Here is a 111,743-nt window from a genome sequence, read left to right on the forward strand (position 1 = left end):
TCACGGCGACCGCGCAGTGGCTGACCCGCGCCTACCCGTCGGGCGGCGGCGCGCTGGAGTCCGCCCTCGCCGGCGTACAGGCGCGGCAGGCCGTGACCGTCGCGGCGTGGCTGCGCTACCCCACCGACCTGGACGCGGCGCTCGTCGCCATCGCCGGGCCGGGCGGCTCGGCCCGGCTCGACTGGGTCACCGGCGCGGACGACGCCGACGCCGACACCTATGCCTGGCGCACCTGGGTCGACGAGGTCGTCGCCAGCTGGGCGGCGGTCCTGCTCAGCACCCCGGGGCTGGCCGCGACCGCCATGGACGCGCTGGCCGCCTGCGGCCGCCTGACGGGGGCGCCCGTCGACTTCCGCCGCCTGGTCACGCCCGACGAACACGACCGGCGCGCCGCCGCGCTGCTGCGCCACCCCGACCTGCTCGCGCCGATAGCGGACCTGCACCGCACGGAGCTCCTGGACCGCCTGGAAGCCGGGGTCGGCGAGCACGCGCGGTAGCCCCTGCGCGGCCGCTCCCCGAGGGGCCGTCACCGAGCGGCTACATGGAAGGCGGCATTCCGTCGCCACGGGACGAGCTGGACGATTCCCCAGGCCACCTCGACGGTGAGGAACAGCCACAAGACCCGCGAGGCCCCGTGGGCGAGCGCGTACGCCATCCACGCGGAGAACAGGACGCGCGCGACGCCGTCGAACAGTCCGTGCACCGGCAGCGACCGGAAGAGGCGCAGAAGGGCCCAGACGAGCACGACCGAACCCATCAGGTTCGCGTAGAGGGTCTGCCACGGGTCGAGTGCGGGCAGCAGGCCCAGGCCCAGTGCGCCGCCCAGCGAGGAGAGGGCGTCGTGCACCAGCGTGTACGTCCACGGTGTGGCGAATCCGGCGGTGACGACGAGGTCGTACCAGGCACTCGCGCGTACGACACGAAGATAGGTCGGACCTGCGGGGTCGACGAGACGACTCATGACGGGACTCCTGCTGCTCTGGTGTCAGGGACGCCTCACGCTAAACAGTGGAGTACGGTCCAAGGTCAAGTTCATCGTCCGAAGGGGGAGCAGGGGCATGCGCATCGGGGAGCTGGCCGCGCAGACGGGGATGACCAGGGACACGATCCGGTTCTACGAGAAGGTCGGCCTCGTCGAGGGCCGGCGCCTGGCCAACGGCTATCGCGACTTCCCGCCCGAGGCGGTGGCGTGGCTGCACTACGTCCGCACCGCACAGACCCTCGGATTCTCGCTGGCGGAGATCGCGAGGACCGGCGAGGAGCTCCGCGCGGCGCCGGACGCCGCGGAGGCGCTGTCCGCGCTCTTCGAGGAGAAGATCGGGATCGTCGACGCGCGGATGGCCGAACTCGCCACCCTGCGGGCCGAACTCTCCGCGCGCGTGGGCACCGGTTGTCCGTTGCGGGCGGCCGGCCACCCTGGTGAGGGTCCTCCGGCCCGAGGCCGGATGCGGCCGGCTGGGGCGACAACGCCGCCGAAGGGCGCGATGCTGAATCCGTGAACAGCCCGGACTTCGGCGAGCCGCCCACGGTCGGGGTGGAGGAGGAGTTCTTCCTCGTCGACCCGGCCGACCACAGCGCGACCGCGGCCGGTACGCGCGTGGTCGCGCGCGTCCCGCCCCCGCTCGCGGAGAGCGTCTCGGGGGAGTTCACGGAGTACCAGGTCGAGGGGAAGACCGCGCCCTGCACCCGCCTGGACGAGCTGCGCGCCCAGCTGCTCGCCGTCCGCGCCGGCCTGGCCGCCGCCGCGCGGGCCGAGGGCCTGCGCCTGTGCGCCTCCGGCACGCCGGTCATCGGCGGCGACGGCGGGCGCGCCGACATCGCCGGCCATCCGCGCTACGGGGCGGGGGCACGGCAGTACCGCGCGATGCACGACGACTTCGCCGTCTGCGCCTTCCACGCCCACGTCCACCTGCCCGACCGCGAGACGGCCGTCCTCGTCGGCAACCACCTGCGGCCCTGGCTGCCGCTGCTCGTCGCGATGAGCGCCAACTCGCCCTTCCACCAGGGCCGGGACACCGGCTACGCCAGCTGGCGCTCCGTGATCCGCGGCCGCTTCCCGTGCCTCGGCCCGCCGCCGTACGCCGACTCGCTCGCCGATCACGAGCGGATCGCCGCCGCCATGGCGGCCAGCGAGGCGATGCTGGAGCCCGGCATGCCGTTCTGGGACGTACGGCCCAACCCGCGCCTGCCGACGGTCGAGGTCCGCACGATGGACGTCCTGTCGGACGTGGACGACACGGTGGCGCTCACGGCGCTGATCAGGGCGCTCGTCGCGACGGCCGCCCGGCGCGTGGCGGCCGGCGACCCGGGGCCCCGCGCCGGCGCCGAGCTGCTGCGCGCGGCGTACTGGCGCGCCGCGCGGGACGGCTGGTCCGGCCACGGCGTCGACGCGCTGACCGGGCGCGTGCTGCCCACGCCGGTCCAGGCGCGGCGCCTGGTCGAGCACGTGGGCCCCGCCCTGCGCGCGTACGAGGACGAGGGCGAGGTCGCGGCCTTCCTGCGGCGGCTGGAGCTGCGCGGGTCCGGTGCCGAGCGCCAGCGGGCCCGCCTGGCCGCCGAGCCGCGCCTGGGCGCGGTGGTGGAGGGCCTGGTCCGCGACACGTGCCCGGACGCCGGCGTGTGAGGCGGGGTCTCAGCCGGGCGGGAGCAGCGTCGTCACCAGGACGTCGCGGCGCGCGGGCCGCTCCGGGGCGAGCGGGCGGATCGGGGACACCTCGTGGAGGGTGCGCCGGTCGTCGCCCAGCAGCAGGCTGCCCGGCTCGTCGAGCGTCGTCGTCAGGAGGTGCTCGCCGTCGGCGCCGTACACCGAGCTGGCGCCGCCCGTGGCGTTCTCGCGGCCGATCAGCAGCGAGGTGACGAGCGTGACGCCGTCGCGGTGCCGTCCCTCGGGGGTGGGCTGTCCGTCCTGTCCGGCGGAGGCGAGCACCCGGAAGGGGTGCACCTTCACCTGCCACTCGTCCCGGTCCTCCAGACAGCTCGCCACCCGCCCGAGCAGCCGGATCAGGGACGCCAGCAGGGGGTCGGCGGTGAACGCGTCGGTCAGCGGCTCGAAGTGCCGGTCGACGCCGACGTACATCGGGTTGCTGGCCTCCGGCTGGACGAACGCGTCGTGCGGCCGCGGGGTCAGCCGCCCGTCGCGCGTCAGGGCGAAGGTGCCGTACCGGCGCATCCGCACCGTGCCGCTCTCGGCCGCGTACGGGTCCGGCGCCAGGTCGTCCCAGTGGGCGGCGAACCGCGCCCAGCCCGCCGCGTCCGTGCCCACGCACGCGGACACCTCGGCCGGGTCCATCGGATGCGTGCCGGTCGACAGCAGGGCCCGCCGGGCTGCTTCCACGGGCGCCTCCGCGCCTCTCCTCATGTCACTCAACACGTCCCCCATCGTCCGCCGACCCGTCGCCCGCCGCATCCCCGCGCGGCTCGCGCGCCGCGCTCAGGATGCGGATCACCTCGTCGTCGCCCACCTGGTCGAAGTCCAGGTACCACTGGCCCACCGACGAGAACGGCCGCGGCTGGTGCAGCCAGACCAGGTCGTCGGCCTCCGCGCCCACCAGCTCCGCCGCCTCGCGCGAGCACACCGGCACGGCCATGATCAGCTCGGCCGGCTCCAGGCCGCGCGCGGACCTGAGCGCCGCGCGGGCGGTGACGCCGGTGGCCAGGCCGTCGTCGACCAGGACGACCGTGCGGCCGTGGACGTCCGGCATCGGCCGGCCGCCCCGGTAGAGGTCCTCGCGCCGGCGGAGCTCGGTCCGTTCGCGCGCCACCGTCGGCCCGAGGCGGTCCTCACTGAGGTCCAGCATGGCCAGCGTCCGCTGGTCGTACAGCGGCGGCCCGTCCCCGGCCACCGCGCCGACGCCCAGCTCCGGATTGAACGGCGCGCCGATCTTGCGGACGACGAGCACGTCCAGCGGCGCTCCCAGCGCCGTCGCGATCTCGACGGCGACCGGCACCCCACCGCGGGGCAGGGCCAGCACCACCGGATCCGTCAGCCGGCCCTCGCGCTGCCGGCCGGCGAGCCGGGCGGCGAGTTCGCGCCCGGCCTCGGTGCGGTTCCGCAGGAGCACGGCTCCCTCACCTCCCTCGCTCACTGCCCTCCCGCCCCGCCCGGCACGGCCATCTGCCCGAACCACTCCCGCGCCGCCGCCGCGACCTCCTCCAGGGCACCCGGCTCCTCGAAGAGGTGCGTGGCACCCGGCACCACATGGATGCGGTACGGGGCGCTCAGCCGCTCCGCGGCCTCCTCGTTCAGCCGCAGCACCTGGTGGTCCTCGCCGCCGACCACCAGCAGGACCGGCGCGCGCACGGCGGGCAGCACCGCGTCGCCCGCCAGATCCGGCCGCCCGCCCCGCGACACCACGGCCCGGACGCCGTCCGGCCGCTCGGCGGCCGCCACCAGCGCCGCCGCGGCCCCGGTGCTCGCGCCGAACAGCCCCACCGGCAGCCCCGCCGTGTCCGGCTCCGTACCCAGCCAGTCCACCGTCGCCGTCATCCGCCGCCCTAGCAGCGCGATGTCGAAGCGCAGCTCCGCGGTGACCATGTCGACACGCTCCTCCTGCTGGGTGAGCAGGTCGAGGAGCAGGGTGCCGAGCCCCGCCTCCCGGAGCGCCTCCGCGACCGCCCGGTTGCGGGGGCTGTGCCGCGAGCTGCCGCTGCCGTGGGCGAAGGCCACCACGGCCCGCGCGTCCGCCGGGAGCGCCAGGTCGCCGACCAGGGGCGCGTCACCGGCGTCGATACGGGCGGTCCGCGATGCCGTCGTCATGGCCCACACCTCCGTACAGCCCGTCCAGCCCACGTCCGTCCGGCTCTCCCGCCGCCCGGGGTACCCAGAGGTGGGCGTGACATGCGGTACGCGGGGTCTGTTTCGGGGCCCGGGGCGGTCGGTAGGGTCGGACCTCTCCCCGCACGGAGCACGGAACGCACGCGACGCACCAGCACGGAACGCACGACGGAACGGAGTGGCACGCCAAGTGGGCTTGAAGATCCTCATCAGCGCCGACATGGAGGGCGCCACCGGCGTCACCTGGCCGGCCGACGTGCTGCCGGGCACACCCCAGTGGGAGCGCTGCCGCGCCCTGTTCACCTCCGACGTGAACGCCGCGGTCCTCGGCTTCCTCGACGGCGGCGCCGAGCGCGTCCTGATCAACGAAGCCCACTGGACCATGCGCAACCTGCTGCTGGAACGGCTCGACGAGCGCGCCGAGATGCTCACCGGCCGCCACAAGTCGCTGTCCATGGTGGAGGGCGTCCAGCACGGCGACGTCGACGGCGTCGCCTTCGTCGGCTACCACACGGGCGCCGGCACCGAGGGCGTCCTCGCCCACACCTACCTCGCCAACTCCATCACCGGCGTCTGGCTCAACGGCGTGCGCGCGAGCGAGGGCCTGCTCAACGCGCAGGTCGTCGCCGAGTACGGCGTACCCGTCATCCTCGTCACCGGCGACGACCTGACCTGCGACGACGCGCTCGGCTACGCGCCCGAGGCCCGCAAGGTCGCCGTCAAGGACCACGTGTCGCGGTACGCCGCGGTGTGCCGCACCCCCACCCGTACGGCCGCCGACATCCGCGCCGCGGCCAAGGAGGCGACCGCTCTCGCCGTACGGTACGAACCGGTGCGCGGCGGGCCGTTCACCGTGGAGCTGGAGTTCGACGCCGAGCACCTCGCGGCGGCCGCCACCGTCGTACCCGGCGTGGCGGTGAGCGGGGAGCGGCGGGTGGCGTACACCAGCGAGACGATGTACGAGGGCATCCGCGCCTTCAAGGCGGTCACCACGATCGTCTCGGCCGCGGTGGAGGAGCAGTATGGCTGACGTGACGTCCCTGGGCACCCCGGAGAACGGGCCCTTCGACACCGATTCGGAGGCGCTCGACGAGGTCGTGACCTTCACCTCCGAGCTCATCCGGATCGACACCACCAACCGCGGCAGCGGCGACTGCCGGGAGCGGCCCGCCGCCGAGTACGTCGCCGAGAAGCTCGCCGAGGCCGGCCTGGAACCGGTCCTGCTGGAGCGCACGCCCGGCCGCACCAACGTGGTGGCGCGGATCGAGGGCACCGACCCGTCCGCCGACGCCCTCCTCGTCCACGGCCACCTCGACGTCGTCCCCGCCGACGCCGACGACTGGGACGTGCACCCCTTCTCCGGCGAGGTCCGCGACGGGCTGGTGTGGGGCCGGGGCGCCGTCGACATGAAGAACATGGACGCGATGATCCTGGCGGTCGTCCGCGAATGGGCGCGCCACGGCATCCGGCCCCGGCGCGACATCGTCATCGCGTTCACCGCCGACGAGGAGGCCAGCGCCATCGACGGCGCGGGCTACCTCGCCCGCCACCAGGCGCACCTCTTCGAGGGCTGCACCGAGGGCATCGGCGAGTCCGGCGCCTACACCTTCCACGCCGGGCCCGACCTCGCGCTCTACCCCATCGGGGCGGGGGAGCGGGGCACCGGCTGGGTCAAGCTCACCGCCGAGGGCCGGGCCGGCCACGGCTCCAAGGTCAACCGGGAGAACGCCGTCAGCCGCATCGCGGCGGCCGTCGCCCGCATCGGCGAACACCAGTGGCCCGTCCGGCTCACCCCCACCGTGCGCGCCGCGCTCACCGAGATCGCCGCCCTGTACGGCATCGAAGCCGACGTCGACGCGCCCGACTTCGACGCGGACGCGCTGCTGGCGAAGCTCGGCCGGGCCGCCGCCCTCGTCGAGCCGACCGTCCGCAACAGCGCCAACCCGACCATGCTGCACGCCGGTTACAAGGTGAACGTCATCCCGGGGACCGCCACCGCCCACATCGACGGGCGGTTCGTCCCCGGCGGCGAAGACGAGTTCGCCGCGACCATGGACCGGCTCACCGGCCCGGACGTCACGTGGGAGTTCCAGCACCGGGAGATCGCCCTCCAGGCGCCGGTCGACTCGCCGACGTACGAGAAGATGCGCGCCGCGCTGCTGCACTTCGACCCGGACGCGCACGTCGTGCCGTTCTGCATGTCCGGCGGCACCGACGCCAAGCACTTCGCCCGCCTCGGCGTCACCGGCTACGGCTTCTCCCCGCTGAGGCTGCCCATCGGCTTCGACTACCAGGCGCTCTTCCACGGCGTCGACGAGCGCGTCCCCATCGAGGCGCTCCACTTCGGCATCCGCGTCCTCGACCGCTACCTGCAGACCGCGTAAACGCGTAAGACCGCGCGACACAAGAACATGTGAGGGGGAGCACCCGGATGGTACCCACGGGGGCTTACGGAACCTGGCCGTCACCCATCGGCGCCTCGCTCGCCGCCGCACACGACGGCCGTCCCGAGTACGTCGGCGTGGTCGGCGACGAGATGTGGTGGACCGAGCCCCGGCCCACCGAGGACGGCCGGCGCACCCTGGTGCGCCGGCGCGCCGACGGCACCGAGGAGCCGGTGCTGCCCGCCCCGTGGAACGTCCGCAGCCGGGTCATCGAGTACGGCGGCAGCCCCTGGGCCGGGACGGTGCGCGCGACCGGACCGCTGGTCGTCTTCAGCCACTTTCCGGACCAGCGGCTGTACGCGTACGAGCCCGACGGCGACGCCCCGCCGCGCCCCCTCACTCCGCTCTCCCCGGTCGGCGGCGGGCTGCGCTGGGCCGACCCCGTCGTCCGCCCCGAGCGCGGCGAGGTGTGGTGCGTCCTGGAGGAGTTCACCGGCGAGGGGCCGGGGGACGTGCGGCGGGTCATCGCCGCCGTACCGCTCGACGGCTCGGCCGCCGACGACCGGGCCGCCGTACGCGAACTGACCGACGGCACGCACCGGTTCGTCACCGGGCCCCGCCTCTCACCGGACGGGCGCCGCGCCGCGTGGATCGCCTGGGACCACCCGGACATGCCGTGGGACGGCACGCTCCTGATGACCGGGGAGGTCCGGGAGGACGGCCCCTTCACGGGCGTGCGGCAGGCCGGGGGCGGTGACGGCGAGGCGGTCTGCCAGGCCGACTGGGCGGCCGACGGGTCGCTGCTGTACGTCTCCGACCGGCGCGGCTGGTGGGAGCCGTACCGCCTGCGGCCCGGCTCGTCCACGCCGGCCGCGCTGTGCCCCGGCCGCGCCGAGGAGTTCGGCGGGCCGCTGTGGAAGGTGGGCATGCGGTGGTTCCACCCGCTCGACAACGGCCTCGTCGCCGTCATCCACGGCCGGGGTGCCACCGCCCTCGGCATACTCGACCCCGAGACCGGCGAACTCGTCGACGCCGCCGGGCCCTGGACCGAGTGGGCGCCCACCCTCGCCGCCCACGGCAGCCGCGTCGTCGGCGTCGCGGCCAGCCCCCGCAGCGCGTACGAGGTCGTCGAACTCGACACCGGCACGGGCAGGGCACGCGTCATCGGTTCCGCGCACGACGACCCCGTCGACCCCGCGTACTACCCCGAACCGCAGATCCGCACCTTCACCGGTCCCGACAACCGTGAGATCCACGCCCACATCTACCCGCCGCACAACCCCGACCGCAGCGCACCCGACGACGAGCTGCCGCCGTTCGTGGTGTGGGCGCACGGCGGCCCCACCGGCCACGCGCCGCTCGTCCTCGACCTGGAGATCGCCTACTTCACCTCGCGCGGCATCGGCGTCGCCGAGGTCAACTACGGCGGCTCCACCGGCTACGGGCGCGCCTACCGGGAGCGGCTGCGCGAGCAGTGGGGCGTCGTGGACGTCGAGGACTGCGCCGCCGTCGCCGAGGCGCTCGCCGCCGAAGGCACCGCCGACCCGGCCCGCCTCGCGATCCGCGGCGGCAGCGCGGGCGGCTGGACCGCCGCCGTCTCGCTCGCCGTCACCCGCGTCTACGCCTGCGGCACGCTCCTCTACCCCGTCCTGGACCTGGAGGGCTGGGCCGAGGAGACCCACGACTTCGAGTCCCGCTACCTGGAGTCCCTGATCGGCCCGCCCGGCGAGGTCCCCGGCCGCTACCGCGAGCGTGCGCCGATCGAGCTGGCCGAGCGGATCACCGCGCCGTTCCTGCTGCTCCAGGGGCTCGACGACGTCGTCTGCCCGCCCGCCCAGACGGAACGTTTCCTGGCCCGGATGGCGGGGCGCGGCGTACCGCACACGTACGTCGCCTTCGAGGGGGAGGGGCACGGTTTCCGGCGGGCCGAGACGATGACGCGGGCGCTGGAGTCGGAACTCGCGCTGTACGTCCAGGTCTTCGGCGTCACCCGTTTCGACGTGCCGCTGCTGGAGCTGCGGAAGTGACGGACCGGGTAGGGGCGTTGGAGCGGCCGCGCCGCCTGCGGTCCGGGGACCGCGTCGCGATCGTCGCGCCCAGCGGTCCGGTGGCCGAGGAGCGGCTCCGGGCGGGGCTGGACGTCCTGCGCGGCTGGGGCCTCGATCCGGTGGTGGCGCCTCACGTCCTCGACCGGCACCTGGGCTACCTGGCGGGGGACGACGCCGCACGCGCCCGCGACCTGACGCGGGCCTGGTGCGACCCGTCCGTCGCGGCGGTGATCTGCGCGCGCGGCGGTTACGGCGCCCAGCGCATGGTGGACCTGGTCGACTGGGCGGCGATGCGCGCGGGCGGGCCCAAGGTGTTCGTCGGCTACAGCGATGTGACCGCGCTCCACGAGGCGTTCGCCGCACGGGGCCTCGCCACGCTGCACGGCCCCATGGCCGCCGCCGTCACCTTCCTCGAGGACGCCCGCACCCAGGAGTCGCTGCGCGCCACGCTCTTCGACCCCGACTCCGTACGCACCCTGGGGCTGGACACCGCCCGCCCGCTGGTGCCGGGCCGGGCGCGCGGCGTGACGCTGGGCGGCTGCCTCACCCTCCTCACCGCCGAGCTCGGCACGCCCGGGGCCCGGCCGTCCGCGCGGGGCGGCCTGCTGCTCCTGGAGGACACCGGCGAGGAGCCGTACCGCCTGGACCGCGCGCTCACGCAGCTGCTGCGGTCCGGATGGCTGGGCGGCGTCGCGGGCGTCGCACTCGGCTCCTGGCAGGACTGCGGCCCGTACGCAGCGGTCCGCGCGACCCTGCGCGACCGGCTGGCCGGACTCGGCGTGCCGGTCGTCGAGGAGCTGGGCTTCGGACACGGCCCGACGAACCTGACGGTGCCGCTGGGCGTGCCCGCCGTCCTGGACGCGGACGCGGGCACGCTGACGCTGGAGGTGCCGGCGCTGCGGTGAGGTCTCGCGAGGCTGCCTCGCGGGACTCCGTTCGGGCGCACCCGGGTATGACCGGCGGGCCGGGCGGTCACCCTGTCACCATGAGCCAAACCGACGAAGAGGTCGCCGAGCGCCTGGTACCCGTATGGCTGGAGGAGGCCGCGCGGTACGAGCCGCGCGCCGCCGAGGACGCGCGGCGCGGCTGGGAGCAGGGGCGGCTGTCGCCCGCCGCCGCCCGCGAACTGGCCGACTGGGTCACCGCGCGCGTCACCGAGACGGCCTTCAACCGGGACGAGGGCCCGCCCCGGCACGGCCCGCCCCACGTCAGCGTCGCCGACAAGGCGGCCGTGCACCGGTGGCTCGCCGCGCAGGGCTACGACCTCTGAGCGCGCGCGCTGGTGACCCGGGGGTCAGCGGCCGGCCGCGAGGGCGGCGTAACCCGGGCGGATCACCTCGTCGATGAGGCGCCGGCGCTCCGGCAGCGGCAGGAAGGCGGCCTCGACGGCGGCGACCGTGAACTCCTCGAAGACCTCGGGGCCGTAGCCGAAGGCGTCCGCCATGTGCTGGAACTCCCGGCTCATGGTGGTGCCGGAGACCAGGCGGTTGTCGGTGTTCAGCGTGATGCGGAAGCCGAGGCGGCGCAGCTGGTCGATGGGGTGCGTGGCGTAGTCCTTCGCGGCGCCCGTCTGGAGGTTGGAGGTCGGGCAGACCTCCAGGGCGATGCGGTTGTCGCGGACGTACGCGGCCAGGTGGCCGAGCGTGCCGTCCTCGGCGATGTCGTCGGTGATCCGGACGCCGTGGCCGATCCGCTCGGCGCCGCAGACCTGCACCGCCTCGTGGATGGACTCGGCGCCGACGGCCTCGCCCGCGTGGATGGTGAAGTGGCAGTTGTGCCGCTTGAGGTGCTGGAAGGCGGGCAGGTGGCGGGCCGGCGGGTTGCCGATCTCGCCGCCCGCGATGTCGAAGCCCGCCACGCCGCGCTCGCGGTGCGCGACGGTCAGCTCGGCTATCTCCAGCGAGCGGTCCGTGTGGCGCATGCCGGTCAGCAGCGTGCCGACCGTGATGCGGCCGCCTGCGCGGCGCTCGCCCTCGCGGAAGCCGTCGTTCACCGCCTCCACGACCTCGTCGAGGGTGAGCCCGGCGGCGAGGTGCTGCTCGGGGGCGTACCGCACCTCGGCGTAGACCACGCCGTCCGCCGCCAGGTCCTCGGCGCACTCGGCCGCGACGCGGAACAGCGCCTCGCGCGTCTGCATCACGGCACAGGTGTGGGCGAACGTCTCCAGGTAGCGCTCCAGCGACCCGGAGTCCGCGGCGTCCCGGAACCACACGGCCAGCGCGGCCGGGTCCTCGGTCGGCAGGCCGGTGTAGCCGCAGTCGCGGGCCAGCTCGATGATCGTGGCGGGGCGCAGGCCGCCGTCCAGATGGTCGTGGAGGACGGCCTTGGGGGCGCGCACGATCCAGTCGGCGGGGGCGGGGGCAGCGGCGGGGAGGTTGTCAGACAAGTGCATGGGGCGCGAGTGTACGCCAAGGGGCGCGGGCGGCGCCGTGACGCGGGCGACAGCGACTCCTGTGGGGCTGCCCCCGCCGGGCGGGGCGCGTCCGCCCCCTGGGCCGGGCACGGCCCCGGGGAGTGGCTGGCGCGGCCCGGTCGGGGCGTGCAGGGCCCGCCGGGCCCGTCAGGACGACTGGAGGACCGGGAGCGCCGCCGCGCCCGTCGGGAGCATGTGCTTGGCCGCCATGACCGGGGTGTCGCCCACCCGCACCACCTGCGTGACCAGTACCGCCGGGGTGTCGGCCGACCGGGCCAGCTGTTCGCCGCGCCGCTGGCCGACGAGCGTCGCCGTCACGGTGCTGTGCGCGGACAGCGGCACGCCGCGCGAGGCGCCGGTCAGCACGGCGAGCATCGACGTACCGGCCGGGTCGGGCTGGGCGCCCAGGGCCCGGGCGAAAGCGGGGTGCACCCGCTCCAGGACGTCCTCCGCCGCCGCCCACTCCTGGCTCAGCGCCGCCGCCGTACCCTCCGCCGTCAGCAGTGACTCCCAGAACCGCAGCTCGGCGCGGGCGGGTGCCAGCAGGTGCTGGGTGGTGAAGTCCGTCGGCTCCTCCACCGTGCGCAGCAGCCCCCGCACGCGCACCGGCGCGCCCGCGCCGATCAGCTCCTCGAGCGGCTGGATGTGCTCGAAGCCGCGCCGCGGCGGCCGGTCGTTGACGGTGCGGCCCACGCCGCGGCGCACCGACAGCAGGCCGTCTTCCTGGAGCAGCAGCAGGGCCTCGCGCAGGGCCGGGCGGCTGACGCCCAGCTCGGCGGCGAGCTTCGGCTCGGATGGGAGGGTGGAGCCGGGCGGGTAGGTGCCCGCGTGGATCGCGTCCACGATCCGCTCGTACAGCACCACGACCGGTCTCCGCTGCTCTGCGCTGACCACCACTGCCCCTCCTCGGCTCACTTGTCTGCAAGTTATGCCGAGCCGACCCGGGCGGGCAATGGCACAACCTCCCAGGTACCTCTCATCTGAGCTGCGAAAACGCCAAAAGTTTGCTCGGAGGTCTTGACGTCGACGCGCGTAGATCTCAGGCTGTGTCAGCAATGCTTGTCTGACAAGCGCCATTCGACATGACATCCAAGGCAAAGGGGCCGACATGTCCATCTCGTTCGGCCGGACGCGTTCCGGAGCCGAAGCGGCCACATCCGACCTGGCGGGGCGCGGCCCCATGCTGCTGGCGATGGTCCTCGCCGTCCTCGGCTACCAGATCAACGCCACCATGCTCAGCCCCGCCCTGCCCGATGTCATCGAGCGCCTCGGCACCACCACCGCGGCCGCCGGCCTCTCCCAGACGCTGTTCTTCCTCATGGCGGCCATCGGCCAGGTCACCCTCGCCCGCCTGAGCGACCAGCGCGGCCGCAAGCCGATGATGCTGCTCTGCGCGGTCGTCCTGATCGTCGGCAACCTGCTCTGCGTCTTCGCGCCGAACATCGAGATCTTCATCGCGGGCCGCGTCCTCCAGGGCGTCTCCGCCGCGATGTTCACCCTCGCCTTCCTCACCCTGAACCAGCTGCTCACCCCGGCCGGCTTCGGCAAGGCGGCCGGCATCATCACCGCCGTCAACGGCGGCCTCGCCGGTGTCGACGCCATCGCGGGCGGCCAGATCGCCGACACCATCGGCTTCCGCGGCATCTTCGTCTGCTCCACGCTGATCGCCGTCGCCGGCCTCCTCGGCGTACGCCGGTACGTCCCCGACGTCCCGCCCACCGCCGACGCCGACGCCCGCTTCGACTCGCGCGGCATCGCCGCCCTCGCCCTCGGCCTCACCGGCATCCTCGTCGGCCTCGCCCAGGGCGCCGCCTGGGGCTGGACCTCCGCCCTCACCCTGGGCTTCCTGATCGGCGGCGTCGCCGCACTCGTCTTCTTCGTCGTCTCGCAGAAGAGCGCCGCCAACCCGGTCATCGACCTCGACGTCCTCGCCTCGCGCCGCGCCTGGCCGCTGCTGCTGACCACGATCTGCACCCTCGGCGGAGCCTTCGGCGCGATCGCGCTCACCATCCCGCTCTTCTCCCAGGACGCCCGGGTCGGCCTCGGCCTCTCCGCCGTCACCGCCGCCGTCCTCTTCCTCACCCCCATCCAGCTGATCGGCGTGGTGTCCGCCCCGCTGACCGGCCGCCTCGGCCCGAAGATCGGCTGGCGCACGATCGTGGTCGCCGGCGCGATCGCCAACTTCGCCATCTTCGTCTTCGCCACGCTGTTCCTGCACAACGAGTGGATCCTGGTGGCCGCCCTCGCCGCGCTCGGCGTCACCTACGGCGGCTTCATGCTCACCGGCCTCAACGGTCTCGCCGTCACCACCGCCCCCAAGGACAAGCCCGGCTCGCTCTCCGGTCTCAACGGCGCCTGCTTCGGCATCGGGGCCTCGCTCGGCATCGCCCTCGCCTCCGCCATGATCACGGCGGGCAGCGACGCGGGCGGTGTCACCGAGGCCGGTTACCAGCACGCCATGTACACGGCTCTCGCGCTGCTCGCCGTCGGAGTCGTCACCGCCCTGCTCATCCAGCGCCCGGACCCTGCGGAGGCCGACGACGCGGACGACGAGCGCCAGGTGGTCCTCACCCACCACTGAGCCCTCTCACCTCTAGGGCCGCTCCCACCGCCCCCGTGCGACCAGGATCCACTCGTCCTGGTCCCGGGGGCGGTGGTCCGTTGATCGCCCGGTTAGCCTGACGGGATGCACGGCATCCGTTCCTCCGCCCCTCCGTACCTGACCGAGGGCCCCCGCGTGGCCCTGCGCCACCTGACGTACGAGGACGCCGACGAGTTCACCGCGCGGGCGAGGGAGAGCCGGGAGCTGCACAGGCCCTGGCTCTTCCCGCCCGTGGACGCCGACGCGTACGCCCGCTACGCCCGGCCCCTCGTCGAGGGGGACGACCGCGAGTCCTTCCTGGTCTGCGAGCGGGACGCGGACGGCGCCATCGCCGGGTTCGTCAACATCAACAACATCGTGCGCGGCGGCTTCCTCAGCGGCGCGCTCGGGTACGGGGCCTTCGCCCACGCCGCCGGGCGCGGGCTGATGAGCGAGGCGCTCGGCCTGGTGCTGCGGTACGCCTTCGGTCCGCTGGGCCTGCACCGGCTGGAGGCCAACATCCAGCCGCTGAACGCCGCCTCCCTCGCACTCGTACGCCGCGCCGGCTTCCGGCTGGAGGGCTTCTCGCCCGCGTTCCTCTTCGTCGACGGGCAGTGGCGCGACCACGAGCGCTGGGCGATCACCGCGGACATGGTCGCGGACGCGGCCGCATAGGAACGGGCGGTGGAAGCGGGTCTCCCCGCTTCCACCGCCCGTGACCCGGAGCGCCGGCGGTCAGTGCTTGAAGGTGTCCTTGGCCTTCTCGACCGTCTGCTTGGCGTCACCCTTGGCCTGATCCGCCCGGCCCTCCATCTCCAGGCTCTCGTTCCCCGTAGCCCTTCCGACGGCCTCCTTCGCCTTCCCCTTGGCGGTCTGACCGGCGTTCTTCGCCTTCTTCTCAGTGCTCATATCTGTCACCTCCAGTCCGCGTCTGCCCGCTGCGGCGCGGGCCAATCCGGTCAAAACGGTTCCTCGGGGCGGATGGCGTCGTCTCGGCGGCACCCCGGCTGCGCCCCGGCAGGCCCTAGACGAAGCTGTACGGGGGAAGCGGCCCGTGGATCCGGAAGTCGAAGTCCTCGCCGTACTCGTCGGCCAGCTGGGCCTCCCGGGCCGCGAACTCCTGCTGCCGGGGCCGCTCGACGAGGAAGGAGGCGCCGAGGAAGTCGTCCCCGGCCGGATCGGACACCTTGGTCTCGCGCGCCAGCGGGCGCAGCGCTTCGACGATGCCGGAGCCGAACGACTCGTGGCGGGCGCCCACTTCCCGGGCGACGAGCTCGTCGAGCGCCGGCTTCAGCTCCTGCCCGCCGCGCCCGGCACGCACCTCGTCGTTCATGCGGCGCACGTCGTCGGACTGCCGCAGCACTTCGCGCAGCAGGACGTCCTCGTCGCAGGAGACCTCCAGGTGGAACTCGACGCAGCCGTCGAGGGCCGCGAGCCGCTCCCGGTACACGTCGGCGCGCTCCTCCAGGGTGTCGCGGACGGACTCGTCGTCCGGGGCGAGGGCGCCGAGGCGCAGCGGGAGCACGGTCGCCTGGCTCATCAGCTCTTCGAGGACCGTCTCGTGGGCGAGCGCGTCGCGGCGCTCGGCGCGCGGTCCGTCCGGCGCGTCGCTGACGACGGCGGCGAGCGACGACCCCTTCACCACTCGGAGCGGCCGCGGTGGGTCTCCCACCCCGGCCACGCCGTCGAGCCGGAGGGGGTGGGTCGCGGCCATGATCGCGTAGACGTAGACCGACATGGGCTCACTCTTTCCGGTGCCCACCACTGTCAAAGCTACAGAAAAGCGTTAATTGCATCATATGAGACATATGGGTGGGCCCGGCCCTTCCGGCGGGGCTCCGTCGGAACGGCCGGGCCCTACGGCGTTGCCGCCTGGCTACCCAGCCCCACGGCGCGTACCTGCGGCGCGCACCCGCGCCGCGTGGTTACGCGCGCCGGCGGTCGACGTACTCGAACACCGAGCCGTCCGGGTGGGCCGCGATCAGGTTGCGCCCCACCGGCGTCGGCACCGGGCCCGCCACGATCCGGGCGCCGACCTCGGCGAGCCTGTCACGCGCCACGTCGACGTCGTCCACCGCGATCGTGGCCGCCACCTTGCGCAGCACCTCCAGCTCCGACTGCGGGCCCGTCATCAGCAGGAAGCACCCCACCGCCGCCACCGACACACCGCCGCGTTCGAAGCGGAGCGCGGGGCTGCCGGTGAGCCGTTCGTAGAAGAGGACCGACTCCTCCAGGGTGTTCGGGTCGTCGAGGCAGATGCGCAGCGTGGCGCCGATGATCTCCATGCGGGCGAGGGTAGTTGACGGCGCCGAAGCGCGTGATCCGCTCGCCGGAGTGGGGCCTCACGCCCGGCACAGCACCTCGCCGTGCGGCACCAGGAACCAGCCGTCCTCCTCGCGGCCCCATGCGCGCCAGCCCTCCGCGATGGCGGCCAGCTCGTCCTCGGTCGCGTACCCGCCCTCGACCGCGCGCCGGGCGTACACCGAGGCGGTCGTACGGTCCGCCCACAGGCCGCTCCACCACGCGCGCTCCTCCGGGGTGGCGAAACACCAGGTCGAGGCGGTGGCGGTGACGTCGGTGAAGCCGGCGCGCCGCGCCCACGAGAGCAGTCGTCGTCCGGCGTCCGGCTCGCCGCCGTTGCCGCGCGCGACCCGGTGGTAGAGCCGCAGCCAGCCGTCCAGTACCGGCACCTCGGGGAACCAGGTGAAGGCCCCGTAGTCGCTGTCGCGCGCCGCGACGACACCGCCGGGGCGGCACACCCGCCGCATCTCGCGCAGCGCGGCCACCGGGTCGCCCACGTGCTGGAGCACCTGGTGGGCGTGGACCACGTCGAAGGAGTCGTCGGGGAAGTCCAGCGCGAGCACGTCGGCGACGCGGAACTCGACGTTGTCCAGGCCACGTTCGGCGGCCACCGCGCGCGCCTGGCCCAGTACGTCCCCGGCGGTGTCCACGGCCGTCACCCGGCCGGGAGCGACCAGCGCGGCCAGGTCCGCGGTGATGGTGCCGGGGCCGCAGCCCACATCCAGAACGTCGAGGCCCGGCCGGAGCCGGTCGATCAGATAGGCCGCGGAGTTGGCGGCGGTACGCCACCGGTGGGACCGCAGCACCGACTCGTGGTGGCCATGGGTGTACACAGCATCCGTCATGCCGTCACCGTACGCCGACGTGTCGGATGGTGAGACCCCCATCTCACTATCTGGTCGCAGGGGTTGCTCCGCGGCCCGGCCGCGAAGGCGGCACCGCCTGAGCCGCCTTCACCGCCTTCGCGAGGTTCTCCAGCTGGTCGTGCTCCGAGGTCTCCCGCAACCGGGCGAACTCCTCGCGCTCCTCGGCCTCCGCATGGGCCAGCAGGTCGTGCCGCAGCGCCGCGCACCGCTCCGCGAACTCCGGAGCGTCCACGCCGAGTTCCCCGCCGAGCTCCTCCAGGGCGCGCAGCCCCGCCCGTACGCGCTTCTCCTCCTCCAGCCGCTGCTCGACGATCCGTTCGCCGTCCTCGATGCGGCCGCGCGCGAACGGGTGGACCATCTCCTCCTCCGCGGCCTCGTGCGCCGCGAGCAGCCCGGCCAGTTCACCGAAGCGCTCCTCGCGCGCCTTCCCCTCGCTCCGCGTCAGCTCGTCGAAGAGGCGGCGGAGCCGTACGTGCTGCTCTTCCAAGAGCGCCACCACGTCCTGACCGCCGACCCCGGACGCCTCGGGCATGGGCATGCGGGCCTCCTCCCTCCGGCGTTATCCGCCGGGACGCCCGGGTACCCGCCGCCCATGAACGCGAACCTTGCCGAGGCCGCCCGCACGGTCGTGATCACCGGAGCCGGCGGCGGGGTGGGCCGCGCCACGGCCCGCGCCTTCGCCGCGCGCGGCGACCGCGTGGCGCTGCTCGCGCGCGGCGAGAAGGGGCTCGCGGGCGCGGCCGCCGACGTACGCGCCGCCGGCGGCACCGCGTTGACCGTGTCCGTCGACGTCTCCGACACCCGGGCCGTCGAGGAGGCCGCCGACCGGGTGGAGCGCGAGCTCGGCCCGATCGACGTCTGGGTGAACAACGCCTTCGTCGGCGTCTTCGCCCCCTTCACCGAGATCCGTCCCGACGAGTTCCGCCGCGTCACCGAGGTCACCTACCTCGGGTACGCCAACGGCACCCGCGCCGCCCTGCGCCGCATGGTGCCGCGCGACCACGGCACCGTCGTCCAGGTCGGCTCCGCGCTCGCCTACCGCGGCGTCCCGCTCCAGTCCGCGTACTGCGGCGCCACGCATGCCGTCCAGGGCTGGAACGAGTCCGTGCGCTGCGAGCTGCTGCACGCCGGCAGCAAGGTGCGCACCACCATGGTGCAGCTCCCGGCCGTCAACACCCCGCAGTTCGACTGGGCGCTGTCGCGCATGCCGGGCCGCGCCCGCCCCGTCCCGCCGGTCTACCAGCCGGAGGTCGCCGCCCGCGCCGTCGTGCACGCCGCCGACCACCCCGGCCGCCGCGAGTACCGCGTCGGCGCCCGTACGGCCCTGACGCTCGTCGCCAACGCGCTCGCGCCCGCGCTGCTCGACCGCTACCTGGCCCGCACCGGATACCGCGCCCAGCAGGAGCCGTGGGACGGCGCCGGTGAGGGGGCCGCCCCGCACTCCGACGAGCCCGCGCCCAGCAACCTGTGGGCGCCGGTCGACGGCCCGCTGGGCCAGGACTTCGGCGCCCACGGCCGCTTCGACGCCGAGGCGCGCGACCTGTACGCGGACACCGTGCTGCTGCGCCACCCGGCCGTGCCGGCCACCGCGGCGGCCGGAGCCGCCGCCGGGATCGCGGCGGGCGCCGGCGCGGTGCTGCGCCGCCGGGGCGGCGGCGTTTGGCAGGCGGACGCACGGGCACCGGGAAGGTTCGTGCGGCGTCGGACACCGACCCGTCGGCGCCCGGCCCGACCGATCCGACCGATCTGACCGTCCGACCGATCCGACGACGACCGATCCGACACAGACCCACCTGCCACCACTCGACCCGTCACCGTTCGACCTGACGCTGGAGGCGCTGTGACCCCGTCCGTCAACCCGCCCGCCGGTACGCCGTCCCGCCGCCGGCCGCGCATCGTGATCGTCGGCGCGGGATTCGCCGGCTACCAGACCGCCCGCGGCCTCAGCAAGAGCCTGCGCGGCCGCGCCGAGATCGTGCTGCTCAACCCCACCGACTACTTCCTCTACCTGCCGCTGCTGCCGCAGGTCTCCGCCGGCATCCTGGAGCCCCGCCGGGTCACCGTCTCGCTGCCCGGCACGCTCCGGCACGTCCGCCTGGTCCTGGGCGAGGCCGACCACATCGACCTCGACGGGCGGAAGGTGCACTACACCGACCCCGAGGGCACCACCGGCGAGCTCGGCTACGACCGGCTCGTCCTCGCCGTCGGCAGCGTCAGCAAGCTGCTGCCCATCCCGGGCGTCGCCGAGCACGCCACCGGCTTCCGCGGCCTGCCCGAGGCGCTCTACCTGCGCGACCACATCACCCGGCAGATAGAGCTCGCCGCGTCCGCCGGCGACCCCGCCGAGTGCACCTCCCGCTGCACGTTCGTCGTGGTGGGCGCCGGTTACACCGGCACGGAGGTCGCCGCCCACGGCAAGATGTTCACCGACGCGCTCGCGCGCAAGTACCCCTCCTGGCCCAAGGGCGTACGCCCCCGCTGGATGCTCCTCGACGTCGCCGACCGCGTCCTGCCCGGGCTCGACAAGCGGCTCTCCGACACCGCCGACCAGGTATTGCGCGCCCGGGGCGTCGACGTGCGGATGGGCACCTCCGTCAAGGAGTCCACGTCCGACGGCGTCCTCCTCGACAACGGCGACTTCGTCGAGACGCGCTCCCTCATCTGGTGCGTCGGCGTGCGCCCCGACCCGCTCGTCTCCGAGCTGGGCCTGCCCGTCGAACGCGGCCGGCTCGTCGTCACGCCCGAGCTGCGCGTGCCCGGCCACCCCGACGTCTTCGCCTGCGGCGACGCCGCCGCCGTACCCGACCTGAACCGGCCCGGCGAGTACACGCCCATGACGGCGCAGCACGCCTCCCGGCAGGGCAAGACCGCCGCCCGCAACGTCGCCGCGTCCCTCGGTGCCGGCGAGGCCGCCCCGTACCGCCACAGCGACATGGGCTTCGCCGTCGACCTCGGTGGGGTGAAGGCGGCCGCCAACCCGATGGGCGTCCCGCTGTCCGGGCCCGTCGCCGGGGCCGTCACCCGGGGCTACCACCTGGCCGCCATGCCGGGCAACCGGGTGCGGGTCGCCGCGGACTGGCTGCTGGACGCGGCACTGCCCCGGCAGGCCGTCCAGCTGGGCCTGGTCCGCTCCTGGCAGGTACCGCTGGACACCGCCTCCCCCGAACTGGCCAAGAGCGGCGCCGGGAACGGCGGCGCCAAGAGCAGCACCGACAGCAGCGCCGCGACCGGCTCCGGCGCTCGCAAGGAGTGACATGCACTACGAAGAACTCGCCTCACTCGCCCAGCAGTTGAGGGTCGACGCGGTCCGGGCCTCGGCAGCCGCGGGCTCCGGGCACCCCACCTCCTCGATGTCCGCCGCCGAGCTCGGCGCCGTCCTCCTCGCGCACCACCTGCGCTACGACTTCGACCGGCCCGACCACCCCGGCAACGACAAGTTCGTGCTCTCCAAGGGCCACGCCACGCCCCTGCTCTACGCCATGTACCGGGCCGCCGGCGCCATCGACGACGAGGAGCTCGCCACCTACCGCACCCTCGGCAGCGGCCTCGAAGGGCACCCCACGCCCCGGCTGCCCTGGGTGGACGTGGCCACCGGCTCCCTCGGCCAGGGCCTGCCCGTCGGTGTCGGCATGGCGCTCGCGGGCAAGCGCCTCGACCAGGCGCCGTACCGCGTGTACGTCCTGTCCGGCGACAGCGAGATGGCGGAGGGCTCGGTGTGGGAGGCGGTCGAGCACGCCGCGTACAACCACCTCGACAACCTCACCCTCGTCGTCGACGTCAACCGGCTCGGCCAGCGCGGGCCCACGCGCCACGAACACGACCTCGGCGCCTACGCCCGGCGCCTGCACGCCTTCGGCTGGCACGTGGTCGAGGTCGACGGACACGACGTCGAGGCCGTCGACCGCGCCTACGCCGAGGCCCGCTCCACCATCCGGCAGCCCACCGCGATCCTCGCCGCCACCCGCAAGGGCCGCGGCGTCACCGCGGTCGAGGACCGCGAGGGCTTCCACGGCAAGCCGCTCAAGGACGCGGAGGCCGCCATCGCGGAGCTGGGCGGCCCGCACCCCCACCACGTGTCCGTACAGAGCCCGCCGGACGTGAGCGCGCCCCGGCACACCCGGAACGGCACCGTCGAGCTGCCGCGCTACGACGTCGGCGACACGGTCGCCACCCGCACCGCGTACGGGCACGCCCTCGAGGCACTCGGCTCCGCCCGCGGCGACGTGGTGGCGCTCGACGCGGAGGTCAGCGACTCCACCCGCACCGAGTTCTTCGCCAAGGCCCACCCCGACCGGTACTTCGAGTGCTACATCGCCGAACAGCAGCTCGTCGCGGCGGCCGTCGGCATCCAGACGCGCGGGTACGTCCCGTACGCGTCGACGTTCGCGGCCTTCCTCACCCGGGCGTACGACTTCATCCGCATGGCCGCCGTCAGCCGCGCCGGCATCAACCTGGTCGGCTCCCACGCGGGCGTCGCCATCGGGCAGGACGGGCCGTCCCAGATGGGCCTGGAGGACCTGGCCATGCTCCGCGCGGTCCACGGCAGCACCGTGCTCTACCCGTGCGACGCCAACCAGACCGCCCGGCTCGTCGCCACGATGGCCGACCTGTCCGGCATCCGCTACCTGCGCACCTCGCGCGGCGACGCCCCGGTGCTGTACGGGCCCGACGAGGAGTTCCCGGTCGGCGGGAGCAAGGTCCTGCGCGGGGGCGGCGACGACGACCGCGCCACCCTCGTGGCGGCCGGGGTCACGGTCCACGAGGCCCTCAAGGCGGCCGACCTGCTGGCCGAGCACGGCATCCCGGTACGCGTCATCGATCTGTACTCGGTCAAGCCCGTCGACACCGAGACGCTGACCGCCGCGGCGACCGCCACGGGCTGCCTCATCACGGTCGAGGACCACCATCCCGAGGGCGGCCTGGGCGACGCGGTCGCCGAGGCCTTCTCCGACGGCCGCCCGGCCCCGCGCCTGGTCCGCCTCGGCGTCCGCGCCATGCCGACCTCGGCGACACCGGAGGAGCAGCTGCACGCGGTGGGCATCGACGCCGACTCGACCGCCGCGGCGGTGAAGCTGGCCGTGGAGAGCGGCGTGACGGCCTGACTCGCTCCCCGCGACGCCCCGACCGGTCCCGCTCCGCGGGCAGCGGCCGGGGCGTTCCGTGTACCCGGCGGCACGCCGGGTACGGGCTCCGGATGAGCGCAGAGACCCAGACCCGCACCGCCCTGCGGGCCGGGCGCAGGACCGTGGAGGTCCACCGGCCCGACAAGGTCCTCTTCCCCGACGACGGACTGACCAAGGCCGACCTCGCCGCGTACTACCGCTCGGTCGCGCCGTTCATGCTGCCGCACCTGCGCGGCCGGCCCCTGATGCTGGAGCGGCACCCCGACGGCGTCGGCGGGCCCCGCTTCATGCAGAAGGACACCCCGGACGCCTACCCGGAGTGGGTGCACCGCGCCGAGCTGCCCAAGGAGGGCGGCACCGTCACCCACACCGTGTGCGACGACACCGCCACCCTGCTCCACCTCGCCGACCAGGCGTCCCTCACCCTGCACCGCTGGCTGGCGAAGGCCGACCGGCCCCGGTGGCCCGACCGCATGGTCTTCGACCTCGACCCCGAGCGGGACGACTTCGACGCCGTACGCCGCGCCGCCCATGCCCTGCGCGAGCTGCTCGACGCCCTCGGCCTGTCCGGCGTGCCGATGACCACCGGCTCCCGGGGCCTGCACGTCGTCGTGCCGCTCGCCGGGCGCACCGACCACGACGACGTGCGCGCCTTCGCCCGGGACGTCGCGGACACCCTCGCCGCCCGCCACCCCGACGCGCTGACCACCGCCGCCCGCAAACAGGCCCGCGGTGGCCGCCTCTACCTCGACGTGCAGCGCAACGGCTACGCCCAGACCGCCGTCGCGCCCTGGTCCGTACGCGCCCTGCCGGGCGCACCCGTCGCCGCGCCGCTGACGTGGGAGCAGCTCGACGAGCCCGCCACGCACGCCCGCCGCTGGACCGTGCGCACCGCCCTGGAGCAGGCGCGCACCCGGCCCTGGGACGCCGAAGCGGCCCGGCCGCGCGTCCTCGGACCGACGGTCCGCGGGCGGCTCGACGCCCTGCGCCGAGGCGATTGACGCCGTCCGGACTTGCGGGATCCGCGTTCCCGTGTTTGCGGGCTCCCTGTGGCGGCAACCCGCATGAAGTCATGGCCAACACATCAGAGACCCTGCGCCGCGCGTGCGAACAGCTCGCCGAACTCACCGGGCTGACCGCCGAGTCGGTGTCGTCTTTCCAACGCACCGACGACGGCTGGAGATTGACCGTCGAAGTGGTCGAACTGACCCGCGTCCCCGAGACGATGAGCCTGCTCGCGTCCTATGACGTCGAACTCGACGAGGACGGCGAGCTCACCGGCTACCGGCGCGTGCGCCGCTACGAACGCGGCCGGGCCGACCGGCAGCGCTGAGGCGCCAACTGACAACCCCTCAGGGAGGGAGCCACACCATGACCGTAGCCACACAGACAGGCGGTCCGGCCGGAGGCGGTTCCGGCGGTACCAGTGGCCTGTACGACGTCCTGGAACTCGTCCTGGACCGCGGGCTCGTGATCGACGCGTTCGTCCGTGTCTCGCTCGTCGGCATCGAGATCCTGAAGATCGACGTCCGTGTCGTCGTCGCCAGCGTCGACACCTACCTGCGCTTCGCCGAGGCGTGCAACCGCCTCGACCTGGAGGCCGGCCCCCGCAAGAACCCGGGCCTGCCCGAGCTGGTCAACGACATGACCGAGTCCGGAGCGCGCGGCAAGTCGAAGGGCGCCCTCCAGGGCGCCGCCGAGACCCTGTCCGACACCCTCAGCCGTTCGTCCAGCCGCTCGTCGTCGCGGAAGAAGGAGGAAGAGGAGAAGTGAGCACGTACGTCTACGGCATCACACGGAGCTCACACCCCGGACTCCCCAAGGGGACCTGCGGCATCGGCGACCCGCCCAAGCCCGTCCGGATCCTCACGGAGGGCGGCCTGACGGCGCTCGTGAGCGACGCGCCCGAGGAGCTGCGCCCCAAGCGGCGCGACCTGCTCGCCCACCAGAACGTGCTCGCCGGGGCCGGCGTGGACGGCCCGGTGCTGCCCATGCGCTTCGGCGGCGTCTCGCCCGACGACGACACGGTCGTCGCGGTCCTCGCCGAACGCCAGGACCACTACCTGGAGCGGCTCGACGCCCTCGACAACAAGGTCGAGTACAACGTCAAGGCCTCCCACGACCAGGACGCCGTCCTGCACCAGGTGCTCGCCGACGACCCCGACCTGCGGGCGCTCAGCGAGGCCAACCGCGCGGCGGGCGGCGGCACCTACGAGCAGAAGATCGCCCTCGGCGAACGGGTGGCGGCCGCCGTCAAGCAGCGCGAGGCGCGCGACGCGGTACTCGTCCAGGAGGCCCTGCAGGGCGAGGCCGCGGACATCCGGCCCGGACCCGAGTCCACCGGCTGGCTGGCGAACATCTCCTTCCTCGTGGACCGGGACGCCGCCGACGGCTTCGTCGCGGCCTGTGAGGCCCTCGCCAAGCACCACGGCCACCTCCAGCTGCACCTGAACGGGCCGCTGCCGCCGTACAGCTTCGTGGAGTAGAGGGGAGAGGCTCCGGTATGGGCCTGCTGGGTGAGCTGCTCCTGCTGCCCGCCGCCCCCTTGCGCGGCACCGCCTGGGTGCTGCGCCAGGTGGTGGCGGAGGCGGAGCGGCAGTACTACGACCCCGCCGCCGTACAGCGCGAACTCGCCCGCCTCGCCGAGATGCTGGAGGCGGGCGAGATCGACGAGGCGGAATTCGACCGCCGGGAGGACGAGCTCCTCGACCGCCTGGAGAAGGGTACGAGACCGACATGACCACCCCCAGCCGGGGCCTTCCAAGCCCGTACGCCGCCGAAGGCAGCAGCGCCAACCTCGCCGACATCCTCGAACGCGTCCTCGACAAGGGCGTGGTGATCGCCGGCGACATCAAGATCAACCTGCTCGACATCGAGCTGCTGACCATCAAGCTGCGTCTCGTCGTCGCGTCCGTCGACCGCGCCAAGGAGATGGGCATCGACTGGTGGGAGAGCGACCCCGCCCTCTCCTCGGGCGCCCGCCAGCGCGAACTGGCCCGCGAGAACGAGGAGTTGCAGCGCCGGATCGCCGAGCTGGAGGAGCGCACCGCATGACCGTCACCCCCGCCGCCCCCCGCACCCCGCGGCTGCGGTACGTCTACGCCGTGTGCCGGCCCTTCGACGGCGTCCTGCCCGAGGGGCTCCGCGCCATCGGGGACCAGCCGCCGCGGCTGCTCCGCCACGGCGACCTCGTCGCCGTGGTGGGCGCCGTCCCCGCCGAGGACTTCGACGAGGCCCCGCTGCGCGCGCGCCTGGAGGACCTGGACTGGCTGGCCGCCACCGCGCGCGCCCACGACGCGGTCATCGCCGCCCTGACCACCGTGACCTGCCCGCTCCCGCTGCGGCTCGCCACGGTGTGCCGCGACGACAGCGGCGTGCGGCGGTTGCTGGAGGAGGGCCACGACCGGTTCGCCCGCGCCCTGGAGCGGCTGGACGGCCGGGTGGAGTGGGGAGTGAAGGTGTACGCGGAACCGGAACCGGAATCCGAGCCGGAACCGCGGCAGGAACCCCGGCAGCCCGCGGCGGCGCCCGCCGCCGGCGGCGGACGCGACTACCTGCGCCGCCGGCTCCGGCAGCGGCGCGGCCAGGAGGCCGGGCTGCGGCGCGCGGAGGACCTGGCGCGCCGCCTGCACGACGAGCTCTCCCGGCACGCGGAGGCCGCCACCGTCCACCCGCCGCAGGACGCCAAACTGTCCGGCGCCGGGGGCGTCAACGTCCTCAACGCCGCCTACCTCATCGACCGGGAGCGCGGCGAGGGCTTCGTCCAGCTGGTGCGGGGGGCGTCCGAGGAGGGCGTCCGGGTGGAGCTGACCGGGCCCTGGGCGCCGTACTCCTTCGCGGGGATCGCGGAGGAGGAGGCCGCGTGAGCGTCGAAGAGCGGCGGATCGCCCTCGTGGACCTGCTCGACCGGCTGCTCGCCGGAGGCGTGGTCATCAGCGGCGACCTCACGCTGAGCATCGCCGACGTCGACCTCGTACGCGTCGACCTCAAGGCGCTGGTCAGCTCGGTGAGCGCCCAGGTGCCGTCGCCGTGGGAGCCGGCCGGGCAGACCAGCGGGCAGACCACCGGGAAGGGAGCGAGGGAGATCGCGGGGGAGATCGTGGGGGAGCGGGCATGAGCGAGCCGCGCCGCCGCGTCGAGCTGGACCCCGACACCGTCGAGCGCGACCTCGCCCGGCTGGTCCTCACCGTCGTCGAGCTCCTGCGTCAGCTCATGGAGCGGCAGGCGCTGCGCCGCGTGGAGGGCGGGGAGCTGACCGAGGAGCAGGAGGAACGGATCGGCCTGACCCTGATGCTGCTGGAGGACCGCATGGAAGTCCTCCGGACGAGGTTCGGACTCGCGCCGGAGGACTTGAACATCGATCTGGGACCGCTCGGCCCCTTGCTGTGATCCCCGAACCGTCACCCCCTACCAGCGGTACCAGCGGGACCGCGTGCCGCCCGACGTCGTCCTGAACAGGAACCCGAGCAACCAGATCACCAGGACCGCCACCGCGATCCACCACAGCGCCTCCACCGCGAACCCGGCGCCGAAGAGGATCAGGATGAGTAGCAGCACCAGAAGGATGGGAACCATAATGCACCTCCATCCTTCGGGTTCCCCCGATTCGAACGTGTACACGGCCCAGGGCGGGGTACCGCCCGTCTGCCGTCACCGCCGTGCGGGAGCGGGACGATCGGCCGATCATCGTGTTTCATGGCCACAAGATCGGACATGCCCCTCCTCGCCGCGCTGCTGACCCCCCTCTGCGCCGGCCTCCTGCTCACCGGATGCGCCGAGCCGTCCTCCGCCCCCACGGCCCGCCCGGCGCAGGCCGCGACCGCCCCCGCGCCCGGGCCCCCCGCCAAGCCGGCGCCCGCGCTCGCCCCCCGCCCCGCCGAGCTCCCCGGCATCGGGCCGCTCACCCGCGCGCGGATTCCGGCCACCACCCGGCAGGCGCTCGTCGTCACGGGCGAGGGCCCCGACTCCTCCCGCTCCACCGCCGTCCTGTACGCGCACGACCCGGTACGCGGCTGGCACCCGGTCACCGAACCGTGGCAGGCGCACAACGCCCTGCGCGGCTGGACCGACGACCACCACGCCGACGACCTGCGCACGCCCATCGGCGTCTTCCGGATCGGCGACGCCGGCGGTCGCCTGCCCGACCCCGGCACCCGGCTGCCCTACGACCAGGACGAGGAGTTCAACATGTCCGGCACCGGGTTCCTCGGCGAGCCGCTCGAAGGCTCCTTCGACCACGTCGTGGCCATCGACTACAACCGCGTCCCCGGCACCACGCCCCTGAACAAGACCCGCCCCCTCGGCCTCGCCAAGGGCGGCGGCGTGTGGATCCACGTCGACCACGGCGGCCCCACCCGAGCCTGCGTCTCTCTGCCCCTGGAGCGCATGCGGGAGCTGCTGCTCGCCCTCGACCCGGCGAAGGAGCCCGTGATCGTGATGGGGGACGCGGCCGCGCTGGCCCGGTGAGGGGGCGCTCCCTAGGCACGTACCTGCGGCCGGTAGACCGTGAGCGCCTCGTCCTCCTTGTCGACCAGCAGTTCCGGCGGCGCCTCGGTCACCTCGCCGTCGTACGCCAGGACGGTGCCGGGTGCGAGCCCCGCGATCCGCAGCCGCCGCAGCGACACCGCCGCGTGCACGGGGGAGCGGCTCAGCGGGCCCGCGAGGACCGCCGCCAGGAGCCGCAGCCCCGGCAGCCGGCCGGCCCGTACCACCCGCACGTCCAGCAGGCCGTCCGCCAGCTCGGCGCGGTGCCCGGGGGTCGGGCCCATCCGCCGGTACAGGCAGTTGCCGGCGAACAGCAGCCACAGCGCGTGCCGTTCGCCGCCCAGCTCGGCCTCCAGCGGGTGCTCGCCGCGCAGCAGCCGCAGCGCCCCGAGCACCCCGGCCGGCCAGCCGCCGATCCGCGGCGCCCAGCGCTCCCGCAGCCGCACCAGCTCCGGGTACACGCCCAGGCTGAAGGTGTTGACGAAGTAACCGTGGGCCGCGCCGTCCGGGCCGGGCGTGAACCGCCCCAGGTCGACCCGTACGGCGTCACCCGCGGCCAGCGCGCGGCAGGTGTCGTGGACGGACTCGACGCCCAGGTCGTACGCGAAGTGGTTGAGCGTCCCGCCGGGGAAGACCGCCAGCGGCACCCGGTGCCGGGCCGCCACGGCCGCCGCCCGGTTGACCGTGCCGTCGCCGCCCACCACTCCCAGGGCCCGGCACCGATCCGCCGCCGCCTCCAGCTCCTCCTCCACGGCCTCCGGGGCACACGCACGCACGTCCGCGCGCGGCAGCGCGTCCCGGACCAGCGCGGCGGCCGCCGCGGAGTCCGACCCCGACTCCTCGTTGACCACGACCACCAGGCCGGCCCCGCCCGGCAGGGCGGGCGCGTCGGCGTGCGGCCGCCCCGGCGCCGGGAGCTGCGACCGCGTCGGCACCAGGCCGCGTACGGCGAAGGCGGCGCCCACCCCGAGGGCCGCGCCCACCAGCACATCGCTCGGGTAGTGCGCGCCCGTGTAGATCCGGGAGAGCGCCACGGCGGCGGCCACCGGCGCCACGACCGCCCCCCAGCCCCGCGACTCCAGCGCCACGCCCGTCGCGAAGGCCGCCGCCGACGCCGAGTGGCCCGACGGGAACGACGTGGTGATCGGCTGCCGCTTCAGCCGCCGCACCATCGGCACGGCGTCCAGCACGGGGCGCGCCCGCCGCACCGACCGCTTGCCGACGGTGTTGATGGTGGCCGACGCCACCGCGAGCGACGCCACCCCGCGCACGGCCGCCCGCCGCGCCCGCGCCCCGCGCCCGAGCGCCGCGATCCCGGCCGCCGCGCCGAACCACAGCATCCCGTGGTTGGCGCTGCGGCTCAGCCGGGGGAGCAGGGGCTCGGCGCCCGGCCAGTGGCGGGTGGCCACCCGGTGGAAGACGTCCCGGTCCCAGGCGCCGAGCAGCGCGGTGACGCGGGAACGGACGGGGTCGGCGGCCTGCGCGGTGGTGTGGGCGGCATGGTCATGGGGCATGGGAGGCGCTTACCCCTTCCAGGGCCTACGAAGCCGACAACGGCGCACGCGGGCGCACGCAGGCGGCCGGGCGCCGCCACCCGCGGGCGGCACCCGGCCTGCTCCACCGCGGGAGGGCCTCTCGGAGCCCCGCTCAGCCGCGGGAGGGACCCGCGGGACTACGCCGGCTCCACCTCCCTCTCCCGCTCGCTCTCGTCGTACGGCCAGCGCAGCAGCGCGCCCAGGCCACCGACCGGGACCTCGTCCTCGATCTCCGGCCGTACCCGCAGCACCTCCGCCCCCGTCATCACCGCCGAGCGGATCAGCGCGTCGTCGGCGCGGGCCGGCATGGGCTCGGTCTCGCCCAGGTACTGCGTCTCGTTGCGGCGCACCGCGATCTGGTCCGGCTCCGCGCCCACCCACACCTCGCGGTGCGCGTCCGGGCCCTCCGTACGGATCAGCAACTCGGCGATCCGGTGCTCCCGGGCCGCCTCGATCAGCGCGGGCACGCCCTCGGCCGCACCCTCCGGGCGGCCGCCGCCGGTGGAGCGGGCGGCCCGGAACCGGTCCAGCTCCTCGGCGGCCAGGCGGCGCATGTGCTCCTGGCGGGCGGCTTCCACGTCCTCGTCCAGCAGCCGCCTGCTCGCGCCGGCCGCGCGTCCGCCGTGGTCGCTCTCCACGGTGAGCGCCCGGATGTCCGGGGCCAGCCGCTCGTGCACGGAGCGCCGCTCGCGCGGGTCACCGGCGAGCACGATCAGATCGGCTCCGGTCTCGCGCTGGCACGCGGTGAGGGCCTCGGCGACCTCGGCGGCGTTCTCCTCCCAGGTGTTCTCGACCTTGAGCTGGAAGTGCCGCTCGGACCAGTCCGCGGTCCCATGGCGGCGCAACGGCCAGGAGCGGCCCTCCACATGGCCGGCCGGACGCCCGCCGAGCGGTGTGCGCAGCTCCAGATCGGCTCCGGCGCGGTCGATGTACGCGACCAGGCAGACCGGCTCCTGCGTCGACAGGTCCAGCAGCGGGCCCAGGTGCGGCAGCGCCGACCAGGTGACCTCGGACGGCCACGGGGGCCGTACGCCCAGCGGCGGGTCGAGGACGACCTCGCCGTGCGCGGCGAACACCGCCCGCCCGGCCTCACCCGGCGGGCGCGGCTCGTCCGTCAGCGCCTCGTACACGGCCCGCTCGGTCTCCGGGTCGCACCCCTGGGACCGGAGTTCGTGACAGACCTCCTTGGCCTGGAGCGCCCGCCGCTCCTTGGTGGACTCGTCCACCCGTGAGGTGTCCAGATAGACGCTCGCCCACGGCCCGGGGCGGTCGAAGAGGGCGGTGAGAAACGAGAGTTGCATGGCTCCCTCCCGGAGGCCGGATTGTGCGTCGTGCGTCGTGCGTCATACGTCGTGCGTTGTCGTGCGTCATACGTCGCACGTCATGGACGTCGTCGTCCGTTGCGGACGGGGTGCCGGGCGGGCGGCCCTCAGACCTTGCGGCCGACCATGGCCAGCAGCTTCGTCTGCGCGTCGGCGCCCGGCGGTGTCGTCACCGGCGGGGCGAACAGGCCGCTCTTGGACAGTCCGGCGGCCTGCGGGGCGATGTCCCGGGTGGTGAAGTCGACGAGCGCCTTGGGCAGGTGCTCGTCCGCGCCGATCGCCCGGGACAGGTCCCAGGCGTGGATGACGGCGTCGTCCACCATCTGGTGGCAGTAGTCCTCGGCCGGTGTCTCGCCGTACGAGAGGTGGACCGTACGTCTGAGGGCCCCCTCCTCCCGGAACGCCTCGACGGCCTCGGCGGCCGCCCGGTCCCACACCCCGACGGGGTCGTCGCCGAGCACGTCGCCGTCGAACCGGTCGCCGACCTCCTCGATCGTCAGTCCGTCCCGCACCAGCGGCACCACCCACAGCTGCTCACCGGTGAGGTGGTTGACGAGGTCGCGCACCGTCCACTCGGTGCAGGGCGTCGGGGCGTCCCACTGGTCGTCGCGGACCGCGTGCACGCGCGCGCCGAACACCTCCAGAGCCTCGGCGTGCCGCGCGAGCAGGGTGTTCGCCATCGGGGTCACCTCCATGGACGGGATCGGATCCGCACCCGCATCCGCGTCCGAGTAAGGGGCTCCTCGTCCGCCGCGCGGGACGAGGAGCCCGGCCGGGGCGTGGGCGTCAGCCCCGCGCAACCTTGGCGAACACCTTGGTGAACGCCTCGCAGAACGCCTTGAGGTCGTCCGGCTTGCGGCTCGTGACGAGCGTGCTGGGCGTCGCCTCGCAGACCTTGACCTGTTCGTCCACCCACTCGCCGCCGGCGTTGCGGATGTCGGTCTTCAGACTCGGCCAGGACGTCAGGGTCCGGCCCCGTACGACATCGGCCTCCACCAGGGTCCACGGACCGTGGCAGATCGCCGCGACCGGCTTCCCGGCGTCGAAGAACGCGCGGACGAAGGCGACCGCCTGCTCGTCCATCCGCAGGAAGTCCGGATTGGCGACGCCGCCGGGCAGGACGAGCGCGCCGAAGTCCGCGGCGGACGCGTCGGCGACGGTCTCGTCGACCGGGAACGTGTCCGCCTTGTCCAGGTGGTTGAACGCCTGGATCTTGCCCGACTCGGTCGACACCAGCACCGGGGTGTCACCGGCGTCGGCCACCGCCTGCCACGGGTCGGTCAGTTCCACCTGCTCGACGCCCTCCGGCGCCACGAGAAACGCTACGCGCACGATTCTTCGCTCCCTTCCTCTGTACTCGCGTGGTCGTCTATGTGTTCGGCTCGGCCCGGCTGATGTCGGCGAGGGCGGAGCCGGGGTCCCGCGCCACCGCCAGGTCGCCGAGGGCCACCATGCCGAGCGGCCGCCCGTCCTCCACGACCGGCAGCCGCCGGACGGCGTGGCGCCGCATCAGCTCCACGGCGTCCGCGACGGGGTCCTCGGGGGTCACGCACACGGGGTCGGGGGTGCACACGGACTGGGCGCTGACGGTGAGCGGATCGGCTCCGTCGGCCACCGCACGCACCGCGATGTCGCGGTCCGTGACCATGCCGAGGACCCGGTCCCCCTCCGCCACGAGCACGTCTCCGATGTCCTGGGCCCGCATGACCTGCGCCGCTTCGACGAGCGAGGCGTCCGGCCGCACGGTCGCCACACCGGGCGTCATGACGTCCCGCACGAGCCGCGCCCGCTGCGCCATGTCCCTGTCCGCCTTCCCAGTCCGCCTTCCCTGCCCGTCCCGCTCGCGCGTGCCGCCGCCCGGAGTACCCGTGCGGGCCGCCCCCATGCCCTCCGTCACGCACCCCGCACGGCCACCGCCACGTCCTGGACGCTGTGGTACGTCGGGTCACCGGGCAGCTCGGACACGAGCTCCACCAGACGGTCGGGGGCGTGCCGCTCGCGCAGCACCCGGAGCAGGTCGCCACGGTGGGCCGGGAAGGGCGTGCGCGCGAGATACCGGCCGAGTTCCAGACGCAGCGCCTCGAACCGGTCGGCGGTGACCCTGCTGGCCGGGACGTCGGGGTCGTCCTCCGCCACCGGCTCCGGGTCGTGCCACTCCTCGGTCCTCGTGGGGTGCCCCGACCTCAGCAGCCCCTGGAGCTGGTGTTTCATCTCGTCGTCGCGTCGACGGCTGAGCCCGCCGCTCCCTCGCTCCATGGCACCCTCCACGTCTGAACTCTGTGCCTCTCCGGACGCCCGGCGGGTACCCGACGGGGCGGTCGCAAACCCGGGGTTTGGACCCGCCGGCGCGGGTACCCGCCGGGACGGCCGAGCGGCCACGGGGTGAATATGGGGTGACAGGTCTTCGGGCGCGGACGGCGGTCCGCGCCCGAAGACCGTTTTACATGGGGCTCGGTTCGGCTCCGGGGCGCTTGAGCGTGCGTCGACGGTCGATCGTGCTCGGGCCTCCCCCTGGCCTCCGGCCGGGGGGACCCCCAGTTCCTCACGACCCTCCGCGCTCCCCCTACCTTCGGCGGGGGACCCCCATCCCTTTCGACGCCCGCGCGCCCCTTCGCCTTACTCGCCTTTGCGTCCGGCTGCTACGACTTGCCGCCCGGCAGGAACTCCTGCACCTTCGCCTTCAGGCCCCGCTTCACCACCGCGCCCCGTTCCGGGTCGCCCTTCAGCAGGGCCGCCGCCGTCGACTCCATCTGCTGCCAGGTCGCGTGCGGCGGAATCGGCGGCACGGACGGGTCGGTGACGAACTCGACGACCGCCGGGCCGTTCGCCGCCAGCGCCTCCTCCCAGGCGTCCACCACCTCGTCCGGCTTCTCCACCCGGATGCCCGTCAGGCCGATGGACTCGGCGAACGCCGCGTACGGCACGTCCGGCAGCTCCTGCGACGGCAGGAACGAGGGCGCGTCGCCCATCGCCCGCAGCTCCCACGTGACCTGGTTGAGGTCCCGGTTGTTCCAGACGCCGACGACCAGCCGCGGGTCCTCCCAGCGGTGGCGGTACTTCGCGGCCGTGATCAGCTCCGCCAGCCCGTTCATCTGCATCGCGCCGTCCCCGACGAGCGCCACCACCGGCCGGTCCGGGTGCGCGAACTTGGCGCCGATCGCGTACGGCACCCCGCAGCCCATCGTGGCGAGCGTCCCCGACAGCGAGCCCCGCATGTCGCCGCGCATCCGGATGTGCCGCGCGTACCAGTTGGCGACCGAGCCGGAGTCCGAGGTCAGCAGCGTACGGTCGGGGAGCAGCGGCGACAGGGCCCGCGCCACGTACTCGGGGTTCACCGGGTCGGCGCCCAGGGCGGCGCGCCGCTCCATGACCTCCTCCCACCGGCGTACGGACTTCTCCACCTTCTCCCGCCACGCCCGCTTCTTCCGGCGCCGCAGCAGCGGCATCAGCCGGCGCAGGGTGGCGCCCGCGTCGCCGATGAGGTTCACCTCGTACGGGTAGCGCATCCCCGCCATGTGCGGGTCGATGTCGATCTGCACGGCCCGCGCCTGCCCGTACTCCGGCAGGAACTGGCTGTACGGGAAGGAGGAGCCGATCGTCAGCAGGGTGTCGCACTCCTGCATCAGCTCCCAGGAGGGCCGGGTGCCGAGGAGGCCGATCGACCCCGTGACGTAGGGCAGTTCGTCCGAGAGCGCGTCCTTGCCGAGGAGCGCCTTCGCGACGCCCGCGCCCAGCAGCTCGGCGACCTGCTGCACCTCGGCGCGGGCGGAGGCGGCGCCCTGCCCGATGAGGATCGCGGGCTTCTCCCCGGAGTTGAGGACCTCGGCCGCCCGCTCCACCGCCTCGTCGGCCGGCACCGCCGTCCACGCGCTGCGGTCCAGGCTGGACGGCACCATCTTGAACTCGTGCGAGGGCGGCGTGTACGGCAGCTCCTGTACGTCGCCGGGCACGATGATCACGGTCGGGCAGCGGCGGCCGTACGCCGTGCGGATGGCGCGGTCCAGCACGTTGGGGATCTGCTCCGGGACGTTCACCTCTGCGAGGAAGTCCGACGCGACGTCCTTGAAGAGCGCGTGCAGGTCGACCTCCTGCTGGTACGAGCCGCCCATCGCGCTGCGGTGGGTCTGCCCCACGATCGCCACCACCGGGACGTGGTCCAGCTTGGCGTCGTACAACCCGTTGAGCAGGTGGATCGCCCCCGGTCCCGAGGTCGCCACGCACACCCCGAGGCGGTGCCCGAACTTCGCGTAGCCGACCGCCTGGAACGCGGCCATCTCCTCGTGCCGCGCCTGGATGAACCGGGGCTGGTCCTCCGCGCGGCCCCAGGCGGCGATCAGACCGTTGATCCCGTCACCCGGATAGCCGAACACGCACTCGACGCCCCAGTCGCGCAGCCGCGCCAGTATCTGGTCGGCGACGTCCTTGCTCATCTGCGTACCTCCCGAAGTGAACCGCTGGGTAGCCATCGCCGCCGTACAGGCAGCACAGCCCCGGGTACCGGGTGCCGATCCGCGGAAACGCGAGGACAGTGGAATCAGTGCAACGACGCGTTTGCTCGGGCAAGCCCCGGGCATGCGCATCTCGTGCTTCGGACCGGAGGCACGTCCGTGGGAGCGGCCCACCGCTCCGGGCGTGTCCGCGTGCCCGGAAAGGGGAGCTCTTCCTCGGGGTGACACCAACCGTCAGCACCGTACAGGGAGCTGAAAAGCATCATGCCTACCCTCGCCCACACGAAGCATCCGCACGACGACGCCCCCGACACCGCCGAGGCGTTCCAGCGCCTGGCCTCGCTGCCGGAGGGGGAGGAGAGGGAAGCCGTCCGGCAGGACATCGTGCGCGCCTGGCTGCCCATGGCGGACCGGCTCGCCGGCCGCTTCCGCAACCGCGGCGAGTCACTGGAGGACCTCAAGCAGGTCGCCGCCCTCGGCCTGGTCAAGGCCGTCGACCGGTACGACCCCTCGCGCGGCGCCGCCTTCGAGAGCTTCGCCGTGCCGACCATCACCGGCGAGATCAAGCGCCACTTCCGCGACCACATGTGGACCCTCCACGTGCCGCGCCGCGTCCAGGACCTGCGGGGCCGCGTCCGCGCCGCCTACCAGGAGCTCTCGCACTCGGTGGGGGGCCGCGCCCCCACCGTGGCGGAGATCGCCGAGAAGGCCGGCATGACCGAGGAAGAGGCCATGGCCGGACTGGAGGCGCTGGACAGCTTCACCGCGCTGTCACTCGACGCCGAGCTGCCCGGCACCGAGGACGGCTACACCCTCGTCGACGCGCTCGGCGGCCCCGATCCGGCCCTCGACGTCGTGGTGGACCGCGAATCGGTCAAACCGCGGCTGCGCACGCTGCCCGAACGCGAACAGAAGATCCTCTACATGCGGTTCTTCCGCGACATGACCCAGAGCAGGATCGCCGAGGACCTCGGCATCTCCCAGATGCACGTGTCCCGGCTGATCAGCCGCTGCTGCACCCGGTTGCGGGAGGACATCATGCGGGACGTCGCCGCATAGCCAGCGCCACATGGCGGGACATCACGTCCGCCGCCTGCGCCTCGGCCATCGAGAACGCGCGCCGCGCCCCCGTGCGGAAGAGCGTCAGCACCCCCGCCACGCCGCCGCCCGGCCCGTCGCCGGGCAGCGGCAGGCACAGCAGCGAGCTCACCCCGGCCCGCGCCAGGACCGCGGCGCCCGAGGCGTCCTCGCCGAACGCGCGGGCGTCCTCGGGCCGCACCTGGAGCGCCGGGCCCCCGCCGCGGGCCGCCTCCACCACCAGGGGGCAGACCGCCGGCTCCTGCTCCGCCACCGCCTTCAGCAGCGGCCCGCCGTCCCCGGAGACGTCATCCGGGGACGGCGGGCCCAGTACGACGGTGCGACGCAGCACCGGCCGCCGGACGGAGGCTTCGTCGGAGTCCGCGGTGTCGATCACCACCCAGTCGGCGAACCGCCCGTGCAGCACGCGCCCCGCCGCCTCCACGGCCGCGTCCGCGTCCCCCGGCGGGCCGCCCAGCAGGGCGCTCGCCATCGCGTCGACCAGGTCCAGCATCTCGGCGCGCTGCGTCGTCACCGCGAGGTCCGGCGGCATCAGCCGCCGCCCCACGGCGCCCGCGTCCAACCCCACCGGGGAGGCAGCCCCGGACACGCCCGGCTGGAGCACCACGACCACCGCCGACTGCGGCTCGCCCGGCAGCGGCAGCGAGACGAGCGTGGCCCGCACCGGATCGTGCGGCCGCTCCTGCAGCCGCACGCTCAGACTGCGGCCGCCCTCCCCGCGCGCGGCGGCCGCCGCCGACGTACGGAACGGAGCCCGGTCGGCGGAGACCAGCAGCCCGGCGAGCGGCCGACCGGTGGCGTAACCGGCGCGCACCCCGGTCAGGCCGGTCGCGGCGAAGTTCATGCGCCGTACCACCGTGTCGCGGTCGACCAGCACCACCGGCAGCGGCAACCGCTGGAACAGCGTCTTCAGCAGCTGCCGCTCGTGCCGGTCGGCCGTCGTGCCGTCCGGGGCCCGCGCCGCCAGCCGCTCGTAGCGCGGCCAGAGCGACTCTGCCGCATGCTGGAGTTCGAAGAGGGCGGCGTCCAGCACGCCCTGCTGCTCGTCGGCCGGAAGCGCCCGCGCGGTGCGGAGCTCACCGACCCGGCGCACGAAATCCGCGAGGTCATCGCCGAACGCGTCGGTCTCCGTCATAGGAGCACCGTAACCGCCGTGGCCGTGCGGCGGGCCGCGGCGGCGGTCCCGTTTCGCGCGGCGGGCGCGGGGCAACCGCACGGAGGAAGGAGGACCGCGATGCTGCCCGAGCGTGAGTACGAAGGCCCGGAACCGGCCTCCACCGTCCGCAGGCTGCAGAAACTCACCGAGCAGTGCGTACGGTCGGTCCCGGCGTGCTGCGGGGCCGTCGCCACCCTCAGCGACGGCGAGTCCGAGCGCCGCACCGCCGCCACCCATCCGGACCTGGCGGCCCTCGTCGCCGTCCAGCTCGACTCCGGCGACGGACCCATCCACACAGCGCTCGACACCGGCGAACCCGTCGACGCCGAGGACCTCCTCACCGACGACCGCTGGCCCGACTACCGGGCCATGGCCCTCGGCTCCGGCGTCCGGGCCAGCGTCACCCTCCCGTTCCACCGGGCCGGCATCGACATGACCCTGAACCTCTACGGCTTCCGGGCCGGCTCCCTGGAGGACGCCGCCCACGGACCCGCCGCCATCCTCGGCGAGGAGATCACCGCGGGCCTCGCCCGCGACCGCCGCTACCGCGCCGCCCTCACCGAGGTCGGCCAGCTGTCCACCGCGCTGCGCTCCCGCCCCGTCATCGACCAGGCCGGCGGCATCGTGATGCACGTCCTCGGCTGCGACGCCGCCGAGGCCCACACCGTGCTGCGCCGGATCTCCCAGCTCACCAACCGCAAGCTCGCGGACGTCGCCGCCGGTGTCGTCCGCACCCGGGGCCGCGGCCTGGAGAAGGAACTCGCCCGGCTGGGGCCGGCGAAGACCGCCCCCACGCGGAGCGGCGACTTGCCGGGAACATCCGTATAAAAGGCTTTGGGGACGGATAGCGGGCTCCGGGCACGGGCAGGGTCCCCCACACCAACAGCACCGACATCGGCAGGGACGCCAGGGCGGAGAGAGGCATGCGGCAACCGGCAGCGGACGGCCCCGAGGCCCCCTCGCTCCCCGAGGGGCGGGGACCCGTGCGGTACGCGCCCGGGGCGCCCGAAGCCGGCCTGCCGACGGTCGCCGAACTCGTCGCCGTCTTCGCCGCGGCCGCCGACCGCACCGAGGCCGAACCGCCCGGCGGCGGCCCTGTCCTGCGCGACGCGGCCTGCGGCTACTGGTGGCGGCGCGGACTGCGCTGCCACCCCGAGGACCTGGCCGCCGCCCCCGGTGCGCAGCCGCTGCTCGCCGCGCTCATTGCCGCGCACGGCGGCGACGTCCTGCTGCCCCGGCCCTGCCCCGCCGGCTGGGCCCCGCAGGCCCGGCTCCTCGGCAGACCCGCGTACACCGTGCCCACGCCCGCCGAATGCGGCGGCGTACCCGACCCGTACGCCCTCCTGGAGACCGTGCGGCGGGTGCGCGCCGAAGGCGGCCACCCGGCGCTGCTGCTGCTGTGCGTGGCCGACGACCCGACCGCCACCGTCCCGCCGCCCGAGCTGGTGCGCGAGACGTGCGAGGCGGCGGTCGGCGAGGGCCTGCACATCGTCAGCGACGAGACCTGGCGCGACACCCTGCACCGGCCGCACGACACCGTGCTGGTCAGCCCCGCCGAGATGTGCCCCGAGGACGTCACCGTCCTCTGCGACCTCGCCGGCGCCCTGACCCCGCCGGCCTGGCCCACCGCGATCGCCCGCTTCCCGCCCACCCCGGCCGGCGCCGCCCGCCGCGCCCGCGTCCTCGACCTGCTCACGGCGCTCGGCGCCCATGTGGCGGGGCCCGTCGCCGCGGCCGCCGCCCACGCGCTCGGCGAGCCGGAACCGGTCACCTCCCGGGCGGCCGCCGCGGCCGCGCTCCACGCGCGCGTGGCCGCCGCCGCGCACCGCGCCGTCCTGACCGCCGGAGCGCTCGCCCTGCCGCCGCAGGCCGGGCGCCACTTCTACGCCGACCTCGGGCCGCTGCGCGGACGCCTCACCGAGCGGGGCGTCACCGACTCGATGGAGCTGGAGGAGTACCTCACCGGCCGGCTGGGCGCGCCCGCTCCCGGCGGCCACCGGTTCGGCGACGAGCTGGGCGCATTGCGCGTACGGCTGTCGACCGGGCCGCTCCTCGGGGCCACGGCGGAGGAGCGCATGGAGGCCCTCACGGCGCAGCGGCCACTGGAACTGCCGCATGTCGCGCGAGCGTTGGAGACGTTCGCAGCCGCTTTCCACGATCTTCAAGGACCACGGTGAACGGAGCGCGCAGATGACGGAACAGACGTCACCCACGTCCCCCTCGACCGCCACGACGGCGATGCCCGCCGCGACGGCCGCGACGGCCACCGTGCGACCGGCCCCGGCGGCCCCGGCCGGCCGGGCGGGCTCCGTGGCGGGCGGCGCCCTCCGCCCGCTCGGTGAGCTGCGCTCCTGGCCGAGATCCTTCGCCGACCGCCTCACCGCGCCCCTCCCGGGCGTACGCGCCATGGCCAGGCTGGCCAGGGAGGGCGCCGTCCGGCCCGGCCCCGACGGACTGCGCGACATCCCCAAGCTGCCGTACGCCCCCGAACCGCTGCCCGCCGCCGACGTCGGCACCGTCGCCGTCACCTGGGCCGGCCACGCCAGCTGGATCGTCCGCGTCGGCGGCCTCACCGTGCTCACCGACCCCGTCTGGTCCCGCCGCATCCTCGGCACCCCCGCCCGCATCACCCCCGTCGGCGTGCGCTGGGAGGACCTGCCGCCCGTCGACGCCGTCGTCATCAGCCACAACCACTACGACCACCTCGACGCCCCCACCCTCAAGCGCCTGCCGCGCGACACACCGGTCTTCGTCCCCGCGGGGCTCGGCCGCTGGTTCCGCCGCCGCCGCTTCACCCGCGTCACCGAGCTCGACTGGTGGGAGGCGGCCGAACTGGGCGGGGTCCGCTTCGACTTCGTACCGTCCCACCACTGGTCCAAGCGCACCCTCACCGACACCTGCCGCTCCCTGTGGGGCGGCTGGGTGCTGACCGACCCCACCGGCCGGCGCGTCTACTTCGCGGGCGACACCGGTTACGGCCACTGGTTCGCGGAGATCGGCCGCCGCCACCCCGGCATCGACCTGGCGCTCCTCCCCATCGGCGCCTACGCCCCGCGCTGGTGGCTCCGCGACGTCCACACCGACCCGGAGGAGGCGGTCCAGGCCTTCCAGGACCTCGGGGCCCGGGTGATGGCGCCCATGCACTGGGCCACCTTCGTCCTCTCCTCCGAGCCGGTCCTGGAACCCCTCACCCGCCTGCACGCCGCCTGGGCCGCCGCCGGCCTGCCCCGCGACCGGCTCTGGGACCTGCCGGTCGGCGGGTCACGGATGTTGGCGTCGTAGCCGCCGCCAGATCCCCGGCACCGCGCTGATCAGCAGCGCCAGGCCCACCGCGGCCGCCACGCCCTCCCAGGGGCGGGCGAACAGCGAACCGCCCAGCACGCCGATCAGCTGGTAGGTCGCCGCCCACGCCAGGCACGCCGGGATGTCGCCGCGCACGAACCCTCCCAGCCGCATCCCGGAGAGCAGGCACGCCAGCATCACCGGAATCCGGCCCGCCGGGAGGAGCCGGGACAGCACCAGCACCGACACCCCGTGGGTGCGCAGCTTGGCCCGGGCCTGTTCGAGCCGGTCCGGCGCCGCCCGGTCGCTCAGCGCTCCCAGCAGCCGCGAGCCGTTCTTCGAGCGCACGCCCCGCTGGCCCAGCCAGTACAGCGCCACGTCCCCGGTGAACGCCGCGCCGGCCGCCAGCGCGAACACGGCCGCCAGCGAGAACGGCGCGGTCTGGTGGATCGCCACCACGGTCGCCGAACTGACGAGCGCCCCCGTCGGCACCACCGGGACCAGCGCCCCCAGCGCCACCAGCAGGAACAGCGACGGATAGCCGATCGCCTGCTGCGTCGGCTCCGGCGGCAGCCCCGCCGCCAGCCCCGGCCCCCACTCGGCCCCCCACCCGGCACCCAGCACGGCGATCACGGCCGGACCTCCGGCCGTACGCGCTCGCCGTGCCCCAGCCGGTGCACCGCCACCCCCGGTGCGAGCCGCGCCGCGTGCCGTACGAACTCGTCGCCCGGCGCGTGGAACTCGTGCGGCCGGACCGCGTCCATCCCGATCGGCCAGTACGTGCCGTAGTGCACCGGCACCGCCGCGCGCGGACCCAGCGCGGCGAGCACCTGCGCGGCCCGCCGCGCGTCCAGGTGCCCGTGGCCCAGGTAGGGCCCCCAGCCGCCGACCGGCAGCAGCGCCACGTCCACCTCGCCCACCGCGTCCGCCATCCCGTCGAACAGCCCGGTGTCCCCGGCGAAGTACGTGCGCGCCTCACCGGTCACCACGTACCCGAGCGCGGGGGAGCGGTGCGGCCCCACCGGCAGCCGCCGCCCGTCGTGCAGCGCCGGCACCGCCCGTACGACCAGGTGCTCCACCGCCACCTCGTCACCGGGACCCACCTCGGTGATCCGCAGCCCGTCCAGCCTGCGCAGCCCCGGTACGGAGCGGGTCGCGCCGCGCGGCACGATCAGCGAGGTGCCCGGTGCGAGCCGGGCCAGCGACGGCAGGTGCAGGTGGTCGCCGTGCAGGTGCGAGACCACCACCGCGTGGGCGCGCGCGGCCTCGGGCGGCGGCAACGCGCCCCGCCGCCGGCGCAGATGGGCCAGCCGGCGCGCGAAGAGCGGATCGGTGAGCACCCGCACTCCGGAGTCCTCGACCGTGCAGGTGGCATGACCCCACCAGGTGACCTCCACCGGCCCGCCACCCTCCTCGTCGCCCGTGCCCGCTCAGCGGAACTACGCTTCCTAGAGCGTAGTTCCGCGCCTCCTCACGCGGAGCCGATCGGAGTAGGGTCGGCCCATGGAGGACGTACGCGTGGCGGCGATCGCCAGCCTGACGCCGCTCGAGGAGCTCGAGCGCGACCCGTTCCTGGTGGACACCCGCAGCCAGCACGCGATGTGCGAGCGGTGGGCCGCCGACCAGGGCTATGTCGTCAGCCGGCAGCTGCTGCTCTACGGGCTGCGCCCCGACCACCGGATGCTGTGGGCCGACATCGAGGCGGGCGCCGTGGACCTGTTCGTCGCCCCCAACGAGCGGGTGCTGGAGCGGGCCGTCACCTCGGCGCGGGCCTTCTCCGCGGAGTGCGAACGCCGTGGCGTGCGCCTGGAGACGGCCGGGCTCGACGAGCCGGCGTACGACGCGGCCATGAAGGCCCACGTGCACCGCAGGCTCTCCATGCCGACCGCCGGCTACGACGGCCGCTGACCACGTTCCACGGACGGCGTCGACGTTCCGTGTGCCACGCTGGAGCCAGGCTCGGCGGAAGGCTGGCGGCGTGGCGGAGAGGCGATGGCGGAGGACCGGCAGCGCCGTGCTGCGGGTCGTCGCGGTCTGGGCGGTGTCGAGCCTCACCATGCTGGCGCTCGCCGCGCTGCTCCCCGACTTCCGGCTGCAGTCCGACGACGGCGACACCATCACCCGGACCGCCGTCACCGCCGCCTGGGGCGCCGGGGCCTTCGGTCTGCTGAGCGCGCTCGTGTGGCCCCTGGTCGTACGCGCCCTGCTGCTCGTCCCGGCCCTCGTCCTCGGGCTGCTCGTCTTCTTCCTCAACGGCTCCCTGCTGCTCGTCGCGCTCCGGCTGATCCCCGACGGCCGCGGCCAGGCCGACCCGGAGAACGCCGTCGTGGTCGCCGCCGTGATGTCCGCCGTCGCCTCCGCGACCTCCACCGCCGTCGCCGTACACGACGACGACGCCTACCGCCGCAGGCTCTACCGGCTCACCGACCGCCGCCGCCCCCGCTCCGCACGCGGGCCCGACGCGTCCGCGCCGGGCGTGGTCTTCCTGCAACTGGACGGCGTCGGCCACGACCTCCTGCTGCGCGCGACCGAGGACGGTCTGATGCCGACCGTGGCGTCCTGGCTCCACGGCCCGGGCGCCGGCCACCGCCTCACCCCGTGGCGCACCGACTGGTCCAGCCAGACGGGCGCCAGCCAGCTCGCCCTGCTGCACGGCTCCAACCACGACGTCCCCGCCTTCCGCTGGTACGAGAAGGACACCGGCCAGCTGATGGTGAGCAACCGGCCCGCCAGCGCCGCCGAACTCCAGCGCCGCGCCGTCGCGCGCACCGGTGACCCCGGGCTGCTGGCCGGGGGCGGCGCGAGCCGCGGCAACCTCTTCGGCGGAGGCGCCGGCCAACTCGCCCTGGTCCTCTCGGTCACGGCGCGCCGGGGCCGCGGAAACCGCTCCAGGGCGGGCTACTTCGCGTACTTCAGCGACCCGGCCAACGCCGTCCGCACCGCCGTCTCCTTCGTCGCCGAGGTGGGGCGCGAGATCGGCCAGTCCACCCGGGCCCGCCTCCGCCGCGAGACACCGCGGGTCCGCCGCGGCGGGCTCTACCCCTTCATCCGCGCCTTCGCCACCGTCGTCGAACGGGACGTCGTCGTCGCGGCGGTCATGGGCGACGTGCTCGCCGGCCGCCCCGCCGTCTACGCCGACCTCGTCGCCTACGACGAGGTCGCCCACCACTCGGGGCCGTACAGCCGCGACGCCGCCAAGGTGCTCCAGCGGCTGGACCGGTCCCTCGCGCTCATCGCCGAGGTCGCCGAGCACGCGCCGCGCCCGTACCGGATCGTGCTCCTCTCCGACCACGGCCAGAGCCCCGGCGAGACCTTCCGGAGCCGGTACGGGCTGACGCTGAAGGACCTGGTCCGCGTCGCGTGCGGGCTGCCCGTCCCGCGCCGCGCCCGGCGCACGCAGACCGGCGCGGAGGCGCGCGGCGCGCTGCGCAGCGCCCTGCACCGCCCGGTGGAGGAGCCGGCCGAGGTCCGTCCGCCGCGCGGCTCGGACCCGGTGGTGCTCGCCTCCGGGAACCTCGGGCTCATCTCCTTCCCGGACGTGCCCTACCGCCTGTCGCGCGAGGAGATCGACCGCCGCCACCCCGCCCTGCTGCCCACCCTGGCCCGCCACCCCGGTATCGGTTTCGTGCTGGTACGCAGCGAGAAGCACGGCTCGGTGGTGATCGGCCCGGACGGCCGCGAGGTGCCGGTCGACGAACTCGCCGACGGCGACGCCGGCCCGCTCGCCGTCTTCGGCCCCGGCGCGGCCGACGCCGTCCGGCGTACGGACTCGTTCCCGCACGCCGCGGACATCATGGTCAACTCGACGTACGAGCCGTCGACGGGCGAGGTGCACGCCTTCGAGGAGCAGATCGGCTCCCACGGCGGGCTCGGCGGTGAGCAGGCGCGGCCGTTCCTGCTGTCCCCGCTGACGCTGTCGGCGCCGGTGGAGGAGGGCGGCGATCTGGTGGGCGCGGAGCAGGTGCACCGGGTGCTGCGCCGCTGGCTGCGCGAGTCGCAGGGGCTCGGGGGGACGGGAGAGACCGTACGGGCCGTGCAGGAAATGCCGCCACGGCCGCAAGCGGAAGAAGTTTTTCCGGTTCCGGATGGTCTCGCGCCGGACAAAAACGGGTGATTTGGAGCGACGCCCTCCCTCCTCGACCATATCTGAGGTTTATACGGAGAAAGGCGCACCGCACCCCCCATGGCCACGGTCCTCACCCCACCCCAGCACCCTCGCGACCAGCACCACCCCGACCACCAGCCGGGCACGGGCGAGAACAAGCACGCCCGGCGCTTCGGTCTCCCGATCGCCACCGCGCTGGTCATGGGCAACATCATCGGCGGCGGGATCTTCCTCCTCCCCGCGTCCGTCGCCCCGTACGGCACCATCAGCCTGGTCGCCTTCGCCGTCCTCACCGTCGGCGCGATCGCCCTCGCGCTCGTCTTCGGCCGCCTCGCCCGGCGCCACCCCCGCACCGGCGGCCCCTACGTCTACGCCCGCGAGGCCTTCGGCGACTTCGCCGGGTTCCTCGCCGCCTGGTCGTACTGGATCACCACCTGGGTCTCCAACGCGGCACTCGCCGTCGCCGCCGTCGGCTACCTCGACGTCCTGATCCCCGTCGACCACTCCACGGCCGCGACCATCGCGGCGGCCCTCTGCCTCCAGTGGCTGCCCGCCCTCGCCAACCTGGCCGGGACGCGATACGTCGGCGCCGTCCAGCTCGTCGCCACCGTGCTGAAGTTCGTGCCGCTGCTCCTCGTCGCCGTCGGCGGGCTGTTCTTCTTCGACTCCGGCAACCTCGGCCCCTTCCAGGGCGGCGACTCCGGCGCCCTCGGCGCGATCTCCGCCTCCGCCGCGATCCTGCTCTTCAGCTACCTCGGCGTCGAGTCGGCCGCCGTCAGCGCCGGCGAGGTCCGCGACCCCGAGCGCAACGTCGGCCGCGCCACCATCCTCGGCACGCTCGGCGCCGCCGCGCTCTACCTGCTCGGCACCCTCTCCGTCTTCGGCACCGTCGCCCACGACAAGCTCGTCGCCTCCGACGCCCCCTTCTCCGACGCCGTCAACACCATGTTCGGCGGCTCCTGGGGCGGCACCGCGGTGGCGTGCATGGCGCTGGTCTCGATGGTCGGCGCGCTGAACGGCTGGACGCTGCTGAGCGCCCAGACGCCGTACGCCGCCGCCCGGGACGGGCTCTTCCCGACGGCCTTCGCCCGCAAGAAGCGCGGCGTGCCGACCGTCGGCGTCCTCGTCACCGTCGTCCTCGCCTCGCTGCTGACCGTGTACAACTACACGGCCGGTTCCGACGGCGTCTTCGAGGTCCTGGTCCTCGTCACCACCTTCACCGCGACCGTCCCCTACCTGCTGTCCACGGCCGCGCAGATCCACTTCCTCGCCTCCGGACAGACCGACCGCGTCCACCGCGGCCGCCTCGTCCGCGACGCGCTCCTCGCCGCCCTCGCTTTCGGCTTCTCCCTGTGGCTGGTCGCCGGCTCCGGCTACGCGGCCGTCTACCAGGGCGTGCTGTTCCTCTTCGCGGGCGTGCCGGTGTACGCGTGGATGTCGGCCCGCAAGGAGCGCGCCGCGCGCCGCTGACCGCGCCGCGCGCCGCTGACCGCGCCTCGCGCCGCTGACGCGCCCCCGGCGCGAGGGCGTCACCGCGCGTGGCGCACTCGGGGGCCGCCTCAGCCGAAGCACTCCCGGTCACCGCGCGCGGGCAGGAGGCAGACCCGCGCGCCGGCCGTCCCCGGGGCGTCGGCCGCCGCCATCGGGGTGGCGAGGTACCCTTCGGCGGCCCGGGGGCCGGTCGCGACGATCCGCTGGGTCCGGCCGCCCGGCATCGTCAGCTCCACGCCGTCGCCCGCCCGGAGCCCGGTGGCCCGTACCCACACCGCACGGCAGTCCTCGCCCCGCCGCAGCTCCAGGCGCTGCCCGTCCGAGGCGGTACGGGCCGCGACGGTGGACACCATCCCGGTGCCGCCGCACCCCATGTCCTTCGGGTCCTCGCCCTCGCAGGAGGCCCCGGCGCAGCCGGGGTTGCGGATGCCGGACTCCAGGGGGCTCGGCCCGGGCGACGCCGGGGTGCCGTCCCCGCGGGGCAGGACCAGCGGTCCCGGGCCGCTCAGGCCGCCGAGACCGAGCGCGATGCCGGCCGCCACGACGCCCGTCGCCACGGCGGCCCACCGCCGCGGGCGCCGGGGCGACGGGCGGAGCCGTACCTCCCCGGCGCCCCGGGGTGCCGCCGCCCCGCCCGGCCCCGGGCCCAGGTCCGGTCGGCGGCCGGCCGGGCCGACCGGCTCGACCGGCTGGGATGGCTCGGCGGGCTCCGGGGGCGCGGCCCGGCCGCTCCAGGCGGCGTCGGCCAGTTCCCACAGCGCCAGCAGCCGCCCGGGCGGCTCCCCGACCATCGCGCACAGCGCCTCCACGGCCTGGCGCGGCACCGGCGCCTTTCCGTTGAGGTACCGCTCCCAGGAGGACTTGCTGTACGGCGTGCGGGCGGCGAGTGCGGCGAGGCTCAGGCCCGTGGCCTCCCGCAGCTCGCGCAGCGCGGCGGCGAGCCGGCTGCATTCGGTGGCGATCCCGGTGCCCGCGCTCACCGCCGCAGCTCCCTCCAGGTGTCGGGGCCCACGATGCCGTCGACGACGAGCCCTCGTTCCTTCTGGAACCGCTTGACGGCCTCCTTGGTCCGCTCGTCGTACAGGCCGTCCGTCGCCTGCGGGTCGACGCCGTGCTCCCGCAGCAGGCACTGTGTCTCCACCACGTCGAAGCCCGTGCTGTTGGTGTCCAGGAGCATCTCCCGCGTGGTGCTGTGCCCGGCCCGGAGCTCGCCCTTCTCCCGCCGGATCTCGCAGTCGTACGTCTGCCCCCGGCGGTAGCCGGACGCCGACGCGGACGCGCCCTCCATGGCGGGCCCGCTGTCCCGCCACGCGCCGGCGGTCAGCAGACCGCCGACGAAGGCGGCGGCCGCGACGAGCGCGACCACGACGAGCCCGCGTCCCAGCGGCATCACGCGCGCCGTCCGCCCGGACCGGCCGAGGTCCCGGTCCTCCGCGACGGCCGCCTTCCCGTCGGAGACCTCCCCGTCGGAGACCTCCCCGTCGGCGACCTTCCGGTGGGCGGTCTCCCCCCGGTCGGCGGTCTTCCCCCGGCCGGCGGTCTCCCCGCCGGCTGCCCCGTGGCCGGCCCGGCCCTCCGGCAGGCCGGCGGCGCGCGCGTCCGGACCGCCCTCCGGCGTGCCGTGCTCCGCCGCTCCGCCGCGGCGGTCCACCGCGGCGGGGGCGCTCGCCGTACCCCCGGTGCCGTCCGCCTCGCGTCCTTCGGGTGACGGCGCCTCCCGGTCGCCGAGCGCCACCTCGTGCAGCACGACCAGCCGTGTCGGATCGGCCCCGCACACCCGGGCCAGCTCCTCGACGGCCTGGCGCGGCACGGGCTTCTTCCCGTTGAGATACCGCTCCCAGGAGGAGCGGCTGTAACCGGTCCGGCCGGCGAGCGCGGCGAGGCTGAGCCCGCTGTGGTCCTTCAAGCGGCGCAGCTGGACGAGCAGTTGCCGCTCGCGCTCCCCGAGGCCGGGCGGCAGTTCCTTCCATCGAGCCATGTGCTGTTCCCCCTATCTCCACCACGCGGTGACATCCAGGGAAGGCCAAGAGTTCCCGTCCCCCGCGTCCCCCGGCGTGATCCGGACAGCGGCGGCGTCCCGCCGACGCCGCGTGGGACGGCGCGTCCCAGCAGGTCGGAACGTGGGACGTCCCACGCCGCCCCCTCCTTCCGGCCGGCTCTGGCCCGGCCCGGATTGACGCGGAAAAGTCGTTCTCGCAACCGCCGGGCGGCACCGCCCCCGGCCCACCAACGGAGGGAAGCACGACCATGAACCTGCGCAGGAGCCTCGCCCTGTCCACGGCGACCGTGATGCTCGGTGGCGGCCTCGCCATGGGCGCCGCCCCGGCCATCGCCGCGACGCCCACCGCCCCGGCCCCCGTCGCGGCGGAGGCGGCCCCGGGCCCCGTCGTCACCAAGGCGGGCTGGAAGAACCTGTGGAACGCCAACATCAGCGGTGACTACCTCAAGAGCCACAACAAGAAGTGGGTCTCCCAGGGCTACAAGCTGCCGGGCGGCTCCAGCATGGCGCGCGGCGTCTTCACCTGCTGGGGCGGCGGCAACGCCAAGCTGAAGGTGCTGGTCCTGGACACCGGCAAGTCCACCACGAAGAAGCACCGCTGCAACGGCAAGAAGCACTACGCGACCGTCGCCTACAAGCGTGGTGAGACGGTGAAGCTCATCCTCGAGGGCTCGAAGAACACCCGCGTGGAGGCCTGGGCCGGCTGATCGGCGGCCCTGGCCACGAGGAGCGGGACGGGGGGTGGCCCGTTCCCGGCGTACCGCCGGGAACGGGCCACGCCGTTCATCCCACGCCGTTCATCCCACGCCGTTCATCCCACGCCGTTCAGCCAAGCCGTTCACGTCACACCCGTTTACGCCACGCGTCAGACGCCCGCCGCGGACAGCCCTTCCGCCGCGTCCGCCAGCGCCCCCAGCACCGGCCGGATCAGCGGGTGGCCCTCCGCCCCCCGCCGCACAGCCGCGAAGACCCGGCGGAACGCCGCCGGACCCGCCACCGGGCGGACCACCACGTCCTTGAGCTCCATGCCCCGCAGCGCCGAGCGCGGCACCAGGGCCACGCCCGCGCCCGCGCCCGCGAGGGCCACCACCGCGCGGAAGTCGTCCGAGGAGTGCACCAGCCGCGGGTCGAAGCCCGCCAGCTCGCAGGCGAGGAGCACCATGTCGTGGCACGGGTTGCCGGGGTACGGGCCGATCCAGTCGGCGTCCGCCAGCGCGGCGAGCGCCACCTCGGGCCCCTGCGCCAGCGGATGACCCGCGTGCAGCACCGCGTCGAACGGCTCCGCGTACAGCGCCACCCGCGCGAGGCGCCGGTCGCCCTCCCGCGGCGCGCCCCGGTACTCCACGGCGAGCGCCACGTCCGCCTCGCCGTCCAGGACCAGCGGCAGCGACTCGTCGCCCTCCGCGTCCCGGACGCGCACCCGGATGCCGGGGTGCGTCTCGGCCAGCCGCCCGATCGCCGGGGCCAGCACCTCCGCGATCCCGGTCGCGAAGGCGGCCACCGTCACCTCGCCGGCCGTGCCCCCCGCGTACGCCGCGAGCTCCGCCTCCGCCCGCTCCAGCTGCGCGAGGACCTCGTTGGCGTGTTCCAGCAGGATCTCGCCGGCCGCCGTGAGCCGTACGCCCTTGCCGCTCCGGGTGAGCAGCGTGTGCCCGGTCTCCTGCTCCAGCGCGGCGAGCTGCTGCGAGACGGCGGACGGGGTCAGGTACAGCGCCGCCGCCGCGGCGGTCACCGTACGGTGGTCCGCCGCGGCCCGCAGGATGCGCAGCCGCCGGGGGTCGATCACCCCGCCATTGTCGCGCGTGCGTCGGCGAACGCGGCCACCGCCCGTTCCACGTCCTGCGTGGAGTGCGCCGCCGACAGCTGCACCCGGATGCGCGCCTGCCCCATCGGCACCACGGGGTACGAGAAGCCGATCACGTACACGCCCCGCTCCAGCAGCAGCTCCGCCATGCGCGCCGCCTCGGCCGCGTCCCCGATCATCACGGGGGCGATCGGGTGGTCGCCGGGCAGGATCTCGAAGCCCTCCTCCGCCATGCGCGTACGGAACAGCTTCGTGTTGGCGTCCAGCCGCTCCCGCAGGTCGCCGGCGGACTCCAGCAGGTCCAGGACCTTCAGCGACGCGGCCGCGATCACCGGGGCGAGGGAGTTGGAGAAGAGGTACGGGCGCGAGCGCTGCCGCAGCAGCGCGACGATCTCGGCGCGCGCCGCGACGTAACCGCCGGACGCGCCGCCCAGCGCCTTGCCGAGCGTGCCGGTGATGATGTCGATGCGGTCCATCACGCCGTGCAGCTCGGGGGTGCCGCGCCCCTCCGGGCCGACGAACCCGACGGCGTGCGAGTCGTCGACCATGACCATCGCGTCGTACCGGTCGGCGAGGTCGCAGATCTCCCGCAGCGGCGCCACGTAGCCGTCCATCGAGAAGACGCCGTCGGTGACGATGAGCCGGCGCCGCGCGTCCTGGGTGTCCTTGAGCTGCTGCTCCAGGTCGGCCAGGTCGCGGTTGGCGTACCGGTGGCGGCGGGCCTTGGACAGCCGGATGCCGTCGATGATGGAGGCGTGGTTGAGGGCGTCGGAGATGACCGCGTCCTCGGGGCCGAGGAGCGTCTCGAAGACGCCGCCGTTGGCGTCGAAGCAGGAGGAGTACAGGATCGTGTCCTCCTGGCCCAGGAACGCCGACAGCCGCCGCTCCAGCTCCTTGTGGACGTCCTGCGTGCCGCAGATGAAGCGCACGGACGCCATGCCGTAACCCCAGCGGTCCAGCGCCTCCTTGGCGGCGGCGACGACCTCGGGGTGGTCGGCGAGGCCCAGGTAGTTGTTGGCGCAGAAGTTCAGGACCTCACCGGAGGCCACGGAGACGGTCGCGCTCTGGGGGGTGGCGATGACGCGCTCGGGCTTGAAGAGACCGGCGTCGCGGATCTCGTCGAGGGTGGCGCGCAGCTCGTCGCGGACGGAGTCGTACATGAGGGGTGCTCCCTGCTCTCGGAAACCCGGCGAGTGAGCCAAAGGGGCGCGGCGGTGTCGAAAGGGAGAACGCGCGGAGGGTCGCGAGGAACGAGCGAACCGAGCACGATCGACCGTCGACACCGTCTTAGGCGCCCCGGAGGCGAACCGAGCCACAAAACTAAACGGTCCAGTCGAGGATGATCTTGCCGCTGCGGGCGGTGGCGGCCTCGTCGAAGGCCGCGTCGAAGTCCTGATAGGAGTAGCTGCCGGTGATCACGGGGCCGAGGTCCAGGCCGCCTTCGAGCAGGACGGTCATGGCGTACCAGGTCTCGAACATCTCCCGGCCGTAGATGCCCTTGACCGTGATCATCGAGGTGACGATCTTCGACCAGTCGACGGCGAACTCCTCGGCGGGCAGCCCGAGCATCGCGATCCGGCCGCCGTGGGTCATGTTGGCGACCATGTCCCGCATGGCCTCGGGCCGCCCGGACATCTCCAGGCCGATGTCGAAGCCCTCGCGCAGCCCGAGCTGCCGCTGCGCCTCGCCGATGGTCGTCTCGGCGACGTTGACGGCGAGCGTGGCGCCCACCTTGCGGGCGAGTTCCAGCCGGGGCTCGCTCACATCGGTGATCACCACGTTGCGCGCCCCCGCGTGCCGGGCGACCGCCGCCGCCATGACACCGATGGGGCCGGCGCCCGTGATCAGGACGTCCTCGCCGACGAGCGGGAAGGACAGCGCCGTGTGCACGGCGTTCCCGAACGGGTCGAAGATCGCCGCCACGTCCAGGTCCACCTTGGTGCGGTGCACCCACACGTTGGACGCCGGCAGCGCGACGTACTCGGCGAACGCCCCGTCCCGCCCGACGCCGAGCCCGATGGTGGCCCGGCACAGGTGCCGCCGCCCCGCCAGGCAGTTGCGGCACTTGCCGCACACCAGGTGTCCCTCGCCGCTGACCAGGTCGCCGACCGCGATGTCGCTCACGTCGGCGCCGACGGCCGCGACCTCCCCGACGAACTCGTGCCCCAGCACCAGCGGCGTGTTCACCGCCTGCCGCGCCCAGCCGTCCCAGGACCGGATGTGCAGGTCGGTACCGCAGATGCCGGTCCGCAGCACCCGGATCAGTACGTCGCCGGGCCCGGTCTCGGGCTCCGGCACGTCCATGAGCCAGAGGCCCGGCTCGGCCTTCTGCTTGACAAGTGCCTTCATCGGCGCAGCTCCCGGGTGGGGGTACGGGTGGGGTACGGCTGGAGATCGTGAACGCGCACCAATCTGCCCACACCGGGCCCGCGCGTCCATCGAGCTTTTCTTAAGCGGGCCAACAGCAGAACTTCACGCGCCACGCCGCTACCGTCGCCGGATGACGACGCAGGTCTGGTACACGTCCTACGGATCCAACACGCACGTCGACCGGCTGGCCCACTACAGCCTGGGCGGCACCCCGCCGGACGCGAACCGCCGCTACCCCGGGTGCCGCGACCGCCGCCTCCCGGCCGCCTCCGTACCCGTGGAGCTGACGGGCGCGCTCTACTTCGCCACCGAGTCGCCCGTGTGGACCGGCGGGCGGGCCTTCTACGACCCCGACGCAGAGGGCCGCGTCCTGGCCCGGGCGCACCTGGTGACGGCCCAGCAGTTCTCGGACATCGCGGCCCAGGAGATGTACCGCGAGCCGGGCCCGGACACCGACCTCGACCTGGCCCGGGTGCTGCGCGACGGCCGGGCGGTCCTGGGCGACGGCCGCTACGAGACGCTGGTCTGCGCGGGGACGCTCGACGGCCACCCGCTCCTCACGTTCACGGCCCCGTGGCGCATGCGCGACGTCGCCTGGAACGCGCCCGCCGCCGACTACCTCCGCCACATCGCCGCCGGCCTCCTGGCGACGGGCGCCTGGGACGCGGACACCGTCACCGCCTACCTCGCCTCCTGCCCGGGCGTGGCGGGCCACTGGACGGAGCGGCGGATCGGGGAGCTGATCGCGGGCTGAACCGCTGCGACGCGCGGGAAGGCGCAGGCGAGACGCAGTCCGGCGATAAGTTGAGACGAGACGAATCGTCTTGTTATGGTGGAGGCATGGCACACTTCTTCTTCCTGTGAGTCCGGGCACGGCCGGCGCCACCGTCACCACCGTCGCCGCCGTTTTTCGCCGCCCGTAGACCCTTCGCACGCCCACAGGAAGTCACCATGCGCGCACGCGCCCGTACCGCCACGCCCGCACCCGCTGCCGTGGCACAGCTGTCCGTCAAGGACGTCACCAAGACCTACGGCACCCGGACCGTCCTCGACCAGGTCTCCTTCACCGTCCGCCCGGGCGAGAAGGCCGCCGTCATCGGTGAGAACGGCTCCGGGAAGTCCACCCTGCTGCGGCTGCTCGCCGCGGCCGAGGCGCCGGACGCCGGGGAGATCACCGTGACCTTTCCCGGCGGCGTCGCCCACCTCGCCCAGACCATCGACCTCGACCCCGACCGCACCGTCCAGGACGTCGTCGACCTCGCCTTCGCCGACCTGCGGGACATGGAGCACCGGCTGCGTACGGCGGAGGAGCGCCTCGGTGAGGCCCCGGACGCCGAACTCGCCGCGTACGGCGAGCTGCTGACCGCGTACCAGGAGCGCGGCGGCTACGAGGCGGACGCCCGCGTCGACGCCGCCCTGCACGGGCTCGGGCTCGCCGGAATCACCCGCGACCGTGTGCTCGGCTCGCTCTCCGGCGGTGAGCAGTCGCGCCTCGCGCTCGCCTGCGCCCTGGCCGCCGGGCCCGAGCTGCTGCTGCTCGACGAGCCGACGAACCACCTCGACGCGGCGGCCGTGCGCTGGCTCGAGGAACACCTGCGCGCCCACCGCGGCACCGTCGTCGCGGTCACCCACGACCGCGGCTTCCTGGAGCGCGTCGCCACCACGATCCTCGAGGTGGACCGGGACGCGCGCACGGTGCGCCGGTACGGCGACGGCTGGGACGGCTACCGCGCCGCGAAGGCAGCCGCCCGGCGCCGCGCGGCGCAGGAGTACGCGCAGTGGCTCGATGAGGTGGCCCGTACGGAGGAGCTGCTGGAGGCCGCCGGGAAGCGGCTCGCCACCACCGGCAAGGATCCGCGGCAGGGCTTCGGCAAGCACCGCCGCTCGCACGAGGCGAAGCTCGGCGGGCAGGTGCGCGCCGTCCGGGAACACCTCGCCCACCTGCGCCGCAACCCCGTGCCGGCACCAGCCGAACCGCTCCGGTTCACCGCGGCCCTGGCCGCGACCGAGCCGACGGCCGAGGGCCCGCTCGCCGAGCTCGACGGCGTCACCGTCGGCGAGCGGCTGCGCCTGGAGGACCGACTGGCGATCGCCCCCGGTCAGCGGCTGCTGGTCACCGGTGAGAACGGCGCCGGCAAGACGACGCTGCTGCGCGTCCTCGCGGGCGACCTGGAACCGGACGCGGGCGCGGTACGCCGCCCCGCGCGCATCGGATACCTGGCGCAGGAACTGCCCGCGCGCTCCACGCGGCTCCCGCTCCTCGCCGCCTTCGCGGCCGGCCGGCCCGGCCTGCCGGAGGACTCCGCCGACCAACTGCTGGCACTGGGCCTGTTCCGCGAGGAGGACCTGCACGTGCCGGTGACGGCCCTCTCCGCGGGCCAGCAGCGGCGGCTCCAGATCGCGAGGCTGGTGACGCGGCCCGCGGACCTCCTCGTCCTCGACGAGCCGACCAACCACATCGCGCTCGACCTGATCGAGGACCTGGAGGCGGCGCTCGCCGCGTACCCGGGAGCGGTGGTCGCGGTCTCCCACGACCGCGCCTTCCGCGGGCGCTTCCCGGGGGAGCGGCTGGAACTGCACGGCGGCCGCCGCCGCTGATCCCGCCCAGCCCGGGGCCGCATTACCTCGGCGGTAATCGACCCCCACCCGCCCCGCGCGGCATCGTTGGGGTCACCGGGGCCCGGCCGCCGCACTGCGGCCGGGACCCGGCGCCAGACCCTTCCGTACGGCCCCGACGCCGACGCCCAACCCGACCTCGATGGAGGCCCGCCATGTCCCAGGCCCTGCTCGCCGGCATCTCCCGCACCACCGAGCCGAAGACCATGCTGCGCCGCTTCCTCGCGCTCGACGCCGTCGTCACCGGGGCCAACGGGCTGGCGTACGCCCTCGCCTCCGGGTCCCTCGGCCGGCTCCTGGGCGTCGACGCGGCGCTCCTGCTGGAACTCGGTCTGTTCCTCACCGCGTTCGCCGCCGCCGTCGGCTACCTGGCCTCGCGGCCGGAGCCGTCCGCCACGGCCGTCAAGCTGGTCGTCGACGCCAATGTGCTGTGGGCGGTGCTCAGCGTCGTCGCGCTCGCCGTCTGGCTGTCGCCCAGCACCGCCGGGGCCCTGTGGATCCCGATGCAGGCGGCCACCGTGGCCGCCTTCGCCGCCCTGCAGTGGTCAGCCCTGCGGGCGATGGCGGGCCGCTAGAGAGACTGGAGGTACGCGACCGTCGCCGGGTCGGCCGGGAGGAACGTCTCGATGGCCAGCTCGGCGACCGTCACGTCCATCGGCGTGTTGAACGTCGAGATCGACGACACGAAGGACAGCACGCGACCGTCGTGCTCGATCCGCATCGGCAGCGCGAAGTACGGGTACGGGGTCGGATCCTCGCGGTCCCCCGGGTCGCCGCCCGTCTCCGGCAGCGGGTACGCCGCGACCTCCTCGTACAGCAGCCGCAGCGGCTCGGAGCGGGCCAGCGCGATCTGGCGCTCCATCTGCGCCAGCAGGTGCCCGCGCCACTCCCGCAGGTTGCGGATCCTCGGTGCCAGGCCCTGCGGGTGCAGGGTGATGCGCATGGCGTTCATCGGCGGTGCCAGCAGGTGCTCCGCAACCCCGTCCAGCAGCATCGCGATGCCGCGGTTGGCGGCCACCACCGTGTACGAGCCGTCCACGACGACCGCCGGGTACGGCTCGTACCCGGCGAGCAGCTGCTCGATGCCCTCGCGCAGGGCGCCGAGGGACGGGTCGTCCAGCGGCGTCTCGGCGTACCGGGGGGCGTAACCGGCTGCCAGGAGCAGCGCGTTGCGCTCCCGGACCGGGACCTCCAGATGGTCGGCGAGGCGCAGGACCATCTCCTCGCTGGGCCGCGAGCGCCCCGTCTCGATGAACGAGATGTGACGGGCAGACGAGTCCGCGCGCAGCGCCAGCTCCAGCTGGCTCAACCGCCTCCGCTCACGCCAGCCCCGCAGCAACGGGCCTATTCCGGTACCGGTAGCCAGAGTTGTCATACCGCAGACGGTAACCCACGTGTTGACCACGGGCCGGTGGCATCGGAACGTATCGTCACGGGCACGTCGTCAGCGTCCGTACCGAAACGAAACGGAGGGCCGGCCATGCCCACTGAGCCGCTGTCACAGAAGGAGATCGAGGACCGGCTGCGCGAGCTTCCCGGCTGGTCGCAGGAGGGCGACCGGATCGCCCGCACCTACCGCCTCCCCACCCACTTCGCCGCCACCGCGATGGTCGTCCACATCGCGCAGCTCCAGGACGAGCTGGATCACCACTCCGACCTCACCCTCGGCTACAACACGGTCCACCTCACCATGAACACCCACTCGGCGGGCGGCGCCATCACCGAACGCGACTTCGAGCTGGCGTCCCGGGTCGAGGCCGTCGCGCCCTCCCACGCCGCCAACTGAGCCGAGCGGCCACGAGCCGAGGGGTCACGAGCCGAGCGGTGGTGGTCCGAGCGGTGGCGGGCCGCGTTGCCGGAACGGCAACAAAGCTCGCCCCCGCGACACCTCCACCGCAGGCTGTGCCCATGAGCCCTCACCACCACGACACCGAGATCGACTGGAACGAGATGCTGCCGCTGCTGGAGCGCGGCGCCGAGCTCCAGACCCCGCTGTACCGTCAGGCCGCGGCCTGGCTCGGCGAGCTCGCCCCGGCCACCGGCGTACGCCGCGTCCTCGACGTCGGCAGTGGCCCCGGCGTGCTGTCGTGCCTGTTCGCCGAGGCCTTCCCGTACGCCGAGGTCGTCGCCGTCGACTCCACGCCCGAGCTGCTGGAGCGCGCCCGCGACCGGGCGGCCGGCCTTGGCCTGAACCGCGTCACCACGCTCCACGCGCAGCTCCCCGACGACATCGCCGCGCTCGGCCCGGCCGACCTCGTCTGGGCGGCCGGCTCCCTGCACCACCTGGGCGACCAGCGCGCCGCCGTCGCCGGGCTGGCGGCCCTGCTGCGCCCCGGCGGCCTCCTCGCGGTGGCCGAGGGCGGCCTCGCGGGCCGGCACCTGCCGCAGCACACGGGGATCGGACGCCCGGGCCTGGAGGCCCGGATGGAGGCCGCGCACGCCGACTGGTTCGCCGAGATGCGCGCGGCGCTGCCCGGCGCCAAGGAGGAGCCCGACGACTGGCGGGCGCTGCTGGCCGGAGCGGGCCTCACGCCGAGCGGCACGCGCTCGTTCCTCCATGACGTACCGGCGCCCGTCCCCGACGCCGTACGCGAGTACGTCCTCGCCCACTTCACCCGTCACCGCCACACCCTCGGCGAACGGCTGGGCCCCGAGGACCGCGCGGCCCTCGACCGTCTGCTGGACCCGGCGGAGCCGCAGGGCCTGCACCAGCGGCCGGACGTCTTCCTGCTCACCGCCCGCACGGTGCACACCGCACGCCGGGGCTGACCGTCCGCGGCACGGTCGCGGGACGGTCGCGGCACGGTCACGGGACGGGCGGCGTGTCCTGGTACGGACTGATCGGCTCCGGTGTCCGCCGCACGCTCGTCGCGTCCAGCGCCACCGCCGCCGTGGCCGTCCCCAGCGTGCCGCCCCGGTGCCAGGTCCCCGTCACCGTCACCCAGGTGTCGGCGGGCGGGGCCGGGACGCCGTGGACCCGGATGCGCAGGGACTGCGAGTCGGCGGCGCAGCAGCTGACGATGAGCCGACTGAGGTACCACGAGCCGTCCTTGGCGCCGGGCACCGGGGTCACGAACCCCGTCATCATCACGGTGCGCCCGGCGAGGCTGCCCTCGCGGTCCTGCTGCACGCGCGCGATGAACCCGGACAGGGCGAGCGGCGCCGGGTCCGTGTCCGGCAGCGGGTTGAACTCCGAGACGGGGGCGATCACGTTGCCGCTCTCGCGCGACGCGGTGTACGAGCCGAGGGCGGGCGGGGCGTACAGCAGCAGCGCGAGGACCGGCGGGAACAGCAGCCAGGCGACGCGCGGCCCGCCCCGGTGGTCGTGTCCGTGACCGTCGTGTCCCTCCTCGGGCGCGGCCTCCTCCGCCCCGTCGGCCGGTTCCTCGTCCGTGCGCCGGGCCGCGAACGGCAGCCCGTCCCGTACGGCGCCGACCACGCCCAGGACCAGCAGCAGCATGCCGGAGGCGATCAGGTACGGCCGCAGGCCCTCCTTCACGTACCGCAGGTAGAGCTGGGTGAGCAGCGCGATGTGCAGTACGGCCGACCCGGCCAGGAGCAGCAGGGCCGCCTGGATGTGGCGTCTCACAGCAGCCACCACCCCGTCAGGCAGGCGCAGGCCACGGCCACCACGGCGGTCGCGGCCGAGAAGCGCACGGCGAAGCCGCGGCCGAAGGTCCCGGCCTGGAGGGCGATGAGCTTCACGTCGACCATGGGGCCCACCACCATGAAGGTGAGCCGCGCGGTGGGGGAGAAGCCCGTGAGGGAGGCGGCGACGAAGGCGTCGGCCTCCGAGCAGACGGCGAGCACGATGGCGAGCGCCGCGAGGAACAGCACCGACAGCCACGGTGATCCGGCGAACAGCTCCAGCACGGAGCGCGGCACCAGGACGTTGAAGGTGGCCGCGGCCATCGCCCCGACCACCAGAAAACCCCCCGCGTGCAGGAAGTCGTGCTGGAAGCCGAGGCGGAACTCCTCCCAGCGGCTGTGCCCGGCCCGGTGCCCGGTGTGGCGCGCGGGCATCTTCAGCCACTCCGCCTTGCCCCACTTCAGCCACAGCCATCCCATGGCGGCCGCCGTCACCAGGGACGCGACCAGCCGGGCGGCGACCATCTGCGGCTGCCCGGGGAAGGCGACGGCGGTCGAGACCAGCACGATCGGGTTGACGGCGGGCGCGGACAGCAGGAACGCGAACGCCGCGGCCGGCGTCACCCCGCGCCGGATCAGGCTCCCGGCGACCGGCACGGACGCGCACTCGCAGCCGGGCAGCACCACGCCCGCCGCGCCCGCGACGGGCACCGCGAGCGCGGGGTTGCGCGGCAGGGCCCGGCTGAAGACCCGCGCGGGTACGAAGGCGTTGACGGCGCCCGAGATCACGGTGCCGAACAGCAGGAAGGGCAGCGCCTGCACGGTGAGCGCCACGCAGATGGTCTGCCACGCCAGGAACCCGGGGTGGGAGAGCACGGGGAGGACGAGCACCGCGATCAGAAGCAGCGAAACGCCGCCCGCGACGAGGACGGACGGCGGTATCGCGGACGGCGCGGCGCCACGGGCGCGGGCACGCGCGTCCTCACGCGCACGCTCGCGCGGCTGCCCGCGCTCGGGGACGGCTTCGGTCATGGGGCCCTACCTTAGCGAGGCAGGGCCAATGACAATCGTTTCATCTCACTGCTCCGGTGCGCGCGGGGCTACGCTGGAGAGGCATACCGGCCATCAACGAGGGGGTCGGTCCGATGTCAACAGGGACCCTCCTGGCGATCATCATTCCCATCGTGGTGGTGCTCGCCGTCGTTGCCGCAGCAGCCTTCGTCGTGTCCCGCCGCCGTCGCCTGCGCGAGCGTTTCGGTCCGGAGTACGAACGCACCGTGGAGGACAGCGGCAGCCGGCTCGCCGCCGAGCGGGAGCTGAGCGAGCGCGAGAAACGCCACGACGAGCTGGACATCAGGCCGCTGACGGGCGACACCCGGGAACGCTACTCCCGGGACTGGCAGCGCGTGCAGAGCGAGTTCGTGGACCGTCCGGAGGACGCCGTGCAGGACGCGGACCTCCTGGTCGCGTCCCTGATGCGCGAGCGCGGCTACCCGACCGAGAACCTGAACCAACGGATCAGGGATCTCTCCGTCGAGCACGGCCGCACCATCGAGCACTACCGCGCCGCCCACGAAGTCAACCAGCTCAGCATGAAGCACCAGGCGACGACCGAGCAGCTGCGCGGAGCCATGGTGCACTACCGCGCGCTCTTCGACGAGTTGCTGTCCGACCACGGGCAGAGGTGAAGGGAGGAGAGATGCAACGCGAGGACCTACCGGAACCCACCGAGAGTGGTCTGTCCACCGAGGACCTGGCACAGCCGCAGCCACAGCCCTCGGAGGAGGAGACCGGGGTTCCCGCCTTCCCCGGCGAGAGCACCGCGCCGGAGCCGGCGCCGGCGGAGCAGACCGAAGGAACCGCCGGCACGGCCACCGCCTCGGCACACGCGGAGACGGAGGAGGAAGACGCGCCGAGGCTGCTGGCCCCGGACGACGAGCAGAGCTTCCGCGAACGCTGGCAGGACGTCCAGACGCAGTTCGTCGACGACCCGCGCGAGGCCGTGCACAAGGCGGACGCGCTCGTCGCGGACGTCATGCAGCAGCTGGCCTCGACCTTCGCCGATCACAAGAAGGACCTGGAGGGCCAGTGGAACCGGGGCGAGGAGGTGGACACCGAGGAACTGCGCAAGGCGCTGCGCAAGTACCGGTCGTTCTTCAACCGCCTGCTCACCACGTGAGGAGCGCTGCCTGAGGAGCGCGACCCGAGAAACGCGACCCGAGAAACGCGACCTGAGGAGAGCGCCTCCTGAGGAGCGCGACGGCGGCGCGGCCGCACACGCGACCGCGCCGCCGTCGGCCCCGAAGGGCAGGTTCAGCAGACGTCGTACGTCGCCGGGTCCGGGCCCAGTCGGCGCCCCTCGTCGAGGGCCGCGACGGCCGCCAGGTCGTCGGCGTCGAGCGCGAAGTCGAAGACGTCGATGTTCTCCCGGATCCGCGACGGCGTCACGGACTTGGGGATCACCACGTTTCCGGCCTGGAGGTGCCAGCGCAGCACCACCTGCGCCGGGGTGCGGTCGTACTTGCGGGCGATCGCCACCAGCGCGGGGGAGTCCAGCAGACCCTTGCCCTGGCCCAGCGGCGACCACGCCTCGGTCGCGATGCCGTGCCGGGCGTGGAACGCGCGGCTCTCGGCCTGCTGCAGGTGCGGGTGCAGCTCGATCTGGTTGACCGCCGGCACGATCGACGTCTCACCGATCAGGCGCTCCAGGTGCTCCGGGAGGAAGTTGGAGACACCGATGGCCCGGGCGCGGCCGTCCGCGAGGATCTTCTCGAACGCCTTGTACGTCTCGACGTACACGTCCCTCGACGGCAGCGGCCAGTGGATCAGGTACAGGTCGACGTACTCCAGGCCCAGCCGGCCCAGCGAGGCGTCGAAGGCGCGCAGCGTGGCGTCGTACCCCTGCTCGCTGTTCCAGAGCTTCGTCGTGACGAAGAGCTCCTCGCGGGGGAGGTCCGAGGCGGCGATGGCCTGGCCGGTGCCCTTCTCGTTCTCGTAGATCGCGGCCGTGTCGATGGAGCGGTAACCGGCGTCGAGGGCCGTGCCCACCGCCTTCGCCGCCTCGTCGTCCGGGACCTGCCAGACGCCGAAGCCGAGCTGCGGCATGGCGACGCCGTTGTTGAGCGTGATGGAGGGGGCCTTGCTCACGAGTGGTCGTTCCTCACGTCGTGTCTTTCTGCGTACGTGCGAGTGCAACGATCACCCGCCCCCCACCTATTCCCCGCGCCGCCGCCTCCCCTCACGGGTACAGGGCGTCGATCTCGCCCGCGTACGCCGTCTCGATCGCCCGGCGCTTCAGCTTCAGCGACGGCGTCAGCAGTCCGTGCTCCTCGGTGAACGGATGCGCCAGTATCCGGAACGTACGGATGGACTCGGCCTGCGACACGGTCGTGTTGGCGGCCACCACCGCCCGCCGGATCTCCGCCTCCAGCGACGGGTCCCGCACCAGCTCCGCCGGGGGCAGGGGCGGCCGGTTCTGCATGGCGAGCCAGTGCTCCACCGCCTCCCGGTCGAGGGTGACCAGCGCCGCGATGTAGGGGCGGTCGTTGCCGACCACGACGCACTGCGCGACCAGCGGATGGGCGCCCACCCGCTGCTCCAGGGCGGCCGGCGAGACGCTCTTGCCGCCTGAGGTCACCAGGATCTCCTTCTTCCGCCCGGTGATGGTCAGATAGCCGTCCTCGTCGAGCCGGCCCAGGTCGCCGGTGGCCAGCCAGCCGTCCTTCAGCACGGCGTCGGTGGCGTCGGGGTCGTTGAGGTACCCCGAGAAGACGTGCGGACCGCGCAGCCAGATCTCGCCGTCGTCGGCGATGTGCACCGTCGTCCCGGGGACGGGCTGCCCGACGGTGCCGTACCGGGCGCGCTCGGGAGGGTTCGCGGTCGCCGCCGACGTGGTCTCGGTCAGCCCGTACCCCTCGTACACGGTCACGCCCGCGCCCTCGAAGAACAGGCCGAGGCGCCGGGACATGGCCGAGCCGCCCGACATCGCGTGCCGCACCCGGCCGCCGAGGGCGTCGCGGACCTTGCCGTACACGAGCTTCTCGAAGAACTGGTGCTGTACGCGCAGGGCCGCCGACGGACCGGGGCCCAGGCCGAAGGCCTTGTGCTCCAGCGCCTCGGCGTAGCGCACCGCCACCTCGACGGCCCTGTCGAACGGTGCCGCCTTCCCGGCCGCCTCGGCCGACCGGCGCGCCGCGTGGAACACCTTCTCGAAGACGTACGGCACGGCCAGGACGAACGTCGGACGGAACGCCGCCAGGTCCGGCAGCAGCGCGCTCGCCGTCAGCACCGGCTGGTGGCCGAGCTTCACCCGTCTGCGGACCGCCGCCACCTCCACCATCCGCCCGAAGACGTGCGCCAGCGGCAGAAAGAGCAGCGTCGAGGCCTCGTCGCCCGGCCGGGAGCGGAACACCTTCTCCCACCGGTCGACCAGGGTGTCGGTCTCGAACATGAAGTTGGCGTGGGTGAGCACGCAGCCCTTGGGGCGGCCCGTCGTCCCGGAGGTGTAGATGACCGTCGCGATCGACTCGGGCGTCACCGCCCGCCGGTGGCGCTGCACGACCTCCTCGTCGATGCCGGCGCCCGCCGCCACCAGCTCGGCCACCGCGCCCGCGTCCAGCTGCCACAGCCGCTGCAGCCGCGGCAGCCGGTCGACCACCGAACCCACGGTCATGGCGTGGTCCTCGTGCTCGACCACGCACGCGGTCACCCCGGCGTCGTGCAGCATCCAGTGCACCTGCTCGGCGGAGGCGGTCGGATAGACCGGCACGGACTGGGCGCCGAGCGTCCACAGCGCGAAGTCGAAGAGCGTCCACTCGTAACGCGTACGGGACATGATCGCGACCCGGTCGCCGAACCGTACGCCGTGCGCGATCAGCCCCTTGGCCAGCGCCAGCACCTCGTCGCGGAACTCCAGCGAGGTGACGTCGCCCCACCGCCCGTCGGCGCCCTTGCGGCCGAGCGCGACGTGGTGCGGATCGTCCAGGGCGTGGTCGAACACGGCGTCGGCGAGCCCGCCGACCAGGGGAGCCGTCACCATGGGGGGGACAGTGAACTCGCGCAATGGCTGCTCCTTGTGGCGCTCCGCACAGCGGAGGGTGACGGTACCCCAACGGACCGGTGCGACGGGAGGGCTTCGGCGTACCGGAACCCCGGCATCGCTACAGGTCAGACGCGCCCCGGACCCGACCTGACTCCACAGTCAGGTGGCGGTGCGCGAATCTCCACGGAATCTGTACGAGCCGCTCACGCGGGGGCGCGTACGCCGGTGCCGAGTCCGGCCGTTCGCGCCGCGGCGGATTACGCCGCGCCCTGCCCGTGCAGCCGGTCCCCGCCCGCCAGGATCGCCGAGGCGAGGGCGTCCGCCGCTTCCTTGGCCGGGCCCCGCGGATGGCCGGTGAGCAGGACGAAGTCCACGTCGCCGAGGTCCGGCAGCCCCGCCCGCGACGGAAGCGGGGCCAGGCCCGGCGGGATCAGGCCACGGGTGTGGGCCATCACGCCCAGGCCCGCGCGGGCCGCGGCGATCAGGCCGCTCAGGCTCGTACTCGTACAGACGACACGCCAGGGGCGGCCGTGCGCCTCGAGGGCCTCCAGGGCGCGGGCCCGCGTGATGCCCGGCGGCGGGAAGACGATCAGCGGAACCGGGCGCCCGGGGTCCAGCCGGTACCGGGGCGCGCCGATCCACGTCAGCGTGGAGTGCCAGACCAGCCGGCCGTGGGTGTCGCCGCCGCGCCGCTTGGCCAGGACCAGGTCGAGGCGGCCCGCCGCCAGCTTCTCGTGCAGCGTGCCGGAGAGCCCGACCGTGAGCTCCAGGTCCACCTCGGGGTGGTCACGGCGGAACGCCTCCAGGACCTCCGGCAGCCGCGTCAGGACGAAGTCCTCCGAGACCCCGAAGCGCAGGCGCCCGCGCAGCCGTGTGCCGGTGAAATACGCCGACGCCCGCTCGTGGGCCGCCAGGATCGTCCGGGCGAAGCCGAGCATGGCCTCGCCGTCCTCGGTGAGCTCCACGCTGTGCGTGTCCCGGGTGAAGAGCCGGCGCCCGGTCGCCTCCTCCAGGCGCCGCACGTGCTGGCTGACCGTCGACTGGCGCAGGCCCAGCCGACGGGCGGCCTGCGTGAAGCTGAGCGTCTGCGTGACGGCGAGGAAGGTACGCAGCTGGACCGGGTCGTACACGCGGCCAGCCTAGCGTCGCTCATCGCGCAACGTGATGACAGTCAGCGTGGTGTGCGGGTTTCCCGATCGCCGTGGCCAGGGGGACGATGGCGGGGGCACGACCTGACCGGAGAGCACGGGAGTACATGAACGGGAAGTACACGGGCCGGAAGTACAGGGGCCGGAAGTACAGGGGCCGGGAGCACGTGGGCCGCCGAGCCATCGCGACGCTCCGACCGCTGATCGACCCCTACGTCCTGGCGCTGCTCGGCACCGTGGTCCTGGCGGTCCTGCTGCCCGCCTCGGGCGGTGCCGCCGACGTCGCCGGCGGGGCGTCGACCGGGGCGGTGGCCCTGCTGTTCTTCCTCTACGGGGCGCGGTTGTCGACCCGCGAGGCCCTGGACGGACTGCGGCACTGGCGGCTGCACGTGACCGTGCTGGCGGCGACGTTCGCGGTCTTCCCGTTGCTGGGGCTGGCCGCGCGGGGCCTGGTGCCCTCCGTGCTGACGCCCGAGCTGTACGGCGGCCTGCTCTTCCTGTGCCTGGTGCCGTCGACGATCCAGTCGTCGATCGCGTTCACCTCGATCGCGCGCGGCAACGTGCCCGCCGCGATCTGCGCCGGGTCCTTCTCGTCGCTCGCCGGGATGGTCCTCACACCGGTGCTGGTGGCGGTGCTCCTGGGTGCGCGCGGCGGCGGCTTCTCGGCGGACTCGCTGCTGCGGATCGTCGCGCACCTGCTGGTGCCGTTCCTGGCGGGGCAGGTGCTGCGGCGCTGGGTGGCCGGATTCCTGACCCGCCACAAGAAGGTGCTCGGGTACGTCGACCGGGGCTCGATCCTGCTCGTCGTCTACACGGCCTTCAGCCAGGGCATGGTCCAGGGCGTCTGGCACCAGGTCACCCCGCCGCGCCTGGCGGCGCTGCTGGGCGTGGAGGCGGTGCTCCTCGCCGTGATGCTGACACTGACGTGGTACGGGGCGGGCCGGCTCGGCTTCGCCAGGGCGGACCGCATCGCGATCCAGTTCGCCGGCTCGAAGAAGAGCCTGGCGGCCGGGCTTCCGATGGCAAGCGTGCTCTTCGGCGCGCACGCCTCGCTGGCGGTGCTGCCCCTGATGCTCTTCCACCAGATGCAGCTGATGGTCTGCGCCGCGATCGCCAAGCGGTACGCGGACCACGGGGACCCGGCGCCGGAGCCGGGGGCGGAGCCCGACCCGGCGCGCCACCCGTCCGCCCCGGAGACCGCGCGCCGCTGACCGCGTACGGTCGCGGGTCGCGGGCGCGGGCCACGGGCCGCGGTCACGGCACCAGGACCACTTTCCCCTGGTTCGCGCGGGCCTCGATCAGCGCGTGCGCCTCGGCGGCCGACTCCAGCGGCAGCGCGGCGTGGACGGCCGCGCGCAGGCGGCCCTCCGCGTGCAGGCGCCACAGCTCGTCGCGCCACGCCGCGTACACGGCGGGACGGGTGCGCACGAGGTGGGCCATCTGGAAGCCGATCACCGACTTGGCGCCGACGAGCAGGTCGTACGCCGCCACGGTGCCACCGCCGGAGCTGTACGCGACGAGCCGGCCGCCCGGGGCCAGGGCGGCGACCGCGGGCGTGAGCAGGTCGCCGCCCACGGCGTCGAGCACGATGTCGACCGGCTCGCCCCAGGAAGAGTCCCCGTACGCGACCACCTCGTCGGCGCCGAGCCCGTACAGGAACTCCGCCTTGGCCGCCGAGCCCGCCGCCGCGACGACCCGGGAGGCGCCGTTCAGCCGTGCCACCTGCACCGCCAGCTGTCCGACCCCGCTCGCCGCTCCCGTCACCAGCACCGACTCGCCCGCCACCGGCCGCGCCGCCTCCCACGCGCCCCGCGCCACGAGCCCGCCGCGTACCAGCGCGACCGCGTCGACCGCCGTCGCGCCGTCCGGCACGACCGAGGCCATCGAGGTGTGCAGGACCGCGAGTTCGGCGTAGCCGTGGGTGAAGCAGATGCCCGTCACCCGGTCGCCGGCCGCGAACCCGGTCACGCCCTCGCCGACCGCCTCCACCGTGCCGGCCACCTCGCCACCCAGCGGCAGGGGCTCGGCGGCCTCCCGCACCCGCTTCACGGCCGGGAGGCTGACACCGATCGCCTCCACCCGCACCAGCAGCTCGCCGGGCCCGGCCACCGGGGCCGCGACCTCCTCCAGGAACAGCACCTCGGGGCCGCCGTTGACCTCGTACCGGACACGCCGCATGGCGCCCACCGCCCTCTCCAAAATCGTTGGTTTGCCCAACGGTAAAGGAGAAATCGTGGGGAAGTCCAACGGTTTCGGCGTAGGCTGAGGGCATGGCAGACACCCCGCCCGCCCCCTCCCGCATCACCGCCCTGCCCAGCTGGCTCCTCGGCCGCGCCGCCGCCCGCGGCCGCGCGCTCGTCGCCGCGGCCCTCGCCGAACAGGGCATGAAGATGTGGCACCACGCCGTCCTGTCCGCCGTGGCCGAGCTCGGGCCGGTCGCCCAGGCCGAGCTCGGCCGCAGTCTGGCCATCGACCCCAAGGACATGGTCGGCATCCTCAACGACCTCCAGGCCGAAGGCCTGGTCACCCGCGCCCCCGACCCCACCGACCGCCGCAAGAACGCCATCACCGTCACCCGCGACGGCGTCAGCCGCCTGCGCCGCTGTGAACGCGCCGCCGACCGCGCCAACGACGCGCTCCTGGCCGATCTCGAACCCGCCGAACGCGACCGGTTCGTCGCCCTGCTGAAGCGGATCGCGCACCCCGCCGCCGCGTCATGATCACGAGGGCCGCTACCGTGAGGGCCATGCCCGCACCCCACTCCGGCCGCACCTGGATACGCCCCGGCGCCTCCCGCCCCTGCTCCCTCGTCGTCTGCCGGGGCTGCTGCTGCGGTGACGCCCGCAAGAACCCCGGCACCGACCACGCGGGCCAGCTGCGGCGGCTGCGCGAGGCCGCGGCCGCGTCCGGCGGGCGCCTCGCCGTCCGCACCAGCGACTGCCTCGGCCCCTGCGGCCAGGCCAACGTCGTGGTCGTCCAGCCCTCGACCGAGGGCCGACGGCGCGGCGCCCGCGCCGCGTGGGTGGGCTGGGCCCTGGACGACGACTGCCTGGACGACATCCTGGCCTGGGTCGAGGCCGGCGGCCCCGGCCTCGCCGCACCCCCGGAGACACTCGCACTCCAGATGATCGACCCGCCCCGGAACTAGGGGCGGCGCCGGCCGCTAATTCCGGGAGGCCTCCGCCGTGAGGGCGATGCGCTCCTCGCCCGCGTACACGTTCATGTTCGGGCCGCGCAGGAAGCCGACCAGCGTCAGGCCCGTCTCGGCGGCCAGGTCCACGGCGAGCGACGACGGCGCCGACACCGCGGCCAGCACCGGGATCCCGGCCATCACCGCCTTCTGCGCCAGCTCGAACGACGCCCGTCCCGACACCAGCAGGACCGCCCGGTCCAGCGGCAGCCGGTCCTCGCGCAGCGCGCGGCCGACGAGTTTGTCCACGGCGTTGTGGCGCCCCACGTCCTCCCGTACGTCGAGCAGCTCACCGGTCTCCGAGAACAGGGCGGCCGCGTGCAGCCCGCCCGTCCGGTCGAAGACCCGCTGCGCCGCGCGCAGCCGGTCGGGCAGCTCCGCCAGCAGCGCGGGCTCGATCCGCAGCGGGGGAGTGTCGGAGATCGGGAAGCGGGCCGTGGTGCGGACGGCGTCGAGGCTCGCCTTGCCGCACAGCCCGCACGACGACGTGGTGTAGACGTTCCGCTCCAGCGTGATGTCCGGCACCCGGACCCCCGGCGCGAGCTGCACGTCCACCACGTTGTACGTGTTCGTCCCGTCGTCCTGGGCGCCCGCGCAGTACACGATGGCGCGCACGTCCGCCGCCGAGCCGAGCACCCCCTCGCTGACCAGGAAACCGGCCGCGAGCGCGAAGTCGTCCCCCGGCGTACGCATGGTGATGGCGAGGGGCTTGCCGTTCAGCCGGATCTCCAGCGGCTCCTCGGCGACCAGGGTGTCCGGACGCGCCGAGACGGCCCCGTCGCGGATGCGGATGACGCGGCGGCGTTCGGTGACCCGTCCCATTGCTGATCAGCCCCGGTTCTGTCCGTGGTTCTGGCGGCCTCGGTTCTGGCGCGGCCTCGACGACCTCATTCTCCTGCACACGGGGCCTCCCGGGCCGGCGGCCCCGGCCGCCCCGACCGAACGATGTTGCGGAATCTCCAAGGCGCGGCCGTAATTCCTGTCGGAAAGGCTGCCCGGTTACTCACGAGTCGCTGGCAAGACTGGGGGCCACGCATCGCACAACCAAGGGGGTCCCGGGCATGACGGGCACTCGTATCGCCGCGCTCGGGCACTATCAGCCCGCCAAGGTACTGACGAACCACGACCTGACCGCGCTGGTCGACACCAGCGACGAGTGGATCACCAGCCGGGTCGGCATCCGCACCCGGCACGTCGCCGGCCCCGACGAGCCGGTCGACGAGATGGCCGCGCACGCCGGCGCCAAGGCGCTCGCCTCCGCCGGGCTCACCCCCGCCGACGTAGACCTTGTTCTCGTCGCCACCTCCACGGCGATCGACCGCTCCCCGAACACCGCGGCCCGGGTCGCCGCCCGGCTCGGTATGGGCTCGCCCGCCACCATGGACCTCAATGTGGTGTGCGCGGGCTTCACCCACGCCCTCGCCACCGCCGACCACGCCATACGGGCGGGCTCGGCGACCCGCGCGCTGGTCATCGGCGCCGACAAGATGACCGAGGTCACCGACTGGACCGACCGCACCACCTGCGTCCTGGTGGGCGACGGAGCGGGCGCGGCCGTCGTCGAGGCGGCACCGGACGCCGGAATCGGCCCCGTCCTGTGGGGCTCGGTCCCCGAGATGGGTCACGCCGTCCGGATCGAGGGCACCCCGCCGCGCTTCGCCCAGGAGGGGCAGACGGTCTACCGGTGGGCCACCACCCAGCTGCCGCCGATCGCCCGCCGGGTGTGCGAGCGGGCGGGTGTCGCGCCCGAGGAGCTCGCCGCGGTCGTGCTCCACCAGGCGAACCTGCGCATCATCGAACCGGTCGCCCGGAAGATCGGCGCGGTCAACGCCGTGATCGCCCGCGATGTGACCGAGTCCGGCAACACCTCGGCCGCCTCCATCCCGATGGCCTTCGCCAAGCTCGTCGAGCGCGGCGACCTGCCCTCCGGGGCGCCCGCGCTGCTCTTCGGCTTCGGCGGGAACCTCTCGTACGCGGGCCAGGTCGTCCGCATCCCCTGACAGGACCCGGGCCCCGGCTGCGCACCGGCTTTGTCCTCGGTGTGGAGAAAGTTCGCGCGGATTGCCGCGCAACTTCTTCCCCCTGCGGCAAAGCGCTGCTACGTTCCCCACCGAAAGCCGACGGAGGCCGGCCACACGGCGGGGAGGGGCGCGTGAGACGGATGACGGCTCGACCCGCCAACGCGCACCAGGCGCGGCTGCTGCGGCTGTTGCGCGACGGCGGCCCCAACTCCCGCGCCCAGCTGGGTGATCAGGTGGACCTGTCGCGCTCGAAGCTCGCCGTCGAGGTGGACCGGCTCCTGGAGACCGGCCTCGTGGTCGCCGACGGCCTCGCCGCCTCGCGCGGCGGACGGCGCTCGCACAACATCCGCCTCGCGCCCCAACTGCGCTTCCTCGGCGTCGACATCGGCGCCACCTCCATCGACGTGGCCGTCACCAACGCCGAGCTGGAGGTCCTCGGCCACCTGAACCACCCCATGGACGTGCGCGAGGGCCCGGTCGCCGTCTTCGAGCAGGTGCTCGCCATGGCGGCCAAGCTCCGGGCGTCCGGCCTCGCCGAAGGCTTCGACGGCGCCGGGATCGGCGTGCCCGGACCGGTCCGCTTCCCCGAGGGCGTACCGGTCGCGCCGCCGATCATGCCCGGCTGGGACGGCTTCCCGGTCCGCGAGGCGCTCAGCCAGGAACTCGGCTGCCCGGTCATGGTCGACAACGACGTGAACCTGATGGCGATGGGGGAGCAGCACGCGGGCGTCGCGCGCTCCGTGGGCGACTTCCTCTGCGTCAAGATCGGCACCGGCATCGGCTGCGGCATCGTCGTCGGCGGCCAGGTCTACCGCGGTACGACCGGCAGCGCCGGCGACATCGGCCACATCCAGGTCGTCCCGGACGGCCGCGCCTGCGCCTGCGGCAACCGGGGCTGTCTGGAGGCCCACTTCAGCGGCGCGGCCCTGGCCCGCGACGCCGAGGACGCGGCGCGCGCCGGCCAGTCCGAGGAGCTCGCCCGGCGCCTGGAGGCGGCGGGACGGCTCACCGCCGTGGACGTCGCCGCGGCCGCGGCCGCCGGGGACGCCACCTCACTCGCCCTCATCAGGGAGGGCGGCAACCGCGTGGGCCAGGTCATCGCCGGGCTCGTCTCCTTCTTCAACCCGGGCCTGGTGGTGATCGGCGGTGGGGTGACCGGCCTCGGCCACACCCTCCTCGCCAGCGTCCGCACCCAGGTCTACCGCACCTCCCTGCCCCTGGCCACCGGCAACCTGCCCATCGTGCTGGGCGAGCTGGGCGCGGCCGCCGGAGTCATCGGCGCCGCCCGGCTCATCAGCGACCACCTGTTCTCCCCGGCCTGAGCCGCACCGCTCGGGAACCCGCCCCACCCCGTACGCCCCACCTCGGACGTTCCACCCCGCACGCTCCACGCCCCACGCCTGACCCCGCACGCCTTTACGCCTCGCCCCGTACGTACAGCACACACGCACAGCGCACACGCACCGCTCACACCTACGGCACACACGTACAGCGCGCACACCTGGTACCCCGCCCTGTCCGCTCACCGGCACCGCACTCGCCCGCCGAGGGGATTCGTCATGGCAACACCAGAACCACCGCTCCTCACCATGTCCGGCATCACCAAGGCCTTTCCCGGCGTCCGGGCCCTCGACGGCGTCGACCTGGAGGTCCGCGCCGGCGAGGTCCACTGCCTCCTCGGCCAGAACGGCGCCGGCAAGTCCACCCTCATCAAGGTGCTCGCCGGCGCTCACCAGCCCGACGGCGGCCAGATCACCTGGCGCGGCACACCCGTCACCCTCAAGTCCCCCATCGCCGCCATGCGCCTCGGCATCGCCACCATCTACCAGGAACTCGACCTGGTCGAGGGCCTGTCGGTCGCCGAGAACGTCTTCCTCGGCCACGAGCCGACCACCGCCGGGTTCGTCGTGCGGGGCAGGAGCGCCCGCGCCGACACCGCCACCCTGCTGCGCCGCCTCGGCCACCCCGAGATCGAACCGGCACGCCCGGTCGGCGAACTCTCCGCCGCCCAGCGGCAGATCGTCTCCATGGCCCGCGCCCTCTCCCACGACGTACGGCTCATCGTGATGGACGAGCCGTCGGCCGCCCTCGACCCCGACGAGACCGCCAACCTCTTCCGGATCGTCGCCGACCTCACCGCCGGTGGCGTCGCCGTCGTCTACATCTCCCACCGCCTGGAGGAGATCCGGCGCATCGGCGACCGGGTGACCGTCCTCAAGGACGGGCGTGCCGTGGCCGGGGGACTGCCCGCCGAGGACACCCCGACCCGGGACATCGTCGCCATGATGACCGGCCGGGACGTCGCGTACGTCTTCCCCGAGCGGCCCCCCGCCGCCCTCGCCCCCACCCGGGTGCCCGTCCTGAAGACCGAAGGGCTGGCCCGTACGGGCGAGTTCGCGCCGGTCGACCTCGAGCTGCACCCCGGGGAGATCGTCGGCTTCGCCGGACTGGTCGGCTCCGGGCGCTCCGAGATCCTGGAGACGATCTACGGCGCCCGCCGCCCGACCGCCGGGCGCGTCCTCGTCGACGGCAGGCCGCTGCGCCCCGGCAGCGTCCGCGCCGCCGTCCGCGCCGGGCTCGGCCTCGCGCCCGAGGAGCGCAAGGCACAGGGCCTGCTCATGCTGGAGTCGGTCACCCGGAACGTCTCCGTCTCCTCCCTGCCCCGCTTCGCCCGCGCCGGGTGGCTGGACCGCACCGCCGAACGCGCGGCCGCCCGCCGCGCCACCCGCGAGCTGTCGCTGCGCCCCGACAACCCCGACGCCCCGGTCCGCACCCTTTCCGGCGGCAACCAGCAGAAAGCCGTGCTCGCCCGCTGGCTGCTGCGCGGCTGCCGCGTCCTGCTCCTCGACGAGCCGACGCGCGGGGTCGACGTCGGCGCCCGCGCCGAGCTGTACGCCGTCATCCGGCGCCTCGCCGACGACGGGCTCGCCGTCCTGCTCGTCTCCAGCGAGGTCCCCGAAGTGCTGGGCCTCGCCGACCGGGTGCTGGTGCTCCGCGAGGGCCACGTCGTCCACACCGCACCGGCCCGGGAGCTCGACGAGCACCGCGTACTCGACCTCGTCATGGAAGGGAGTCCGACGTCATGACGCAGTCCGCGCCCGTCACGACCGCCGAACCACCCGTCGGCAAAGCCGGTGGCCGACCGTCCCTCGGCCTGCGGGCCGACGTCCGCAACCTGTCGCTGCTGGGCGTCCTCGCCGTCCTCGTCGCGGTCGGCGGCATCACCAAGCCGGACCAGTTCCTCGCCGGCTCCAACCTCCAGCTGGTGCTGACCCAGGCGTCCGTCATCGGCGTCGTCACCGTCGGCATGACCTTCGTCATCACCAGCGGCGGCATCGACCTGTCGGTCGGCGCGATCGTCGCCCTCGCCTCCGTCTGGGCCACCACCGTCGCCACCCAGGAGTACGGCTTCGCCGGCATCCTCTTCACCGCCGTGGTCGTGGGGCTCGGCTGCGGCCTGGTGAACGGCCTGCTCATCGCGTACGGCGGGATGGTGCCCTTCATCGCCACCCTCGCCATGCTCGCCTCGGCCCGGGGCCTCGCCCTCCAGATCACCGACGGCAGGACCCAGATCGTCACCGTCCAGTCGGTCCTCGACCTGGGTGTCCCGGACGCGTACCTCCTCGGTGTGCCGCCGCTGGTGCTGGTCTTCGCCGCCGTCACCGTCATCGGCTGGCTGGTGCTCAACCGGACCACCTTCGGGCGGCGCACGGTCGCCGTCGGCGGCAACGCCGAGGCGGCCCGGCTCGCCGGCATCGACGTACGCCGCCAGCGCCTCTACCTCTACCTGCTGTCCGGGCTGTGCTGCGGCATCGCCGCCTTCCTGCTGATCGTCCTGTCCGGCTCCGGCCAGAACACCAACGGCAACCTGTACGAACTCGACGCCATCGCCGCCGCGATCATCGGCGGAACGCTGCTGAGCGGCGGGCGCGGCACGATCGTCGGCTCCGTGCTCGGCGTCCTCGTCTTCACCACGATCACCAACATCTTCGCCCTGAACAACCTCCAGAGCGACGTCCAGCAGATCGCCAAGGGCGCGATCATCGTCGCCGCCGTTCTGGTCCAGCGCCGCACCGCGCGCGGCCCCGGCGAGGCCTGATCCGCAGACCGGCCCCAGGCCTGACACCCCGCCACCCCCCTCGCCCCGTCCCCTGCCCCGTGTGACACCGCCCTACCGGAAGGGTTCCACCGCCATGCCACAAACCAGCCGCAGAGGGCTGCTGTTCGGCACCGCCGCCGTCTCCGCCGGCGCCCTCCTCACCGCCTGCACCAGCAACGAACCCAAGAGCTCCACGCCCGCCACCAACAACGCCCCGGCCGCCGACGACAAGCCGGGCGAGCCCGTCACCATCGGCTTCGCCGGACCGCAGGCGGACCACGGCTGGCTCAACGCCATCAACGTCAACGCCAAGGAGCGGGCGAAGAAGTACTCCGAGGTGACGCTGGAGATCACCGAAGGGTCGAACGACACCGCCACCCAGATCGGGCAGATCCAGACCCTGATCAACAAGAAGGTCGACGTGCTGGTGATCCTGCCGGCCGACGGCAAGGCCCTCACCCAGGTGGGCCTTCAGGCCATGAAGGCCGGCATCCCCGTGATCAACCTCGACCGGATCTTCGCGTCCCCGCAGGCGTACCGCTGCTGGATCGGCGGCGACAACTACGGCATGGGCCTCAACGCCGGCCGGTACATCGGCGAACAGCTCAAGGACAAGCCGGACGCCACGGTCGTCGAGCTCGCCGGGCTCGACAACCTGGAGCTCACCAAGCAACGCACCCAGGGCTTCGACGACGCCCTGAAGAACTACCCCAACATCCGCAAGGTGGCCCGGCAGGCCGCCGAGTTCACCGTCGAGTCCGGCCAGGCCAAGATGGCCCAGCTCCTCCAGGCCCAGCAGAAGTTCGACGCGCTGTGGAACCACGACGACGACCAGGGCGTGGGCGCGCTGCGCGCCATCCAGCAGGCGGGCCGCGACGACTTCCTGATGGTCGGCGGGGCCGGGGCCAAGTCGGCGATGGACGCCATCAAGGCCGGCAACAGCGTGCTCAAGGCGACCGTCCTCTACCCGCCGACCATGGCCGCGTCCGCCATCGACCTGGCCCGAGCACTGGGCCAGAAGAAGGGCGTCGGCGGCATGTCCGAGCTGGAGATCCCCGCCTCGATCACCCTGTACTCGGCGGTGGTGACCAAGGAGAACGTCGACGAGTACCTGCCCACGGGCTTCAGCTGACCCCTGGTCCGCCCGCCCCCACCGCGCACACGACGAGGAGGAACCCGTATGGCACAGCAGGAGGCACCGCCGGCGGCATCGCAGGAGGCCCAGGAGGCCCGGGAGGCCCAGGAGCCACAGCGGGAGCGGACCATCGGTATCGGCATGGTCGGGTACGCGTTCATGGGCGCCGCCCACTCCCAGGGCTGGCGCACCGTGGGCCGGGTCTTCGACCTGCCGCTGCGGCCGGTCCTCGCCGCGGTCTGCGGGCGCGACGCCGCGGCCGTGCGGGCGGCCGCGGACAGACACGGCTGGGCCGCCGCCGAGACCGACTGGCGGGACCTCGTCGCGCGCGACGACGTACAGGTGGTGGACGTCTGCACCCCCGGCGACAGCCACGCCGAGATCGCCATCGCCGCGCTGGAGGCGGGCAAGCACGTGCTGTGCGAGAAACCCCTCGCCAACTCGGTCACCGAGGCCGAGGCCATGGCCGCGGCCGCCGAGCGGGCGCGCGGGCGCGGCCAGGTGGCGATGGTCGGCTTCAACTACCGGCGCGTGCCCGCCATGGCGTACGCGCGGCAGCTCGTCGCGGAGGGGCGCCTCGGCGCCCTGCGGCACGTCCGGGTGACGTACCTCCAGGACTGGCTCGTCGACCCGGACTTCCCGCTCACCTGGCGGCTGCGGCGCGAGCACGCCGGATCGGGCGCACTCGGCGACCTGGGCGCCCACATCGTGGACCTGGCGCAGTACGTGGCGGGGGAGAGGCTGGTGGGGGTCTCGGCGCTCACGGAGACCTTCGTACGGGAGCGGCCCCTGCTCGCCGGGGCGTCGGCCGGGCTCTCGGCGTCGGGGGGCGCCGAGCGCGGGGCGGTCACGGTGGACGACGCGGCCGTGTTCACCGGGCGCCTGGCCTCCGGGGCGCTGGCCACCTTCGAGGCGACCCGGATGGCGGCGGGCCGCAAGAACGCCCTGCGCCTGGAGCTCAACGGCGAGCGCGGCTCGCTCGCCTTCGACCTGGAACGGCTGAACGAACTGTCCTTCTACGACGGGGCCGATCCCGTCGAGTCGGCCGGTTTCCGCCGGATCCTCGTCACCGAGCGGGACCACCCGTACCTGGAGGCGTGGTGGCCGCCGGGCCACGCCCTCGGCTACGAGCACACCTTCACGCACCAGGCGCGCGACCTGGTGCACGCCATCGCCGCGGGCGCCGGCCCGGTCCCGTCCTTCGCCGACGGGCTGCAGGTGCAGCGGGTGCTGGCGGCCGTGGAGGAGAGCGCGGAGAAGAACGCCGTCTACACCCCCGTACCGCTGTAGGAGGTCCGCTGTGCCCCGTCCCTTCACCCTCTTCACCGGCCAGTGGGCCGACCTGCCGCTGGAGGAGGTCTGCCGGCTCGCCCGCGACTTCGGCTACGACGGTCTGGAACTCGCCTGCTGGGGCGACCACTTCGAGGTCGACAAGGCCCTCGCAGACCCCTCCTACCTGGAAGGTCGGCGGGCCCTGCTCGACAAGTACGGGCTCACCTGCTGGGCGATCTCCAACCACCTGGTGGGCCAGGCGGTCTGCGACGCCCCGATCGACGAGCGCCACCAGGCCATCGTGCCGCCCAGGATCTGGGGTGACGGCGACCCCGAGGGCGTGCGGCAGCGGGCGGCGCGCGAGCTCGCCGACACCGCGCGGGCGGCGGCCGCCTTCGGCGTACGGACCGTCGTCGGCTTCACCGGCTCGTCGATCTGGCACCTGGTGGCGATGTTCCCGCCGGTCCCGGAGCGGATGATCGAGCGCGGGTACGAGGACTTCGCCGCGCGCTGGAACCCGATCCTGGACGTCTTCGACGCGGAGGGCGTGCGCTTCGCCCACGAGGTCCACCCGAGCGAGATCGCGTACGACTACTGGACCACGCAGCGCGCCCTGGAGGCGGTGGACCGGCGCCCGGCCTTCGGACTGAACTTCGACCCCAGCCATTTCGTCTGGCAGGACATCGACCCCGTCGGCTTCCTCTTCGACTTCCGGGACCGGATCTACCACGTGGACTGCAAGGAGGCGCGGCGGCGGCTGGACGGCCGCAACGGCCGCCTCGGCTCCCATCTGCCGTGGGGGGACCCGCGGCGCGGCTGGGACTTCGTGTCGGCCGGGCACGGGGACGTGCCGTGGGAGGACGTGTTCCGGATGCTGCGCTCCATCGGCTACGACGGGCCGGTGTCGGTCGAGTGGGAGGACGCCGGCATGGACCGGCTGCAGGGCGCTCCGGAAGCGCTTGCCACGCTGAAGCGGTACGACTTCGAGCCGCCGACCGCCTCTTTCGACGCCGCCTTCGGAGGCGCCGAGTAACCCGTAACGGCAGGCCGGAGCCCGGCGGCGGACCGTCCGCCGGGCCGGTCCGGCCTGCCCGGACCCGGCTTTGTCCTTCCCCGGGAGAAAGTTCAACCGAAGTCGCGCACAAGGGCTTTCGGTCCCGGAACAACCCCGCTACGGTCCCTGAGGTGTCGCGGGACACCACAGGCCCCGACACCCGCAAGACCCGACACCCGCAAGACCCGACACCCGCAAGCCCCGACACCCGCAGGACCCGACACCCGCAGGACCCGACCAGCGTGACGGCGCACGCCGGTCCCCGGACGCTCCCGGCCCCACGACACGTACCACCGGCCCTTTCCGGAGGACATTCGTGCACAGAAAGCAGCTCGGAGGGCGCAAGGCCCTCGCTCTCCTCACCGGCGGACTGCTCGCCCTGACGTCGTTCGCGCTCGGCGCGTCGCCCCCTGCCGGGGCGACCCCCGGCGAGGTGTCCGCCGAGGAGCAGTTCCAGCAGGTCACCCTCGCCAAGGGCGGCGAAGAGGTCGGCGAACCGATGTCGCTGGCCGTGCTGCCCGACCGCAGCGTGCTGCACACCTCGCGCAGCGGCGAGCTCCGGCGTACCGACGCCGCCGGCAACACCAGGGTCATCGGCACGGTCCCGGTCTACTCGCACGACGAGGAGGGCCTCCAGGGCATCGCCCTCGACCCCGGCTTCGAGCGGAACCGCGCGATCTTCCTGTATTACGCGCCCCCGCTCGACACCCCGGCCGGGGACGCCCCCAACGACGGCACGGCGGCCGACTTCGCGAAGTACGAAGGCGTCAACCGCCTCTCGCGCTTCACCCTCAACGCCGACGGCACGCTCGACAACACCAGCGAGAAGAAGGTCATCGACATCCCGGCCACCCGGGGCATCTGCTGCCACGTCGGCGGCGACATCGACTTCGACGCGCAGGGCAACCTGTACCTGTCGACCGGCGACGACTCCAACCCCTTCGCCTCCGACGGCTACACCCCCATCGACGACCGCCCCGGCCGCAACCCCGCCTACGACGCCCGCCGCACCTCCGGCAACACCAACGACCTGCGCGGCAAGATCCTCCGCATCAAGGTCGCCGACGACGGCTCGTACACCGTTCCGGACGGCAACCTCTTCGCCCCCGGCACGGCGAAGACCCGGCCCGAGATCTACGCCATGGGCTTCCGCAACCCCTTCCGCTTCAGCGTCGACCGGAAGACGGGCGTGCTGTACGTCGGCGACTACGGCCCCGACGCGGGCACCGCCGACCCCGCGCGCGGCCCGGCCGGTCAGGTCGAGTTCGCCCGCGTCACCAAGCCCGGCAACTTCGGCTGGCCGTTCTGCACCGGCGACAACGACCCGTACGTCGACTACGACTTCGCCACCAAGACCTCCGGCGCCACCTTCGACTGCGCCGCGCCCAGGAACGACTCGCCGCTCAACACCGGCCTCGTCGACCTGCCGCCCGCCGAGCCCGCGTGGATCCCGTACGACGGCGGGTCCCTGCCCGAGTTCGGCTCCGGGTCGGAGTCCCCGATGGGCGGACCGGTCTACCGCTACGACCCCACCAACACGTCACCGGTGAAGTTCCCGGAGGCGTACGACGGGGACTTCTTCGCCGGCGAGTTCGGGCGCCGCTGGATCAAGCGCATCGAACACGGTGCGGACGGGGCGGTGCAGTCCATCAACCCGGTGCCGTGGACCGGCACCCAGGTGATGGACATGGCCTTCGGCCCGGACGGGGCGCTGTACGTCCTCGACTACGGCACCGCCTGGTTCGGCGGCGACGAGAACGCGGGCCTGTACCGGATCGAGAACGCCACCGGCGGCCGCTCGCCCGTCGCCGAGGCATCGGCGAACAAGACCTCCGGCAAGGCACCGCTGCGGGTCGCCTTCTCCTCGGCGGGCACGGCCGACGCCGACGGCGACGCCCTCACCTACCGCTGGGACTTCGGCGACGGCACCGGCACGTCGACGGCCGCCCACCCGACGTACACGTACCGGAGGAACGGCACCTACACCGCGACCGTCACCGCCACCGACCCGAGCGGACGGACCGGCTCCGCCAGCGTCCACGTGGTCGTCGGCAACACCGCGCCCAAGGTGACGCTCGACCTTCCGCAGGACGGCGCGCTGTTCTCCTTCGGGGACGAGATCCCCTTCAAGGTGACCGTCACCGACCCCGAGGACGGCACGATCGACTGCGCCAAGGTCAAGGTGACGTACATCCTCGGCCACGACAGCCACGGCCACCCGGTGACCTCGGCCCAGGGCTGCTCGGGCACCATCAAGACGTCGGCGGACGGCGGACACGACCCGAACGCCAACATCTTCGGCGTCTTCGACGCCGAGTACACCGACGGCGGGGGTGGCGGCCAGGCCGCGCTGACCAGCCACGACCAGGCGCAGCTGCAGCCGCGCCACCGGCAGGCCGAGCACTTCTCGGCACAGTCGGGGATCCGGACGTACGACAAGGCCGCCGCGCACGGCGGCCGGACGGTCGGCGACATCGACGACGGCGACTGGATCTCCTTCAAGCCCTACCTGCTCGCCGGTTCGACCAAGCTCACCGCCCGGATCTCCTCCGGCGGCGCGGGCGGCTTCCTGGAGGTACGGGCCGGTTCGGCCGGCGGCACGCTGCTCGGCTCCGCGCCGGTGCCGGTGACGGGCGGCTGGGAGACCTTCCAGGACGTCGACGTACCGCTGCGGTCCGTGCCGAAGCGGACCACCGAGCTGTTCCTGGTGTTCAAGGGCGGGACGGGAGCGCTGTACGACGTGGACGACTTCGAGCTGTCGAACACCCCGGTCGACCGGACCGCCAAGCGGGTCCTGGTCTTCTCCAAGACCGCCGGATACCGCCACGACTCCATCCCGGCCGGCATCGCCGCCCTGAAGGAGCTGGGCGCGGCCGGCAACCTCACGGTCGACGCGACGGAGGAGGCGCGCCAGTTCACCACGAGCAATCTGGCGCGGTACGACGCCGTCGTCTTCCTCTCGACGACGGGTGACGTGCTCAACGCCGAGCAGCAGAAGGCGTTCGAGAACTACGTCACCACGGGCGGCGGGTACGTCGGCATCCACGCGGCCGCCGACACCGAGTACGACTGGGAGTTCTACGGCGGGCTCGTCGGCGCGTACTTCGCCTCGCACCCGCACGTCCAGCCCGCCACGGTGCGGGTGGAGGACCACGACCACCCGGCGATGAAGGACGTCCCGGCGGCAGGCTGGGAGCGCACCGACGAGTGGTACAACTACCGCACCAACCCGCGTGGCCAGGCCCGCGTCCTCGCCACCCTCGACGAGACCACCTACCAGGGCGGCACCATGAAGGGCGACCACCCGATCGCCTGGTGCCAGAGTTACGAAGGCGGCCGCGCCTTCTACACCGGTGGCGGCCACACCGCCGAGTCCTACGCCGAACCGGCCTTCCGGCAGCACCTGCTGGGCGGCCTGCGCTACGCCACCGGCCAGGTCCGCGCCGACTGCTCGCCCCGTAGCGGCCACCGGGACCTCTTCAACGGGCACACCCTGGAGGGCTGGAAGCAGGCCGGGCCGGGCAGCTTCAAGGTCGTGGACGGAGAGCTGCGCACCGAGGGCGGCATGGGGCTGCTGTGGTACCAGGCGAGGTCGTTCTCGTCGTACTCGCTGACACTGGACTGGAAGGCGGAGGGCGACGACAACTCGGGCGTCTTCGTCGGCTTCCCGGCCTCCGACGACCCCTGGTCGGCGGTGCACAAGGGCTACGAGATCCAGATCGACGCGACGGACGCCGCGGACCGTACGACGGGCGCCGTCTACGGCTTCAAGTCGGCCGACCTGAAGGCCCGTGACCGGGTGCTGCGGCCGCCCGGCCAGTGGAACACCTACGAGATCCGGGTCAGGGGTGAGCGCCTCCAGGTCTTCCTCAACGGCGTGAAGATCAACGACTTTACCAACACCGACCCGGAACGGAGCCTGAGGGACGGCCACATCGGCCTGCAGAACCACGGCGCCGGGGACCGGGTGTCCTTCCGCGACATACGGCTCAAGGAACTGTCCTGAAGCCGGCGGCGGGCGGGGAGGCGCCGTACCCCCCGCCCGCCGCCTTCCACGCACCTCATGGAGGAGGCCGGCCATGTCCGCTGCTGATCCACGTGCCGATCGACGTGTCGGGGTCTGGTTCGTCGGAGCCAGAGGCTCCGTGGCCACGACCGCGGTGGCCGGATGCGCGGCGGTCGCCGCGGGGCTGCACCCGCCGACGGGCATGGTGACCGAAACACCACCCTTCCGGGACAGCGGGCTGCCCGCCCTGTCCTCCCTCGTCTTCGGCGGACACGACACGGCGGAGTGCCCGCTGCCCAAGCGGGCGGAGGAGCTGACGGCGGCCGGCGTCCTGCCGCACGGTCTGGCGGCCGCCGTACGGGCGGAACTCGCCGCGGCGGACGGCGAGATCCGCCCCGGCGGCCCGATGCCCGGCGACACGCGCACCGACGGGGAGCTCATCGCCGCGTTCGCGGCCGACCTCGCGGACTTCACCGCGCGTCAGGGCCTGGCCCGCACGGTCGTCGTCAACGTCGCCTCCACCGAGCCGGTCCCGGACCCCGACGACGTACGGCTGCCGCCCAGCTCCCTCTACGCGGCCGCCGCGCTGCGGGCCGGCTGCCCCTACGTGAACTTCACCCCCTCCACCGGGCTGCGCGCACCGGCCCTTGCCGACACCGTGGCCGCGAGCGCCGTCCCGCACGCGGGCCGGGACGGCAAGACCGGCCAGACGCTGCTGCGCTCCGTCCTCGCCCCGATGTTCCTGCAGCGCGCCCTGTCCGTACGGGCCTGGTCCGGCACCAACCTGCTGGGCGGCGGCGACGGCGCGGCGCTGGCCGACCCGGCGGCCGCCGCCGCGAAGAACGCCGGCAAGGAGCGCGTCCTGGCCGAGATCCTGGGCCACGCCCCGGAGGGCGAGGTCCACATCGACGACGTCCCGGCGCTGGGGGAGTGGAAGACCGCCTGGGACCACATCGCGTTCGACGGCTTCCTCGGTTCCCGCATGATCCTCCAGACCATCTGGCAGGGCTGCGACTCCGCCCTCGCCGCCCCCCTGGTCCTGGACCTGGCCCGCCTGGTGGCGCGCGCCCACGAGGCCGGCCTGACCGGGCCCCTGCCCGAACTCGGCTTCTACTTCAAGGACCCCGACGCGGGCCCCGCCGCACTCGCGGACCAGTACGCCGCACTCCTGGCGTTCGCGACCCGCCTGCGGGAGTCCCGGTGAGCGGCGCGGAGGGGCGAGGCGCGGACCCGGTGAGCGGCGCGGGGGGACAGGGCGCGGAGGGACAGGGCGCGGGGCCGGTGGCACCGGGGCGGGGCCGCACCCTGCTGGTCCGCAGCTTCGGCACGCCGGACCGCCGCCGGGGGCGGCTGCGGGCATGGGCGGAACTCCTGCGTGTCTCCGCGCTCTTCAGCGTGCCGGGCGACGCGCTCGCCGGCGCCGCGGCGGCGGGCCTGCGACCGAACCGGCGCACCGCGCTCGCGGCCGGCGCCTCGCTGTGCCTGTACGAGGCGGGCATGGCCCTCAACGACTGGGCCGACCGGGACGAGGACGCCCTCGACCGCCCGCACCGGCCGCTCCCCTCGGGGCGCGTCACCCCGCGCGCGGCCCTGGCCGCCTCCGCCGCGCTGACCGCCACGGGCCTGGCCCTCGCCGCCCGCGCGGGCCGCGCGCCCCTCGCGGTGGCGTCGGCCCTGGCGGTGGCGGTCTGGTCGTACGACCTCCACCTCAAGCACACCCCCGCGGCCCCCGCCACCATGGCGGCGGCCCGCGCCCTGGACCTCCTCCTCGGCGCGACGGCCACGGCAGGCCCCGCCGCCCCGGCGCCGGGTCAGGCGGCGCGGGTGTCGGGCTGTGCGGCGGCCCGGGCGGCGCGGGCCGCCCTGCCGTCGGCCGCCGTGCTGGGGGCGCACACCTACGCGGTGACGGCGGTCTCCCGCCACGAGGCCCACGGCGGCTCGACGGCGGCCCCCCTCGCCGCCCTCACGGCCACCACCGCCCTGGCCGCCCTGTTGGCCCGGGGCCCTGCGCGATGTGTCGCCGCCGCCTGGGGTGGGCGCAGGACCGTCCGCCGGCCCGCGGGCCGGCGGACGGCGGGGCTCGCCGCCGTCCTCGGCACCGCGGCCTATGCCCGCACCGCCGGCGTGCCCTTCCTCCACGCCGCGCTCCACCCCTCCCCACACCTCACCCAACGCGCCGTCGGCGGCGGCATCCGCGCCATGATTCCGCTGCAGGCCGCGCTCGCCGCACGCGGCGGTGCCCTCGGCGCCGGGCTCGCCGTCATGGGGCTCGCCCCGCTCGCCCGGGCGCTCGCACGCAAGGTGAGCCCCACATGACCGCCACCCCCGCTCCCACGGGCCTCCGCTTCGGCTACGGCACCAACGGCCTCACCGACCTCCGTCTCGACGACGCCCTCGCCCTGCTCGCCGACCTCGGGTACGACGGCGTCGGCCTGACCCTCGACCACATGCACCTCGACCCCCTCGCTCCGGACCTCGCCGCCCGCACCGACCGTGTCGCCCGCCGCCTGGGCGAACTCGGCCTGGGCGTCACCGTCGAGACCGGCGCCCGCTACGTCCTGGACCCCCGCCGCAAGCACGGCCCGTCCCTGCTGGACCCCGACCCGGACGGGCGCGCCGCCCGCACCCGGCTGCTGCTGCGGGCCGTGCGGATCGCCGCGGACCTCGGCGCCCACGCCGTGCACTGCTTCAGCGGCACCATCCCCGACGGCACGTCCCCCGCCACCGCGTGGAAGCGGCTCGAAGAGGCACTCGCCCCCGTCCTGGACGCCGCGGACACCGCTGGTGTCCCCCTCGCCGTCGAACCCGAACCCGGTCACCTCCTCGCCACCCTCGACGACTTCCACCACCTGCGCCGCATCCTCGGCGACCCCGCTCCCCACCTCCTCGGCCTCACCCTCGACATCGGCCACTGCCAGTGCCTGGAACCCGTACCACCCGCCGACTGCGTCCGCGCCGCCGCGCCCTGGCTGCACCACGTCCAGATCGAGGACATGCGACGCGGCGTCCACGAGCACCTGCCGTTCGGCGAGGGCGAGATCGACTTCCCGCCCGTCCTGGAGGCCCTCACCGCCACCGGCTACCGGGGCCTGACCGTCGTCGAACTGCCACGCCACTCCCACGCGGGACCCGAACTCGCCCGCGCGTCCATCGAGTTCCTCACGAAGGGAGCGCCGGCACCGTGACGCCGATCCGCAAGGAACTGGACGGCCGGCTCGGCGGCGCCGCCCGCGCCTGGCTGGACGAGGCCCTCGCCGAAGCCGCCCACGCCGCCGCTTCCGCCCCCACCGCACCGGACCCCGGCCCCGCCGGCGGACCGCCCTCCTGGGAGCTGCGGTTCGCCTCCGCCGGCCGCCACTGCGGCCAGGACCACGCCGACTCCGTACGCACCCTCCTCCTCCACGAGGCCCGCGCCGACACGGACACCCTCACCCGCCTCTACCACCACGGCACCGCCGCCGAGCGGCGCGCCGTCCTGCTCGCCCTCCCTTCGCTGGTCCCCGGACCCGAAGCGCTGCCCCTGGTCGAGGACGCCCTGCGCACCAACGACACCCGGCTGGTCGCCGCCGCCGTCGGCCCGTACGCCGCCGCCCACCTCGACCCGCACTCCTGGCGCCACGCCGTCCTCAAGTGCCTCTTCACCGGCGTCCCGCTCGACACCGTCGCCGGCCTGCCCGAGCGTGCCCGCGGCGACGCCGAACTGGCCCGGATGCTCGCCGACTACGCCGCCGAACGCACCGCCGCGGGCCGCCCCGTCCCCGCCGACCTCCACCGCGCCCTCGCCGTGACCGTCCCCCCGGAGGAGTCCTGATGCGCATCTTCGACCCGCACATCCACATGACCTCCCGCACCACGGACGACTACCAGGCGATGTACGACGCCGGGGTCCGCGCCCTCGTCGAACCCTCGTTCTGGCTCGGTCAGCCCCGCACCTCGCCCGCCACGTTCTTCGACTACTTCGACGCGCTGCTCGGCTGGGAGCCCTTCCGTGCAGCCCAGTACGGCATCGCCCACCACTGCACCCTCGCCCTCAACCCCAAGGAGGCCAACGACCCGCGTTGCACACCCGTCCTCGACGCGCTGCCGCGCTATCTCGTCAAGGACTCCGTCGTCGCCGTCGGCGAGATCGGCTACGACTCCATGACCCCCGCCGAGGACACCGCCCTCGCCGCCCAGCTCCAGCTCGCCGCCGACCACGGCCTGCCCGCCCTCGTCCACACCCCGCACCGCGACAAACTGGCCGGACTGCGCCGCACCCTCGACGTCGTCCGCGAGGCCCACCTCCCCCCGGAGCGGGTCCTGCTCGACCACCTCAACGAGACCACCGTGAAAGAGGCCGCCTCCAGCGGCGCCTGGCTCGGCTTCTCCATCTACCCCGACACCAAGATGGACGAGGAGCGGATGGTCGCGATCCTCAAGGCGTACGGCACCGAGCGCATCCTTGTGAACTCGGCCGCCGACTGGGGCAGGAGCGACCCGCTCAAGACCCGCAAGGTCGGCGATGCCATGCTCGCCGCCGGATTCACGCCCGACGACGTCGACCAGGTCCTGTGGCGCAACCCCGTCGCCTTCTACGGCCTCAGCGGACGCCTCCACCTCGACCTCCCTTCCCCGGGCCCCCTCCACGAGGGCAACTCGATCCTCCGCGGCGGGGAATGAGAGGAGCCGGCCATGCGCTTCCGCCATCCGGACGGCTCCACCATCCACCTCGCCTACTGCACCAACGTCCACCCCGCCGAGACCCTCGACGGAGTCCTCGCCCAACTGCGGGAACACTGCGAACCCGTCCGCAGACGCCTCGGCCGCGACCGCCTCGGCATCGGTCTCTGGCTGGCCAAGGACGCCGCCCACGCGCTGACCGCCGACCCCGCCGCCCTCCGCGGCCTGCGCGCCGAACTCGACCGGCGCGGCCTGGAGGTCGTCACCCTCAACGGCTTCCCGTACGAGGGCTTCGGCGCCCAGGAGGTCAAGTACCGCGTCTACCAACCCGACTGGACCCGGCCCGAACGCCTGGCCCACACCACCGACCTGGCCCGCCTCCTCGCGGCACTCCTCCCCGACGACGTCACCGACGGTTCCGTCTCCACCCTGCCGATCGCCTGGCGCACCCCCTTCGACACCGCCGCCGCCGACACCGCCCGCACCGCGCTCACCACCCTCGCCGAACGCCTGGACGCCCTCGAGGAACTCACCGGAAAATCCCTGCGCGTCGGCCTCGAACCCGAGCCCGGCTGCACCATCGAGACCACCGCCGACGCGATCGGCCCGCTCACCGGCGTATCCAGCCCCCGCATCGGCGTCTGCGTCGACACCTGCCATCTCGCCACCTCCTTCGAAGACCCGCACACCGCCCTGGACGCCCTCGTCGCGGCAGGCATCGCCATCCCCAAGGCCCAGCTCTCGGCCGCCCTGCACGCCGAGCACCCCCACCTCCCCGACGTACGCGAGGCACTCGCCGCCTTCGCCGAGCCCCGCTTCCTCCACCAGACGCGCACCCGGACCGCCGCCGGCCTGCGCGGCACCGACGACCTCGACGAGGCGCTCGCCGCCGACGCGCTCCCCGACGGCGCCCCCTGGCGCGCCCACTTCCACGTCCCCCTGCACAGCCCGCCCGCCCCGCCGCTCACCTCCACGCTCCCCGTGCTCCAGGGCGCCCTGGCCCGGCTCGTCGGAGGCCCGGTCCCGCACACCCGCCACCTGGAGGTCGAGACCTACACCTGGCAGGCCCTGCCGCCTGAGCTGCGCCCCCGCACCCGCGGCCGGCTCGCGGACGGCATCGCCGCCGAGCTGACCCTGGCCCGTGACCTCCTCACCGACCTCGGCCTCAAGGAACTCCCATGACACACCCCACCCCCCTTCTGGTCCTGGACGTCGTCGGCCTCACCCCCCAGCTCCTCGACCACATGCCGCACCTCAAGCGGCTCGCCCGCACCGGCTCCCACGCGCCCCTCGACACCGTCCTGCCCGCCGTCACCTGCACCGCCCAGTCCACCTTCCTCACCGGAACCCTCCCCTCCGAACACGGCGTCGTCGGCAACGGCTGGTACTTCCGCGAACTCGGCGACGTCCTGCTGTGGCGCCAGCACAACCGGCTCGTCTCCGGCGACAAGCTCTGGGACGCCGCACGCCGCGCCCACCCCGGCTACACCGTCGCCAACATCTGCTGGTGGTACGCCATGGGCGCGGACACCGACATCACCCTCACCCCCCGCCCCATCTACTACGCCGACGGCCGCAAGGAACCCGACTGCTACACCCGCCCACCCGCCCTGCACGACGAACTGACCGAGAAATTCGGCACCTTCCCCCTCTTCCACTTCTGGGGCCCCGGCGCCGACATCGTCTCCAGCCAGTGGATCACCGACGCCACCCGTCACATCCTCCGCACCCGGACCCCCGACCTCGCCCTCTGCTACCTCCCGCACCTCGACTACGACCTCCAGCGCTACGGCCCCGACGACCCGCGCTCCCACCAGGCCGCCACCGACCTCGACACGGTCATGGCCCCCCTCCTCGACGACGCCCGGGCCGAAGGCCGTACCGTCGTCGCCCTGTCCGAATACGGCATCACGCGCGTGACCCGGCCCGTCGACATCAACCGCGCCCTGCGCCGCGCCGGCCTGCTGGAGGTCCACACCCAGGACGGCATGGAGTACCTCGACCCCATGGCCTCCCGGGCCTTCGCCGTCGCGGACCACCAGCTCGCCCACGTCTACGTCCGCCGCCCGGAGGACCTCGACGCCACCCGGGAGGCCCTCGCCGGCCTCCCCGGCCTCGACCGGCTGCTCGACGACGAAGGCAAGAAGGCCCACGGCCTCGACCACCCGCGCTCCGGCGAGCTCGTCGCCATCGCCGCACCCGACGCCTGGTTCACGTACTACTACTGGCTCGACGACACCCGCGCCCCCGACTTCGCCCGGCTCGTCGACATCCACCGCAAACCCGGCTACGACCCCGCCGAGCTGTTCATGGACCCCCTCGACCCGTACGTACGGCTCAAGGCCGCGACGGCGATCGCCCGCAAGAAACTGGGCATGCGCTACCGCCTGGCGGTCGTGCCCCTCGACCCCTCACCTATTCGCGGCAGCCACGGCCGCCTCCCCACGAGCGACGACGGTGCCAACGGTGACGACGGGGACAACGGTCCACTCATCATCTGCTCCACCCCCCGAGCCCTGCCCGGCCGCGTCGCGGCCACCGATGTGAAGTCCCTGCTGCTTCAACTCGCTGGTCTCCACTGAAGCACACGCCACTGACAACGAGGAGTTATCCACATGCCCCGAACGACCAGGAGCACCGATCCCGAGCTCGCCCACCGCCTCAGCAGACGCGGCATGCTCGGCGTCGCCGCCGGCGCCACCGCCGCAGCCCTCCTCGGCCCCACCACCGCCACCGCGTCGGCCGCGGAAGCCACCGGCCGCGGCCACGGCCGGCCCGTCCTTCCGCCCGGCCGCCTCGGCATCCAGCTCTACTCACTGCGCGACAAGGTCTCCACCCTCGGCTTCGGCCCCGTCTTCGAAGAGCTCCGGCGCCACGGCTACGACGAGGTCGAGTACGCCGGCTACTCCCAGGGCTCCGCCGGCCCCCTCACCCTCGCCGAGCTCCGGCGCCTCACCCGCGACCACGGCCTGCGCGCCATCGGCAGCCACGTCGGCTACTACTCCTCCGACCCCACGGCGTACACCTTCGCGCAGAACCTCACCAAGGTCCTCGACGACGCCCAGGCCCTCGGTCTCAAGCACATCGGCACCGCCTCCGGCCCCTGGCGCTACGGCGCCACCGTCGACGGCTGGAAGCGCTGCGCAGAGGAGTTCAACCACTACGGCGCCGAGGCGAAGAAGCGCGGCATGAAGTTCTACCAGCACAACCACGCCGAGGAGTTCTCCTTCGCCACCGACCGGCCCGACGTACGCCTCTACGACGTCCTGCTCGCCGAAACCGACCCCGACCTCGTCTACCTCGAGATGGACGTCTACTGGGCGTACGCCGGCCGCTTCCGCTTCGGCAAGCGCGCCGACGGCACGCCCGCCCCCTTCGACCCGCTGGACTACGTGCTCCGGCAGCCCGACCGCTACCCGCTCTTCCACGTCAAGGACGGCGAACGCGACGACACCGCCCGCGACGGCTACCGGATGGTGGACGTCGGGGACGGCGACATCGACTACCGGCGCTTCATCTCGGCCGTCACCCGCACCCCCGGCGGCCGCCGCGACCACCACTGGCAGGCGGAACACGACAACCCGGTCGAGTCCTTCACCTTCGCCCGCAAGGCCAGCGCGCACCTCCACTCGCTGCGCGAGAAGGACTGCTAGGCGAGAGGACCCGCGCGCCCGGCGCCATCCCGGGCTATCCGATGCCCTGCCGGTCGGGCTCCAGCGCGAACACCCGGTCGGCGGGCCGCTCCACCGCGCGCTCCACCGCCTCTTCGAGAAGCGCGCGGTGGCGCAACAGTGGTCCCCGCCGTCCCTCCGGCACCAGCAGGAGCAGGTCGTCGAGCCCGGCCAGCATCCGCCGTGTGACCTGGGGGCTGCCCGCCGCGCACGTCCTCAGCTCCGCGAAGCCGAGATCGACCATGTCCTCCCAGCCCGGCAGGTCCCGGATCAGCCGCACCGCTCCGCGCCGGTCGTGGTGGGCCACGGCACCCAGCGGCCGCAGCGCCGCCATCGCCAGGAACTGCACGATCCGGTCGAGGCACTGCACCGCGGTCGTCGGATCGTTCACGGCCGACGACATCGCCCGTAGCGCGATGTCCACCAGCTGCCGCAGCCCGAACGCCACGTCTTGGTGGGACGTCCGGTCCACCCCCACCGACACCGTCGCCCGCAGGAACCCCGCGTCCGGCGTCCGCCCCCCACGCCCCGCCGGCCCGCCATGCACCGCCAGCACCGGCGTACCCGGCACCACGTAATCGCCGATGCGCGGGATCAGCCGCAGCACCACATCCTGCCGCCGGGCGGCCCGCACCAGCCGTGCCACGTGCACATCCCGCAGCACCCCCGCCCGCCCCCGGTGCGCCACCCGCCCGGTCTCGGGCGGCAGCGCCACCCCCTCCGCCCCACCGGCCGGCTGCCGCGCCAGCGCCCGCAGCGCCTCCCGGGCGATCCGGTCCACCACCGGCCCGACCTGCATCATCCGCAGCGTGGTCGTCACGTAGGCGATGAACAGCAGCAGACTGAGCCCCACCAGCATCAGCGTGACCACCGACTGCACCAGCGGCACCGCCGTGATCCGCGCCGGGTCGGTCTCGCTCTCGTACGAGGTCATCACCAGCAGCGCGAACAGGAACGTCGACAGGAACACCGTCAGCGTCAGCTTGCTGATCCGGCTCCGTACGAAGATCCGCACCACCCTCGGCGTAAGCTGCCCGGCGGCCATCTGCACCGCCACCAGCGAGATGCTGAAGACGACGCCGATGAAGGTCATCATCGCCTGGCTGACCGTCGTGACGATCGTCTTCGCGTCCTCGGTGATCGCCCTGAAATCACCGATGTCGTCGTACGCCCGCCGTTCCCGCAGGTAGTCGACGATCGCCGTGTCGACCGTCGTGGCCGCCGCCCAGAGCACGAACACGCACACCAGCCCCGCTGTCGGCGCGAACCAGAAGGTGTCCCGCAGATGCTCGCGCAGCGGGGACAGCATGCGGGGACCGCGGTGTTCCGGCACAAAGCTCACGTACCGCACGCTATCCCCACGCTCCGTGCACCCCTGGCGACGCCGTGTGTGTGTCGCCCCCGACCCCCGCCGACGAGCCGCCCCGGCCGCCTGACCACGGGATATGCGGGTGAAGGGCACCTCAAACCCCTGGTAGAGTTATCCATGTCGCCGCGGGGAAGACCCGCGAAGCGGCAGACACCTTGTCCGGGTGGCGGAATGGCAGACGCGCTAGCTTGAGGTGCTAGTGCCCTTTATCGGGCGTGGGGGTTCAAGTCCCCCCTCGGACACCAGCTGAGACCCCTGATGTGATCAGGGGTCTTCTGCTTTTCCCGGAGCCGCCAGACGCGAGGCGGTGCCTCGCCCCTGGCGGCTTCCTGCAGCGGAGGCGGGTTACCAGCGGGCGCCGAGGAACTCGCCTTCCTTGAAGCCACCGCTCGTGATGGTGTCACCGCTGTCGTGCTCCAGGTGGTGGAACTTTCCCTTGCTCCACTCACCGGACCAGAAGCCGGCCTGGCAGCTGGTGTCGCAGGCCTCCTTGTCCTCCTTGTCGCCGTACGCGGCGGCGGGGACGGTACCGAGTGCCGTGGCGGCGGCCACGAGGGCCGCGCAGACGAGGGCCTTCTTGAGCATCTGTTCCTCCGGATCGCAGGGAGCTCCGCCCGGTGGGTCCGAGCGGGATTCGGAGACAGGGGTTCCCCTCGGCCTTCACTTCCGTGCGCGAGGCGGGCCGAAGCCCACCCTTTCGAGGGCGGACCGGTCAGCTCATCTGACGGTATACCAATTCACGCAAATGGCCCCCGGGCGTCGCCAGCAGCGTGGCCGGCGGGCCCTGTTCCACAACGCGGCCGGCCGACATGACGATCACCCGGTCGGCGTCCATGACCGTGGAGAGCCGATGGGCGATCACCAGGCGCGTGGCGTTCAGTCGGCGCGTGGAGTCGATGACGATGCGCTGCGTCTCGTTGTCGAGGGCGCTGGTCGCCTCGTCGAAGAAGAGGATCCTCGGGCGGCGGATCAGCGCCTGGGCGATCATCAGCCGCTGGCGCTGGCCGCCCGAGATGGCGCCGCCGCCCGCGATCATCGTGTGCAGGCCCATCGGCATGCGCTTGACGTCCTCGGCGAGGCCCGCCATCTCGGCGGCCGCCCAGACCTCCTCCTGCGAGAAGGTCTCCGCGCCGCAGATGCAGTCCATGATCGAGCCGGTGAGCGGCTGCGCGTTCTGCAGGACGACCCCGCACTGGCGGCGCACCGCCGCCTGGTCCAGCGCGGCCAGGTCCTGGCCGTCGTACAGGACGCTGCCGGAGGTCGGCCGGTCGAAGCCGATGAGCAGGCGCAGCAGGGTCGACTTGCCGCAGCCGCTCGGGCCGACGACGGCCACGAACTCGCCCGGGCGGATGTCGAGCGACACGTCGTCCAGGACGAGCGGCGCGTCGTCGGCGTACCGGAAGGAGACGTTGCGGGCCTCGATGGCGCCCGACAGGACGCCCGGCTGGGCCGTGGAGCCGCGCACCTCCGGGGCCTCGTCCAGCACCGGCTTGATCTGTTCGAACATCGGCAGCGCGGCCGCCGCCGACACCAGCGCCCCGGTCAGCTGCGTCACCGACGTCAGCAGCATCGTCACGGACGTACTGAACGTCAGGAACGCGCCCGCCGACATCGAGCCCCGCGCCGGGCCCGCCAGCAGCATGAACATGATGAGCGAGCAGAGCGGCAGGTACACCGCGTCCAGGACGGTGGTGATGTTCTTGATCCGGCCCGCCCGCTGCTGCAGCTCGCGCGAGCGGGCGAACTCCCGCGCCCACGCCGCGTACGCGAAGCTCTCCGCCGCCGCCACCCGCAGCTTCGGCAGCCCGCGCAGCGTCTGGAAGGCCTGGTTGTTCAGCTTGTTGCCCAGCTCCACCAGCCGCCGCTGCCAGCGCACCTGCCACAGCCCGAGCCCCAGGAAGACCGCCCCGATGACCAGCAGCATGGCGACCGCCGCCAGCGCCAGCGGCACGCTGTAGCAGAACAGCAGCACCAGGTTCATGGTGCCGATCGTGGTCGCCTGGAGCGCCACCGGCCCCACGCCGGTCATCACCCGGCGGATCGCGCTGATGCCCAGGGCGGCGCTCGCCAGCTCACCCGTGGAGCGCTCGGTGAAGAACCGCGTCGGCAGCCGCAGCAGCCTGTCCCACACGGCCGGTTGCAGCACGCTCTCGACGCGGCCCTCCATCCGCAGCAGCGTGAGGTTCTGCAGCAGCATGAACGCCGCCGAGACCACGCTGGTGACCATGATCGCCAGCGACATCTGCACGATCAGGCTCTTCTCGGCGGCCGGGACGTACGAGCCGAGCACCTTGCCCGTCGCGATCGGCACCAGCGCCCCCAGGCACACGGTCACCAGACCGGCGAGGGCCAGGTTGCGTACGTCGCCGACGGTGCCGCGCATGCTGAACCGCAGCAGCCCCCAGGGCGACAGCGGCCGGTCGGGCAGCGGGCGGTAGAACATCACGGCACGCGGCTCCAGCTCGGCCGCCTTCTCCGCGCCCAGCCGGATCCGCAGGCCGGACGCCGGGTTCACCGCCTCGTACCGGCCGCGCCGCCACAGCAGCGCCACAGGCGCCCCCGACTTGGCCCAGTGGCCGACGAGCGGTCCGGAGTCCGTGCGCCACCAGTCCCCGTCGAGCCGGACCGCGCGCGTGCGGACCCGGGACGCGACCGCGATGCGCTCGACCGGGCCCATCCGCTCGTCGGCCGTACCGTCGCTCCGCACCGCCTCGGCCAGCGTGATCCCCGCCGCCCGTGCGACCCGGCGGCACACGGCGTACGTGGCGTCGTCGCTCGCGCCGCCCCCCGCGCCGGACTTCCGCCCGGCGCGGTCCGGGCGGCCGATGGACGCCAGCAGCGCCTGGTCCGCCCGCGCGCGGACGGCCTCACCCGCGCGGATGCCGGCCGCGGCGCGGTCCTCGTGCGCCCGCTCCAGCTGCTCGATCCAGCGGTCCACGGCCGACAGCAGCCGGTACTGCTGGTTGACCATCCGCTGCCACAGGCCGCCGTCCACCAGCAGATCGCCCGCCGCGTCCGCGCCGTACGCGGCGCCGTACTGGACGCTTCCCGGGGGCACCGGCATCCAGAGCATGTCGTCGTCGGCGACCGCCTCCCCCTCCTCGGCGGCCGGCCGCCCGTCCAGCGGGGCCTCGAACAGCACGCCCAGACTCCGGGAGGTACCGAGCGCGAAGGCCTGCTCCAGGGGGCTCTGTTCACCGTACGAGTCACCGTACGAATCACCGTACGAACCCTGCGGCCCGTACGCATGCGCGCCGTACGGGTCGTACGGGTCGTACGCGCCGCCGCCGTACAGCTCCCGCAGCGCGATCCGGCGCAGCGCGCAGTCCTGGGTGGGGCGGCCGACCAGCGTGTGCTGCGGGCCCTCGACCGGGCCGAGGAGCAGGCTGCCGGCCTCCAGCCGGCCCAGGAAGTGCCAGTTGCCCTGCTGCGCCGCGTCGACCGCGAAAAGGTCCAGGCCGCCGCCGACGACCAGCCACAGCACGTACGGCCCCTCCAGGTCCACACTGCGCGCCCCGGCGCAGTCGACGGGCGTGCCGAGGCCGCCGAGGGCGTGGGTGACCGGGTCGGCCCCCATGACGGAGGGGACAGGGTGAAGGGACACGTCAGCGCTCCCGTACCAGCTCGGCGTACGCGCCACCGGCGGCGATCAGATCCTCGTGGCGGCCGCGTTCGACGACCGTGCCGTGGTCCAGCACCACGATCTCGTCGCTGTCGCGCACGGTGGACAGCCGGTGGGCGATGACGACGCACGCGCAGCCGCGCCGCCGCAGATTGTCGATGATGACCTCTTCGGTCCGCGCGTCCAGGGCGCTCGTCACCTCGTCGAGGACGAGGATCGACGGCCGTCGCACCAGCGCCCGGGCGATCTCCAGCCGCTGCCGCTGACCGCCCGAGAAGTTGCGCCCGTCCTGTTCGACGCGGCTGTGGATGCCCTCCGGCCGCCGCGCGATGACGTCGTCGTACAGGGCGGCGTCGCGCAGCGCGGCGACGACGGCCTCGTCCGGTATGGAGGGGTCCCACAGGGCGACGTTGTCGCGGACGGTGCCCTCGAAGAGGAAGACGTCCTGGTCGACGAAGGATACGGAGGCGGCCAGCGCGCTGCGCGGGATGTCCTCCAGGCGCTGTCCGTCGATGCGGATGGTGCCCTCCCACGGGGCGTACAGGCCGGAGATCAGCCGGGAGACGGTGGACTTGCCACTGCCGGAGCCGCCGACGAGCGCCACCTGCTGCCCGGGGCCGACGGTCAGCGAGAAACCGGTCAGGAGCGGCTTGTCGAGCGGGCTGTAACCGAAGGTGATGTTCTCCAGCTCCACCAGCCCCTTGAGGCGCCGGGTGCTCGTGTCCGCCTCCACGCGCGCGTAGAGGGTGTCCGCGGGGAAGTTCTCGACGTCCTTGAGCCGGGCCACGTCGGCGGCGAAGTCCTGGATGCGGCCCGCCACTCCGTTGAGCCGGGTGAGGGGCGCGGTGAAGCGCGTGACCAGCGCCTGGAAGGCGACCAGCAGGCCGATGGAGATATGGCCCTCCACCGCACGCAGGCCGCCGATCCACAGGATCAGGGCGCTGTTGAGCGTCGCGAGGGTGGGCGCGACCACCGCGAGGACCGCGCTCGGCACACCGAGCCGCTGCTGCACCTCCAGGGTGGTGGCGTGCTGCCCGGCCCAGCGGCGGAAGTAGCCGTTCTCGCCACCGGTGGCCTTCATGGTCTCGATCAACTGGAGGCCGGTGTACGAGGTGTTCGTCAGCCGCGCGTTGTCGGCGCGCAGCTTCTGGGTGTGGGTCGCGCGCAACCGGATGACTATCCGCATCGCCACCACATTGAGGAGGGCGATCCCCACGCCCACGACCGTCAGTTGCGGGTCGTACGTCCACAGCAGCAGCGCGTACAGGATCACCACGATGCCGTCCACGCCGGCGGCGGCGAGGTCACGCGCGAGCGTCTCGGCCACCGCGTCGTTGGACTGGAGCCGTTGCACCAGGTCGGCGGGGCTGCGCTGGGCGAAGAAGGTCACCGGCAACCGCATCAGGTGCCGGAGGAAGCGGGCGCTGCTGAGGGTGGAGGAGATGATCCGCCCACGTAGCAGGTTCGCCTGCTGCAGCCCGGTCAGCACGGCCGTGAGCGCCACCATCGCGGCCATCGACGCGAACAGCGGTGTGAGCACCGAGCTCTGCCCGCCGATCAGGAACATGTCGATGTACGTACGGCTCAGCGCGGGCACCGCCGCCCCGACCGCCACCAGCAGCAGGCTGGCCAGGAGCGCGGCCAGCAGGGTGCCGGTCGTGCCGCGCAGCCGCGCGGGCATGGCACGCAGCACCCCCGGCCTGCGCCCGCCCCGCCGGAAGGACGCACCCGGCTCCATGACCAGGGCCACCCCGGTGAAACTGGTGTCGAACTCCTCCGTCGACACGAAACGGCGGCCCTTGTCGGGGTCGTTGATGTGGACGCCCCGGCGCCCGAACAGGCCGAACCGGCGCCCCATGCCGTCGTAGACGACGTAGTGGTTGAACTCCCAGAAGAGGATGGCCGGCGCCCGCACCTCCGCGAGCGCGGCCGGCTCCATCTGCATGCCCTTGGCCTGCAGTCCGTAGCTGCGGGCCGCCTTCAGGACGTTGCTGGCCCGCGAGCCGTCGCGGGAGACGCCGCACGCGATGCGCAGCTCCTCCAGCGGCACGTGCCGCCCGTGGTGCGCGAGCACCATGGCGAGGCAGGCGGCGCCGCATTCCACGGCCTCCATCTGCAGGACGGTGGGCGTGCGGACGGCCTTGGCCTTCGGGCCCCTGCCCGCCTTGGGCGCCGGCTGGGCGCGGCGCCGTCCGCCGGTCGCGGCGCTCACGGCAGGAGCCAATCGATCGGGTGCTGCTCGGCGAGATGGACCGAGCCGGTGGCCAGGGTCATGGAGTCGAGGGGGTACGAGGGCCCGTCCGACGTCGACCACGCGTACCCGGTCTTCGTCGAGGAGGACGGCTCCAACCGGACCAGGACCATGACCGGCGGGCCCTGTCGGGAGAACTCCTCACCGAGCTGGCCGCTGCCGAGGAAGGCGGTGATGCGCTGGCGGGTCTGCGCCGTCCGTCCGACCGCCTTCACCCGTCCGCGCAGCACGCCGTACTGCTGCGCCGGTACGGACTGGACGGTGAGGTCCACGGAGGCGCCCACGGGCACGGCGGCGCCGCGGTCGGCGGCGACGTACAACACGGCCATCAGCGGGTCGTCCTCCTCGCCGGCCCGCTCCACGGCCGCGACATCGGCGCCCGTGGTGACCACCGAGCCGATCGTGGCGACGAGAGCCGTCAGCCGGCCCGCGGCGATGGCGCGGACGACGGTGGTGCCCTCCGGGGTGCGCACCTCGACCAGCGGGGCGTCGGCGGCGACGTACTCGCCCTCCTTGGCGCGTACGTCCACGACCTGGCCGGAGACGGGGCTCTGCAGGATGTAGCTGCCCTGCGCGTGCGTGAGGATCCCGGGCGCGGAGAGGGTGGAGGAGACGGACCCGGTGACGGCCCAGGCGGAGGCGGCGATCATGGCGAGCACGGTGACGGTGAGGACGAGCAGTCCCTGCGGGCGCGCGAAACGCACCGGCAGGTCTATTTCCTCCGGTGATTGCAGCTTGGAAAGGGCCTTTTGGCGGAACTGCACGTAACTCTTCCCTCGACTGCACATGTCCGTTTAGGGAGTGAAACAAGGAAAAGCGGGGTGAGCCCCGGAACAGGAGAGTTCCGGGGCTCACTCAGGCCGTCTCAGAGGCCGGCGACGAAGCCGGTGAGGGCCGAGGAGTTGAGGCCGGCGAACGACTCGACGGCACCGACGGCGGAGGTGGCGACACCGGAGACCGGGGCGATGGAGTCGACCGTCGCGGTCACGTTGGCCACGGCGCTGCCGGCCACGGCGGAGTGCAGACCACCCGACACGTTGTCGAGGTCGGCGTCGGAGATTTCCTGGGTCTGGATCTGGGGGTTCATGCGGAGGTTCCCTTCACACGGATAACTCGAAAGCACTGCGGGAGATCGGCACTTTGTGCGGAGGCCCGCAGTGCGATGGATCAAAGCACGGGGGCGCGCCGCTCAGCCAATCGGCCGGACGGCGTTCCGAGCGATATCCCGCCGATGAATTACCACCGTGTGCAGGGGTGTTCATGAATTGGTGCCGGGTTCTTCACAGGCCCCTCCGTTCCCGGTGGTCGGCGCGCATGGGCCGAGTGATGCGGAATTGGACATTCCGGCATCAACGCGCCGAGCTGACGGTACGTCAGCTGACGGGCGATGGGAGAAGGTGTGACGCCTGTACATTCGGTGTGCAGATTCGCTGGCATCGCGCCATAACGGACGCGAAGAAGCCCCCCGCGGCCCGGGCGACGGCCCGGGCTCCACAGGGGGCTGGTGCGGACCGGTCAGACCCGGTCGGCAGCGATGAGGAGGTAGTGGAAGCTGCCCTCCTTGTACGCGGTGAGGAACGGCTCCTCGATGCCGGTGGCCAGCGACGACTTGGCGCGCAACTCCCAGTACGGGATGGTCTGCGGCGTCAGGTCGACGACGTCGATCGGCACCAGGTTGTTGGCCGCCAGGGCCTTGAAGTAGGCGCTGCGCGGGTGGATGTTGCAGGTGTAGTGCTCGTCGATGCGGCTGACCGCCTTGGAGCGGCCGCCGGTCACGTCGTTGTAGCAGCCGGTGATGCAGACGTAGCGGCCGCCGAACTCCAGGACCCGCGCCACCTCGGCGTACAGCTCGAACAGGTCGACGTACATGGTGGTTTCGTTGGTCCACGCGCCCCGGCGCGAGGCCGTCTCGAAGCGGGTGTCGAGCATGTTCCGGAAGTGGAACCTCACCCGGTCCGAGACGCCGCGCTCCTCGGCCTGCGTGTTGGCGAAACCGACCTGGTACTCGGAGATCGACACGCCGTCGACCCGGCAGCCGAAGCGCTGGTTGGCCATGAAGCTGGTGCCGCCGCGCCCCGAGCCGCAGTCGAGCAGCATGTCGTCGGCCGTGACGGGGCCCAGGTGGTCCAGCAGGACGTCGGCCTGGGCGGTCTCCAGGCGGTGGAGTTCCCGGGTGATGCGGTCCTGGCGCGTCTCCTGCGGCCCCTCCAGTACGGAGGGGTCGTACTCGCCGAGCCCGTAGTGGTGGTGGTAGAGGCCGTCGACCTCACCGAGACGCAGGTTGACCGGGTCGTGCTGGTTGGTGTTCCAGTACGCGGCGACGGACTTCTGGTAGTCCGTGCGCAGCACCTGTTCGGGGGAGGCGGTCGTGGTCATGCCGGATGGCTCCCTGTGATGTGTGTGGGGGGGGAGGGGGAGGAAGGGGGGAGGGGAAGGGAGGGGTGAGCGGATACGACGTCAGGCCGCTTCGGCGACGTTGTAGCGGGCACTGCCCGCGTGCCATTCGCGGTTGCCGCCCACCCAGGCCCACGTACCGGCTAGAAAGCGGCGCAGTTCGGGGGAGCCGGTGACGGAGAGGGCGGCCGCCTCGGCCTCGAAGGTGTGCATCAGCTCGTCGTGGATCTCGACGCTGCGCTCCACCGCGACCTCCATGGAGCACTGCTCCTCGGCCGCGATCAGCATCGGCAGGCTGAAGTCCGTGGGGTCTTCCTTGCCCATCGAGTACAGGTCGTTCATGAGGACCGTCGCCGTGCCGGCCAGGTTGAACGTCCGGCGCACCCGGGGGTCGGAGAACTCGGCCATCGGCACCTCGTAGCCCGCGACGGCGTCCACCAGCACCATGCACGGGATGAAACTGTTCTCGTGACGGTGCATCAGGTACTCCCAGACCGGCGGCCGCTGCCCCTTCGTGTGCCACACGCCTTCCTGGCCGTACGCGACGAACATGATGGCCAGCTCGTGGCGGAGGCGGCGCACCTGGGTCGTGGTGGCGTGGTCGTGCAGGTTGGTGAGGGCGGAGCGCAGGGCCATCGCCACCGGGTCAGCGCGCACCACCTGCTCCAGCTCCGGCGCGTACCGCAAGGGGAGCTGGGCCTGGTCGATCACCGAGTGGGCGATGGCGAGCCGTCGGCCCAGCAGGTCGTGCCGGGCCTCCTCCGCCTCCCCGTCCACGTAGTGGTCGTCGACGGCCCACTCGGCCAGCGCGCACTTCGCCGCCGCCAGCAGCCGGTCGGGGTCGTCCGACTCGGGGTGCGCCAGCATCATCAGCCGTCCGAAGTCGGCCGAGCGGACCTTGTCGAGCTGACCGGGGTAGATGCCGATCTCCTCGGCCCAGGCGACCAGCCGCTCGTTGACAGCCTCGCCGAGGGCGGGGTCGTCGCGGAGGGCGGGCGGGCAGTACAGCGTGGGATGCGACCCGGTGGAGGGGGCGGAGGCGGTCCGCCCGTCGGGTGTGGCGGTCCTGTCGGGCGCGGTGGTCCCGGTGGGCGTGGTGGGTGTGGCGGTTCCGGTGCGCGCGGTGGTCCCGCCGGGTGCGGTGCGCCCGGTAGGGGCCGGGGAGCCCTTCGCCACACCGCCCGCCGGCCCCAGGGACCACAGCCGGGCGGCGGCGGAGCCCAGCCCCGTCGGACCGGTGGGCAGCCGGGGCGCCGGTGGCGCCGACAGCTTCGCGGGCCCCGAGGGCCCGTTCAGCACGGCGCTCACCAGGCCCGCGAGCTCATGGACGGCCGCAGGCGCGGACATCCGGGACAGCAGCGACATCGGCCCGGCCCTCCTTCACCTTCCGGTTCGGTCGCAGGCGGCCGCGCAGGCGACTACGCAGGCGTCTACGCACGCGGACGGACCTCGATGTTCTCGAGGATGCCGATGGCGTCGGGGACGAGGATCGCGGCCGAGTAGTAGGTGCTGACCAGGTACGAGATGATCGCCTTCTCGTCGATCCCCATGAACCGGACGTTGAGGCCCGGCTCGTACTCGTCCGGCAGCCCCGTCTGGTAGAGGCCGATGACACCCTCATTGTCCTCGCCCGTACGCATCGCGATCATCGAGGACGTCTGGTGCTCGGTGATCGGGATCTTGCCGCAGGGCAGGATGGGGATGCCGCGCCACGCGGGGATGTGGTGGCCGCCGATGTCCACGCTGCCGGGGTTCACGCCGCGCTTGGTGCACTCCTTGCCGAAAGCGGCGATCGCGCGCGGGTGGGCGAAGATGTACTGCGTGCCGCGCCGCATGCTGATCAGGTCGTCCAGGTCGTCCGGGGTCGGCGGACCGGCGGGGCTCTGGATGCGCTGGTTGTAGTCCGTGTTGTGCAGCAGCCCGAAGTCCGGGTTGTTGACCAGCTCGTGCTCCTGGCGCTCGCGCAGCGCCTGGACCGTCAGCTTGAGCTGCTGCTCGGTCTGGTTCATCGGCTTGTTGTAGAGGTCGGCGACCCGGCTGTGCACCTTCAGGATCGTCTGCGCGACGCTCAGCTCGTACTCGCGCGGCTCGAGTTCGTAGTCCACGAAGGTGGTCGGGAGCGGCGGTTCGCCCTCGTGGCCCGAGAGGAAGCTGATCTCCACCTCGCCGTACTTGTTCGTCGGCCGGTGCCCGTTGGACGTGAGCCCCTGGACGTGGTCGCGCAGCGTCTCGTACTGCGACGCCACCGTCTTGTACGCCGACTGGGGGAGCGTCAGCACGGTGGTCGTGGTGAGGGCGCGGACCGAGAACTCCCACTTGGCGTCGGCGGCGCCCGCCAGCACCCGGCCGCCGAAGGAGTCGCCGTCGGCGAGCATGCCGAGACGCGTCTCGGAGTCGTCGTACTTGCCCTTGCCGACCTTCTCCACCTTGCCGTGCGCGATCAGGAAGACCGTGTCCAGCTTGCGGCCCGCCTCGACGAGGACCTGGCCCGGCTCGTACGTCTTCTGGACGAACTTGTCCGCCAGCGCCGCGAGGGCGGTCGGGTCGTTGAACCCGCGCAGCAGCGGCAGTTCACACAGCTCGGCCGGGACGACCTGCACCTTGGAGCCGGTCTGGATGAAGGTGACGCGGCCGTCCCCGACCGAGTACGACAGGCGGCGGTTGACCCGGTAGGCGCCACCGGGGACGTGCACCCACGGCAGTTTGCGCAGCAGCCAGCGAGAGCTGATCTCCTGCATCTGCGGTTCGGACTTGGTGGTCGTGGCGAGATTCCGCGCGGCCCGCGTGCTGAGGCTGAGCTGGACGCTCTCCTGGGTGAGGATGTGCGGCGGCTCGGGAGCGGGACGTGTCTCGACGGCCATGAAGGGCTTCCCTTTCGTATGGTGATCCGCCTGGCTCCTCATGGCGGGCACCGACCCGACTCCACCAGGCGTCATCACGCGTAGTGAATATGCGTGACGCAGAGTGCGCCTGGATTGAGGTGCGCGTGCGCGTGTCGCGCCGCAGCGCGCGTCCTGCGCGTACGCCCCCACGCGCGCCTGCGCGCGCCCCCTCTCTACCGGTCGCCGACCACCAGGACGACGTGGAGGGTGCGCGGGCCGTGGACGCCCTCGACCCGGTCGAGCTCGATGTCGCTCGTCGCGGACGGCCCGGACACCCAGGTCAGTGGACGCCCCGGCACCAGGCGCGGCAGCGCCTCCGGGAGCGACGCGACGACCTGGCCCGGCGCGCGCACGACGCACACGTGGAGGTCCGGCACCAGCGTCAGGGCCCGGCGGCCCTGGCCTTCGGTGCCGTCCAGGACGAGGGTGCCGGTCTCGGCGATCGCCAGGGCGCAACCGGTGACGACGGCGTCGGTCGTGTCGAGCCGGCGGGGTGTCAGCGGTTCGGCGCGGGTGTCGTGGCGCTGCTCTGCACCGGTTCCGGCGAGCCAGGCGGCCGGCAGCCCGGGCGGCACGGCGAGCGACCGTACGCCGTGTTCGGCGAGCAGGCCGGCGATGACCTCCGGGAGCCGCTCCTCGGTCGTACGGTGCACATGGGCGCGGTAGTCGGCGAGGTTGTGGTGGAGGAGGTCCAGGAGCGCGGCCGGGTCGTCGGACGGGGCGTGCGCGGTGAGGTAGTCGCGGGCCGGCTCCGGCGCTTCGGGTGCGTCGGCGACGGCCGCGCGGATCCGGGCGAGGATCCGCTCGCGGGAGCCGCTGCGGGGCGCGGGCGCGTGCGCGGGTGGGGGCGCGGGATCGGAGCCGTCGCGGTGTCCGGTGCCGTGGCGAGGTCCGGTGCCACCGCGGAGTTCGGCGCTCGTGCGGGGCTCGTCGCCCTTACGGGGTTCGGCGTTCATGCCTGGTTCTTCCTCCACCACTCGCGGAACGACTGCTCCGGCATCTCCGGCAGTTCCCGGCCCTCCGTCCACGGCCCCGCGCCCGGCAGCCGCGACGGATGCGCGCGGCGGGTCGCGGCGGCGAGCCGCTCACCGGCGGCGAGGGCGGTGGGGTGGTCGAGCAGCCAGGTCGCCGCCCGGACGGCGGCCTTCTCCAGCCGGTGCCCCCTGCCGCCCTGCTCGGCGACGCGCCCGCGCAGGTGCACCAGCACCTCGGGGATGTCGATGGCCACCGGGCACACCTCGTAACACGCCCCGCACAGCGACGACGCGTACGGCAGCGAGGCGTCGATCCCGCTGGCCGTGCCCCGGAGTTGGGGCGTGAGGATGGCGCCGATCGGGCCGGGGTAGACGGAGCCGTACGCGTGGCCGCCGGCCCGCTCGTACACGGGGCACACGTTCAGGCAGGCCGAACAGCGGATGCACCGCAGCGCCTGCCGCCCGACCTCGTCGGCGAGCGCGGCGGTGCGGCCGTTGTCGAGCAGGACGAGGTGGAACGTCCGGGGCCCGTCCCCGTCGCTCGTGCCGGTCCACATGCTGGTGTACGGGTTCATGCGCTCGGCCGTCGACGAACGCGGCAGCGTCTGCAGGAACACCTCCAGGTCCCGCCAGGTCGGCACCACCTTCTCGATCCCGACGACCGAGATCAGGGTCTCGGGCAGGGTCAGGCACATCCGCCCGTTGCCCTCGGACTCGACCACCACCAGCGTGCCTGTCTCGGCGACCATGAAGTTCGCGCCGGAGATACCCACTGTGGCGCGCAGGAACTTCTCGCGCAGGTGCAGGCGGGCGGCCTCGGCCAGTTCGGCGGGCGTGTCGGTCAGGCCGTCGGGCGCGGGCCGCCCCCAGGCGCCCATCCGCTCACGGAAGATGTCACGGATCTCGCCGCGGTTGCGGTGGATCGCGGGGACCAGGATGTGCGAGGGTCGGTCGTCGCCCAACTGCACGATCAGCTCGGCGAGATCCGTCTCGTACGCCGCGATGCCCTCCGCTTCCAGGGCTTCGTTGAGGCCGATCTCCTGCCTGGCCATGGACTTGACCTTCACGACCTCGCGCTCGCCGGTGGCCTTCACCAGCTCGGTGACGATCCGGTTCGCCTCGTCGGCGTCCGCCGCCCAGTGGACCGTGCCGCCCGCCGCCGTGACCGCCGCCTCCAATTGGAGCAGATACGTGTCCAGATGACGCAGCGTACGGTCCTTGATCTGCTTGCCCGCCTCCCGCAGATGCTCCCAGTCCGCCAACTCCGCGACCGCCCGGGCCCGCTTGTCGCGGATCGTGTGCGTCGCGTGCCGCAGGTTCGCCCGCAGCCGCTCGTCGCGTACGGCCGTGGCCGCCGCCTGGGGGAACGCCGGCATCCCGACGAACGTCGTCGTCCCGCTCACCGCAGCGGCTCCTCTTCCGTGCTCGCCAGGATCTCGGCGATGTGCACCGCCCGCATCCGCTCCCCCTCCCGCCGCAGGATCCCGTCGACGTGCATCAGACACGAGTTGTCCGCGCCGCACAGCACCGCCGCGCCCGTCCCGGTCGCGTGGCGCACCTTGTCGCGGCCCATCGCCAACGACACCGCGGCGTTCTTCACCGCGAACGTCCCGCCGAACCCGCAGCACTCCTCCGCGCCCGGCAGCTCCACCAGCTCGAGGCCCTTCACCGCCTCCAGCAGCCGGCGCGGCCGGTCCCCGAGCCCCAGCATCCGCAGGCCGTGACAGGAGGGGTGGTACGTGACGGTGTGCGGGAAGTACGCGCCCACGTCCGTCACACCCAGCACGTCGACCAGGAACTCGGTCAGTTCGTACATCCGGGGCCCCAGCTCCGGCGCGCCCAGCTTCGGGTAGTTGTCCCGCACCATCGCCGCGCACGAACCCGACGGCGTCACGACGTACTCGTACCCCTCGAACGCCCGCACCGTCCGGCGCACCAGCGGCAGCGTCTCGCTTCGATAGCCGGTGTTGTACTGCGGCTGGCCGCAGCACGTCTGCTCCGCCGGGAAGTCCACCTCGACCCCCAGGCGCCGCAGCAGCCTCACCACGGCGATGCCGGTGGCGGGGTACACCGCGTCATTGACGCAGGTCACGAACAGCGCGACGCGCATCCTGGCTCCTCTCTCCCTCTCGACATGGGACATCCGGGCGTCGGCCCCGTCCCCTGCCCGTGTCGCCGCGCCGCGCGGAGTGTAGTGGCGCGGCGGCCGCGCCGTGGCGACCGGGTGCCGCATGTCCGCCAGGTGGTCCGCCAGGTGGTCCGTCCGGCATTCCGGCCGGCGGACGCACGGCCCGGGCCGCGATGGCCCGGACCGAGTCGCCCGACCCCCGTCGTGTCCGGGTCAGGCCCCGCCGCCGATCTGTTCGAGCGTGTGCTCCAGTTGCGGGAGGCAGCCGCGGGACTCCTCCGTGTCCAGAGCGCCGAACTCGTCGATCAGCGACCGCAGTCGTGCGGTGGCCGCGTCCGTACGGCCCAGGCCCTGCTCTGCCCACGCCGCCTGGACGGCACACCGCGCCCGCTCGTCCAGCGCGCCGGCGCCGAGCGCGGCGAACGCCGCCTCCGCCCGCTCCAGCAGGAGCACCGCCTCGCGCCGGGCCTCGGCGGCCTCGGCGGCCGCGGCAGTGTCCTGCCGTGTCTCGCCGACGCCCTCCCCGTCCGCCCCGTCCGCCCCGTCCGCCGCGTCCGCCCTGTCCGCCGTGTCCTCCGCTTCCTCCCCGTCCTCCGCGTACAGCTCGTCCAGGATCAGCTCGGCCGTCTGCGCCCAGGTACGCGCACGCTCCACCAGCAGCTCGGCCCCCTCGCCCTCGACCGCCGTGAGCGCCCTCGCCATCAGGTCCCTGGCGGCGGCCGGGTCGCCGCCGCGCATCTCCAGCCAGGCGAGCGAACGCAGCGCGCGGGCGAGGGAGACCGGATCGCCCACGCTCTCCCACAGCTCGACGGCCCGCTGGTACGCCGCGACCGCCTCGTCCCGCAGGCCCGCGCCCGAGAGGCACTCGGCGGCGAGCGTCGCCAGCTGGGCGTGCGGCCCCGGGTGCTCCCAGCCCTTGGCCACCTCGGCGGCGAGAAGGTACTGCTCCGCCGCGGCCCGCCGGTCGCCCAGTGCGCGCAGGTTCCGCGCGAGCGTGTCGCGGGCGCGCACGGCCTGCTCGTCGCCGTGCTCCAGCAGGTCCGGCAGCGCGGACTCCAGCACCTCGGCCGCCTCGGCGGAGCGACCCGTCTCGCCGAGGGCCTGGGCGAGGACGAGCCGGGCGTACGCGCCCGCTCCCGCGGAGTCGCCCGCCGCGTCGAACCAGTGGGCGGCCTCGAGGGCGTACTGCGCGGCCTCGGCCTCCTCGCCGTCCCGCTGGTACAGCACCTCCGCCAGCGTCAGCCGCACCACGCCGAGTTCGTGCGGGTCCACGAGCTCCGCGCCGTGCGTCACCGCGGCGCGGGCCGCCTCCTCGGCGTCGTCGAGGCGGCCGAGCCGCATCAGCAGCCGGGCCCGCCGCGACAGCGGCTCCGCGGCGTCCCAGGGGTGGCCCGAGGCGATGACGCGCCGCGCGGCCAGGGCGAGCAGCTCGTCCGCCGTGTCCGCGTCGCCCGACCGCCAGGCCAGGTCGGCGCGGATGCTGTCCGCCTCGGCGAGCAGATCGTCCACACCGCTGCCGTCGCTGCCCGTGTCCCGCCCGAACTGTTCGGTGAACACGGCCAGATCGGCTTCGAGGCGTGCGTCGCCGTGGTCCTCCTCGTCGTGGCGCAGCGCCGCGTCGATCTTTATCTTCAGCAGGGCGGCCGTCGCGATCCGGCGTGTCCTGGTGGGGTCGGCCGGGTCCAGGGCCTGGGCCGAGGCGGCGGCGGCCGCCGTCAGGTCGCGGACCTCCTCCGGCTCCGCGCCCGCTCGCACCGCCGCGGTGGCCACGCGCAGTTCGGCGAGCGCGGCACGGCTCGGCTCACCGGCGGCGCGGTAGGCGGCGGCGGTCCGCTCGAAGAGCTCCCGCGCGCTCTCGTCGCCCGCGCGCCCGGCGCGGATGGCCCGGTGGTCCAGCAGGTCGGCCACGAGCAGCGGATCGGTGGTCTCGCCCGCCTGCGAAACCTCGCCCCCCTCCGTGGTGTCGCCCCCCTCCGTGGTGTCGCCCCCCTCCGTGGTGTCGCCCCCCTCCGTGGTCTCGCCCGCCTGTGAGGCCAGGGCTTCCACCCGGTCCCAGGCGGCCGTCGCCCGGGGGTGGCCCTGGGCGCGCAGCTCCCGGGCTTCGGCGACTGCCCCGGCGAGCAGGTCGGCCGGGGAGGCCGAGCCCCCGGGGGCCGCCGCCTGGTCACCGCCACGGGGAACCGGCACCACCGGTGCCGGGGTGGGCGGGCCCGCGAGCCGGGCGGCCCGTACGCCCAGGGGCAGACTCGCCAGCAGCGGTTCGCGCTCCAGCCGGTGCTTCAGCCGCCCGGACACGACGTCGCTGCCGTTGCGCTCGTCGAAGCGGGCCGCGATCCCGGTGGCCTCGGCGGTCAGCAGCTCGTGCAGCTCCCGCACCGTGCGCTGCCGCCCCGCGTACGCGACCGCGGGCTGCTCGCCGATGCCGAGCTCCAGCAGCCGGCGCGTCAGGACCAGGACCCCGGTGAGCAGCTCCAGCCGGGCCCACGGGTTGCCTTCGGACGCGAGGTGCGCGGCGTGCTCCGAGAGGATCTCCAGGCCCCGGCCCTCATTGCCGGTCAGCGCGCAGAACTCGATGTGCAGGCCGATCGAGGGCAGCAGGCTCTCGTTGCCCCGGGCCATGCGGTAGCCGCGCAGGTGGTGGGCGCGAGCGTCGTCCAGCCGGCCCGTCCGCACCAGCGGGAGCAGCGACTTGGCCAGCACCCGGTGCGGCTCCTCCATGCACCCGGCGCTGCCGTCGAGGACCGGCGCCCACGTGCGCAGGGCTTCGTCGTCCTGTCCCTGGCTCAGCCGGTAGTGGCCCTGGCCGCCCAGCTCGCAGGCGTGGCAGTTGGCCATCCGGTCGCGCTCCGCCGCCGTCCACGCGGCGAACGCGCGCGCCGCCCGCTCGGTGTCGCCGGTCTCCTCGGCCAGCTCGAACTCGGCCTGCCGCACGGCCCGCTCGCTGTATCCGGCCATCCGGTAGCGGCGCTCCATCTCGCCGAGCCACTGCTCCATGGTGGCGAGCGGGATCTCCGGCAGCGTCAGCATCCCGGAGCTGACCCACTTGAACATCCAGTGGAAGGTGTGGGTGTCCGCCCCGTCGAACGCGGACGGGTCACGGTCCCACTCCTGCATGAGGCGCGCGAACGGCACCAGCATCTTGCCGCGTTCGGTGCTGTACTCGTACGCCCTGACGAGCCCGAAGAGCGCCTGTCGGAGCAGGTCCCGGTCCCCGGTGGCCTCGGCCGCCGTGACCAGCTCCTCCGCCCGCGCGTTGCGCAACAGCCCGTTGGGCGCGGACTCGTTCTCCCACAGGGCCCGGCGGATGTCCTCGGGGCCGGGCCGGCCCGCGTGTTCGGCGGTGGTCACTTGTCGTCCTCCCGGGTGGTGCCCTCGGCGGGGGTGGTGGTGGGGTGCGTCGCCCATTCCAGGAGCCCGAGGAAGGCCCGGTTGAGCAGTGAGGTGTCGGCGGGGCGCAGCGGGCGCTGCGCCATCAGCAAGGCCTGCCCGTACAGCGACTCGACCGCCGTACCGGCCAGCTCGGGGTCGGTGATCGCCGCGACGCGCCGCACCAGGGGGTTGTTGTGGTTGAGCACCAGCCGGGCGCGGGGCGCCGAGCCGCGCAGGGCGCCGAGGATGTCGCTCCACAGGGTGTCGGCGCCTTCCTCGGCCGCCGCGCGGTCCCGCTCGTGGCGGGCCTCCCGGTCGTCGAGGTACAGCGCCGGCACGGTGACGGGCTGGAAGGCGCGGAGCGCCACATCGCAGCCCAGGGCGTCGAGCCGGGTCCGGGCGGTGGCGAGGAACGCGGCCAGGGCCAGCTCCTGCTGCGGTTCGACGGGGTCGAGGTGGGCCGTGACGGCGCCCGCGTCGAGCTCGCTGACGGTGACACCCTCCCTGACCTGGGGCAGCAGGGCGATGAGGTCCGCGTCGTAGGTGTACCCGCCGTTGACGACGCCGAGGCCGTGCGCGGCGGCGATGGGGGAGACCTGCCGGAACTCCTCCACCGTGCGCGTGAAGTGGACCTGCGGGTGGGCCCGTACGAACTCGTCGAGGGTGGCCCGGCCGTCGCTGGTCTCGAACGGCAGCCACGGCAGCATCAGCGCGAACAGCTCGGCGTCGTGCCGCGCCATCGACTTCACGCCCAGGTGGTGCACGGTGAGGAACGCCGCCAGCCGGTCCGGGTCCCCGGCCGCGAGCTCGGTGAGCCACTCGCGGATGCGGACGCCGAGCGCCTCGCGCACGGCGGCGAGGGTCTCGTCGTCGTACAGGTTCTCCCGGGAGGCCGTCGGGCGCAGGGTGTCGGTGTCCAGGACGACGCGGACGAAGAACGCCCAGTCGGGCAGGAGGTTGTCCGCCCGGTCGGTGAGCAGCATGCCCTTCAGGTAGACCCGGTGCGCCGCCCGGTGGGCGGGGCTGGTGGCGGAGGGCAGGACGTAGGCGACACCGCGTACGCCCGCGACCGGCAGGTCCAGGTCGATGGAGTCCAGCGGCGTGAACCCGAAGACCCGCGCGCAGTGCCCGGCGAGCGCGACGCGCCGCGCGGTGGGCGTCGGGTACGGCCGGTCCCACACGGCGGGCCGCTCCGTCAGCGGTCGGTCGGCGGCGTCCGGCCCCGTGAAGGTGACCTCGTGGGGCAGCAGCGAGCCGAAGTCCCTCGCCAGTTCGGCCACACGCCCCGGCTCGGTCCACTCCTCGGCCCCGGGGCGCGGCTCCAGCCGCACGGTGGTGCCCGGCTCCGGACGCGCCTCGTGGGGCAGCGTCCGCACCGTGTACGACCCGTCGTCGCTCGCCAGCCACTCCACCGGCGGCTCGTCGGGCTTGCGGGCGGAGCGCGACACCACGCGTATCCGCTGGGCGACGACGAAACAGGCGAGCAGTCCGATGCCGAACTGCCCCAGGAACTCCTGCCGTGCGCTGTCCAGGGCGTCGCGCTTGGAACTGCGGCCGATGGTGGCGAGGAGGGTGTGCACCTCCTCGGAGGTCAGACCGATGCCGGTGTCCTCCATGACGACGGCGTCGCCGGTGGCCGTCAGCCGGATGCCCGTGGGCGCGGCGGGGTCGTGGGCGAGGCGGGCGGTGACCGCGTCCACGGCGTTCTGCAGCAACTCGCGGACGTACACGCGCGGGCTGGAGTAGAGGTGGTGCGACAGCAGATCGACGAGGCCGCGCAGGTCCACCTGGAAGGTGTTGACCGACGGCTCGGAGGACTCGGAAGGCTCGGACGGGCGAAGGTTCATGGGCACAAGGGAGCACCCTCACGGCCCCGGACGGCGGCCGCGGGTGCGGGTCGGGCGATCGCGGGGTCCCCCCCTCACGAATCGCGATGGACCCGGCCCTGGCCCCGGCGCCGTACGCGGGCATGCGCGCACGCCACCGAGGAGGACTCGGAATTGCTGACCATCGTAGGGAGGGCCACTGACAATGCCCAGGTACTTTCCCGCGGGCTTCCCGTGGGGGCCGTCAGATCCCGCGGCTGGTCACTTCCGTGGGCTCAGTGCTGCGCGGTCCGCTTCGGGCAGCCACCAGGGAGCGTCGGGAAGGCGATGCCAGTGATGGGCCCTGGCGTAGGTGTGGACGAGCTCCAGAGCACGGTGGGTGGCGGCCGTCGCGGTGGTGCCGTTCCAGACGGCGTGCCAGGGGTAGAGAGGGACCGGGCTGGTCAGAGGGCGAGCGGTCAGGCCCTCGGGAAGCTGCCCCGTGGTGAGGCCGAAGGCGGGGTAACCGCGGGCTTGCACGGTTGCGTGGACGGCGGTGCGGCCGTGCCCGCGTACGCGGAGCGCGCTGCGCAACCCGAAGGCGGCCATGGTCTGGTCGATCCAGTCGCGCCATTCGGCGGCTTCGTCGGCGGTGTGGACGAGGAGGGGGTGGTCGGCGAGAGAGGCCAGGGGCACCTCGTCGCGTTCGGCGAGAGGGTGGTCGGCGGGGACGATGACACCGATGGGCTCCAGCCGTACGGGCATGGTGGCCAGGGGCGCCGGCAGTTCTCGGCCGGGGCCGGGGCCGAGGCCCAGGCCGTGGATACGGCCGAAGGAGAGATCGAGCTCGCCGGAGAGCAGGCGG

General features: G+C 73.7%; 106 protein-coding genes, 1 tRNA gene and 1 pseudogene (2 of these 108 cut by a window edge). 58 read left to right on the forward strand and 50 right to left on the reverse strand.

The genetic code is table 11. The features are described from left to right. Positions 1-497, forward strand: partial view of a hypothetical protein gene (locus AC07FJ_RS05140; RefSeq protein ID WP_479045414.1) — the 3' portion only. 28 nt of this gene lie to the left of the window's left edge; the window shows 497 of its 525 coding nt (coding positions 29-525); its start codon lies off the left edge, out of view; it ends in the stop codon at positions 495-497. Between the two features lie 29 nt (positions 498-526). On the opposite strand, the gene AC07FJ_RS05145 is transcribed toward AC07FJ_RS05140, so the two are convergent. Beyond that, the gene (locus AC07FJ_RS05145) at positions 527-961 is read right to left on the reverse strand and encodes a hypothetical protein (protein WP_479045416.1); all 435 of its coding nucleotides are present in this window, start codon (positions 959-961) and stop codon (positions 527-529) included. A gap of 97 nt (positions 962-1,058) precedes the next feature. Between AC07FJ_RS05145 and AC07FJ_RS05150 the strand changes: the two genes are divergently transcribed. Together AC07FJ_RS05150 and AC07FJ_RS05155 are read left to right on the forward strand one after the other, a co-directional pair. Beyond that, positions 1,059-1,499, forward strand: coding sequence for a MerR family transcriptional regulator (locus tag AC07FJ_RS05150; protein ID WP_479045419.1), 441 nt, complete (start codon positions 1,059-1,061; stop codon positions 1,497-1,499). Beyond that, entirely contained in the window at positions 1,496-2,623 is a 1,128-nt protein-coding gene (locus AC07FJ_RS05155) for a carboxylate-amine ligase (protein WP_479045421.1), read from the forward strand. The genes AC07FJ_RS05150 and AC07FJ_RS05155 overlap by 4 nt, the downstream gene beginning before the upstream one ends. Positions 2,624-2,632: 9 nt before the next feature. Here the strand turns inward: AC07FJ_RS05155 and AC07FJ_RS05160 are convergent, their stop codons facing one another. The 3 genes from AC07FJ_RS05160 to AC07FJ_RS05170 are packed head-to-tail and all read right to left on the reverse strand — an operon-like array spanning position 2,633 to position 4,756. Then, positions 2,633-3,334: a 2OG-Fe dioxygenase family protein gene (locus tag AC07FJ_RS05160; protein ID WP_479045424.1), complete on the reverse strand. Its 702-nt coding sequence runs from the start codon at positions 3,332-3,334 to the stop codon at positions 2,633-2,635. Positions 3,335-3,359: 25 nt separating this feature from the next. Then, positions 3,360-4,061, reverse strand: a complete 702-nt coding sequence (locus AC07FJ_RS05165; protein WP_479045425.1) for a phosphoribosyltransferase — start codon at positions 4,059-4,061, stop codon at positions 3,360-3,362. A gap of 20 nt (positions 4,062-4,081) precedes the next feature. After that, on the reverse strand, positions 4,082-4,756 hold the full coding sequence (locus tag AC07FJ_RS05170) for a dienelactone hydrolase family protein (RefSeq protein WP_479045428.1): 675 nt from the start codon (positions 4,754-4,756) through the stop codon (positions 4,082-4,084). 214 nt (positions 4,757-4,970) lie between these two features. Between AC07FJ_RS05170 and AC07FJ_RS05175 the strand changes: the two genes are divergently transcribed. From AC07FJ_RS05175 to AC07FJ_RS05195, 5 genes are all read left to right on the forward strand, one after another. Next, positions 4,971-5,804, forward strand: a complete 834-nt coding sequence (locus AC07FJ_RS05175; protein ID WP_479046887.1) for a M55 family metallopeptidase — start codon at positions 4,971-4,973, stop codon at positions 5,802-5,804. Continuing rightward, positions 5,797-7,158 (forward strand): M20/M25/M40 family metallo-hydrolase, encoded by a 1,362-nt coding sequence (locus AC07FJ_RS05180; RefSeq protein WP_479045429.1) that lies wholly within the window; start codon positions 5,797-5,799, stop codon positions 7,156-7,158. Before AC07FJ_RS05175 ends, AC07FJ_RS05180 begins: the two co-directional genes overlap by 8 nt. A gap of 47 nt (positions 7,159-7,205) precedes the next feature. After that, positions 7,206-9,185 (forward strand): S9 family peptidase, encoded by a 1,980-nt coding sequence (locus AC07FJ_RS05185; RefSeq protein ID WP_479045431.1) that lies wholly within the window; start codon positions 7,206-7,208, stop codon positions 9,183-9,185. Beyond that, on the forward strand, positions 9,182-10,111 hold the full coding sequence (locus tag AC07FJ_RS05190; RefSeq protein ID WP_479045434.1) for a S66 peptidase family protein: 930 nt from the start codon (positions 9,182-9,184) through the stop codon (positions 10,109-10,111). The genes AC07FJ_RS05185 and AC07FJ_RS05190 overlap by 4 nt, the downstream gene beginning before the upstream one ends. An 80-nt stretch (positions 10,112-10,191) precedes the next feature. Next, a complete protein-coding gene (locus AC07FJ_RS05195) occupies positions 10,192-10,476 on the forward strand; it encodes a hypothetical protein (RefSeq protein WP_479045437.1) in 285 nt (94 codons plus the stop codon). 24 nt (positions 10,477-10,500) lie between these two features. Here the strand turns inward: AC07FJ_RS05195 and AC07FJ_RS05200 are convergent, their stop codons facing one another. Continuing rightward, positions 10,501-11,598, reverse strand: a complete 1,098-nt coding sequence (locus tag AC07FJ_RS05200; protein ID WP_479045439.1) for an adenosine deaminase — start codon at positions 11,596-11,598, stop codon at positions 10,501-10,503. Positions 11,599-11,766: 168 nt separating this feature from the next. Next, the gene (locus AC07FJ_RS05205) at positions 11,767-12,516 is read right to left on the reverse strand and encodes a GntR family transcriptional regulator (RefSeq protein ID WP_479045441.1); all 750 of its coding nucleotides are present in this window, start codon (positions 12,514-12,516) and stop codon (positions 11,767-11,769) included. A 211-nt stretch (positions 12,517-12,727) separates the two neighbouring features. Between AC07FJ_RS05205 and AC07FJ_RS05210 the strand changes: the two genes are divergently transcribed. Then, positions 12,728-14,200: an MFS transporter gene (locus tag AC07FJ_RS05210; RefSeq protein ID WP_468283948.1), complete on the forward strand. Its 1,473-nt coding sequence runs from the start codon at positions 12,728-12,730 to the stop codon at positions 14,198-14,200. A gap of 105 nt (positions 14,201-14,305) precedes the next feature. After that, positions 14,306-14,875 carry a GNAT family N-acetyltransferase gene (locus tag AC07FJ_RS05215; RefSeq protein ID WP_479045444.1) on the forward strand — a complete coding sequence of 190 codons (570 nt, stop codon included), beginning with the start codon at positions 14,306-14,308 and terminating at the stop codon, positions 14,873-14,875. Between the two features lie 60 nt (positions 14,876-14,935). Here the strand turns inward: AC07FJ_RS05215 and AC07FJ_RS05220 are convergent, their stop codons facing one another. The 5 genes from AC07FJ_RS05220 to AC07FJ_RS05240 form a co-directional block, all read right to left on the reverse strand. Then, positions 14,936-15,109, reverse strand: coding sequence for a CsbD family protein (locus AC07FJ_RS05220; protein ID WP_479045446.1), 174 nt, complete (start codon positions 15,107-15,109; stop codon positions 14,936-14,938). A gap of 115 nt (positions 15,110-15,224) precedes the next feature. Next, a complete protein-coding gene (locus AC07FJ_RS05225) occupies positions 15,225-15,938 on the reverse strand; it encodes a GvpL/GvpF family gas vesicle protein (protein WP_479045448.1) in 714 nt (237 codons plus the stop codon). Positions 15,939-16,125: 187 nt separating this feature from the next. Beyond that, positions 16,126-16,485, reverse strand: a complete 360-nt coding sequence (locus tag AC07FJ_RS05230) for a VOC family protein (protein ID WP_479045450.1) — start codon at positions 16,483-16,485, stop codon at positions 16,126-16,128. A gap of 57 nt (positions 16,486-16,542) precedes the next feature. Beyond that, positions 16,543-17,346: a methyltransferase domain-containing protein gene (locus tag AC07FJ_RS05235; protein WP_479045452.1), complete on the reverse strand. Its 804-nt coding sequence runs from the start codon at positions 17,344-17,346 to the stop codon at positions 16,543-16,545. A gap of 46 nt (positions 17,347-17,392) precedes the next feature. Continuing rightward, positions 17,393-17,905: a hemerythrin domain-containing protein gene (locus AC07FJ_RS05240; RefSeq protein WP_479045454.1), complete on the reverse strand. Its 513-nt coding sequence runs from the start codon at positions 17,903-17,905 to the stop codon at positions 17,393-17,395. A gap of 54 nt (positions 17,906-17,959) precedes the next feature. On the opposite strand from AC07FJ_RS05240, the gene AC07FJ_RS05245 reads away from it, so the two are divergent. From AC07FJ_RS05245 to AC07FJ_RS05300, 12 genes and pseudogenes are all read left to right on the forward strand, one after another. Beyond that, a complete protein-coding gene (locus tag AC07FJ_RS05245; RefSeq protein ID WP_479045455.1) occupies positions 17,960-19,117 on the forward strand; it encodes an SDR family oxidoreductase in 1,158 nt (385 codons plus the stop codon). A gap of 90 nt (positions 19,118-19,207) precedes the next feature. Next, positions 19,208-20,620, forward strand: coding sequence for an NAD(P)/FAD-dependent oxidoreductase (locus AC07FJ_RS05250; protein ID WP_479045457.1), 1,413 nt, complete (start codon positions 19,208-19,210; stop codon positions 20,618-20,620). Between the two features lies 1 nt (position 20,621). Beyond that, positions 20,622-22,469, forward strand: a complete 1,848-nt coding sequence (locus AC07FJ_RS05255) for a transketolase (RefSeq protein ID WP_479045460.1) — start codon at positions 20,622-20,624, stop codon at positions 22,467-22,469. Between the two features lie 92 nt (positions 22,470-22,561). Beyond that, positions 22,562-23,491 (forward strand): non-homologous end-joining DNA ligase, encoded by a 930-nt coding sequence (ligD, locus tag AC07FJ_RS05260; RefSeq protein WP_479045463.1) that lies wholly within the window; start codon positions 22,562-22,564, stop codon positions 23,489-23,491. A gap of 71 nt (positions 23,492-23,562) precedes the next feature. Continuing rightward, the gene (locus AC07FJ_RS05265; protein ID WP_361415739.1) at positions 23,563-23,823 is read left to right on the forward strand and encodes a gas vesicle protein GvpO; all 261 of its coding nucleotides are present in this window, start codon (positions 23,563-23,565) and stop codon (positions 23,821-23,823) included. A gap of 38 nt (positions 23,824-23,861) precedes the next feature. Beyond that, entirely contained in the window at positions 23,862-24,263 is a 402-nt protein-coding gene (locus AC07FJ_RS05270; RefSeq protein ID WP_468283908.1) for a gas vesicle structural protein GvpA, read from the forward strand. Continuing rightward, entirely contained in the window at positions 24,260-24,976 is a 717-nt protein-coding gene (locus AC07FJ_RS05275; protein WP_361415735.1) for a GvpL/GvpF family gas vesicle protein, read from the forward strand. Before AC07FJ_RS05270 ends, AC07FJ_RS05275 begins: the two co-directional genes overlap by 4 nt. 17 nt (positions 24,977-24,993) lie before the next feature. Continuing rightward, a complete protein-coding gene (locus AC07FJ_RS05280) occupies positions 24,994-25,230 on the forward strand; it encodes a gas vesicle protein GvpG (RefSeq protein WP_361415733.1) in 237 nt (78 codons plus the stop codon). Then, positions 25,227-25,544 carry a gas vesicle protein gene (locus AC07FJ_RS05285; protein WP_361415731.1) on the forward strand — a complete coding sequence of 106 codons (318 nt, stop codon included), beginning with the start codon at positions 25,227-25,229 and terminating at the stop codon, positions 25,542-25,544. Before AC07FJ_RS05280 ends, AC07FJ_RS05285 begins: the two co-directional genes overlap by 4 nt. Beyond that, positions 25,541-26,356: a GvpL/GvpF family gas vesicle protein gene (locus AC07FJ_RS05290; RefSeq protein ID WP_479045468.1), complete on the forward strand. Its 816-nt coding sequence runs from the start codon at positions 25,541-25,543 to the stop codon at positions 26,354-26,356. Before AC07FJ_RS05285 ends, AC07FJ_RS05290 begins: the two co-directional genes overlap by 4 nt. After that, positions 26,353-26,526, forward strand: a pseudogene (locus tag AC07FJ_RS05295) (gas vesicle protein); the annotation flags it as partial. The gene AC07FJ_RS05290 and the pseudogene AC07FJ_RS05295, both read left to right, overlap by 4 nt. A 77-nt stretch (positions 26,527-26,603) precedes the next feature. Then, positions 26,604-26,879 carry a gas vesicle protein K gene (locus AC07FJ_RS05300; protein WP_355363134.1) on the forward strand — a complete coding sequence of 92 codons (276 nt, stop codon included), beginning with the start codon at positions 26,604-26,606 and terminating at the stop codon, positions 26,877-26,879. Positions 26,880-26,897: 18 nt separating this feature from the next. Here AC07FJ_RS05300 and AC07FJ_RS05305 read toward each other — a convergent pair whose 3' ends face one another. Continuing rightward, positions 26,898-27,065, reverse strand: a complete 168-nt coding sequence (locus AC07FJ_RS05305; protein ID WP_468283898.1) for a hydrophobic protein — start codon at positions 27,063-27,065, stop codon at positions 26,898-26,900. A 120-nt stretch (positions 27,066-27,185) separates the two neighbouring features. On the opposite strand from AC07FJ_RS05305, the gene AC07FJ_RS05310 reads away from it, so the two are divergent. Next, entirely contained in the window at positions 27,186-27,956 is a 771-nt protein-coding gene (locus tag AC07FJ_RS05310; RefSeq protein ID WP_479045471.1) for a hypothetical protein, read from the forward strand. A gap of 11 nt (positions 27,957-27,967) precedes the next feature. Here the strand turns inward: AC07FJ_RS05310 and AC07FJ_RS05315 are convergent, their stop codons facing one another. From AC07FJ_RS05315 to AC07FJ_RS05345, 7 genes are all read right to left on the reverse strand, one after another. After that, positions 27,968-29,488 carry a phosphatase PAP2 family protein gene (locus tag AC07FJ_RS05315; RefSeq protein ID WP_479045473.1) on the reverse strand — a complete coding sequence of 507 codons (1,521 nt, stop codon included), beginning with the start codon at positions 29,486-29,488 and terminating at the stop codon, positions 27,968-27,970. A 158-nt stretch (positions 29,489-29,646) separates the two neighbouring features. Beyond that, on the reverse strand, positions 29,647-30,810 hold the full coding sequence (locus AC07FJ_RS05320) for a baeRF2 domain-containing protein (RefSeq protein WP_479045475.1): 1,164 nt from the start codon (positions 30,808-30,810) through the stop codon (positions 29,647-29,649). A gap of 128 nt (positions 30,811-30,938) precedes the next feature. After that, complete coding sequence (locus AC07FJ_RS05325; RefSeq protein WP_479045477.1) at positions 30,939-31,511, reverse strand: TIGR03086 family metal-binding protein; 573 nt, start codon at positions 31,509-31,511, stop codon at positions 30,939-30,941. A 106-nt stretch (positions 31,512-31,617) separates the two neighbouring features. Beyond that, positions 31,618-32,163: a type 1 glutamine amidotransferase domain-containing protein gene (locus tag AC07FJ_RS05330; protein ID WP_479045479.1), complete on the reverse strand. Its 546-nt coding sequence runs from the start codon at positions 32,161-32,163 to the stop codon at positions 31,618-31,620. 37 nt (positions 32,164-32,200) lie between these two features. Then, entirely contained in the window at positions 32,201-32,629 is a 429-nt protein-coding gene (locus tag AC07FJ_RS05335) for a CBS domain-containing protein (protein WP_479045481.1), read from the reverse strand. A 95-nt stretch (positions 32,630-32,724) separates the two neighbouring features. Next, a complete protein-coding gene (locus AC07FJ_RS05340; protein WP_479045484.1) occupies positions 32,725-33,087 on the reverse strand; it encodes a DUF2795 domain-containing protein in 363 nt (120 codons plus the stop codon). A 383-nt stretch (positions 33,088-33,470) separates the two neighbouring features. Further along, on the reverse strand, positions 33,471-35,261 hold the full coding sequence (locus AC07FJ_RS05345) for a thiamine pyrophosphate-requiring protein (RefSeq protein ID WP_479045486.1): 1,791 nt from the start codon (positions 35,259-35,261) through the stop codon (positions 33,471-33,473). Positions 35,262-35,543: 282 nt separating this feature from the next. Between AC07FJ_RS05345 and AC07FJ_RS05350 the strand changes: the two genes are divergently transcribed. Continuing rightward, a complete protein-coding gene (locus AC07FJ_RS05350) occupies positions 35,544-36,338 on the forward strand; it encodes an RNA polymerase sigma factor SigF (protein ID WP_355367782.1) in 795 nt (264 codons plus the stop codon). Here AC07FJ_RS05350 and AC07FJ_RS05355 read toward each other — a convergent pair. Then, complete coding sequence (locus AC07FJ_RS05355; RefSeq protein ID WP_479045489.1) at positions 36,316-37,512, reverse strand: PAS domain-containing protein; 1,197 nt, start codon at positions 37,510-37,512, stop codon at positions 36,316-36,318. The genes AC07FJ_RS05350 and AC07FJ_RS05355 overlap by 23 nt on opposite strands. Before the next feature lie 99 nt (positions 37,513-37,611). Here AC07FJ_RS05355 and AC07FJ_RS05360 point away from each other — a divergent pair, with 99 nt between their 5' ends. From AC07FJ_RS05360 to AC07FJ_RS05370, 3 genes are all read left to right on the forward strand, one after another. After that, positions 37,612-38,361, forward strand: a complete 750-nt coding sequence (locus AC07FJ_RS05360) for an ANTAR domain-containing response regulator (RefSeq protein WP_361415701.1) — start codon at positions 37,612-37,614, stop codon at positions 38,359-38,361. A 95-nt stretch (positions 38,362-38,456) separates the two neighbouring features. After that, positions 38,457-39,710, forward strand: coding sequence for an aminotransferase class I/II-fold pyridoxal phosphate-dependent enzyme (locus AC07FJ_RS05365; protein ID WP_479045492.1), 1,254 nt, complete (start codon positions 38,457-38,459; stop codon positions 39,708-39,710). A gap of 13 nt (positions 39,711-39,723) precedes the next feature. Beyond that, on the forward strand, positions 39,724-40,815 hold the full coding sequence (locus AC07FJ_RS05370) for an MBL fold metallo-hydrolase (protein WP_479045495.1): 1,092 nt from the start codon (positions 39,724-39,726) through the stop codon (positions 40,813-40,815). Here the strand turns inward: AC07FJ_RS05370 and AC07FJ_RS05375 are convergent. Continuing rightward, on the reverse strand, positions 40,795-41,448 hold the full coding sequence (locus AC07FJ_RS05375; protein WP_479045497.1) for a DedA family protein: 654 nt from the start codon (positions 41,446-41,448) through the stop codon (positions 40,795-40,797). The two genes, AC07FJ_RS05370 and AC07FJ_RS05375, sit on opposite strands and share 21 nt — an antisense overlap. Then, positions 41,445-42,212: an MBL fold metallo-hydrolase gene (locus AC07FJ_RS05380; RefSeq protein WP_479045500.1), complete on the reverse strand. Its 768-nt coding sequence runs from the start codon at positions 42,210-42,212 to the stop codon at positions 41,445-41,447. Before AC07FJ_RS05380 ends, AC07FJ_RS05375 begins: the two co-directional genes overlap by 4 nt. A 106-nt stretch (positions 42,213-42,318) precedes the next feature. Between AC07FJ_RS05380 and AC07FJ_RS05385 the strand changes: the two genes are divergently transcribed. The 3 genes from AC07FJ_RS05385 to AC07FJ_RS05395 all read left to right on the forward strand — a co-directional run bounded on the left by AC07FJ_RS05385 (position 42,319) and on the right by AC07FJ_RS05395 (position 46,390). After that, the gene (locus AC07FJ_RS05385) at positions 42,319-42,723 is read left to right on the forward strand and encodes a hypothetical protein (protein ID WP_479045501.1); all 405 of its coding nucleotides are present in this window, start codon (positions 42,319-42,321) and stop codon (positions 42,721-42,723) included. A 70-nt stretch (positions 42,724-42,793) separates the two neighbouring features. Then, a complete protein-coding gene (locus tag AC07FJ_RS05390) occupies positions 42,794-44,929 on the forward strand; it encodes a phage holin family protein (protein WP_479045502.1) in 2,136 nt (711 codons plus the stop codon). Positions 44,930-44,998: 69 nt separating this feature from the next. Next, positions 44,999-46,390, forward strand: a complete 1,392-nt coding sequence (locus AC07FJ_RS05395) for an amino acid permease (protein ID WP_479045505.1) — start codon at positions 44,999-45,001, stop codon at positions 46,388-46,390. Between the two features lie 89 nt (positions 46,391-46,479). On the opposite strand, the gene AC07FJ_RS05400 is transcribed toward AC07FJ_RS05395, so the two are convergent. Then, entirely contained in the window at positions 46,480-47,391 is a 912-nt protein-coding gene (locus tag AC07FJ_RS05400) for a helix-turn-helix domain-containing protein (RefSeq protein ID WP_479045507.1), read from the reverse strand. Continuing rightward, entirely contained in the window at positions 47,388-48,389 is a 1,002-nt protein-coding gene (locus tag AC07FJ_RS05405) for a helix-turn-helix domain-containing protein (protein WP_479045509.1), read from the reverse strand. The genes AC07FJ_RS05400 and AC07FJ_RS05405 overlap by 4 nt, the downstream gene beginning before the upstream one ends. Before the next feature lie 269 nt (positions 48,390-48,658). On the opposite strand from AC07FJ_RS05405, the gene AC07FJ_RS05410 reads away from it, so the two are divergent. Further along, complete coding sequence (locus AC07FJ_RS05410) at positions 48,659-49,117, forward strand: hypothetical protein (protein WP_468283857.1); 459 nt, start codon at positions 48,659-48,661, stop codon at positions 49,115-49,117. Positions 49,118-49,275: 158 nt separating this feature from the next. On the opposite strand, the gene AC07FJ_RS05415 is transcribed toward AC07FJ_RS05410, so the two are convergent. From AC07FJ_RS05415 to tdh, 3 genes are all read right to left on the reverse strand, one after another. Further along, positions 49,276-50,196: a LysR substrate-binding domain-containing protein gene (locus tag AC07FJ_RS05415; protein ID WP_479045511.1), complete on the reverse strand. Its 921-nt coding sequence runs from the start codon at positions 50,194-50,196 to the stop codon at positions 49,276-49,278. Next, positions 50,193-51,374: a glycine C-acetyltransferase gene (locus AC07FJ_RS05420; protein ID WP_479045513.1), complete on the reverse strand. Its 1,182-nt coding sequence runs from the start codon at positions 51,372-51,374 to the stop codon at positions 50,193-50,195. Before AC07FJ_RS05420 ends, AC07FJ_RS05415 begins: the two co-directional genes overlap by 4 nt. 160 nt (positions 51,375-51,534) lie before the next feature. Continuing rightward, positions 51,535-52,563, reverse strand: a complete 1,029-nt coding sequence (gene tdh, locus AC07FJ_RS05425; protein WP_468283851.1) for an L-threonine 3-dehydrogenase — start codon at positions 52,561-52,563, stop codon at positions 51,535-51,537. Between the two features lie 151 nt (positions 52,564-52,714). Here tdh and AC07FJ_RS05430 point away from each other — a divergent pair, with 151 nt between their 5' ends. From AC07FJ_RS05430 to AC07FJ_RS05440, 3 genes are all read left to right on the forward strand, one after another. Further along, positions 52,715-53,338 (forward strand): histone deacetylase, encoded by a 624-nt coding sequence (locus AC07FJ_RS05430; RefSeq protein ID WP_479045515.1) that lies wholly within the window; start codon positions 52,715-52,717, stop codon positions 53,336-53,338. Between the two features lie 197 nt (positions 53,339-53,535). After that, positions 53,536-55,182, forward strand: coding sequence for a ribosomal protection-like ABC-F family protein (abc-f, locus tag AC07FJ_RS05435; protein ID WP_479045516.1), 1,647 nt, complete (start codon positions 53,536-53,538; stop codon positions 55,180-55,182). Positions 55,183-55,355: 173 nt separating this feature from the next. Continuing rightward, positions 55,356-55,775, forward strand: a complete 420-nt coding sequence (locus AC07FJ_RS05440; protein WP_479045519.1) for a hypothetical protein — start codon at positions 55,356-55,358, stop codon at positions 55,773-55,775. Here the strand turns inward: AC07FJ_RS05440 and AC07FJ_RS05445 are convergent. Continuing rightward, entirely contained in the window at positions 55,772-56,575 is an 804-nt protein-coding gene (locus tag AC07FJ_RS05445) for a helix-turn-helix domain-containing protein (protein ID WP_479045521.1), read from the reverse strand. The two genes, AC07FJ_RS05440 and AC07FJ_RS05445, sit on opposite strands and share 4 nt — an antisense overlap. A gap of 105 nt (positions 56,576-56,680) precedes the next feature. Here AC07FJ_RS05445 and AC07FJ_RS05450 point away from each other — a divergent pair, with 105 nt between their 5' ends. Together AC07FJ_RS05450 and AC07FJ_RS05455 are read left to right on the forward strand one after the other, a co-directional pair. Continuing rightward, positions 56,681-56,986 carry a 4a-hydroxytetrahydrobiopterin dehydratase gene (locus tag AC07FJ_RS05450; protein ID WP_479045523.1) on the forward strand — a complete coding sequence of 102 codons (306 nt, stop codon included), beginning with the start codon at positions 56,681-56,683 and terminating at the stop codon, positions 56,984-56,986. 122 nt (positions 56,987-57,108) lie between these two features. After that, the gene (locus AC07FJ_RS05455) at positions 57,109-57,969 is read left to right on the forward strand and encodes a class I SAM-dependent methyltransferase (protein WP_479045525.1); all 861 of its coding nucleotides are present in this window, start codon (positions 57,109-57,111) and stop codon (positions 57,967-57,969) included. A 37-nt stretch (positions 57,970-58,006) separates the two neighbouring features. On the opposite strand, the gene AC07FJ_RS05460 is transcribed toward AC07FJ_RS05455, so the two are convergent. Together AC07FJ_RS05460 and AC07FJ_RS05465 are read right to left on the reverse strand one after the other, a co-directional pair. Next, positions 58,007-58,789: a TIGR03943 family putative permease subunit gene (locus tag AC07FJ_RS05460; protein ID WP_479045528.1), complete on the reverse strand. Its 783-nt coding sequence runs from the start codon at positions 58,787-58,789 to the stop codon at positions 58,007-58,009. Next, a complete protein-coding gene (locus AC07FJ_RS05465; RefSeq protein WP_479045530.1) occupies positions 58,786-59,820 on the reverse strand; it encodes a permease in 1,035 nt (344 codons plus the stop codon). Before AC07FJ_RS05465 ends, AC07FJ_RS05460 begins: the two co-directional genes overlap by 4 nt. Positions 59,821-59,933: 113 nt before the next feature. On the opposite strand from AC07FJ_RS05465, the gene AC07FJ_RS05470 reads away from it, so the two are divergent. Both AC07FJ_RS05470 and AC07FJ_RS05475 read left to right on the forward strand, forming a co-directional pair. Then, the gene (locus AC07FJ_RS05470; protein ID WP_479045532.1) at positions 59,934-60,476 is read left to right on the forward strand and encodes a hypothetical protein; all 543 of its coding nucleotides are present in this window, start codon (positions 59,934-59,936) and stop codon (positions 60,474-60,476) included. An 11-nt stretch (positions 60,477-60,487) separates the two neighbouring features. After that, positions 60,488-60,967, forward strand: coding sequence for a hypothetical protein (locus AC07FJ_RS05475; RefSeq protein WP_479045534.1), 480 nt, complete (start codon positions 60,488-60,490; stop codon positions 60,965-60,967). A 134-nt stretch (positions 60,968-61,101) separates the two neighbouring features. On the opposite strand, the gene AC07FJ_RS05480 is transcribed toward AC07FJ_RS05475, so the two are convergent. From AC07FJ_RS05480 to AC07FJ_RS05490, 3 genes are all read right to left on the reverse strand, one after another. After that, entirely contained in the window at positions 61,102-61,935 is an 834-nt protein-coding gene (locus AC07FJ_RS05480; RefSeq protein WP_479045536.1) for an aldo/keto reductase, read from the reverse strand. Between the two features lie 91 nt (positions 61,936-62,026). Further along, positions 62,027-63,826 carry an AMP-dependent synthetase/ligase gene (locus AC07FJ_RS05485; protein ID WP_479045537.1) on the reverse strand — a complete coding sequence of 600 codons (1,800 nt, stop codon included), beginning with the start codon at positions 63,824-63,826 and terminating at the stop codon, positions 62,027-62,029. A 260-nt stretch (positions 63,827-64,086) separates the two neighbouring features. Next, complete coding sequence (locus tag AC07FJ_RS05490; protein ID WP_479045538.1) at positions 64,087-64,959, reverse strand: LysR substrate-binding domain-containing protein; 873 nt, start codon at positions 64,957-64,959, stop codon at positions 64,087-64,089. Between the two features lie 185 nt (positions 64,960-65,144). On the opposite strand from AC07FJ_RS05490, the gene AC07FJ_RS05495 reads away from it, so the two are divergent. Next, a complete protein-coding gene (locus AC07FJ_RS05495; RefSeq protein WP_479045540.1) occupies positions 65,145-66,188 on the forward strand; it encodes a bile acid:sodium symporter family protein in 1,044 nt (347 codons plus the stop codon). Between the two features lie 43 nt (positions 66,189-66,231). Here AC07FJ_RS05495 and AC07FJ_RS05500 read toward each other — a convergent pair whose 3' ends face one another. Then, a complete protein-coding gene (locus tag AC07FJ_RS05500; protein WP_479045542.1) occupies positions 66,232-67,155 on the reverse strand; it encodes a quinone oxidoreductase family protein in 924 nt (307 codons plus the stop codon). A gap of 92 nt (positions 67,156-67,247) precedes the next feature. Here AC07FJ_RS05500 and AC07FJ_RS05505 point away from each other — a divergent pair, with 92 nt between their 5' ends. Both AC07FJ_RS05505 and AC07FJ_RS05510 read left to right on the forward strand, forming a co-directional pair. Then, positions 67,248-67,697, forward strand: a complete 450-nt coding sequence (locus tag AC07FJ_RS05505; RefSeq protein WP_479045544.1) for a MarR family winged helix-turn-helix transcriptional regulator — start codon at positions 67,248-67,250, stop codon at positions 67,695-67,697. A gap of 26 nt (positions 67,698-67,723) precedes the next feature. Further along, complete coding sequence (locus AC07FJ_RS05510; RefSeq protein WP_479045546.1) at positions 67,724-68,125, forward strand: (2Fe-2S) ferredoxin domain-containing protein; 402 nt, start codon at positions 67,724-67,726, stop codon at positions 68,123-68,125. Positions 68,126-68,140: 15 nt separating this feature from the next. Here AC07FJ_RS05510 and fdhD read toward each other — a convergent pair whose 3' ends face one another. Then, positions 68,141-68,989 carry a formate dehydrogenase accessory sulfurtransferase FdhD gene (gene fdhD, locus AC07FJ_RS05515; protein ID WP_479045548.1) on the reverse strand — a complete coding sequence of 283 codons (849 nt, stop codon included), beginning with the start codon at positions 68,987-68,989 and terminating at the stop codon, positions 68,141-68,143. A gap of 239 nt (positions 68,990-69,228) precedes the next feature. Between fdhD and AC07FJ_RS05520 the strand changes: the two genes are divergently transcribed. From AC07FJ_RS05520 to AC07FJ_RS05595, 16 genes are all read left to right on the forward strand, one after another. After that, positions 69,229-70,167 carry a beta-ketoacyl-ACP synthase III gene (locus tag AC07FJ_RS05520; RefSeq protein ID WP_479045550.1) on the forward strand — a complete coding sequence of 313 codons (939 nt, stop codon included), beginning with the start codon at positions 69,229-69,231 and terminating at the stop codon, positions 70,165-70,167. 161 nt (positions 70,168-70,328) lie between these two features. After that, positions 70,329-71,510: an ROK family transcriptional regulator gene (locus AC07FJ_RS05525; protein ID WP_479045553.1), complete on the forward strand. Its 1,182-nt coding sequence runs from the start codon at positions 70,329-70,331 to the stop codon at positions 71,508-71,510. A 237-nt stretch (positions 71,511-71,747) separates the two neighbouring features. Further along, positions 71,748-73,274, forward strand: coding sequence for a sugar ABC transporter ATP-binding protein (locus AC07FJ_RS05530; protein WP_479045555.1), 1,527 nt, complete (start codon positions 71,748-71,750; stop codon positions 73,272-73,274). Continuing rightward, positions 73,271-74,287 (forward strand): ABC transporter permease, encoded by a 1,017-nt coding sequence (locus AC07FJ_RS05535; protein WP_361415633.1) that lies wholly within the window; start codon positions 73,271-73,273, stop codon positions 74,285-74,287. The genes AC07FJ_RS05530 and AC07FJ_RS05535 overlap by 4 nt, the downstream gene beginning before the upstream one ends. A gap of 94 nt (positions 74,288-74,381) precedes the next feature. Next, positions 74,382-75,419, forward strand: a complete 1,038-nt coding sequence (locus AC07FJ_RS05540; protein WP_479045557.1) for a substrate-binding domain-containing protein — start codon at positions 74,382-74,384, stop codon at positions 75,417-75,419. A 144-nt stretch (positions 75,420-75,563) separates the two neighbouring features. Then, a complete protein-coding gene (locus AC07FJ_RS05545; RefSeq protein ID WP_479046889.1) occupies positions 75,564-76,712 on the forward strand; it encodes a Gfo/Idh/MocA family protein in 1,149 nt (382 codons plus the stop codon). Between the two features lie 10 nt (positions 76,713-76,722). Beyond that, the gene (locus AC07FJ_RS05550; RefSeq protein ID WP_479045559.1) at positions 76,723-77,727 is read left to right on the forward strand and encodes a sugar phosphate isomerase/epimerase family protein; all 1,005 of its coding nucleotides are present in this window, start codon (positions 76,723-76,725) and stop codon (positions 77,725-77,727) included. Positions 77,728-78,064: 337 nt separating this feature from the next. Next, positions 78,065-81,754, forward strand: a complete 3,690-nt coding sequence (locus tag AC07FJ_RS05555) for a ThuA domain-containing protein (RefSeq protein ID WP_479045562.1) — start codon at positions 78,065-78,067, stop codon at positions 81,752-81,754. Positions 81,755-81,827: 73 nt separating this feature from the next. Continuing rightward, the gene (locus tag AC07FJ_RS05560; RefSeq protein ID WP_479045565.1) at positions 81,828-82,958 is read left to right on the forward strand and encodes an inositol-3-phosphate synthase; all 1,131 of its coding nucleotides are present in this window, start codon (positions 81,828-81,830) and stop codon (positions 82,956-82,958) included. Further along, complete coding sequence (locus AC07FJ_RS05565) at positions 82,955-84,070, forward strand: SCO3242 family prenyltransferase (RefSeq protein WP_479045567.1); 1,116 nt, start codon at positions 82,955-82,957, stop codon at positions 84,068-84,070. The genes AC07FJ_RS05560 and AC07FJ_RS05565 overlap by 4 nt, the downstream gene beginning before the upstream one ends. Then, positions 84,067-84,939 (forward strand): sugar phosphate isomerase/epimerase family protein, encoded by an 873-nt coding sequence (locus tag AC07FJ_RS05570; protein WP_479045569.1) that lies wholly within the window; start codon positions 84,067-84,069, stop codon positions 84,937-84,939. The genes AC07FJ_RS05565 and AC07FJ_RS05570 overlap by 4 nt, the downstream gene beginning before the upstream one ends. Continuing rightward, on the forward strand, positions 84,936-85,565 hold the full coding sequence (locus AC07FJ_RS05575; RefSeq protein ID WP_479045572.1) for an EboA domain-containing protein: 630 nt from the start codon (positions 84,936-84,938) through the stop codon (positions 85,563-85,565). Before AC07FJ_RS05570 ends, AC07FJ_RS05575 begins: the two co-directional genes overlap by 4 nt. Further along, positions 85,565-86,413, forward strand: coding sequence for a TatD family hydrolase (locus AC07FJ_RS05580; RefSeq protein WP_479045574.1), 849 nt, complete (start codon positions 85,565-85,567; stop codon positions 86,411-86,413). The genes AC07FJ_RS05575 and AC07FJ_RS05580 overlap by 1 nt, the downstream gene beginning before the upstream one ends. Positions 86,414-86,425: 12 nt before the next feature. Beyond that, the gene (gene eboE / locus AC07FJ_RS05585; protein ID WP_479045576.1) at positions 86,426-87,595 is read left to right on the forward strand and encodes a metabolite traffic protein EboE; all 1,170 of its coding nucleotides are present in this window, start codon (positions 86,426-86,428) and stop codon (positions 87,593-87,595) included. Next, positions 87,592-88,995, forward strand: coding sequence for an alkaline phosphatase family protein (locus AC07FJ_RS05590; RefSeq protein ID WP_479045578.1), 1,404 nt, complete (start codon positions 87,592-87,594; stop codon positions 88,993-88,995). The genes eboE and AC07FJ_RS05590 overlap by 4 nt, the downstream gene beginning before the upstream one ends. Before the next feature lie 33 nt (positions 88,996-89,028). Continuing rightward, a complete protein-coding gene (locus tag AC07FJ_RS05595) occupies positions 89,029-90,066 on the forward strand; it encodes a sugar phosphate isomerase/epimerase family protein (protein WP_479045580.1) in 1,038 nt (345 codons plus the stop codon). Positions 90,067-90,100: 34 nt separating this feature from the next. Here the strand turns inward: AC07FJ_RS05595 and AC07FJ_RS05600 are convergent, their stop codons facing one another. Continuing rightward, the gene (locus AC07FJ_RS05600; RefSeq protein WP_479046891.1) at positions 90,101-91,393 is read right to left on the reverse strand and encodes a DUF2254 domain-containing protein; all 1,293 of its coding nucleotides are present in this window, start codon (positions 91,391-91,393) and stop codon (positions 90,101-90,103) included. Positions 91,394-91,610: 217 nt separating this feature from the next. On the opposite strand from AC07FJ_RS05600, the gene AC07FJ_RS05605 reads away from it, so the two are divergent. Continuing rightward, positions 91,611-91,698: transfer RNA gene (locus tag AC07FJ_RS05605), tRNA-Leu, on the forward strand. Between the two features lie 100 nt (positions 91,699-91,798). Here AC07FJ_RS05605 and AC07FJ_RS05610 read toward each other — a convergent pair. The 14 genes from AC07FJ_RS05610 to AC07FJ_RS05675 all read right to left on the reverse strand — a co-directional run. Beyond that, positions 91,799-92,038 carry a hypothetical protein gene (locus AC07FJ_RS05610; RefSeq protein ID WP_479045583.1) on the reverse strand — a complete coding sequence of 80 codons (240 nt, stop codon included), beginning with the start codon at positions 92,036-92,038 and terminating at the stop codon, positions 91,799-91,801. A gap of 127 nt (positions 92,039-92,165) precedes the next feature. Continuing rightward, positions 92,166-95,030, reverse strand: coding sequence for an NHLP bacteriocin export ABC transporter permease/ATPase subunit (locus AC07FJ_RS05615; RefSeq protein ID WP_479046894.1), 2,865 nt, complete (start codon positions 95,028-95,030; stop codon positions 92,166-92,168). 28 nt (positions 95,031-95,058) lie between these two features. Beyond that, positions 95,059-97,287 (reverse strand): NHLP family bacteriocin export ABC transporter peptidase/permease/ATPase subunit, encoded by a 2,229-nt coding sequence (locus tag AC07FJ_RS05620; RefSeq protein WP_479045586.1) that lies wholly within the window; start codon positions 97,285-97,287, stop codon positions 95,059-95,061. Then, a complete protein-coding gene (locus AC07FJ_RS05625) occupies positions 97,284-98,090 on the reverse strand; it encodes a hypothetical protein (protein WP_479045588.1) in 807 nt (268 codons plus the stop codon). The genes AC07FJ_RS05620 and AC07FJ_RS05625 overlap by 4 nt, the downstream gene beginning before the upstream one ends. 101 nt (positions 98,091-98,191) lie before the next feature. After that, entirely contained in the window at positions 98,192-98,413 is a 222-nt protein-coding gene (locus tag AC07FJ_RS05630) for a type A2 lantipeptide (protein ID WP_361415603.1), read from the reverse strand. A gap of 428 nt (positions 98,414-98,841) precedes the next feature. Further along, the gene (locus AC07FJ_RS05635; RefSeq protein ID WP_479045590.1) at positions 98,842-99,702 is read right to left on the reverse strand and encodes a geranyl diphosphate 2-C-methyltransferase; all 861 of its coding nucleotides are present in this window, start codon (positions 99,700-99,702) and stop codon (positions 98,842-98,844) included. Between the two features lie 81 nt (positions 99,703-99,783). Further along, positions 99,784-101,085, reverse strand: coding sequence for a family 2 encapsulin nanocompartment cargo protein terpene cyclase (locus AC07FJ_RS05640; RefSeq protein ID WP_479045592.1), 1,302 nt, complete (start codon positions 101,083-101,085; stop codon positions 99,784-99,786). Positions 101,086-101,150: 65 nt separating this feature from the next. Beyond that, positions 101,151-102,581 (reverse strand): family 2B encapsulin nanocompartment shell protein, encoded by a 1,431-nt coding sequence (locus tag AC07FJ_RS05645; RefSeq protein ID WP_479045595.1) that lies wholly within the window; start codon positions 102,579-102,581, stop codon positions 101,151-101,153. Positions 102,582-102,775: 194 nt separating this feature from the next. Then, entirely contained in the window at positions 102,776-103,558 is a 783-nt protein-coding gene (locus AC07FJ_RS05650; RefSeq protein ID WP_479045598.1) for a LutC/YkgG family protein, read from the reverse strand. Then, positions 103,555-104,979: a LutB/LldF family L-lactate oxidation iron-sulfur protein gene (locus AC07FJ_RS05655; protein WP_479045600.1), complete on the reverse strand. Its 1,425-nt coding sequence runs from the start codon at positions 104,977-104,979 to the stop codon at positions 103,555-103,557. Before AC07FJ_RS05655 ends, AC07FJ_RS05650 begins: the two co-directional genes overlap by 4 nt. Next, a complete protein-coding gene (locus tag AC07FJ_RS05660; RefSeq protein WP_479045602.1) occupies positions 104,976-105,686 on the reverse strand; it encodes a (Fe-S)-binding protein in 711 nt (236 codons plus the stop codon). The genes AC07FJ_RS05655 and AC07FJ_RS05660 overlap by 4 nt, the downstream gene beginning before the upstream one ends. Before the next feature lie 231 nt (positions 105,687-105,917). Next, entirely contained in the window at positions 105,918-109,052 is a 3,135-nt protein-coding gene (locus tag AC07FJ_RS05665; RefSeq protein ID WP_479045604.1) for a tetratricopeptide repeat protein, read from the reverse strand. Then, complete coding sequence (locus AC07FJ_RS05670) at positions 109,049-110,920, reverse strand: HSP90 family protein (RefSeq protein WP_479045606.1); 1,872 nt, start codon at positions 110,918-110,920, stop codon at positions 109,049-109,051. Before AC07FJ_RS05670 ends, AC07FJ_RS05665 begins: the two co-directional genes overlap by 4 nt. Positions 110,921-111,160: 240 nt before the next feature. Next, on the reverse strand, positions 111,161-111,743 hold the 3' portion of the coding sequence (locus AC07FJ_RS05675) for a LysR family transcriptional regulator (RefSeq protein ID WP_479045608.1). 392 nt of this gene lie beyond the right edge of the window; 583 of the gene's 975 nt are visible here — the last part of the coding sequence; its start codon lies off the right edge, out of view — the gene reads right to left on this strand; its stop codon occupies positions 111,161-111,163.

Source organism: Streptomyces sp. NPDC045998, from assembly GCF_056430285.1.

Coding starts and splice junctions, on each gene's coding strand:
- AC07FJ_RS05145 (WP_479045416.1), bottom strand. CDS start 961: ATGAGTCGTCTCGTCGACCCCGCAGGTCCGACCTATCTTCGTGTCGTA.
- AC07FJ_RS05150 (WP_479045419.1), top strand. CDS start 1,059: ATGCGCATCGGGGAGCTGGCCGCGCAGACGGGGATGACCAGGGACACG.
- AC07FJ_RS05170 (WP_479045428.1), bottom strand. CDS start 4,756: ATGACGACGGCATCGCGGACCGCCCGTATCGACGCCGGTGACGCGCCC.
- AC07FJ_RS05180 (WP_479045429.1), top strand. CDS start 5,797: ATGGCTGACGTGACGTCCCTGGGCACCCCGGAGAACGGGCCCTTCGAC.
- AC07FJ_RS05185 (WP_479045431.1), top strand. CDS start 7,206: ATGGTACCCACGGGGGCTTACGGAACCTGGCCGTCACCCATCGGCGCC.
- AC07FJ_RS05195 (WP_479045437.1), top strand. CDS start 10,192: ATGAGCCAAACCGACGAAGAGGTCGCCGAGCGCCTGGTACCCGTATGG.
- AC07FJ_RS05200 (WP_479045439.1), bottom strand. CDS start 11,598: ATGCACTTGTCTGACAACCTCCCCGCCGCTGCCCCCGCCCCCGCCGAC.
- AC07FJ_RS05210 (WP_468283948.1), top strand. CDS start 12,728: ATGTCCATCTCGTTCGGCCGGACGCGTTCCGGAGCCGAAGCGGCCACA.
- AC07FJ_RS05215 (WP_479045444.1), top strand. CDS start 14,306: ATGCACGGCATCCGTTCCTCCGCCCCTCCGTACCTGACCGAGGGCCCC.
- AC07FJ_RS05220 (WP_479045446.1), bottom strand. CDS start 15,109: ATGAGCACTGAGAAGAAGGCGAAGAACGCCGGTCAGACCGCCAAGGGG.
- AC07FJ_RS05225 (WP_479045448.1), bottom strand. CDS start 15,938: ATGTCGGTCTACGTCTACGCGATCATGGCCGCGACCCACCCCCTCCGG.
- AC07FJ_RS05230 (WP_479045450.1), bottom strand. CDS start 16,485: ATGGAGATCATCGGCGCCACGCTGCGCATCTGCCTCGACGACCCGAAC.
- AC07FJ_RS05235 (WP_479045452.1), bottom strand. CDS start 17,346: ATGACGGATGCTGTGTACACCCATGGCCACCACGAGTCGGTGCTGCGG.
- AC07FJ_RS05240 (WP_479045454.1), bottom strand. CDS start 17,905: ATGCCCATGCCCGAGGCGTCCGGGGTCGGCGGTCAGGACGTGGTGGCG.
- AC07FJ_RS05245 (WP_479045455.1), top strand. CDS start 17,960: ATGAACGCGAACCTTGCCGAGGCCGCCCGCACGGTCGTGATCACCGGA.
- AC07FJ_RS05255 (WP_479045460.1), top strand. CDS start 20,622: ATGCACTACGAAGAACTCGCCTCACTCGCCCAGCAGTTGAGGGTCGAC.
- ligD (WP_479045463.1), top strand. CDS start 22,562: ATGAGCGCAGAGACCCAGACCCGCACCGCCCTGCGGGCCGGGCGCAGG.
- AC07FJ_RS05265 (WP_361415739.1), top strand. CDS start 23,563: ATGGCCAACACATCAGAGACCCTGCGCCGCGCGTGCGAACAGCTCGCC.
- AC07FJ_RS05270 (WP_468283908.1), top strand. CDS start 23,862: ATGACCGTAGCCACACAGACAGGCGGTCCGGCCGGAGGCGGTTCCGGC.
- AC07FJ_RS05280 (WP_361415733.1), top strand. CDS start 24,994: ATGGGCCTGCTGGGTGAGCTGCTCCTGCTGCCCGCCGCCCCCTTGCGC.
- AC07FJ_RS05285 (WP_361415731.1), top strand. CDS start 25,227: ATGACCACCCCCAGCCGGGGCCTTCCAAGCCCGTACGCCGCCGAAGGC.
- AC07FJ_RS05290 (WP_479045468.1), top strand. CDS start 25,541: ATGACCGTCACCCCCGCCGCCCCCCGCACCCCGCGGCTGCGGTACGTC.
- AC07FJ_RS05300 (WP_355363134.1), top strand. CDS start 26,604: ATGAGCGAGCCGCGCCGCCGCGTCGAGCTGGACCCCGACACCGTCGAG.
- AC07FJ_RS05305 (WP_468283898.1), bottom strand. CDS start 27,065: ATGGTTCCCATCCTTCTGGTGCTGCTACTCATCCTGATCCTCTTCGGC.
- AC07FJ_RS05310 (WP_479045471.1), top strand. CDS start 27,186: ATGGCCACAAGATCGGACATGCCCCTCCTCGCCGCGCTGCTGACCCCC.
- AC07FJ_RS05315 (WP_479045473.1), bottom strand. CDS start 29,488: ATGCCCCATGACCATGCCGCCCACACCACCGCGCAGGCCGCCGACCCC.
- AC07FJ_RS05320 (WP_479045475.1), bottom strand. CDS start 30,810: ATGCAACTCTCGTTTCTCACCGCCCTCTTCGACCGCCCCGGGCCGTGG.
- AC07FJ_RS05325 (WP_479045477.1), bottom strand. CDS start 31,511: ATGGCGAACACCCTGCTCGCGCGGCACGCCGAGGCTCTGGAGGTGTTC.
- AC07FJ_RS05335 (WP_479045481.1), bottom strand. CDS start 32,629: ATGGCGCAGCGGGCGCGGCTCGTGCGGGACGTCATGACGCCCGGTGTG.
- AC07FJ_RS05340 (WP_479045484.1), bottom strand. CDS start 33,087: ATGGAGCGAGGGAGCGGCGGGCTCAGCCGTCGACGCGACGACGAGATG.
- AC07FJ_RS05345 (WP_479045486.1), bottom strand. CDS start 35,261: ATGAGCAAGGACGTCGCCGACCAGATACTGGCGCGGCTGCGCGACTGG.
- AC07FJ_RS05350 (WP_355367782.1), top strand. CDS start 35,544: ATGCCTACCCTCGCCCACACGAAGCATCCGCACGACGACGCCCCCGAC.
- AC07FJ_RS05355 (WP_479045489.1), bottom strand. CDS start 37,512: ATGACGGAGACCGACGCGTTCGGCGATGACCTCGCGGATTTCGTGCGC.
- AC07FJ_RS05360 (WP_361415701.1), top strand. CDS start 37,612: ATGCTGCCCGAGCGTGAGTACGAAGGCCCGGAACCGGCCTCCACCGTC.
- AC07FJ_RS05365 (WP_479045492.1), top strand. CDS start 38,457: ATGCGGCAACCGGCAGCGGACGGCCCCGAGGCCCCCTCGCTCCCCGAG.
- AC07FJ_RS05370 (WP_479045495.1), top strand. CDS start 39,724: ATGACGGAACAGACGTCACCCACGTCCCCCTCGACCGCCACGACGGCG.
- AC07FJ_RS05385 (WP_479045501.1), top strand. CDS start 42,319: ATGGAGGACGTACGCGTGGCGGCGATCGCCAGCCTGACGCCGCTCGAG.
- AC07FJ_RS05395 (WP_479045505.1), top strand. CDS start 44,999: ATGGCCACGGTCCTCACCCCACCCCAGCACCCTCGCGACCAGCACCAC.
- AC07FJ_RS05405 (WP_479045509.1), bottom strand. CDS start 48,389: ATGGCTCGATGGAAGGAACTGCCGCCCGGCCTCGGGGAGCGCGAGCGG.
- AC07FJ_RS05410 (WP_468283857.1), top strand. CDS start 48,659: ATGAACCTGCGCAGGAGCCTCGCCCTGTCCACGGCGACCGTGATGCTC.
- AC07FJ_RS05420 (WP_479045513.1), bottom strand. CDS start 51,374: ATGTACGACTCCGTCCGCGACGAGCTGCGCGCCACCCTCGACGAGATC.
- tdh (WP_468283851.1), bottom strand. CDS start 52,563: ATGAAGGCACTTGTCAAGCAGAAGGCCGAGCCGGGCCTCTGGCTCATG.
- AC07FJ_RS05430 (WP_479045515.1), top strand. CDS start 52,715: ATGACGACGCAGGTCTGGTACACGTCCTACGGATCCAACACGCACGTC.
- abc-f (WP_479045516.1), top strand. CDS start 53,536: ATGCGCGCACGCGCCCGTACCGCCACGCCCGCACCCGCTGCCGTGGCA.
- AC07FJ_RS05440 (WP_479045519.1), top strand. CDS start 55,356: ATGTCCCAGGCCCTGCTCGCCGGCATCTCCCGCACCACCGAGCCGAAG.
- AC07FJ_RS05445 (WP_479045521.1), bottom strand. CDS start 56,575: ATGACAACTCTGGCTACCGGTACCGGAATAGGCCCGTTGCTGCGGGGC.
- AC07FJ_RS05450 (WP_479045523.1), top strand. CDS start 56,681: ATGCCCACTGAGCCGCTGTCACAGAAGGAGATCGAGGACCGGCTGCGC.
- AC07FJ_RS05455 (WP_479045525.1), top strand. CDS start 57,109: ATGAGCCCTCACCACCACGACACCGAGATCGACTGGAACGAGATGCTG.
- AC07FJ_RS05465 (WP_479045530.1), bottom strand. CDS start 59,820: ATGACCGAAGCCGTCCCCGAGCGCGGGCAGCCGCGCGAGCGTGCGCGT.
- AC07FJ_RS05470 (WP_479045532.1), top strand. CDS start 59,934: ATGTCAACAGGGACCCTCCTGGCGATCATCATTCCCATCGTGGTGGTG.
- AC07FJ_RS05475 (WP_479045534.1), top strand. CDS start 60,488: ATGCAACGCGAGGACCTACCGGAACCCACCGAGAGTGGTCTGTCCACC.
- AC07FJ_RS05485 (WP_479045537.1), bottom strand. CDS start 63,826: ATGGTGACGGCTCCCCTGGTCGGCGGGCTCGCCGACGCCGTGTTCGAC.
- AC07FJ_RS05500 (WP_479045542.1), bottom strand. CDS start 67,155: ATGCGGCGTGTCCGGTACGAGGTCAACGGCGGCCCCGAGGTGCTGTTC.
- AC07FJ_RS05505 (WP_479045544.1), top strand. CDS start 67,248: ATGGCAGACACCCCGCCCGCCCCCTCCCGCATCACCGCCCTGCCCAGC.
- AC07FJ_RS05510 (WP_479045546.1), top strand. CDS start 67,724: ATGCCCGCACCCCACTCCGGCCGCACCTGGATACGCCCCGGCGCCTCC.
- fdhD (WP_479045548.1), bottom strand. CDS start 68,989: ATGGGACGGGTCACCGAACGCCGCCGCGTCATCCGCATCCGCGACGGG.
- AC07FJ_RS05520 (WP_479045550.1), top strand. CDS start 69,229: ATGACGGGCACTCGTATCGCCGCGCTCGGGCACTATCAGCCCGCCAAG.
- AC07FJ_RS05525 (WP_479045553.1), top strand. CDS start 70,329: ATGACGGCTCGACCCGCCAACGCGCACCAGGCGCGGCTGCTGCGGCTG.
- AC07FJ_RS05530 (WP_479045555.1), top strand. CDS start 71,748: ATGGCAACACCAGAACCACCGCTCCTCACCATGTCCGGCATCACCAAG.
- AC07FJ_RS05535 (WP_361415633.1), top strand. CDS start 73,271: ATGACGCAGTCCGCGCCCGTCACGACCGCCGAACCACCCGTCGGCAAA.
- AC07FJ_RS05540 (WP_479045557.1), top strand. CDS start 74,382: ATGCCACAAACCAGCCGCAGAGGGCTGCTGTTCGGCACCGCCGCCGTC.
- AC07FJ_RS05545 (WP_479046889.1), top strand. CDS start 75,564: ATGGTCGGGTACGCGTTCATGGGCGCCGCCCACTCCCAGGGCTGGCGC.
- AC07FJ_RS05560 (WP_479045565.1), top strand. CDS start 81,828: ATGTCCGCTGCTGATCCACGTGCCGATCGACGTGTCGGGGTCTGGTTC.
- AC07FJ_RS05570 (WP_479045569.1), top strand. CDS start 84,067: ATGACCGCCACCCCCGCTCCCACGGGCCTCCGCTTCGGCTACGGCACC.
- AC07FJ_RS05580 (WP_479045574.1), top strand. CDS start 85,565: ATGCGCATCTTCGACCCGCACATCCACATGACCTCCCGCACCACGGAC.
- eboE (WP_479045576.1), top strand. CDS start 86,426: ATGCGCTTCCGCCATCCGGACGGCTCCACCATCCACCTCGCCTACTGC.
- AC07FJ_RS05590 (WP_479045578.1), top strand. CDS start 87,592: ATGACACACCCCACCCCCCTTCTGGTCCTGGACGTCGTCGGCCTCACC.
- AC07FJ_RS05595 (WP_479045580.1), top strand. CDS start 89,029: ATGCCCCGAACGACCAGGAGCACCGATCCCGAGCTCGCCCACCGCCTC.
- AC07FJ_RS05600 (WP_479046891.1), bottom strand. CDS start 91,393: ATGCTGTCCCCGCTGCGCGAGCATCTGCGGGACACCTTCTGGTTCGCG.
- AC07FJ_RS05610 (WP_479045583.1), bottom strand. CDS start 92,038: ATGCTCAAGAAGGCCCTCGTCTGCGCGGCCCTCGTGGCCGCCGCCACG.
- AC07FJ_RS05615 (WP_479046894.1), bottom strand. CDS start 95,030: ATGGGGGCCGACCCGGTCACCCACGCCCTCGGCGGCCTCGGCACGCCC.
- AC07FJ_RS05630 (WP_361415603.1), bottom strand. CDS start 98,413: ATGAACCCCCAGATCCAGACCCAGGAAATCTCCGACGCCGACCTCGAC.
- AC07FJ_RS05635 (WP_479045590.1), bottom strand. CDS start 99,702: ATGACCACGACCGCCTCCCCCGAACAGGTGCTGCGCACGGACTACCAG.
- AC07FJ_RS05640 (WP_479045592.1), bottom strand. CDS start 101,085: ATGTCGCTGCTGTCCCGGATGTCCGCGCCTGCGGCCGTCCATGAGCTC.
- AC07FJ_RS05645 (WP_479045595.1), bottom strand. CDS start 102,581: ATGGCCGTCGAGACACGTCCCGCTCCCGAGCCGCCGCACATCCTCACC.
- AC07FJ_RS05650 (WP_479045598.1), bottom strand. CDS start 103,558: ATGAACGCCGAACCCCGTAAGGGCGACGAGCCCCGCACGAGCGCCGAA.
- AC07FJ_RS05660 (WP_479045602.1), bottom strand. CDS start 105,686: ATGCGCGTCGCGCTGTTCGTGACCTGCGTCAATGACGCGGTGTACCCC.
- AC07FJ_RS05670 (WP_479045606.1), bottom strand. CDS start 110,920: ATGAACCTTCGCCCGTCCGAGCCTTCCGAGTCCTCCGAGCCGTCGGTC.